Raw genomic sequence first — 112,834 nt, forward strand, 5'->3', positions numbered from 1 at the left:
AATCGTTCCGGCGCCGGGCGCCGCGTTCGCGCGCGTCTCTTTCGTTCTCGCCAAAGCATCCTCCTGTCGTCGGCGGCGCCGCAGCCAAATTTGCGGCAGGGCCATTATAGGGATATTACGGAGACTGGCTCATTCTTGCCGGTCCCCAAACCGCACTTTCTGCCAGACACCGCAAAAAAACGCGGCGTGTATGCAACAACGCCCCGCGGGCAAGATGCACGTGGGGCGTTGCTGGGATGCAGCCGGGCCATCGGATCGCTGGGGGCGCCTAGCTGGGGCCCCCAAGGCTGGGAACGCCCGAGGCGCCCCGGCAAGCCGGCCTGACTGCCTTTACCGACTGCGCATTAGCTGGCGTTGACTTCGCGCAGCACCGTGCGATGCTTCTGACGCAGCAGCTCTTCGTAGGTAGCGACGTAGTTCTGCGCCATCACCTTCGACGAGAAGCGCGCCTCGAACGCCGCACGCACCTTGGCGCGCGGCAGCGTGTGCAGACGCTTCACAGCGGCAACCGCGCTGATTTCGTCTTCGACGACAAAACCCGATACGCCGTTTTCGATCACTTCCGGCACCGAACCGCGATTGAACGCGACGACCGGCGTACCGCACGCCATGGCTTCGATCATCACCAGGCCGAACGGCTCCGGCCAGTCGATCGGGAACACCAGCGCATGCGCGTTGCCGAGAAACTCACGCTTTTCTGCTTCGCCGATTTCGCCGATGTATTCGACGTGCGGGAGCGCCATCAGCGGCTTGATCACTTCTTCGTAATAGGCGCGGTCGGCCTTGTCGATCTTGGCGGCGACCTTGAGCTTCATGCCTGCCTGGCCGGCGATGCGGATCGCGCGGTCGAGACCCTTCTCCGGCGAGACGCGGCCGAGGAATGCGAGGTAGCCCGGCTCGACGTCCTTGATCGGCGTGAGCACGTTTTCCGGCAGGCCGTGATAAACGGTTTGCAGCCAGTTCGCCTGTTGCAGCGGAATACGCTGGTTGTCCGAAATCGACACCACCGGCACGTCGCTGAACGTATTGAAGACCGGTTGCAGTTCCGGCAGGTCGAGACGGCCGTGCAGCGTGGTCAGGAACGGCACCGGCTGGCGCGCGAACAGCGAGAACGGGTAGTAATCGATGTGGAAATGCAGCACGTCGAATTCATCCGCGCGGCGGCGCACTTCTTCGAGCAGCAGCATGTGCGGCGCCATCACGTCGCGAATGGTCGGGTCGAGGCGCAGCGCCTGCGGCCAGAACGCTTCGAGCTTCGCCGAGGTTTGCGAATCGCCGCTTGCGAAAAGCGTGACGTCGTGGCCCTGTTCAACCAGCGCTTCGGTCAGGTAGGACACCACGCGTTCCGTACCACCGTAAAGCTTAGGCGGAACCGCCTCGTGCAAGGGAGCGATTTGAGCGATTCGCATAATGAAGAACTCCTCGTAAAAAATCAGGCAAAAGTGCTGCGTTTGGTAAAAGCGACTCGCTTGCTCGCCAGGGCAGTCTGGCCGGATATGCCGGCGCGGGCCTGATTCTTTCGAGAAATCCTGCGATGGATCGCTTGGGTAGTGAGCCCAGATCAACAGTTCGCTGTCTGCGCATGTGCCGGTAAACAACGCACACACGGCACCTACGTTGACAAACTGTCAGAAATTTCGGTGGGCCGCCAGAGCATGCATTATCGGTGCCGGCCGTCTCGCTGCACCACAACATTTCAAAGTCTTTACGTTGTTACAAAGGCGAAACACTTTACAAACCCTTGTTTTATAAGACAGTTCTAGAGTAGCAACTGGCTTGCAACGCCAAGTCGAAGGTGACAGCCCCGAGCCCGCATGTCAACTTTGCCGGCAGGCATTGAACACATGCTGCACCGCGGTTGAATGCAATTTGTAATTATATCTCGAAATTTTCCGCAGTCTGCGTGAACTGCCGCTCTATTGGCGGGTCGAGCAATAGCAGGTCGCGGTCGTCTATCGCGAAATCAGTCGCGCCATCGCCCGGATACACAGGGCGCAATCGCTTTTGCATGTTTACAATGCGAAGCATCGGCTTCGCGGCAAACGCTTTGGCTGTGGCCCATGCCTTGCATGAACAACCTGAAACACACCGACCTTACGATCAATTGGAACATTTAACCATCGCCCAGCGTAATGCCCAGAACGCAAAGCTCGCGAGCTATGCGCATAGGCCGCTTGCGTTTCTTTTCCGCTTTATTCGCCGCCATCCGCTCGCCCATGCGATCGTCCTGTGCAGCGTGTTTGCGGCCGTGGGCTGTGCGCTCGCTTCGCAATACGCGATCAAGCACCTGATCGACGTGCTCGGTGAAGGCCGGCATCATCCGGGTCCGCTGTGGGGCGCGTTCGCCATCCTGGTCGGCCTGATCGCCGCCGACAACCTGCTGTGGCGGGTCGGCGGCTGGGTTGCCGCCCATACATTCGTGGCCGTAACCGGCGACTTGCGGCGCGACCTGTTCCAGTATCTGAGTGGCCACTCGCCGACTTACTACTCGGAGAAACAGCCGGGTATGCTGGCAAGCCGCATCACGGCCACCTCGAACGCGGTCTACACCGCCGAAAACACCACCGCCTGGAACGTCCTGCCGCCGTGTATCGCGGTGCTCGGCGCGATCGTCATGATTACCGCCGTGAATCCGCTGATGGCGGGCGGCCTGATGCTGTGCTCGGCCATTCTGTCGGTGGTGCTTTACAAGCTTGCCGGGCGTGGCTCGGCCCGCCATCACCATTTCGCCACAAAAGCGGCGTCGGTGGACGGTGAGCTGGTCGACGTGATCAGCAACATGAGCCTCGTGCGCGCCTTCGGCATGACGTTTCGCGAACAGCAGCGTTTCGGCGCGACCGTCAAAGCGGAAATGGATGCGCGCCAGCAGAGCCTGCTCTATCTGGAAAAGCTGCGCCTGCTGCATGCGGTGATCACCGCGCTGCTGTCGGCCGGCCTGCTGGGCTGGGCGCTGTGGCTGTGGGATCAAGGCAAGGCGACCTCCGGCGACATCGTGCTGGTCAGCTCGCTGGGCTTCACGATCCTGCACGGCACACGCGATCTGGCCGTCGCGCTCGTCGATGTCACGCAGCACGTCGCGCGGCTCGCGGAAGCCGTTCGCACCCTGCTCGAGCCGCACGGCATGCCGGACCGCGACGGCGCTACCGAACTCGTGCCGCAAGGCGGCCGGGTCGATTTCGAAAGCGTGACGTTTGCCTACCCGCGCCGCCGGCCGATTCTCGATCACTTCGACCTCCATATCGAGCCGGGTCAACGGGTCGGTCTGATCGGCAAGTCGGGGGCGGGCAAATCCACCGTGCTGGCGCTGCTGCAGCGTTTCTACGAGACGCAGGGCGGTGCAATCAGGATCGACGGCCAGGATATCGCCGCCATCACCCAGGACAGCCTGCGCCATACGATCGCGCTGGTGCCGCAGGATATCTCGCTGTTCCATCGTACGGTGTACGAAAACATCGCTTACGGCCGCCCTGAAGCGAGCCGGGAAGAAGTGGTCGCCGCCGCGCGCGAAGCCCGTTGCAGCGATTTCATCGAAGCCATGCCGGAAGGATTCGACACGATCGTCGGCGACCGCGGCGTGAAACTCTCCGGCGGCCAGCGCCAGCGTATCGCGATTGCACGCGCAATCCTGAAGAACGCGCCGATCCTGCTGCTCGACGAAGCCACCTCGGCGCTCGATAGCGCGTCGGAAGAAGCGATCCAGAAGGCGCTCGACCGGCTGATGGTGGGCCGCACAGTGATCGCGATCGCCCACCGGTTGTCGACGCTGAACAACTTTGACCGGATCATCGTGATGAGCGCCGGCAAGGTGATCGACGACGGCAGTCCGGAAGAATTGCGCCAGCGGCCGGGCCTGTATCGCGACCTGCTCTCGAAGCAGTACGGCAAGGGCACCACGCTGCATGTTGGCGGCAAGAAGGTGGACGAGCAGCACGTGGTCTAGGCAGCGCACGGCCCCCTATTCCACCAGCAAGCAACAAAAACAGAAAAGCCGCTTTCGAGCGGCTTTTCTGTTTCCATGCAATTGCAACCGGGTCTTCTGGTTGCCGCCTATTCGACGGTGGTCTCGCGCAGCGCCTTCTTACCCGTTCCGGCACGTACCTTCACGGTCCGCGGACGCTTCACACCCTGCGTGCTCTGAAGATCGCGCATGAAGTTGTCGCGCCACACCGAAACGTTGTTCTCGCGCAGTTGCACCATCATGTCGCGATGACGCGCCTGGCGCTCCACAAGCGGCATCTCCAGCGCGCTTGCGAGCGCCTCGGCCATGCCGTCGATATCGACTGGATTCACGATCAACGCGCCTTCCAGCTCCTGCGCTGCGCCGGCAAAGCGCGACAGCACGAGCACGCCCGGATTCTCCGGATCCTGTGCCGATACATACTCCTTCGCAACGAGGTTCATGCCGTCGCGCAACGGCGTGACGTAGCCGACATGCGCCGTGCGAAACAGCGCGGCCAGCACCGAGCGCTCGTACTGCTTATGGATGTACAGGATCGGCGTCCAGTCCAGTTCAGCAAAGCGGCCATTGATGCGCCCCGACTCCCCTTCGAGCTGCAAACGGATGTCCTGATAAGCGTGCATGTCGGCCCGCGTCGGCGGTGCGATTTGCAGGAACGACACGTTGTTGCGTTGCGCGGCGAAATGTTCCAGCAGACGCTCGAACGCACGGAAGCGCTCGACCAGCCCCTTCGAGTAATCCAGCCGGTCCACGCTCATGATCAGCTTGCGGGAATGCAGTGTGGCCTTCATCGTGCGCACCGGCTTGCCTCGCTCGCCCGCTTTCGCCAGCTCGGCGATTTCGTCCGGATAGACGCCGATCGGATAAGCCGCCGCACGCAAGGTCCGGCCAAATGCATGGACGCTCAGCGGGCCGCTGGCCGACGCGTCGATCGTGCCGTTCGCCTCGTTGACGATGTAATCGCAGAACGCCCGCAAATCCGGCGCGGTCTGAAAACCGAGAAGATCGAACGAACAGAGCGCTTCGACCAGCTCGCGATGCGGCGGCACCGCCAGCAACACCTGCGAAGCCGGAAACGGAATATGCAGAAAGAAGCCGATGCGATTTTTCACGCCGGCCGCGCGCAACGCCTGAGCGAACGGAATCAGGTGGTAGTCGTGGACCCAGATCACGTCGTCGTCGCGCAATAGCGGGACGAGTTGCTGCGCGAGCCACGCATTGACGCGGCAATAGCCGCCGAAGTCGTGCCGGTCATAGTGCAGCAGATCGGCGCGATAGTGGAACGCGGGCCACAGCGTGGCGTTCGAAAAGCCGCGGTAGTACTGGTCGTAGTCGCGACGCATCAGCGCAATGGTCGCGAAGGTCACCGGCCCGCGCTCCTCCACCTTGATCTGCGGCTGGCCGGAGCTGAGCACATCGCCGCTCCAGCCGAACCACATGCCGCCGGTTTCCTTCAGCGCGTCGTATACGCCGACCGCCAGGCCGCCCGCCGCCGGGCCACCCTCCGAGATCGGCGCAACCCGGTTCGATACGATGATCAGTCGGCTCATGAAGCGCGATTCCCGATGCAGTAAGTCATGGTCGTTGGGGGATGGGGCGCAACCGGCGGCGTCACGATCACGCTCCGCGCGCGGCAGCGGTGACGATCGATTCCAGCCAGTCGAGCAGCGCCGTGACCGACTCGACGCGGATATGCGCCGTCGTGTCGCCCGCGCCCACCTTGATCGACAGGCCGCCACGCTCGTTGGCGACGGCAAAGCCTTTCTCGTCGGTCAGGTCGTCGCCGGCAAATACCGGCGTGCGGCCGACGAACGGCGGCTCGTCCAGAAACGCGCGCATCGCGCGGCCCTTGTCGACATCCTTCGGCTTGATTTCGTAGACCATCTTGCCCGGCTGCAACACATACGAGCCGGGATAGTCGGCAACCAGCCGCTCGGTGGCCTCGCGCGCCACCGGCTCGCGGTCGGGTGCGTTGCGGTAGTGCAGCGCCAGCGCCGCGCCTTTGATCTCGAGCAGCATGCCTGGATGCTCGTTGACGACCTGCGCGAGCACCTGCTCCATGCGCAAGAGCCGTTCGTCGTGAAAGCCGATACGCTGCGTGTCGCCATTCGCGTCGCGCCGCTCGGCGCCATGCAAACCGGCGATCGGCAGATCGGGCATGCCCAGAAAACCGTCGATGCTGTCAATGCCGCGGCCCGATACGATCGCGACCGCGCCGTTCGTGAGATTGCGCAGCTCGGTCAGCAACACGATCACGCGCGGTTCCACCAGCACGCCGTCCGGCGTGGGCGCAAGTTCGACGAGCGTGCCGTCGAAGTCGAAGAAAAATGCCGTCTCACCAGGAGACAGGACAGCCGGAAGTGCTTGCATCGGTTAATTTTGCCTTTCAGCCTTCTGCGGCCGGAAAAGTGTGCGCATCTTACCGCGCATCCGTCAATTTTTCGAGAAAGTAAGCCGGGACATAAGCCTGGCTGGGCGGCACGGCCGATGCCGCTCGTGATTGCGTTCAAAAAGACAACAATCCGGCTTCAACCCGCTTTCATCCACCTGCGTCAAATTGCCTCGCAAAGCGCGCAGCCAAGGGCGCTGCGCGACGTCGCCCGAGATTTTGCGATACAGTCGCAGCCACGCAGACCATTGCAGTGCCGACCATATTTGCACACTATGCCGGGCCGCGCGCTTTGTGCGAACCACGCCGCGTTCAATCACGTGCAGCGTCGCGCGCCGCTCTTCAATCGAGTAATTGAACCCTGCTTTGTTCCCCACTATCTCGTCCCGCCCCCAGCCGAACCTCGTAACGCCACGCCGGCCGTGGCCCTGGCGCGCGGCCGCGCTGACCGTCGTGGTGGGCGTGCTCGCTGCGCTAAGCGGCTGCACGCAATCAGCCGAACCGTTCCAATTGACCAACGTGACCGGTCATCTGCCGGATCTCGATTTCACGCTGACTGGCGACGACGGCCACACCGTAACCGGTGATTCGTTCAAAGGCCGCACCTCGCTCGTCTACTTTGGCTATACGCATTGTCCGGACGTCTGCCCGGAGACGATGGGCCGCCTGATGCAGGTTCTCGGCAAACTCGGCCCGGACGCGCAAAAGGTGCGCATCCTGTTCATCACGGTCGATCCGGCACGCGACACGCCCAAAGCCTTGCACGACTACGTCGGCGCCTTCGACTCGCAGCACGCCGAGGGCCTGACCGGCACCGACTGGCAGATCGAGTCGCTTGCCAAGCGTTACCGGGTCGCCTATCAGATGGAAAAGCGCGACCCCAGCGGCAACTATGAAGTCACCCATAGCTCGGCCGTCTACGTGTTCGATCAGCAGGGCCATGCGCGCCTGCTCGCCACCGACCACGATACTCCCGATGCGATCGCACAAGACCTGCGCCGCATTATTGATGACCGCTCCTGACCTTTCCCGAGTTTATCCATGTCGATCAAGATCAAAACGTTCGCCGCGCTGAGCTTCACCCTCGCCCTCTCGTGCGGTTTCGCTTCGGCCGCGCTGGCCGCCCGGGCTAACGCGATCAGCGTCAAAGACGCGTGGGTGCGCTGGCTGCCGAACAATCTCCCCGCCGCCGGTTATGTGACGCTGGTGAACACGAGCGACAAGCCGGTCGATCTCGTCGATATTTCCAGCAACGACTACGGCGACGCGATGCTGCATCAAACCGTGTCGAACGGTTCGACGCAAAAGATGGTGATGGTCGACAAGCTGACGGTGCCCGCGCACGGCCAGGTGGCGATTGCCCCGGGCGGCTATCACGTGATGCTCGAAGACGCGAAGCACAAGGTCGCACCGGGCGACACCGTGCATCTAACGCTGAAGTTCTCCGACGGCGAGACGCTCGACACGCCGTTCGCCGTCAAATCACCCGCCCAGACCAAGTAACGTCCCGCGATGAACCTGCTCTACTGGCTCGACCCCTGGGAGTTTTCGCCGACCGTCGTGATCGCCTTGCTGGTGCCGGCGATCCTTTTCGTGCGCGGCGCGCACAAGGCGAAGGTGTCGATTCGCCGGCGTATTTCCTTCTGGTTCGGGCTGGTCGCGTTGTACGTCGCGCTGCATACGCGGCTCGATTATTTCTTCGAGCACGAGTTCTTCATGCATCGCGCGCAGCATCTGGTGCTGCATCACCTCGGACCGTTCTTTATCGCGCTCTCTTACCCGGGCGCCGCGTTGCGCGCGGGCATTCCATTCAGTTGGCGGCAGCGCTTCGTGCGCCCCGCGCTGGAGACACCAGTAGTACGCAGAATGCTCGACGTGGTGATGCATCCGGTGGTTGCGGTCGCGCTGTTCGTCGGGCTGATCTACTTCTGGCTGATGTCGCCGATCCATTTCGTAGCGATGCTCGACTGGCGGCTCTATCGCGTGATGAACTGGAGCATGGTGATCGACGGCCTGCTGTTCTGGTGGCTCGTGCTCGATCCGCGTCCGGCGCCGCCCGCGCGTTTGTCGCCGGGCAAGCGCGTACTGGTGGTGATAGCCGCGATTCCGCCGCAGATCATCCTCGGCGCGTTTATCTTCTTTACGCCACGCGAGCTCTATCCGATCTACTCGATCTGCGGTCGCGCCTTCACGTGGCTGAGCCCGCTGCGCGATCAGCAGATCGGCGGACTGTTGCTGTGGATCCCGGGTTCGATGATGAGCGTGATCGGCGCGCTGGTGGCGTTGCGACACTGGATGCGGCTGTCCGCACGCGGGCGTCTGCGTAACGAGCGGCGTGCACAGACGACACCCGCCCTCGCGCAAGCCGCAACAGCACCTGCGAGCGGTCACCGTTAAGACTTCGAATCGATTGAAGAAGCCGCGGTGTTTGCAGCCGGTCGGCGCGCACGCGCCGAGCCCGGTTGCCGCCTGATCTCGTCAGGCGGAACGCATCCACACGTGCGGAATGCCGTCCTCGTCGTGAATTTCCGACACCGGCGCAAAGCCGAATGCACCGTAGAAGCCTTGCAGATGAGCCTGTGCGTGCAAGCGGATCGGCGTGCCGGGCCACTGTGCCCGGATATGCGTGAGCGAGCGTTCAAGCATCGCGTTGCCGAGACCGATACCGCGGAATTCCACGGTTGTCAGAACGCGGCCGATGCGGATCTCGGCGTCATCGGCGTCCGGCAGCAACACGCGCAGATAGCCCGCAAGTGGCGGGCGTTTGGCGTTGGATGCCTCGCCGGGGCCAAACGCAAACAGATGCCAGGCCTCTGAATCAAGCCCGTCGATGTCGCCATACACACAGTTCTGCTCGACGACGAACACGGCGCTGCGAGCGGCCAGCATGGCATAGACTTCGACGGTCGTGAGGTCGTCGAACGCTTTCCAGCGCCAGTCGAGTTGCGCCAGTCGCGTGGCGGCGGTTTGCTGCGGTTCAGTCATGGAAATCTTCAAGGGAAGCGCGCCATTAGCGGGCGGCGGCAAGGGAGAATTATGCCGCGCGTGGCGGACTTAGGCTATGCCGCTCGCAAACCCATTAGCCGCTGACAAAAACCGGCTCGACGGGCTGTGCGAGACATTCGATCAGGTTTCCGGGGCCACACAAATGCAGCGCGCCCACCACGACCAAGGTCCGCTCCGATCGTCCGGACAGCGCCTTCACGCGTGCCGCCCACGCACGATTGCGTGCATCGAGAATAGCCTCGCGGATGCCGGGCAGGTTGAACATCGGCGACTCGACGGCGATCCGGTGCACGGCCTGCAAATCCGCATGCAGCCAGGCGGAGTGCATCCGCTCGAGCGTACGCTGCGGTTCGTCGAGATCGGACATCAGCATGCCGAGCGCGGTGCCGACTGCTTCGAGCGGAATCGATTCGAGCGATGCCGCCACGTCTTCCGCGGTCTCGAGATACGCATACGGTTTGGCTTGCGTCAGCGCCGAGCGCAGCATGCGCGGCTCGACGCCCTCGACGACTTGCTGGAACAGCGTCGGCGCGACGATCAGCGCTGCCCACGGACGCAGATCGACGAGCGGCGCCAACGGACCCTCCGCAGGCCACACGGCTTGCAAGCGATTCCAGGCCTCGGCGGATAGCCAGGGCCGCAGTTGATCAGCACCACCCTGCGGGGGCGCTTTCAGAAACGGCAGGATCGTCGGCGGATCGGATTCGAAGACCAGCGATTCAGCCCAGTCGTAGGCTTCCGCGATCCATGGCGGCGTTCTGCGGCTCGCCGCCGGAAACAGATGCATCGAGCCAAGCAGACGAACGTTGGTGCCGGTGAGTTCCAGGTACATGCAGCCTCGTGGGGATGAGCAATTGCACAAAGCGTCGCTCGGGCAATCGGGCGATTCAATCGACGGCGCGCAGCGCCGCAGGCCGTCTCGCGATCCCTCGCCATGCGGTTCGAACGGTAACCCCGACGAACAGCAGGAAGACGATCTGTGACAGGTACAGGTCCATACGGATCGGATAATGCAGCGCGAACCATGAATTGTGCACCACGTCGGTCACGATAACGGCGACGCAGAGAATCAGCCCTGCTCGCGGGCTCAGCATCAGCAACAGCGCGGTGAGCGGATCGATGAAGAGGAGTGCCGTCCAGTAGATTCGCGTGAACGGCGCCGCGCCGCCGTAGTCCCACCAGAGTCCGTGTAGCAGGGCCACTTGCAGATGCGTCCAGGTGGCGCCGCACAGGCATAACGCGTAGATCAGGCGCAGATAGAAGGAACGGCGTTCAAGGCTTGGGATAGGCATGCAGGGTCAGCTTTGCAATAAACAAATACGAGAAAAAAGCCCCGGCGCTCGGGGCTTCTTTCTAACGCGGCAAAAGCTGACAGTTTAATCGCCCACACTCCAATCATTCCGTGCTTCTTTTGTACGACTCCAGCTCACCCGTGTAGCGTTCGTTTCGCACGCCATTACTACCGTAATATTCTTCCACTGATTTCACCCAGCGGCCGATCTCAGGCACATACCAGAATGCTTTATAGGTACGCCCGGTCAGTTGGGTGGGTCCTGTTTTCTGCGCATGAGTGATCATGGCGGTATCGCCCTGTTGCGTCTGCACGGCTTGAGTGACGGTTTGCGTCGGCTCGAGTTGCGCAACCCATTCGCCTTCCGCTTCGACTTTAATCGCCTGAAATTTTCCTGCCGGTACCTCGACGGTTTCAACACCTACCACGCGATATTGACTGCTCCATTTTTGCGAAGCGAAGACCTTGTTCGGATGCTGCTCCGTATATTCCAGGTTCCAGGTTTTGCCCGCCGATAGTGGGAAAACAAATGGCCGATTAACGACCACCTCCGCGCCGTTCACATTTCGTTCGCGGCTCCAGTCGGCGCCCGCTATCACCTCACTCGGCGCCTGGGTCGAGCCCGCCTGCTTCGACGTGTAGTAGATGTGGGAAGGCGTTGCGCGTAAGACTGTCACTTCGTCGTGCGATTGGCGCCACATTGAAGGCGCCTTCTCAAAGGTGTTGACGTAGGTCCACGAATCCCCACCTTTAATCGCAGGCGGCGGTGCCGTTTGCGCGATCGCCAGCAGTGGCAACCCAATGGTAAACAGCACAGCAGCGGTTATGGTTTTTTTCATTGGTCGAATGTTGTATTAACAGCGGGTTTGCCCTGCCCCGTGTTTTCGCGCCGGGAAATATCAAGACCATTGCATCGTATCTCTAACGATGCTTCTGAATACGCGAAACGGTATGGGATACTGTACATTATCGACAACGAACTGCTAAGCATCAATGCTGTATCCGGGGTTTCTAAAAATTAACAGAATAAAATCGAAAGATAAAAAATAACAAATGAAAGAAAATAAAAAGCGATTGGTAAATCGACATTTCATGCTGGCCGCGATCGCCGCATCTATTTTGTCCGCGTGTGGCGGCGGCTCGTCTAGCGGTTCGGGATCGACAGCAAGTCCTTCGAATCTGAGCGACGCGCAAAAGAGCTACGAAAGTGTCGCACTCGCTTCAAACGGCGGCATGCACTATCTGAGCGGCAGCCTGTCGATTACCACGTCGTCGACGGGCGCACTGTCGGTCGGCCCGAACAGCATCTTCTACACCGACGACTCGAGCATTGCACAAAGCGCCGCGGCCGGGGCACAGTCGCTGACCGTAACGTACACGTCTGTGTCGTCCGCGCTGAAGGTTCCGACATTCGCGGTGTCACGCTTACTCGTCAATGGCGCTGTCTATAGCGCCGCGTTTCCGCCGCAAGTTCGGATCAGCTACCCGGGAGCGAATGTCCAGGAAGATTATCTGGCCTCGGACGGTAAAACAGTGGTCCGTACGCTACTTGGCACCAGCTACAGCGTCGTGCCGCTATCGGGCCTGATTTCCGCCTCGCCCGCCGAGCTCTTTGCCAATAGCACTGTTGGTCTTCTCACGAACACGTTCAATGGGCAATCGCTGTACAACCAGCAGGCCAGTTGGCAAACGGGCGCCGCCTACGTCAAGGTCGTGAGGCACGCGGTCGGCGACGAGGCATACACATACGACTGCGCTGCACCCGCCACGACGGGGACCAATCCGACGCCGTGCTCCGCCACGATTTCGACGCTTGAAAATTTCTTTCCCTACGCGAGCACGACGGACGGCAAGACCTATCAACTCGGCGATGGCCAGATCGTAACGTTGGCCGGCGTGCGCGCATGGGTAGCCAACGCGGCACTCGGCGCGGCGACCACCGACTACCGGGTCTACTACCAGAATAACGGCGGGATCTACGCGGGCTACGTGATCAAGGACGGCACGACGTTTCAGCTCGCGCCGCTTGGCGGCGGAACGCCGCAAGACAGCTACTACTTTCTGAACAGCGCGGCACTTCAATCGATCAAAGCAGCGATTGTTTTTTGAGTCGGTGACGAGCGGATTGGTGCGACCGTCTGCTCGCCGCGTCTGACGCGCGGATGACTAAGAGGGCCGACGAACTGGAATGCGTAACTTTGCGCTGAAACGCGCCAGGTCGATGTCAGCGACAACGGCGCACAAAAAAGAAAAGCCCCGACAAAAGTCGGGGCTTTTCTTTACATCAACTACTGGAGGCGCGAGCCGGAGTCGAACCGGCCTAAACGGCTTTGCAGGCCGCTGCATAACCGCTTTGCTATCGCGCCGCAAGCGGACTGGAATCTAGCTGCAGATTCTCAGGTTTGCCTGGTGGGTTGCCGTAAGGACCGGCCCACCAAACAAAAAGGGAAGCACTGCTTCCCCTTATGTATGGAGCGGGAGACGAGGCTCGAACTCGCGACCTCAACCTTGGCAAGGTTGCGCTCTACCAACTGAGCTACTCCCGCATTGCCCTACTTCACAACGCCTTGCACTTTTACTTCGCCAAACAACGCGTTGCTTCAAAAATTGGAGCGGGAGACGAGGCTCGAACTCGCGACCTCAACCTTGGCAAGGTTGCGCTCTACCAACTGAGCTACTCCCGCATCGTGCTGCTTTTGTCCTGCTTTTATCACGCTAACTGCTGCCTTGTTACTGCAACTACAGGCTTACTGCTCCCGGCGCTTCAAACTGCGTGCATCGGAGAAACGAGATTATGGAGAAACGACTGAAACGTGTCAACCCCTTTTGCGAATGTCTTTAACTGAAAAGATTTCACTCACGCTTGCGCGACGTAGGGCACGCTCCATCTGCGCGAGCGTCGCGTCTCGATCGCTCTCCGCTCGGACACAATCAGGCGACGCCGCCCCGCTCGCGAATCTGCGGCCACGCGAGTTTCATGTAATAGAGCATCGACCAGATCGTCAGGAACGCGGCCAGATAGATCAGCCACAAGCCCCACACACGCGTATCGACAGAGACACCGCCACCGAACGGCAACGGCCCGTAAAACAGCAGCATCGGAATCGCGACCATCTGACACACGGTCTTGAACTTGCCGAGCGAATTGACCGCGACGCTCTTCGATGCGCCGATCTGCGCCATCCATTCGCGCAGTGCCGAGATGGCGATCTCGCGCCCGACGATGACCAGCGCGATCGCCGAATCGATCCGCGCGAGTTGCACCAGCACCAGCAACGCAGCCGTCACCATCAGCTTGTCGGCAACCGGATCGAGGAACGCGCCGAACGCCGAGGTCTGATTCCATTTACGGGCCAGAAAGCCATCGAACCAGTCGGTGAGCGCCGCCAGAATGAAGATCGTGGCGGCCGCCAGATTGCGGTGTGCCGGGCTCATCATCATGTCAGGCAAATAAAACACGCCGACGACGAGCGGAATCAGAACGATCCGCAGCCAAGTCAGGAAAATCGGAAAATTAAACGGCATGGGCAGGCGCAGCGTCTGACAAGGGAGATGCAATTGTGCCGTGTCACAAGGCCTGCCACAAGCAAAGCGGCGCGCGGGGCCCGGAACGCGTAACGCCGGAGCACCGCTCACCAGCCGCCTGGCAACCGCTGCCATACCCTTTATCGAGCGCCCATTGCCGCGCCTCGGGCAGCCAAACGTGCTCCGATCAGTGCAACTGCCGGTAGATCTGCTCGGCCAGCGCCTGCGAAATCCCTTCGACGCTCGCCAGATCCTCGACGCTTGCCGCGACCACCCCGCGCAGCCCGCCGAAGCGCGCCAGCAGCCGCTGACGCCGCTTTGCGCCCACCCCTTCGAGCTCTTCGAGCCGCGAGGTCTGGCGCGTCTTGGCACGCTTTGCCCGCATGCCGGTGATGGCGAAACGATGCGCCTCGTCACGAATTTGCGCGACCAGCATGAGCGCCGCGCTTTCCTTGCCGAGTTCGAGCGCCGCGCGGCCGTCCGCAAAAATCAGCGTTTCCAGACCGACCTTGCGTCCCTCGCCCTTCGCGACACCGACCAGCATGCCGGTATCGAGACCCAGTTCGGTGAATACCTGACGCGCGATTTCGACCTGCCCCTTGCCACCGTCGATCAACACGATGGTCGGCAGGATGCCGCCGGCCGCAGCCGGCTCCGCGGCATCCGCGGCGAGCGACGGGTCCGCGGCGGCATCGGTTTGCAATTCCGCGGCCTCGTCGGCGGCGTTCGCCGCCGCTTGCGCCACCATCTTCTCGTAGCGGCGTGTGAGCACCTGGCGCATCGCCGCGTAGTCGTCTCCCGGGGTGATGCCGGCGATGTTATAGCGGCGGTATTCGGACGACTGCATCTTGTGATGGTGATACACCACGCACGACGCCTGCGTCGCCTCGCCCATCGTGTGGCTGATGTCGAAACATTCGATCCGCAGATGCGCGAGATCGTCGTACTCCATGCCGAGCGTGTCGGTGAGCGCACGCGTACGAGCCTGCTGCGAGCCTTGTTCCGAGAGCAGGCGCGCAAGTGCGAGCCGTGCGTTCTGCTCGGCCATCGCCAGCCATGCGCGCCGTTGACCTTGCGGCTGGCGCAGCACCGTCACCTTGTGGCCGGCTTGCTCGATCAGTACGTCGACCAGTTCGCGCGTGGACGGCGCGTGACTGACCACGAGCACCGGCGGCACGCGGTTGCCGATGTAGTGCTGCGCGATGAATGCCTCCAGCACTTCAGATTCGATGCCGCCGGCGGTTGCACGGCCCTTGCGCGGCGTTGAAGATTGCGACTCGGACTCGCCCGCATCATCCGGCTCCACCTCGAGCGCAGTGTCTTCCTCGCCGTCGGCCTCCTCGGCCTCTTCGGAGAGCATCTCCTCAGCAATCGCAAGCGCGTCAGCCGCATCGGACGATGCGTTCGCACCCGCTGCGTCCTCGCCAGACACCGAGCCCTCGCCGGTCGTGACATCGGCCAGCAACTCATGGTCGCCGCCCTCTTCGAGCCCGCCCTCGCCGATCGTCAGGGCGCTTTCCACATGCGTCGGGAAATACGCCTTGTCACCGAGATGCCGCCCGCCTCGCACCATGGCGAGGTTCACACACACGCGCCCGCCGAGCGCGACGACCGCGAGAATATCCACATCGCTGTCGCCGCCGACTTCGATCGCCTGCTGATGCAGCACCGTCGACAGCGAACTCATCTGATTGCGCACCGCTGCGGCCTGCTCGAACTTCAGCTCGCTCGCGAAGGCGTGCATTTTCTGCTCGAGTTCCTTCATGACCTCGCCCTGCCGGCCGAGCAAAAAGCGCGACGCGTTGGCCACGTCGCGCGCGTAATCCTCTTCGCTGATCGCCGCGACACAGGGCGCCGTGCAGCGGCCGATCTGGTGCAACAAACAGGGCCGCGTGCGATTGTTGAACACCGAATCCTCGCACGTGCGCAACTGGAAAACGCGCTGCAGGATCTGAATGCTCTCGCGCACCGCCCACGCACTCGGGAACGGTCCGAAATACTGATTCTTGCGATCCACCGAGCCACGGTAATACGCCATGCGCGGAAACTTGTGGCCCGTCAACTTAAGATAGGGATACGACTTGTCGTCGCGAAACAGAATGTTGTAACGCGGCGCCAGCGCCTTGATCAGATTATTTTCGAGCAGCAGCGCCTCAGCCTCCGAGCGCGTGACGGTCGTCTCGACGCGCGCAATACGCGTCACCATCATCGCGATACGCGGCGACAGTTGCGTCTTCGTAAAGTAGCTCGAGACGCGCTTCTTGAGGTCGCGCGCCTTGCCCACATACAGCACCGCGCCCTGCGTATCGTAATAGCGATAGACGCCGGGCAGATGCGGCAATTGGGCGAGCAGCTTCTTCGGCTCGAAAACGTCGGTTGCTTCGGGTTCGGTCATGCAGAATCGATTGGCTGGGACAGTGTCGCGAAGCCTCTGCCGCGTGCTGCGCGCTGAGCGGTCGTTCAGACGCGAAACCGCCGTTGAGTGCTTTAGAATCGCCAGTTTAGAGCATTCCGCGTGCGTTCGAACCTTGCCGCATCGAATGGCGCGGCGCTGCGGCGCCAGGGCGGCGGCTGAACCTGATTGCGTTACCCGCCTGAGTCACCCGCAGGCAAGACCTTGCGGAACCCGCTGCGCCACCCGTCCCACTCTGCGACCCACACCATCATGTCCTCCGCCACGCCGCCGTCCGACCAACCCGTTGCCGCGCCCACGGCGATCGCCTGCGATATCTTTTGCGCGGTGATCGACAACTTCGGCGACATCGGCGTGTGCTGGCGCCTCGCGCGCCAACTGGCGAGCGAGCACGGCTGGCAGGTGCGCGTGTTCGTCGACGACCTGCACGCGTTTCAGAAACTGTGCCCGTCGCTGACACTGGAGCGCGCGCGCCAGGCGATCGACGGCATCGTCATCGAGCACTGGCATGAGCCGGCCCACGCGGGCGATACGCTCGAGGTGGCTGACGTCGTGATCGAGGCCTTCGCCTGCGAGTTGCCGCCGATCTATATCGCCGCGATGGCGCGACGCGAGCGCGCGCCGGTCTGGCTCAACCTCGAATATCTGAGCGCCGAAGACTGGGTCGCGGATTTCCATCTGCGGCCCTCGCCGCATCCGCGCTATCCGCTGACCAAAACCTTCTTTTTCCCCGGACTCAGCGCCGGCACGGGCGGCGTGCTGAAGGAACGGCATCTCGATGCCGCGCGCACGGCCTTCGAGGCATCGCAACCGGCGCGTGAAGCGTGGTGGCTGAAAACCACCGGACGCGCGCCGCCATCCGCCGCCGCCACGGTCGTCTCGCTGTTCGCCTACGAAAACCCCGCCGTCGGCAGCCTGCTCGAACAATGGTGCGACAGCGCCGAACCGGTCGTTCTGCTCGTGCCGGAAGGTCGTATTTCGGGCGCGATCGCGCGTTTTTTCGGCCTGCCTTCGTTTGCCGCCGGTTCGCACGCTGAGCGCGGCGGCCTCAGCGTGCACGCGCTCGCTTTTACCGCGCAAGCCGACTACGACCCGTTGCTGTGGGTCAGCGACGTCAATTTTGTGCGCGGCGAAGACTCGTTCGTGCGCGCCCAGTGGGCCGCGAAACCCTTTGTCTGGCATATCTACCCGCAAGCCGACGACGCCCATCTCCCGAAGCTCGACGCCGCGCTCGCCCACTACGCCCGCACCCTGCCCGCCGCTGCCCGGGACGCCCTCGCGCGCTTCTGGCATGCGTGGAACGGCGCGGGGCAGCCGGACTGGACGGAATTCCAGCATCACCGCGCGGCGCTCAGGCAGCGCGCGGCCGAATGGGCCAGCGAACTGGCTGAGGTAGGCGACCTCGCCGGAAATCTGGCCTTGTTCGCAAAAACTCAGTTAAAATAAGCGGTTATCCAACGGCCGACGACGCAAGCGCGGCCCGATCGCGGCCGAAGAGTGCTCCAATCGCGGCCCAATCGCAGCGATTTCGTTGACAAATTCGTTGGCAAAAATCGTCTGGCAAATTTGAATTCGTCTCGCGAATTGGTCTGGCAAACCCGCCTGACCGACTGGCCTGACTAATTCGCGAGGCACACCTAGCAGGCCAATCTGCTTGCGCCGTATGCCGTTGAGCAAAAGTTGACGCTAATTATTTCGTACAGGACAGTTTTATGAAGACCGCACAGGAACTCCGCACCGGCAACGTCGTGATGATCGGCAGCGACGCAATGGTCGTGCAAAAGGCCGAATACAACAAGTCGGGCCGCAACTCCGCCGTCGTGAAGATGAAGTTCAAGAATCTGCTGACCGGCGCAGGCATGGAAAGCGTGTACAAGGCAGACGACAAGTTCGACGTCGTCGTGCTGGAACGCAAGGAAGTCACGTACTCGTACTTCGCTGACCCGATGTACGTGTTCATGGACGCCGACTACAACCAGTTCGAAGTCGAAGGCGAAATGATGGGCGACGCCCTTCATTACCTCGAAGACGGCATGGCCTGCGAAGTCGTGTTCTACAACGAGAAAGCCATCTCGGTCGAACTGCCGACCACGCTGGTCCGTGAAATCATCTACACGGAACCGGCAGTCAAGGGCGATACGTCGTCGGGCAAGGTGTTGAAGAACGCCAAGCTGACCACGGGTTTCGAACTGCAAGTGCCGCTCTTCTGCAGCATCGGCGACAAGATCGAAATCGACACGCGTACGCACGAGTACCGCAGCCGCGCCTAAGCGCCTGCAGCCTGCGCAGGAGCAACTCCGGCGCAGCAAAAAAAATGGCAAAAAAAAGCGCCCGCATTGGGCGCTTTTTCTTTTTTGCGCCGCCGTGTATGGTTGAGGAAAACTTTACCGGCAATCTTCTAAAAAATACCCATCCACTGCGTTTACCTTCCGTCTCTGCGCCAAACAAACCATTGATAAACTTAAGTAATTGACTTTGGCATACTCCATGCTTCTCCGACAGAAACCACGAAGGCTTTATTTCTCTGCCTTCCCGGAATGCGGCATGAATCACAGCATCGCTGAAGACTGGTCAAATTTGAGCCAAGGCGTTTCTTCACCGGCAGGCGGCATTTCCAACCCGTTGAGTGAAGAAAATACCGGTGTCCGTCCCTACGCAGGTCGCGTCAGCGCGGGCGTCCACTGAACAGGAAAGGACTTAGAAAATGAGTCGAATCGCCCCAACTCCGCTTGCATGTCGCGTCCCACGACCGGCGCCGCGCACATGCCAATTGCCTCGTGGCGGTTGCGCCGCCGCGGCCGGCGTTGCCCGCGCGGCACGGCGTTCGACCGGCAATACCGGCCAGCCATCGCACCCAGGTCGCGCGCCAGAGTACCGGCGCGTTGTTCCGGGTATTCCGTCCATCTAAAAATAGCGCTCGCCATGCCACATGCCCTGATTGTTGAAGACGATCCCAATAGCCTGTCTGGCCTGTCCGCCATTCTCGCCGCCGACGGCTTCTCCGTCGATACCGCGACCACCATCGCCGAGGCCCGGGCTGCGCTGACACGCTTCATTCCCGACGTCGTGCTGGTCGACCTGAATCTGCCGGACGGCAGCGGGCTCGACGTGCTGCAGCACCTGCCCGCGCACCCGCCCGGCGGAGCCTTGCCGGTGATCGTGATGACCGGCAATGCAACGGTCGAGAGCGCGATCGAGGGTTTGCGGCATGGCATCTGGGATTACCTGCTCAAGCCGGTCAATATCCCGCGTCTGCGCAGTCTGCTCGCCCGGATTCCGCGTCCGTACGAACTGACCGAGGAAGTCCAGACCCTGCGGGCGTCGCTGCGTCAACTCGGCCGTTTCGGCTCCTTGCTCGGCCGCAGCGGGGCGGTCCAGCATGTCTACGACACGATCGAACACATCGCGCCGACCGAGGCCGCCGTGCTGATTTCCGGCGAAGCCGGCACGGGCAAGCAGCTTGCCGCGCGCACGCTGCACGACATGAGCCGGCGCCGCAAAGGGCCGTTTGTCACATTCGATTGCCGGAGCGCAGGCAGTGTCGCGGCGCATCGCTCGCTCGACAGCGTCCTGTTCGGCCACGAGCGCGGCGCATTCAGCGGCGCCGAACAGCGCGAGCCGGGGCTGTTCGAGCAAGCCAGTGGAGGCACACTGTTCATCGAAGAAATCGCGGAACTGCCGCGTGCCCAGCAGGAAGCGTTGCTGCGCGCACTCGATTCGCAGACTTTCATGCGGGTCGGCGGCACGAACCAGGTGGTAACCGACTTCCGGCTGATCGCGTCGACACGCAAAAACCCGCGCGCTGCGGTTGCCGACGGCAGCTTGCATCAGGACCTCGCGCTGCGTCTCGAAGCGGCCGCCATAACCCTGCCGCCGTTGCGCGAGCGCGGAGAAGATCCGGCGCTGATCGCGCAAGCCGTTGTCGATGAACTGAATCACGAAGCGATCTCGCGCGGTACGCCCGAAGTCGCCAAGCAGATCGGGCCGAACTTCCTGCGCGAGTGCCTTTCGTACGAATGGCCAGGCAATGTGCGCGAGTTACAGGATCGCGTGCGCCGGGCCTATCACGCGTCTGGCGACGTGCTGGAATCGCTGCGCGCCGACGAAGCGGGGTCGGCAAACGGGCGCGATCTGAACGGCAGCCGTGTGCAGGTCACCGTCGGCACGCCCCTCGCGGATGTCGAGGAAATGCTGATCCGCGCGACGCTTGACGCAGTCGGCGGCACACGCCATCGCGCGGCATCGTTGCTGGGGATCAGTCCGAAGACGCTGTACAACAAGCTGCAACGGATGCGGTTGAACTGAGCGGATGAGGCCGGCTTCGCGGCAGGCCTCGCTTGAATGAAAAACGGCGCCTGAAAAAAGGCGCCGTTTTTTTGCCCGATGCAAACGCATGAGTCGCTGATCCACTCTCTACAGCGGGCTACCGGTTGCTCCCCGCTACTCAGGCGAACGCGCTGCGCAGCAAGGCTTGCGCTTGCAGATACTGCGGCTCGGCGACCAGCTTGCTCCACTGGAGCGCCTTGCCGCGCGGCCGCATCCGTTTGAGCCGCTGTTGCGACTCCTTCGACGGCGTAAAACGCAGCGCTTCCAGCACCTTTTCCGCTTCGTCCGGCTGATTGCAGATCAGCACCATGTCGCAACCGGCCTCCAGCGCGGCACTCGCGCCTTCCGTCAGCGTGCCGCCCTGGCGCGCGGCTTCCATGGAGAGGTCATCGCTGAAGACCGCGCCCTCGAAGCGCAATTTTTTACGCAGAATGTCCTGCAGCCAGACGCGCGAAAAACCGGCCGGTTTCGAATCGACCTGGGGATAAACCACGTGGGCGGGCAGCACGGCACCGAGCGACACACCAAGCCAGTCGTACGGCGCCACGTCCTCGCGCAGGATCGTCTCGAGCGAGCGGTCGTCGACCGGCATCGCAACATGCGAGTCCGCGTGTGCAAAGCCATGCCCTGGAAAATGCTTGCCGCAATTACTCATGCCGGTCAACGCAAGGCCGTGATTGAGGCTCTTCGCCAACAGGGCCACGACACGCGGATCGCGATGGAACGAGCGATCGCCGATCACCTGCGACTGGCCGTAGTTCAGATCGAGCACCGGTGTAAAACTCATATCGATGCCGCACGCGCGCAATTCTGCCGCGAGGATATAGCCGACCGCGGTCGTCACCTTGGTGGCATGCAGTACGTCGCTGTCCCACAGCGCGCCGAGCTTGCCCATCGCCGGCAGCACGGTAAAGCCGTCGGTGCGAAAGCGCTGCACGCGGCCGCCTTCGTGGTCGACGGCAATCAGCAGATCGTCGCGGATTGCGCGGATCGAATCGGTCAGCGCGATCAGTTGCGCGCGACTCTCGTAATGGCGCGCAAACAGAATCACGCCACCAGTCATCGGATGCGCAAGGCGGCGTTTATCGTCGTCGTTCAGCGTGGTGCCGACCACGTCGAGCATGACCGGTCCGGGAGTGGTTTTCATCGAATTCCGCTAGAAAAAAGCCTGAGAGCAAAGAGAGACACGGCCGACGTGCGCCGCGTTCAAGATTTTTTATTCGTCGCTGGCGGGTGCACGCGGGGCGTCCGGCCCTCGCGCCGCATCCCCTGTTTCGGCAATCACGAACGACACGGCGTAATCGCGTTCGTCGCTGATCGTCACGCGCGCCGTAATGCCGCGTGCGTCGAGCCATTCAGCCAGTTCACCCGACGCCACCACCATCGGTTCGCCGCTCGGCTTGTTGAGCGTTTGCAGCGCGCGCCAGGTCATCGGCCAGCGCATGCCGAGGCCGATCGCTTTCGAGAATGCTTCCTTGGCCGAGAACCGCGTGGCGAGAAAAGCGAGTCCACGCGCCGCCGAACGTGCGTGGCGAGCGTGATACACGCGCAGTTCGTCCGGGCCGAGCACCTTTTCGGCAAAACGGCCGTTGGTGCGTGTCATGACCGCGGCCACACGGCTGACCTGAACGATGTCCGTACCGATGCCGTAGATCGTCATGAGCGGCGCCGCGGCGTTACGCGCTTGCGCCGAGACGGGCGGCGACCATGATCGCCTTCATCTCGCGCACAGCGTTCTCCCAGCCGGCGAAGATCGCGTGCGCGACGATCGCGTGGCCGATATTCAATTCGACGATGCCTTCGATCGCGGCGATCTGCTGAACGTTGGTGTAGTGCAGGCCGTGACCCGCATTGACCTTGATACCCAGCGTTGCGCCGAATTCGACGGCACGCACCACGCGCTCAAATTCGCGCTGCTGCTCGGCAGGATCGTGCGCTTCGGCATAGCGGCCTGTGTGCAGTTCGATCACCGGCGCGCCCGCTTCGTGCGCGGCGCGGATTTGCGTTTCGTCCGGATCGATGAAGAGCGACACGCGCGAGTTCGCTGCGGCGAGCTGCTTGCATGCGGCGCGCACGGCTTCGAACTGGCCGGCGACGTCAAGGCCGCCTTCAGTCGTCAGTTCCTGACGCTTTTCCGGCACGAGGCAAACGTCATGCGGCTCTACTTCACACGCGATGTCGAGCATCTCCTGGGTGACCGCGCATTCCAGATTCATGCGCGTTTTCAGGAGCGGCCGCAGCTTGCGCACGTCAGCATCGACGATGTGGCGGCGGTCTTCACGCAGATGCAGCGTGATCACATCGGCGCCGGCCTCTTCGGCCATCAATGCGGCACGGATCGGATCGGGGTAAGAGGTGCCGCGCGCGTTACGCAGCGTGGCGACGTGATCGATATTCACGCCCAGGTCAATCACATTCGGCGACGTAAGAAAGAAGCTCATAAGTTCTGCAAGTCGATCAGTATCTGGCGCGTCGCGAGCGGCGTGCCGCCAAGGTAGGTATTGAGCAGGAAGCGCATCAGCGTTTTGCTTTGCGTCACGGTCTGAGCTCGATGGTAATCGTCCTTTTCCATATCGAGCAAGGTCTGTCCGGCAATCACCGGCCATTGCGCGGGCAGATCGTCCGATGCTTCGCGCACCCCGCGCTCCGGGTCGAATACGTAGCGGCCATCGGCCTGCACGGCTTTACGCGCGACGGTGCGATCGAGTGCCATCGCGTAACCGGTTTCGCGCAGCAACACACGTTCGAACGAACGCAACACCTGCACGGGCGGTTCGTCATGCGCGAGACGCGTCATCGTGACGACGTAGTGATGAAAAAGCTGCGGATGCGGGTCTTCGCGCGCGCAGAATTTAACCAGCAGTTCGTTGACATAGAAACCGCAGAGCAGCGCGTCGCCCGCTAACGGCAACATGCCGCCAACCCATTCGGCGCCGGTCAGTGTGCGCACTTCGGATTTGCCCGACCACGACAACGCGAGCGGCTGGAAGGTTTGCAGCACGCCGCGCAAAGCGGAGTGCGGACGTTTCGCGCCCTTCGCGACGAGCGCGAGACGGCCATGATCGCGCGACAGCACGTCGATGATCAGACTGGTCTCGCGGTGCGGATAGCTGTGCAGGACGAACGCAGGTTGCTCAGCGACCCGGTAATCGGAAGCGGAAGTGCGCGATGCGCGGCGCACGGGCGCTTTGCGCGGCTCGCCTTCGGCGCCTTGCGCACCGCTTTGCGCGGCCTGAGCGCTTCGGGCATTCGATGAGGTTTTTTTGGTACTGCGAGCGGGTTTGGACGACTCGCGCGCCGGCACTGCCGGCGCCACGTCGTCCGGGTCAGCGTCGGAATTCAGCGTCATCCACGCGTCATTCGTACCCATATGCACGGAGTCCGGCTTCGTTGTCAGCCCAGCCGCTCTTCACCTTGATGAAGGTTTCCAGATACACCGGACCGTCGAACAACTTTTCCATGTCGAGGCGCGCTTCAGTGCTGATCTGCTTCAGCTTGGCGCCCTTCTGGCCGATGATCATGGCTTTCTGCGTATCGCGCTCCACCATGATGGTCGCGAAAATGCGCCGCAGACGCCCTTCGGTTTCGAACTTGTCGATCAGCACGGTGCTCGTGTAGGGCAGTTCGTCGCCCGTCCAGCGAAACACTTTTTCGCGCAGGATTTCGGCGGCAAGAAAGCGCTCGCTACGATCGGTCAGATCGTCTGCACCGTAGATCGGCGTGCCTTCCGGCAGGAACGGCTTGACGGTCGCCATCAAACGCTTGATGTCGTCTGCATTCTTCGCCGACAGCGGCACGATCTCGTTGAACTGGCGCAGTGCGCTCACCTGCTGCATGAACGGATACAGCGAGTCCTTGTCCGACACTCGATCGAGCTTGTTCGCGATCAGCAGGGTGGGCACCGACGGCGGGATCAGGTCGAGCACCTTCTGGTCGTCCGGGCCGAAGCGGCCGGCTTCGATCACGAACAGGATCGCGTCGACCGAACTCAGCGTGGACGTGACCGCGCGGTTGAGCGAACGGTTCAGCGCGCCGCTGTGCTTGGTCTGAAAACCGGGCGTGTCGACGAAGATGTACTGCGCGTCTTCCAGCGTGTGAATGCCGGTGATGCGGTGGCGCGTGGTCTGCGCCTTGCGCGACGTGATACTGACTTTCTGGCCGACCAGCGCGTTCATCAGCGTGGACTTGCCGACGTTCGGGCGGCCGACGATCGCGACCATGCCGCAGCGAAAACCAGTGGGAGTGGGAGCGTTCATATTCGGGTTACGGCAAGTTCAGATCGACACGCGAGGAATGGCGCGCCGACGGCAATCAATGGCCCGCATCGGCGACACGGGTTTGCACCGCGTCGGCTACGCCGGGTTCGTCTTCGATGGGTGCCTGCACGCCGGTCGTGGGCACGGCTGCGCCGGGTGTGATGTCCCGGCTGCGGGGTTTGTCGGCGATACGGACGGCGGCGGCTTCCGGTTTGGCGTCGACGGGCTTTGCATCTGCGGGCTTTGCATCCGTGGGCCTTGCATCCGTGGGCTTCGCATCTGCAGGCTTGGCGCCTTCGGATCTGGCTTCAGCGGATTTGCTGTCCAGCTTTTCGGCTGGCTTGTCCGCCGCCGCCTTGTCAGCCGATCTGTCGCTCGCGTGGGCAGCTGACTTGTCCGCTCGCTCCGACCTATCCGCACGCTCCGACTTGTCCTGCCCGCTGTATTCGACATGCGCGGCGCGAATCACAGCCAACGGCGCGGACGTCATAGCCACAGCCGGCCGCTCAGCAGCAGACTCCGCTACCGGCGCGTTGCGAGCCTCGCCTCGCCCGGCACCACGGTCGTTCTTGCGATCCGGGCTGCGCAAATCGAGCGCGGCCTGTACGCCGGTCACGCCGGGCACGATCTCCTGCTCCGCGTTCTTCGCTGCACGAGCGCCTTTCGAGCGCTTGGGCTTGGCGACCACGGCGGGTGCGGCCGCCATCACCTCATCGAGCGCCTTCTTGGCCGCGGCCTGCTCGGCCGCGCGACGGCTCGCGCCGGAACCGGACACTTTGACATCCAGCTTGGGCACCGTGCATTCGACTTCAAATTGCTGATTGTGCGCCGCACCATGCGTGGCGACGACCGTATAGGTGGGCAACGCGATCTTGTGGCCCTGCAGATATTCCTGCAGCAACGTCTTGGCGTCTTTGCCGAGCGTGCGCGGGTCGATGTGATCGAGAATCGGCACGTAAAGGCGCTTGATGACCGTTTGCGCCGCATCGAACCCGCCGTCGAGGAATACCGCGCCCAGCACGGCTTCCAGGGTATCAGCAAGGATCGACGGACGGCGGAAACCGCCGCTGCGCAACTCGCCCTCACCGAGACGCAGGCCCTCGGAAATATTGAGGGCCTGAGCAATTTCGTAAAGCGACTGCTGTTTGACCAGATTGGCGCGGACACGCGACAGGTCGCCTTCGTCCAGTTTGCCGAAACGTTGGAACAAAAGCGCAGCCACCGCGCAATTTAGAACAGAGTCGCCGAGAAACTCGAGCCGTTCGTTATGCGTGGAACTGTGACTGCGGTGCGTTAAAGCCTGGCGCAACAATTCCGTATTACGAAATTCGTAGCGCAAACGGCTTTCCAACGGAGATAGGGGCATGGGCAGAGTATAACGCGGGCGCCTGCCCCGGCGAAAACGCGGGACGGCCAGCGGAAAAAGCGTGGTGAAGCGACGTTACCGCAGATTCTTAAAGTAGCGTCACAACACGACGCGACCGAGGTGACCTATGGGGTGGGCACCGGCGCGACGTGTCATGCAATCAAAGCGAGCGTGCTCAGTGGAATGAGCCGATGCGTTTCAGATCGCTGAAGTTCATCCAGATAAAAAATGCTCGACCCACAACATTCTTATCCGGAGCAAAACCCCAGTAGCGGCTATCAGCACTGTTATCGCGGTTGTCGCCCATCATGAAGTAATTGCCAGGCGGCACTTTGCAGATCACGCCGCGTGCGTTGTACGTGCAGTTATCGCGATACGGATAGTCTTCTGCGCCGACGATGAACGGCGGCACGGCCGGGTTGTTCAGAATCGCGTTCTTGCGGCCGTCGAGATCCTCTTCGAATTGCTTTGCGTAGCCGAGGCGCTCTTCGTCGAGATAGTCAGGCAGCGCGGTTTCCGGCACCGGCTTGCCGTTGATCGTCAGTTGCTTGTCCTGATAAGCAACGGTGTCGCCCGGCAGGCCGATCACGCGCTTGATGTAGTCGACGGATTCGTCTTTCGGATAGCGGAACACCACCACGTCGCCACGCTCGAGCGGACGGCCTTCGGTGATCTTCGTATTGACGATCGGCAGACGGATACCGTAGTCGAATTTATTGACGAGGATGAAGTCGCCCACCAGCAGCGTCGGCACCATCGAACCCGACGGAATCTTGAACGGCTCGACCACGAACGAGCGCACCACGAACACCACCAGAATCACCGGGAAAAAGCTCGCCGAATACTCGAGCCACCACGGCTGACGCAGCTTGTCGTCACGCAGACGGGCGCGCGTTTGCGCCGCGTTTTCGTCGGCGAAACGCTCACCGACGCGTGCCTGCTGGCGATCGAACTCGGCGACCACAGCGTCCGCCGCGCGGCGCCGTTGCGGCATGAAAACCAGTTTGTCTGCGACCCATGCGACGCCCGTCAAAATGACGAGCACAAAAAGAATCAGCGCAAAATTCATAGGGTTCCGTTGTTCGTCTTATTTGTCTTCGACACGCAGAATTGCGAGGAAAGCTTCTTGCGGAATCTCGACGGACCCGACCTGCTTCATTCGCTTCTTGCCTGCCTTTTGCTTTTCCAGCAGTTTCTTCTTACGGCTAATATCGCCGCCGTAGCATTTTGCCAGCACGTTCTTACGCAACGCTTTAATGTTCTCGCGCGCGATAATGTTCGCGCCGATGGTGGCCTGAATCGCGACGTCGTACATTTGGCGCGGAATCAGCTCACGCATTTTCGACGCCACTTCGCGGCCGCGATACTGGCTTTGCGAACGGTGAACGATCACCGACAGCGCGTCGACCTTATCGCCGTTGATCAGCATGTCGACCTTCACGACGTCGGCCGCGCGATATTCCTTGAACTCGTAATCCATCGACGCGTAGCCGCGCGAGATCGACTTCAGACGATCGAAGAAATCGAGCACGACTTCGCCCATCGGGATTTCGTAGGTCAACTGCACCTGACGGCCGTGGTACTGCATGTTGATCTGATTGCCGCGCTTTGTCGTACACAGCGTAATCACCGCGCCGACGTAATCTTGCGGCATGTACAGATTGACGGTGACGATCGGCTCACGTACTTCTTCGATCTTCGAGGGCTCCGGCATCTTGGCCGGATTTTCGACCATAAGGATCGTGCCGTCGCGCTGCAGGACTTCGTACACCACGGTGGGCGCCGTGGTGATCAGGTCCATGTCGAACTCGCGCTCGAGACGTTCCTGCACGATTTCCATGTGCAGCAATCCAAGGAAGCCGCAGCGGAAACCGAAGCCGAGCGCCTGCGAGACTTCCGGTTCGTACATCAGCGAGGCGTCGTTCAGCTTCAGCTTTTCCAGCGAGTCACGCAGCGCATCGTACTGGTTTGCTTCGACCGGATAGAGACCGGCGAACACCTGGGGTTTCACTTCCTTGAAGCCTGGCAACGGCTCGGCAGCAGGACGATTCACCAGCGTGACGGTATCGCCCACCTTCGCGGCGGCCAACTCCTTGATCCCGGCAATGATGAAGCCCACCTGCCCGGCCGACAGCGACTCAAGGTTCTTCGACTTTGGCGTAAATACGCCGATATGCTCGACCGGGTACTGCGCTCCGGTCGCCATCATGCGGATCTTGTCTTTGGGACGCAACGTGCCGTTCACGATGCGCACGAGCATCACGACGCCCACGTAGTTGTCGAACCACGAGTCGATGATCAGCGCTTGCAGCGGCGCTTCCGTGTCGCCCTTGGGCGGCGGCACCTTGGCGATCAGCGCTTCGAGCACATCTTCCACGCCGAGGCCGGTCTTCGCGCTGCAATGCGTGGCATCGGTTGCGTCAATGCCGATCACGTCCTCGATTTCTGCGATTGCGTTCTCGGGATTTGCGGCCGGCAAGTCGATCTTGTTCAGCACCGGAATCACGTCGACGCCGAGTTCGATCGCCGTGTAGCAATTGGCCACCGTTTGCGCTTCCACGCCCTGGCTTGCATCGACAACCAGCAACGCGCCTTCACAGGCGGACAGCGAGCGGCTGACTTCGTACGAGAAGTCGACGTGGCCCGGCGTGTCGATCATGTTCAGGTTGTAGACCTGCCCATCACGGGCCTTATACGTCAGTGCGGCGGTTTGTGCCTTGATGGTGATGCCACGCTCGCGCTCGAGATCCATCGAGTCGAGCACTTGAGATTCCATCTCGCGGTCGGACAAGCCACCGCAGATCTGGATGATGCGATCGGCGAGCGTCGACTTGCCATGGTCGATGTGCGCAATGATCGAGAAGTTACGAATATGATCCATTCAGTACCGATCAAGCGAAAAAGGCGCGCTCGGACAATAGCGGAGCACGCCTTGTAAGTAGGTGAAAAACCTATCTATTTTAGCCGAAAAGGCTGTCGCCCGGCGCATCTTGCGAGGCTCGGGCGGAAAAGACGGCTCAGGAGAGGCGTGAAACGGGGTGTGAACGGCGCATGTTCGCGCCTGGTTTGAGCCCTTAATCAGGCTCCGAATGTGTGGACTCCGAACGCGTGGACGCCAAATGCATGGCCCCTAACGCGTGGATCCCGAATGCGCTGCCACAAAGCGTGCGGTAAGCGCGGCACGAACCCGTGCTGCGTCGAGATGATAGTGACACAGTTCGACACCGTCGCAGACCAGAACCGGCACCAGTTCGTTATAACGGGCTTCCAGCACCGGATCGGTGTCAATGTCGATCACGACCACCTGCGCGCCGAACTCAATCAGCAAAGGCTCAAGTGCGGCACGCATGTCGTCGCACAAGTGGCACCACGCGCGCCCGTAAAGCGTGAGCGGCGCCACCCGCGTCATTTCTGGGCGCTGCGCGGGCGAACCGGCACGAATTGCGTGTTCTCGCCGCGACGAACCAGCAGCGCGACCATCTTCTGCGAGTCGAGGTGCGAAATCACGTCGTCGAACTGTTTCGCACTGGTGATATCGGTATCGCCCACACGCAAGACGATGTCGCCCTTTTGCAGTCCGACGCGCACTGCCGGACCGTCTACCGCGTCGATCTGCACACCGTTGTGCAACTTCAGCGCCTTCATCTGATCAGCCGGGATATCGCTAACGGCCAGACCCAACGCGTTCGTGGCGCGCTGCTTCGGCACTGCCGGCTTTTTATCATCCGCCTTGGTGGTCTTGTCCGGCTGCATCTCGGCAATCGTGACCGGCAGATCGCGCGTCTGACCCTTGCGCCAGACCGTAACGGTCGATTTGGTGCCCGGCTTCGTGTCGCCGACCATGCGTGGCAGATCCGTTGCCGTGTCGACCGAATGACCATTGAACTTCAGGATGATATCGCCCGGTTGCACGCCCGCCTTGTCCGCCGGGCCGCCCGGTTCGACACTGCTGACCAGCGCGCCCTGCGCCTTCGGCAGACCGAGCGAATCGGCGACGTCCTTCGTTACTTCGCCAATCGCCACCGCGATCCGGCCGCGCACGACCTTACCCGAGGTTTTCAGCTGATCGGCCACGCGCATCGCCTCGTCGATCGGAATCGCGAACGAGATACCCATGAAGCCGCCTGTACGGCTGTAAATCTGCGAATTGATGCCGATCACCTCGCCCTGCATATTGATCAGCGGACCGCCTGAATTCCCCGGATTGACGGCCACGTCGGTCTGGATGAACGGCAGATAATCGCCCGTATCGCGCCCCTTGGCGCTGACGATACCGGCCGTCACCGTGTTCTCAAGACCGAACGGCGACCCGATCGCGACTACCCATTCGCCCACGCGGACCTTGTTAGAGTCACCGATTGTGATGGTCGGCAAATTGGCGGCGCTGATCTTCACAACCGCTACATCGGTCCGATCGTCGACGCCGATCAGTTTGGCCTTGAACTCGCGCTTGTCGGTGAGGGTGACATAAATGGTATCCGCGTCGTCCACAACGTGCGCGTTGGTCATCACGTAACCGTCCGCCGACAGAATGAAGCCGGAGCCGACGCCACTGTTCTGTTCGGCATCGCTGTTATCTGGCGAGTCCTGGCTGCCGCCGCTACCGCTCCCACCGTTATCGCCACCGCGCGGCGTGCCGGGAGAACCGGGTGATTGCGGCGACTGCGGCAACGGGATGCCAAAGAAGCGACGGAAAAACTCCGACATATCGCCGTCGTCCATGCCTGGCGGCAATCCGCCACGGACACCGCTGTTTGACACCCGTGTGGTCGTGCGAATGTTGACGACGGCTGGGCCAACCTTGTCGACGAGGTCAGTGAAGTCGGGCAGATTGGCTGCTGCGGGAGCCGCCGACGCCGTGTGCGGCATGAGCGGCAAACACGCCACTACCACCGCGGCCGCGAGGAATTTGCGCACCGAGAAAGTCGTCATATCGTAGCAAGCCGAGGGATTCGAGTGATTCGGAAGATTACTTCGGAGCTTTATATTCTATGGCAGACGCAAATTGCTGCAATGTGGTCTGGGGCACTTCACCAAGCAGAGTAATCCAGAAGTCGCCACGCCGCTTGACTAGCACGTGCGTGGCGCCGCTGCTCCCCGCGCCTTCCTTGCGGGTGTTGTTCTCGACCGGCTCGACGAACACCGAAATGGCCGCGAGGCCGTCGGAGAATACCGCCTGATCGACCGGAATGGTCGGCTGGCCCGCGTCCCGCGCAGCCATGGGGCGACGCAGTTCGCGAATCTTGTGGAAGCCCGGCACAGTCGGCGTGATTTGCCAGCCTTGCGCGGCCATATCAACCGGCTCGACCGGTGGACGCACTACCGTCCAGCCCGTCAAATTACGAATGCCGTTGGCGATGGCGGCCTTGTCGACCGGCACACCAATGCGAATCTGCGAAAACGATAGCTGTTCGAGCACCTGGCCGTTCGGGTCAAGCGTCTGCGCGCGCAGCAGCAGGCCCGTTTTCTTGTCGGCCCACAGCTTGTAAGCAAAGCGGTATGCGTCTTTCGGGTCGAGCTCGATCACCTGGCTGTCGATACCCGCGACGCGGTCGTCGCCGAGCAGCTTCGGCTCATATACGGACAGCACCTGCTCGCCGCTTACGGCCAGCAGCGCAGGGAACGAATCCTTGTTCTGGCGCTTCTCGACCACGCACAGATGCCGCTCGGGCACGAACGTGTAGAGGTCCTCGTTGTGGCGAAGCATTTTGCGCGGCTTGCCGTCGAGGCTTTCGAGTTGCTCGAATTCACCGTCCGTGCGGGTCGCGTAGTGCGCGATCCGCGACGTCTGCACGAAGTTGCCGCGCTGATAGACGAATGCGCCCTCGTAGTTCTGCTGCTGGGCGGCCTGATGGATTCGATCGAGCAGCTCCGCGGCCGTGCGACGGGCGACGAGCGGATCGTCGGTTTGTGCAAAGACCCGCGGTGTAGCGGACAACAATACGGCTGCGCAGAATAAAAATGCCGGCAGCCGCCCCCAGATAGTCGTTTTAATCAACCGCGGAGTCTGCATCAAACTATTGGCCTTGCGTAGAAACTGCGGCAGCACGAATCAGCGGCATCGAGCCCGGCATGACCGGTTGTTGCGCGAATTGCTGGTGAGCTTCCAGATACTGATCGAGACTTGCGTCACGAATGATGTTGGCGTCTTGCGCGATGGGCTGGACCGTCGCGACAGGCACCGATGCCATGGCCACACGCTGCAGCGAATCACCGTGCGACTGGAGCGACGCGACTTGCGCGACCCCCGGGCCACCCGGCACGCCTTGCAGTTGCGGCACGACTATCCACGTCAGCGTGGCGGCGGCTGCGGCAACAGCAAAAGCCGGCACAACCCGGCGGCGCAGCGCCAGCAAACGGCGCGCAACCGGCATGGCGGCAGGTGCGAGCACGTGTGGCTCATTGTCGAAACGTGCGGCAAAACCGCTCAGGAACGCGCTGCTCGCCGCCGGGCTGACCGCCAGATCGTCAGAACGCAGCGCGTCGCCGATCAGGTGATAGCACGACCAGGCGGCACGATCCTCGCCGTCCAGTTCGGAAACAAACGTGTTCAGATGCTCTTCGCCGAACAACTCGCCGTCGACAAAAGCGGACAGACGCTCGCTGCGCGAGCTGGCTTGCGATTGCATCGAGACCGACCCCATGATGCTCCCCATCTTACGAATACCCCGTAGTGACACCACTAATCCAGATATTGCACCCGCGCCCCGCCCGGCGGACTGGTGTTTACCAGCGCTTGCCTTCAGGTGTGTCAAGCAACGGACGCAATTTTGCCGCAATGGCTTCGCGAGCGCGGAAAATTCGTGATCTGACTGTGCCAATTGGGCAACCCATCATCTCAGCGATTTCCTCATAGCTCAAACCTTCAATTTCACGAAGAGTAATGGCGGTGCGCAACTCTTCCGGTAAAACCGCCATCGCAGCATTGACCGTCTCGGCGATCTGCTTGCTCATCAACATCGACTCAGGCGTGTTGATATCCCTTAGTTGGTCGGCGTCCGAGAAAGTTTCAGCTTCTTCAGCATCTGCTTCGGTCGAAGTCGGCGCGCGCCGCCCTTGGGTCGCAAGATAGTTCTTAGCCGTATTGACGGCAATCCGGTACAACCAAGTATAAAAGGCCGAATCCCCGCGAAACTGCGGCAACGCCCGGTACGCCTTGATAAAGGCGTCCTGGGCGACGTCCTCCACTTCGGCGGGGTCGCGCACGAGGCGCGAGATCAGCCGGAGAATCTTGCGGTGGTATTTGGAGACCAGAAGCTCGAACGCGGCCTTGTCGCCCTTCTGGACGCGTTCGACCAGCAACTGATCAATTTCTTTTTCGCTCACCTGATAAATCCGTTAACTATAGGGCGCATGGCGGGGGACCATTGTAGCGTCCCCATCATCGCGGCACGTTACTCCGGTAACAGCGGTTACAGTCGTTACAGTCACGCACCGGCGCCACGCCGGCCCAACACGGCAAGCTCCCGGAAAACGGGCGCGGGAAGCGCGTCGGCGGCAAGAAGTAGTGTGCGGGGGCGGCCATGGGCCGGCACCAGCGCCAGAACGAGCAGGCGGCCACTCCATTGCGAACAGCCGGCAATGCGGCCCTGCGCCAGCAAACTTCCCGCGCGGTTCCAGGCAGACAGACCATCCGGGCCGATTTTCAGCGCGACGGGCTGCGCTTGCTCATGTTTTACCGCACACAGCGTCAACAGCACCCAAACGGCAAGCGTCAACGGCGCCGCCTGCCACGCACCCAGATGCGACGCGAAACAGCGATAGGCGGCCAACGTCGCGATCAGGATGAATACCCCTAAAGCGGCGCGCATGGCAACGGAGCGCCGCAACGTAATCCGTTGCGACGCTCCGCCGGGCGTTGCCGATTCGAGAGAAACCGCCGGACAAGCTGGCGGTTCAGGCTGACAGTTCACCAAACGATCGGGCAATCAGGCGCGCTTGAAAACGAGCGTGCCGTTCGTGCCACCGAACCCGAACGAGTTCTTCAGCGCGATATCGATCTTCATCTCCCGCGCGGTGTTGGCGCAGTAATCGAGATCACAGGCCGGATCCTGATTGAAGATGTTGATCGTCGGCGGCGATATCTGATGATGCACGGCCAGCACAGTGAACACGGACTCCAGACCGCCGGCGCCGCCCAACAGGTGACCCGTCATTGACTTGGTCGAATTCACGACCATGTCTTTGGCGTGATCGCCAAAAGCGCGCTTGATGCCGGTGGTTTCAGCCAGGTCGCCCAGCGGCGTGGACGTGCCGTGCGCGTTCAGGTAATTCACCTGATCGGCGTTAACGCCCGCGTTTTTCAGCGCGGCCAGCATGCAGCGGCGTGCGCCGTCGCCGTCTTCCAGCGGAGCGGTCATGTGATAGGCGTCACCGCTCATCCCGTAACCGCTGACTTCGGCGTAAATCTTCGCGCCGCGCGCCTTCGCGTGCTCGTACTCTTCGAGCACCATCACACCGGCGCCCTCGCCCAGCACGAAACCATCGCGATCCTTGTCCCACGGACGGCTCGCCGTTGCCGGATCGTCATTGCGTTGCGACAGCGCACGCGCCGCCGCAAAGCCGCCGACGCCGAGCGGCGACACGGTCGATTCGGCGCCGCCCGCGATCATCACGTCGGCGTCACCGTATTCGATCAGCCGCGAAGCCTCGCCGATACAGTGCAGACCCGTGGTACATGCGGTCACGATGGCCAGATTCGGACCTTTGATGCCGAACTTGATCGACAGATGCCCCGAGATCATGTTGATGATCGAGGCGGGCACGAAGAACGGCGAAATACGGCGCGGGCCGCGATTCAGCAATTCGGTCTGCGTGTTTTCAATCATCGGCAAGCCGCCGATGCCCGAACCCACCACCACGCCGATGCGCTCCGAATTCTCGTCGGTGACTTCGAGGCCGCTGTCCTGCATCGCCTGGATGCCGGCTGCGACGCCGTAGTGGATGAACGTATCCATGTGGCGCGCTTCCTTACCGGGGATGTAGTCCTCGATATTGAAGCCCTTCACCTCGCCGGCGAAACGAGTCGAAAAGTTCGACGCATCGAACTTCGTGATATTGGCAATACCCGACTTGCCGGCGACCAGATTGGCCCAGCCGTCGGCAACATTATTGCCAACAGGCGAAATCAGCCCCAGGCCTGTAACAACAACACGACGGCGGCTCACGGTAACCCCTTTTTCATAGATGACAAAAGCAAAAGCCACAGCGGCCACAGGAACTTGCCCTGTGTGCCCTGTGGCTGTTTATCTCGGCAATCGCGCGGAAACTTGCGCGTCAGCATCGCTGGCTCCTGCACGGCAAAAAGCGCCAACCCTGCTGGTGCCGGGAACCGGCACGGCAGGGCGTCATACGCCGCCAACGCAGAAACGCAGGCGCGAATGACTTTAGGCCTTGACGTTCGCGCGAGCGTAGTCGATCGCTTGCTGAACGGTGGTGATCTTCTCGGCTTCTTCATCCGGAATTTCCATGCCGAATTCGTCTTCGAGGGCCATCACGAGTTCAACGGTGTCGAGCGAGTCGGCGCCGAGGTCGTTCACGAACGAAGCTTCGTTCTTGATCTCAGCTTCTGCAACGCCCAGTTGTTCTGCGACGATCTTCTTGACGCGCTGTTCGATATTGTCCATTACCCCTCCAAGGGAAAAGAAGTTCAAAAATACAGGTGCGCGCATTTTATCAGGTTTGACCCGGCAAAAAAGCGGCGCATCGGGTTCCTGTCAAGGCATGCGCCTTACGCTTTTGCAAATGCATCAAGGCGCGGATAGTAACCGAATTTGGTTACGACATGTACATTCCGCCGTTCACATGCAGTGTCGTGCCGGTGATATACCCTGCTTGCGGCGACGCGAGGAACGCCACGGCGTGCGCGATATCGTCCGGACTGCCAAGGCGGCCGAGCGGAATCTGCGTCTTCAGCGCGGTTTGCTGCTCTTCCGGCAGGGTCTTGGTCATGTCGGTGTCGATAAAGCCCGGCGCGACGCAATTCACCGTGATACCGCGGCTGCCGATCTCGCGCGCGAGCGCGCGTGTCATGCCCGCGACGCCCGCTTTCGCGGCTGCGTAATTGACCTGGCCCGGGTTGCCGGCCGAGCCGACCACCGACGTGATGTTGATGATACGGCCGCCCTTCGCCTTCATCATCGGACGCAACACCGCGCGCGACAGACGGAAGACCGACTTGAGATTGGTGTCGATCACCGCGTCCCAGTCGTCGTCTTTCATGCGCATGGCGAGTTGATCCTGCGTGATCCCGGCATTGTTCACCAGCACGTGCAGCGCGCCGAATTCCTTCACGGTGCCGTCGATCAACGCTTCGGCCGCGGTGGCGTCGTTCACGTTGAGCACCGCGCCGCGGCCGTTCACGCCGGCCGCATTGAAGGCCTCGCTAATCGCGGCCGCGCCGCTTTCGCTGGTTGCCGTACCGATCACCGTCGCGCCCTGGCGCGCCAGTTCCATCGCGATCGCACGGCCAATGCCGCGCGACGCGCCCGTCACGATTGCGATCTGCTTGTCGAGAGTCTTTTCCATCTGTCAGTCCGGATGCCCTTTCGGAGGGCTGATTGATTCTTGAGGTCGGGCCTGGCGCCCTTGCTTGCGCCCTATGAAGCGGCGTTCAGCCCGCCGTCACAAGCTTGAGTGTTTCTTCGAGTGAAGCCGGATCGAACACCGAGGCGCCGACCAGATTGCCGTCGATGCGCTTCGTCAAGCCCGCAAGGACCTTGCCAGGACCGCACTCGATCACGTGCGTGACGCCTTGCGCCGCGATCGCCTGGACGCTTTCGACCCAGCGCACCGGACCTGCCGCCTGCCGCACCAGCGCGTCCTTGATCTTTGCCGGCTCGTTGACCACGGCGACGTCGACATTGTTGATCACCGGAATCGACGGTACCTGCACATCGACGCTAGCCAGATACTCGCGCAACTGATCCGACGCCGGTTTGAGCAGCGACGAGTGGAACGGTGCGGAAACTGGCAGCGGCAGCGCACGCTTTGCGCCCTTCGCCTTCGCGACTTCGCAAGCCTTTTCGACTGCCGCCTTGTGCCCCGCGATCACAACTTGCGCCGGCGCGTTGAAATTCACCGCTTCAACGACACCCGCGACCGACGCTTCAGCGCAAACCGCGCGCACCGCGTCATCATCGAGGCCGAGAATCGCGGCCATGCCGCCGACGCCGACCGGCACCGCGGTTTGCATGGCTTGCGCACGAAAACGCACGAGCGGCACAGCATCGCGAAACGCGATCGCGCCCGCCGCGACCAACGCGGTGTATTCGCCAAGGCTATGGCCGGCGACGATGGCCGGCTTCGGGCCGCCCGCCTGCAACCACGCGCGATAAACCGCATACGCGGCGGTCAGCATAACGGGCTGGGTATTGGTGGTGAGGTTCAGATCTTCGACGGGGCCTTCGGCGATCAGCTTGCCGAGGTCCTGATTGAGCGCGTCGGAGGCTTCCTGAATCGTCTCACGCACGATCGCGTGATCGGCGAATGCGTTGAGCATGCCGACCGACTGCGAACCTTGCCCAGGAAAAACGAACGCAAATTTCATATCGTCCCCAAAATCGATGTTGTCAGATGTGGGTGGCGCGCCCGGTTGGTAGTGAGCGCGCTCAAGCGCAGCCGAGCGCCGCGAAAAGCGCTCGCGGTAACGTCGCCGCTATCAGTAGCGGATAACCGACGCGCCCCACGTGAAGCCGCCGCCCACGCCTTCGATCAGCACGTTCTGGCCGCGCTTGATGCGGCCGTCGCGCACCGCGACGTCGAATGCGAGCGGAATGGACGCAGCCGACGTATTGCCGTGTTCGCCCACCGTGACGACCATGCGTTCCTGCGGCAAGCCGAGCTTACGGCAGGTGCTTTGCATGATGCGGATATTGGCCTGATGCGGAATCAGCCAGTCGATTTGATCGGCCGACAGATTCGCTTTGGCGAGCGCCTCGACCGCGACCTTTTCGAGCACATTGACCGCGAGCTTGAACACAGCCTGCCCGTCCATATGCAGGAAGGCGCTGCCTTCGATCACGCCGCCGTTCACATTGCCCGGCGTGCAGAGAATGCTCGAATGACTGCCGTCGGCGTGCAGAGCGCTTGCCAGCACGCCCGGTTCTTCGGACGCCTGCAGGATCACTGCGCCCGCCCCGTCGCCGAACAGCACGCAGGTGGTGCGATCCTTGAAATCGAGAATGCGCGAGAAGGTTTCAGCGCCGATCACGAGCGCCGTGCGATGCTGGCCGCCGCGAATCAGACTGTCCGCCATCGCCACCGCGTAAGCAAAGCCGGAACAGACGGCCTGCACGTCGAACGCGGCGCCATGGTTCTTGATGCCGAGCTTGTTCTGCAACAGGCACGCGGTACTCGGGAACACAAAGTCAGGCGTGGAGGTTGCGACGATGATCAGATCGATGGATTGCGGATCGATATCGGCCGCTTCGATCGCGCGCTGCGAGGCGATCAGCGCCAGATCGCTGGTGGTGACATCAGGTTCGGCGAAGTGCCGCGCATGGATGCCCGTGCGGGCTACGATCCATTCGTCGCTCGTCTCAACGCCCTCTCTGGCAAGACGTTCAGCCAGATCCTGATTGGTGACGCGTCCGGGTGGCAGATAGCTGCCAGTTCCCAGCACGCGGGAATAAATTGTCGATTGAGCCATTATGCCTTCGAGGATTGCGCAGCGTAGGGCTCGGCCGGCTGGCCTGCGATCGGGCTTGCCTGACCCGCACCGCTCGCGTCGCGCGCCGCCTGTTCCAGAGAACTCGCGTTCTCTTCCATTGCTCGCGCAAGGCGTTCCAGCACGCCGTTTTTGACGGCATCATACCCGCGTTTGATGGCCCACTCAAACCCATAGGCATCCGCCGAGCCGTGGCTCTTGATCACCAGCCCGCGCAGGCCCAGCAATGCGGCCCCGTTGTATTGCCGATGATCGACGCGTTTCTTGAAACGCATCAATACCGGCAAGGCGAGCACCGCCATCACCTTGGTGAGCCAGGAACGGCCGAACTCTTCCTTGATGATGTCGTTGAGCATCTGCGCGAGGCCCTCCGACGTTTTCAGCGCGACATTGCCGACAAAACCGTCGCAGACGATCACGTCAACCGTGCCCTTGAAGATGTCGTTGCCTTCAACGTTACCGTGAAAGTTAAGTGTACTCGCGCGCAGCAGTTCGCCGGCACGTTTGATGGTGTCGTTGCCCTTGATGACTTCTTCGCCGATGTTGAGCAGGCCGATAGTGGGCCGCTCCTTGCCTTCGAGCGCGGACACGAGCGCGTGCCCCATCTCCGCGAACTGCAGCAGATGCTGCGGCTCGCAGTCGACGTTGGCGCCCAGATCGAGCATCGTCGTGTAGCCAGTGGGATTGGGCATTGCAAACGCGATGGCCGGGCGTTCGATGCCCGACAGCGTTTTCAGCACATAGCGCGAAACCGCCATCAGCGCGCCCGTGTTGCCGGCGGAAATGCAGGCCTGCGCCTCGCCTTCCTTGACGCGGTTCAGCGCCACGCGCATGGAGGAGTCTTTTTTTTTGCGCAGCGCGACTTCGACCGGATCGTCCATGGCGACGATCTCGGAAGCAGGCACGACGGTCAGCGCCGGCAGGTCCTGAGCCTTCAACTTCTTTAGCTGCGCGCGAATCGCAGTTTCAATGCCGACGAGCAGTAGCTCAGCATCGGGATGCGAACGAACGAAGTTGACGGCAGCGGGAACGGTCACGGATGGGCCGTGGTCGCCTCCCATGCAATCTATCGTGAGCTTTACTGTCATGGAGTGCGACGAATTTCAGGCGCCCTGCATGGGATCGCAGCAAGCGCTAAAGCACCAACTGCGATCGACACAAAAAAGCGGCAATTGAATGCCGCCTTTTTGCCGAGCCGGGAAAATATCAAGCGAGCTGATCGCCACGCGAAACGCCAAGGGGCGCAACGCAGTGAGACGATTAGTCGTTCTTCGTTTTGATGACTTTCTTACCGCGATAGTAGCCGTTCGGGCTAACGTGATGACGCAGATGCACTTCGCCCGTGCTCGGCTCCACGGCCAGCGGCGCTGCCGTCAGGAAATCGTGCGAACGGTGCATACCGCGCTTGGACGGCGACTTCTTATTTTGTTGAACTGCCATGACTAACTCCTAAAAATTTTCCGAATTCTAACACAGCCCGGCCCGGTGTCCGCCATCGACCGAATGGCCAATGCGCCCGAATCGCGCTCCCATGCAACTGTTCAATGCTTCTTGTCGCCCGGCTCACCGCGCTTGAGACTTTCGAGCGCCGCAAACGGATTGGGCCGCTCGGGCTCACCGCCCTCAGCAGCTTCGTCCGGCGCGGCCTCGTCGCCCTCGCCCTCTGCTCCGGCCACACCAGAGACGAGGCTCTCGTGCACTTCGGGACACATCTCATGCTTGGGCACGAGCGGCAAGGAAAGCAGCAACTCTTCTTCGATCAAGTCGATGAGATCGAACTGGCGCGAGCCCACGATCACCTCGACTTCATCCTCGTCGAGCGGAAACTCTTCGGCTTCCGCCTCAGTGTTGACGATCCGGTAAGTTGCATCGACATTGAACGCCTGCAGATACGGTGTCATGCACCGCTGACATTCGAGCCATGCGGCACCATGAATCGCCAGCCTCAAATAAGGCTGCGGACCCTCGGCGCCGTCGTCCTGCAATTCCGGCTGCGTCGCCCCTTCGGCTTGCCAGGTGAACGTGGTATCACGGTCTGGCGCTTCTGCCGGGACTTCGTTTAACATGCGCGGCAGTTGCGAGACGCGCACGACACCCGCGGCCTGACGCCCACTCCGCGCAAATTCGAACAGATCGATATCGTGCGGGTCGGACAGACCAGCAGGGTTGCCAGGATGTTGAGTCATGTGCGCTCCTGCGTCGGCAAGGATTTCGCCGGGGGTAAATCGGTTTGCAAAGTAGCCCGCGAACTTCAGACGAACTTCAGAAAAAGGCCCGCTCGCTCAATAGCATACCGATGAAAAGCCCGAAATCATATCCGTTTTGTCTTTTCGAGTCAAACACTTAAGCCCGTACACGCGCGAATTCCGCGCAAGCCCGTACGACCCGCCTCTCTAGCCGTTGGTTGCACATGCCAGATCCCCTCAACCGCCCGCCCCGCCTGATTCTGGCGTCGAGCTCCCCTTATCGTCGCGAGTTGCTCGAGCGCCTGCGCATTCCGTTCGATGTCGTCGTGCCGGCGATCGACGAAATGCCGCTCGCCGGCGAAACGCCCGAAGTGACTGCCCTGCGCCTTGCAGAAGCAAAAGCCCGAGCAGTGGCCAAGGGACTTGGCGCCAACGAGGCCGCGCTCGTCGTCGGCTCAGATCAGGTGGCCACCTACGACGGCCTGCAGATCGGCAAGCCCGGCACGCACGACAAGGCGCTCGCCCAACTGCAGGCAATGCGCGGCCGCGAAGTGCTGTTTCATAGCGCACTGTGCCTGTTCGACAGTCGTTCGGGGGCAGCGCTTGCCGCCGACGTCATCACCCGCGTGCAATTCCGCGACCTGCCGGATGCCGCGCTGGACGCCTATCTGCGTGCGGAAACACCATACGATGTGGCGGGCAGCGCCAAATCCGAAGGCCTCGGCATCGCGCTGCTCGAAGCCATTCATTCGGACGACCCGACCGCACTGGTCGGGCTGCCGTTGATCGCACTGTCGCGCATGTTGCTCGCAGCGGGCTATCCACTTCTGGGGGCGCAATGAGCGGCACCTTATATCTGATCCCGAACACGCTCGGTGAAGGCGATGCCGACGCCCTCGACGCAGTCCTGCCCGCGCCAGTGCGCGCCCGCGCGGCGTCGCTCAACTATTACATCGGCGAAAACGCGAAAACCACCCGCGCCTTCCTGAAGAAGGTCGGCACCGAAACGCCGATCCAGGAAATCGAAATTCGCGAGTTGAACGTCAATACGCCGGCCGGCGAGATCGACAAACTGCTCGCGCCTTTGCTGGCGGGCACGGATGCCGGTTTGGTGTCCGAAGCCGGCTGTCCGGCGGTCGCCGATCCGGGCGCTCTGCTGGTGCGCCGAGCGCATGAGCGCGGCGTGAAGGTCGTACCGTTTGTCGGACCGAGTTCGATCCTGCTCGCACTGATGGCTTCCGGCCTGAATGGCCAGAGTTTTGCGTTCCACGGCTATCTGCCGGTCGACGCCACCGAACGGGCCAAGCGCCTGCGCGACCTCGAACAGCAGTCACGCAAGAGCAAGCAAACGCAGATCTTTATCGAGACGCCGTACCGGAATCGCGCGCTGCTCGATACGTTGCTGGCGACGTGCGCGCCGTCCACGTTAGTCTGCGTCGCCGTCGATCTGACTCTGGAAACGGAAACCATCGCCAGCCGCACGGTGGCCGACTGGAAAAAGAAACCGGCTATCGATCTGCACAAGCGCCCGGCAATTTTTCTGATCCTCGCCGTCTGATCGCTGCTGCGCCTCAAACCGGTCAACTTGCCGATTGCTCGCTGTTTAACAGCGAAAAAACAAAAAAGCCCCGCGCGATCAGCACTCGATCGCGCGGGGCTTTTCCGTAATAAGTATTAAATCAGCGCAGACTCATCTTCCCGCCGAGCGCCATCGCGTGAACGGCGCCACTGCCGACTGCCGCGCCGAACTTGCGCGCCACGCGGTCCGTAATGCTTTCCTTGACCGTATAGTCAACGATATCCGGCGCCTTGAAGAGATCGCGCGCGACGTAATCCGCGTCGCCGAAACCGTCAGCCAACCCCAGCTCGACACTCTTCTGACCGGTCCAGAACAGGCCTGAGAACATGTCCGGCGTTTCGTGCAGACGCTTGCCGCGACCCTGACGCACCGCGTCGATGAACTGCGCGTGAATCTGATCGAGCATGTCCTGCGCATGTTCGTCCATCTTCGGCGTTTCCGGCGAAAACGGATCGAAAAAGCCCTTATTCTCACCCGACGTGTGCAGACGGCGCTGAATCCCCAGCTTATCCATCAGACCGGTGAAACCGAAGCTGTCCATCAGCACGCCAATCGAACCGACGATGCTCGCCTTGTCCACGTAAATCTTGTCTGCCGCCGCAGCCGCGTAATAGCCGCCCGAGGCGCACATGTCGCCGACTACGACATAAAGCGGGATCGACGGATACTTGGCGCGCAACCGGCGAATCTCGTTGTAGATAATGCCCGCCTGCACCGGGCTGCCGCCCGGGCTGTTACAACGCAGAATCACGCCCGCCGTACCGGCATCGTCGAACGCGCTTTCCAGGGCGGTGTTGATATCTTCCGCGTTCGCATTCGTATCAGCGGAGATTTCGCCGTCAAGTGTCACCATGGCCGTATGCCGACCTGTGGTCGAGACCTTGTCGCCGGAGAAATCGAACGCGCCCCATACCGCCAGCAGCAAGACGATCAGGAACACAAAACGAAAGAAAATCTTCCAGCGGCGCGCCGCGCGCTGCTCGGTAATTGCCGCAAGCGCGATGCGCTCGAGCGCGGCACGCTCCCAGCCCGGCTCATCGGCAGGCGTGCGGGGGCGGCCTGTCAGGGACGGTTCCTTCGGTTCGGGAGTCAAATTGTCGGACATGCGGTGCAGTGGAAAGGTCGAAGAAGAGAAAAATCAGGGGGTGGCCGGACGTAATTCGCCGTCCGGTAGCCAGAACACGGCGCGGCCTTCAGGTGTATCCCGTTCGTCGACCTGAACAGGACGCAATCGGCCGCCGCGGCACGGGCCACCAACGCATTTGCCCGTATCAGGCGCGTAAATCGCGCCATGGGTGGCGCACATCAAGTATAAACCGGACGATTCGAAGAACTGCCCTTCGGCCCAGTCGAGCTCCATCGGCACGTGAGCGCAACGGTTCAGATAGCCGTATGCACGGCCATCATAGCGAACAAAAAATACCACGACGTCGCCGCCGCCAAGCCAGGCCGCATGCCGCACGCCCGCGCCGCCGTCGACCAGTTCTTCGGACGCGCAAATGCGAACCGCTTCCGTCGCCGCCTCGGTCATACCCGTACTCACGCGTTCTCTCGCAGCCAGCCGGACAGGTCTGTCACGCTGGCGGCGACGAATTTCGGCGACAAAGCCGTCAACGAGCCAGCAGGATGCGCGCCGTATGTGACGCCAATACCCGCGACGCCGGCGTTGATCGCCATCTGCAGATCGTGCGTCGTATCACCCACCATCACCGTACGACCCGGATCCTGCCCCAGTTCACGCGTCAGCTCGTGCAGCATGGCCGGATGCGGTTTCGAGAAGGTTTCATCCGCACAGCGGGTGCCGTCGAACAGGCTCGTCAGCCGCGACTGGTCGAGCGCGCGGTTCAGCCCGACGCGGCTCTTGCCGGTCGCCACCGCCAGCAGATAACCCTGATCGCGCAATTCCTGCAGCATCTCGCGCACGCCGACGAACAGCTCGGTGGTCTGATCCTTCACTAAATAGTGGAAGCGATAGCGCTCCGCCAGACGCGGGTAATCTGACGGATCGAGCGTGGGTGCCGCGATTTGCAGCGCGTCGCGCAGGCCGAGGCCGATCACATAGCTGGCGGCCTCATCGGCGGGAACCGGCAGACCGAGATCGCGGCATGCCGACTGGATGCTGCGCGTGATGTGCGCGGTCGAATCCATCAACGTTCCGTCCCAGTCAAAGACGATCAGATCAAATTGCTCTCTAGCCATGCGGTGTCGTCTCCGGGTTTGACCCACTTCGTGATTCACGTAATTCATTGAGCTGCGCGACGAAACTGCGGCATTCGGCCGGCAGCGGCGCCTCGAACTGCACGGACTCGCCGGTTGCCGGGTGTGTCAGCTTGAGACGGTATGCGTGCAGGAACATGCGCTTCAGGCCCGGCTTGGCGTTCGCGCGGGCCAGCGCCTTGTTCAGCGCGAAGTCGCCGTATTTGGCATCGCCGACGATCGGCAGTTCCAGATGCTGCAAATGGACTCGAATCTGATGCGTGCGGCCGGTCTTCAGTTCCGCCTCGAGCAGCGCGTACTCCGGCCAGCGGTCGATCAGATTGAAAACCGTGTGCGACGCAAGGCCATCGGCCTGGACGCGCACACGCCGTTCGCCGTCCGCGGTCAAATACTTGTGCAGCGGTTCCTTGACCGCACGGCGGCGGCCCCAGTCGCTCGCCCACTCACCGTGGACGCACGCATAGTAGCGCTTATCCATCTTGTTCTCGCGAATCTGCTCGTGCAGATTGACCAGCGCGGAGCGTTTCTTGGCGAGCATCAGGATGCCGGACGTCTCACGGTCCAGCCGATGCACCAATTCGAGGAATTTCGCCTGCGGCCGCGCTTCGCGCATCTGTTCGATCACGCCGAACGCAACACCGCTGCCCCCGTGGACCGCCACGCCGGCCGGTTTGTCGATCACGAGCATGTGCTCGTCTTCAAAAATAATTCTGAAATCGGCGCTCGGCACCGGCGCCTGAGCGATCGCTTCGTTCGGTTGAGCGACGCGAATGGGCGGCACGCGCACCAGATCACCCAGCTCGAGGCGGTACTGTGCGTCAATCCGGCCCTTATTTACGCGTACTTCCCCGCTGCGCAGGATGCGGTAAATATGGCTTTTCGGCACGCCTTTACAGACGCGCAACAGGAAGTTATCAATGCGCTGTCCGGCCGCACTGTCGTCGATCTCGATCATCGAGACCTGGTCGCTTGCGACCGATTTCTGGGATATTTTGCCTAACTCTTTCATTATGAATATAATTTGCCCAGCAGTCTGCGGCGGCCGGCGCAGTGTCCGGAATTCGGGCGGATTGCGCAGGCGCAAGCGATAAACCGTTATTTTACTTGCGCCGGGGTCTGGTTGCTCACCCTGAAAATGAGATGCAACATGTTGCACGCACGAGGTCGGTACCCGGCAGGGACGGCGCCCACAGGCGCGTTCGGTCAAGGTCAGCTTCGACGGTAACGGAATTTTGGTGAAAAAGAATTTAACTTTCAGCTTCGGTATCGGGCGGTCTGACGCCCTGCTGGTTGAAGCTGCGAGTTGCGAAAATACGGCGTGCGCCCGAGGCGTCTTGTAGAAAGTACAAGACATGGCGACGTCAAAATGAGGCGAGACACCCCCAGCGAGAAAAGACGCGCCGACTGCGCGAACTTCCCGCTGCGGCATGACCGCAGCCTTCGACCCTCCGGTCACGCGCCCAGTTGGCGCACCGGCGCGAGTGGACGAAAGGCTTATGAAGGTCTGCTGGCAGAACCCGCGGCGTGTCGGGTCGTTATTTGAAGCCGTGTTCGCATGTGCCCTGCGGCACCGTGCCCATTTTTCAATGGGGCCGGGCCCTCTCAGGCAATTCTCCCGCCATTTTTCCCGCTCCAGCGTGCTTGTGAAAACACAATAAGGCGCGGCATGCCGCTGTCCGCCTGGCTCTCGCGACTGACAACCGCGCAGCCAGGGGCCAGGCTAAGCCGCTCTGGAGCCGTTCAATGAAACGAATGTTGTTCAACGCGACGCAGCAGGAAGAACTGCGCGTTGCCATCGTCGATGGGCAAAAACTCATCGATATCGACATCGAAACCGCCGGGCGCGAACAGCGCAAAGGCAATATTTACAAGGGCATCATCACCCGCATCGAGCCTTCGCTCGAAGCCTGCTTCGTCAACTACGGCGAAGACCGCCACGGCTTCCTGCCGTTCAAGGAAGTCGCCCGTCAGTATTTCCGCGACGGTGTCGACATGCGCTCCGCGCGCATCCAGGACGCCCTGAAAGAAGGTCAGGAACTGATCGTCCAGGTCGAAAAGGAAGAGCGCGGCAACAAGGGCGCAGCCCTCACCACCTTCATCTCGCTCGCCGGCCGGTATCTGGTATTGATGCCGAACAACCCGCGCGGCGGCGGTGTGTCGCGCCGGATCGAAGGCGACGACCGTCAGGAACTGCGCGAAACCATGGCGCAACTGCAATTGCCGGAAGGCATGAGCATCATCGCGCGCACGGCCGGTATTGGCCGCAGCGCCGAAGAGCTGCAGTGGGACCTGAACTACCTGATGCAACTGTGGCGCGCCATCGAGGCGGCGTCGCAAAGCGGTTCGAGCGGTCAGCCGATGCTGATTTATCTCGAATCGAGCCTGGTGATCCGTGCGATTCGTGACTATTTCCAGCCGGATATCGGCGAAATTCTGATCGACACCACCGAAATCCATGACCAGGCCCGTGCCTTCATGGATATTGTGATGCCGGACAATGTCAGCAAGGTGAAGCGGTATCACGACGACGTGCCGCTGTTCTCGCGCTTCCAGATCGAACACCAGATCGAAACCGCGTACTCGCGCACGGTGCCGTTGCCTTCGGGCGGCGCCATCGTGATCGACCACACGGAAGCCCTGGTCGCGATCGACGTGAACTCGGCGCGCGCCACCAAGGGCGCCGACATCGAGGAAACGGCGGCACGCACCAACCTCGAAGCCGCCGACGAAGTAGCCCGCCAGTTGCGCCTGCGCGACCTGGGCGGCCTGATCGTGATCGACTTCATCGACATGGAATCGGCCAAGAGCCAGCGTGAAGTCGAGCAACGCCTGAAAGACGCCTTGAAGCACGACCGTGCGCGCGTCCAGATGGGCAAGATCTCGCGCTTCGGCCTGATGGAACTGTCGCGTCAACGTCTGCGTCCGGCTCTGTCGGAAGGCAGCCACGTGACCTGCCCGCGCTGTAACGGCACGGGCCACATCCGCGATACCGAATCGTCCGCGCTGCAAGTGCTGCGGATCATTCAGGAAGAAGCGATGAAGGAAAACACCGCGGCAATCCATTGCCAGGTGCCGGTCGAAGTGACCGCCTTCCTGTTGAACGAAAAGCGCGCGGAAATCAACAAGATCGAGTCGCGTTTCAAGGTCAACGTTGTTCTGATCCCGAACAAGCACCTCGATACGCCGCACTACAAGCTCGAGCGCCTGCGTCACGACGATGCACGTCTCGACGAGCCGCGCGCCTCGTGGAAGATGGCCGAGGAAGCCGCCCGCGAACTGGAATCGGAAACCGGTTACAGCAAGCGCGCCGAAGAAGTGAAGCCGAAGCAGGAAGCCGCGGTCAAGGGCATCACGCCGGAGAAGCCGGCACCGAGCGCGCCGGTCCGTCCGGCAACCCCGGCTCCGGTGGCCGTCACCCCGGCCAGCGGTGGTTTTATCGGCTGGCTGAAGAATTTGTTCGGTATGCAACCGGCCACGCCGGCACCTGTCGCACCGGCTACGACCGAAAAGCAGGCGCGTCCGCAACGCGGCGAACGCACGGAGCGCGGTGAGCGCACCGGCGAACGCGGCGGCGATCGCAACCGCAATCGCCGTGGCGGCGCAGGAACACGCGATGCAGCGGGCCGCGGCGAAGGCACGAGCGGCGCTCGTCCGGCTCAAGGTCAGCAGCCGTCGCAACGTCGCGAAGAACGCGAACCGCGTGAAGGGCGTGAGGCACGCGAAGGTCGTGAGCCGCGCGAAGCTCGTGAATCGCGCGAGCCGCGTGGTACCCGTGAACCGCGTGAGGCCCGTGAAGGCCGCGAACCGCGCGAGGCTCGTGAGCCGCGTGAAGGTCGCGAGGGCCGCGAAAACCGCGACCGCGACAATCGCGGCAGTGACCGTGCGGAAACCGTTGACGGCGCACCGCGCGCCGAACGTGGCGAGCGTCAGGAACGCGGCGAACGCCGTGAACGTGGCGAGCGTGCTGAACGTGGCGAACGCCGCAAGCAGCAGCCGGAAGCAGCCGAGGCACTGACGCAAACCGACGCGCAAACGGCGGAAGAACTGGTGCAAAACCAGACCGCCCTGGGCGAAAACGGTGCACCGGTCGATCAGGAAGCAGTGGCGCGTGAAGGTGAAGAGCGCCGCCGCCGCCGTCGCGGCCGTCGTGGTGGCCGTCGTGAGCGTGAAGAAGACGTGAACGGCAACCTGGCCGCGGACGTCGCGGAAGCTGAAGGCGACACTGCCAATGTGACCGACGAAGCGCCGGTGCGCACCGCGCATCAACCGGTCGAGCACAAGGCAGAAGTGAGCGAAGTCAGCGCAGTCAAGCCGGTGGAAGTGGTTGTCGCTGCAGTCGCGACGCAAACCGCCGTCGTCAGCGAACTGCATGCTGCAGCCGAAACGCCGGTTCTGGCAGTCGAACAGGCCGCGACGACGGAAACGGCTGTGCTGATTGCAGAAACGCCCGTTGCGCCAGTCGCATCGGTTGCGGTCGAGCAAGCCGTGGAAGCACCCGTGGCGCAAGCCGCTGCGGCGCCGATCGAAGCTGCGCCTGTCGTCAGCGAGACGGTTTCGCTCTTCGAACCGGTTGCTCATGCTGAAGCTCCGGTTCAAGCGCCGCACGAAGCTCGCGTCGAAGCCCCCGCTGAAGCGCGGGTCGAAACGCCGGCAGTGACCCCGGCCGTGGAAACACAAGCTGCACCGGTCCCGGTAGAAACCGTGGCTCCGGCAGCAGTGGTCGAAGCTCCGGCCGTCCAGCCGACACGGCAAGCTGATATCTTCGAAACGCATCCGGCCGTTGCAGACGTTGCGCCGGCAGCTGAAGCGATCGTTGAACCGGCAGCAGTCGCAGCCGCGCCGCAGGCACCGCGCAGCGCCGCTGTGTCGGCGGAAGCCCTGAAGCCGGTGCTGGAACAGGCCGGTCTCGTCTGGGTGAACACCGATGCCGACAAGCTGCGCTCTGCGCAGGAAGCGGCAGCGCAAACGGTCAAGCCGGTTCGCGTGGGTCGCGAGCGTAAGGCGTTGCCGCCGGTCGAAACCGCGCCGATGCAAATGGTGGAAACCGGTAAGCACCCGCAGTAAGCGAACCGCCTCCATGCAAAGAAGCCCGCCCTCACCGGCGGGCTTTTTTCGTTTTATGGACATCGCGCGCCAATCCGATCACCGGCTGCATGTCACTCCCCATATACCCGGACGGCTTCTACAGGCCGGCAGCGGCCGGGTGCATTTCCGCTAGAATGAAGATCTAGGTTCCAATCGCAGCACGGGTCAGAGCACCTAAGCAGCCCAAAACGAAGCATCAAGCGAAGCAATTCATGTCCCGACGCATCATCCCTGTTGCCGATCTCAGCGCGGTGCCGGTCATTTCCGGCCGCGTGCAGGCGCCCAGCGGCGCGCTGCACGACACGCTGGCGCGCCCGCTGCGCGATCTGCGCATCTCGGTGACGGATCGTTGCAATTTCCGCTGCGTCTACTGCATGCCGCGCGCGGTGTTCGACAAGGATTACGCGTTCCTGCCGCATAGCGCACTGCTCAGCTTCGAAGAAATCGAACGGTTGGCGCGGCTCTTCGTCGCACACGGTGTCGAGAAAATCCGCCTGACGGGGGGCGAGCCGCTGCTGCGCAAAAATCTGGAATTCCTGATCGAACGGCTCGCGCGACTCACCACGCCGGAAGGCCGCCCGCTCGACTTGACGCTGACCACCAATGGCTCGCTGCTGGAGCGCAAGGCGCGCGGCCTGAGAGACGCCGGCCTGACCCGCGTGACGGTGAGTCTCGACGCGCTCGACGACACCCTGTTTCGCCGCATGAACGACGCCGACTTTTCGGTCGCCGACGTACTGGACGGGATCGCCGCAGCCCACGCGGTGGGGCTCGCGCCGGTGAAGGTCAATATGGTCGTCAAGCGCGGCACCAACGACGGCGAAATCGTACCGATGGCGCGTCACTTTAAAGGCTCGGGCACGGTACTGCGCTTTATCGAGTACATGGACGTGGGGACGTCGAACGGCTGGAACATGACCGAAGTGCTGCCTTCCGCCGATGTCGTGACGCGCATTGCCGGGCATTTCCCGCTCGCGCCGCTCGAAGCGCACAGCGCAGCCGAGACCGCCCAGCGCTGGGGTTACGTGGACGGCGGCGGCGAGATCGGTGTGATTTCGAGCGTGACACGCGCGTTTTGTGGCAGTTGCACGCGCGCGCGTCTGTCGACGGAAGGCAAGCTGTACCTGTGCCTGTTCGCGTCGTCCGGTCACGATCTGCGCGCGTTGCTGCGCAACGGCGCGAGCGACGCCGATATCGCCACCGCCGTCGCCGAAATCTGGCAAGGCCGCGGTGATCGTTATTCGCAATTGCGTGGCAGCGGCGCGGCCGCGCCGCGCGAGCAGGACGGCCGCCGCGTGGAAATGTCGTACATCGGCGGCTAAAACGGCCAATCCCATGAGCCCGACACGCGAACACATCACCGGCCTGGTCCTCGCGGGTGGACGCGGCATGCGCATGGGCGGCGTCGACAAGGGACTGCAAACGCTGCACGGCGAGCCGCTTGCCGCCCACGTACTGAAACGGCTCGCGCCACAAACCGGCGCCCTGCTGATCAGCGCCAATCGTCACCCTGACGTCTACAGCGCGCTCGGCGCGCCGTTCGGCGCCACGGTGCTGGCCGATACGGTGCCCGGGTTTCCCGGCCCCCTGGCCGGGCTGCTCGCCGGGCTGCGCGCGGCCGGCACCGCGTATGTGCTGAGCGCGCCCTGCGATACGCCCGGCTTGCCCGCCGAACTCGCCGAACAGCTCGTACAGGCACTCGAGTCGAATCAAGCCGATATCGCCACCGTCACGACCACCGACGCCGAAGGCCACATCTCGCTCCATCCCGTGTTCGCGTTGCTGCACACGCGTCTCGCAGACGACCTGGCCGCCTTTCTGGACGCCGGTGAGCGCAAGGTCCGCGCGTGGTACGCGCGCCACAAGACGGTCGAAGTCGCCTTTGCCGACGAGCGCGCGTTTTACAATATCAATTCGTTACAAGAACTCGCCGACCTGCAGCGTTGCTGAGGCCCGGTTGAAATCCTGCTCCGGCCGCACGGCAACAGCCAGCCGCGCCCGCCTCCGGTCGCGACGCTCAGCCCTCCATGACCACGCTTAACGAATTTTCCCGCTGCGTCGCGCAGTACGATCCTCACGCGCTACCTGTTTCGGCCGCCCAGGCGATCGTCCGCCAATGGGCGACGCCCGTCACGTCGGTCGAACGCGTGCCCTTGCGCGATGCGCTAGACCGGGTGCTGGCGGCCGACATCGTCTCGCCGATCGACGTCCCTTCGCACGACAACTCGGCGATGGACGGCTACGCGTTCAATCGCGCCGCACTGGCAGTGAACCAATCTACGGTCGATTTGACGATCGCCGGCAAAGCGCTGGCCGGCCATCCGTTCGTGGGCCACGTCGGCACGACACAATGCGTGCGTATCATGACGGGCGCTTGCATGCCGGCTGACTGCGACACCGTCGTGCCACAGGAACTTGTCGAGCGCAGCGCCGATTCCCTCTCGATCCGTTTTGCGGCCAACGCCGTGCGGCCCGGCGCCAACCGGCGCCTGGCCGGCGAAGACCTCGCCCGCGGCCATGTCGCGCTACGCGCCGGCCGCATCATGCGTTCGTCGGATCTCGGCCTGCTGGCTTCGCTCGGCATTGGGGAAATCAGCGTACGGCGGCGCTTGCGCGTCGCATTTTTCTCCACCGGCGACGAACTGCGCTCGCTCGGCGAGCCGCTCGACCCGGGTTCGGTGTACGACAGCAACCGCTACACACTGTTTGCGATGCTCCGGCGCCTGAACATGGATACGTTGGATCTCGGTGTGGTGCGCGACGAACCGGCCGCGCTCGAAGCCGCGTTGCGCAGCGCCGCGGCCAGTGCCGACGTGGTGTTGACCTCCGGCGGCGTCTCGGTGGGCGAGGCGGATTTCACCAAGCAATTGTTGCAGACGTTCGGCGACGTCGCGTTCTGGAGTCTCGCAATGCGTCCAGGCCGGCCACTCGCCTTTGGCCGCGTCTGGTCCGGCGATCATCCGGGTCTCGGGCTGCCCGCGCTATTCTTTGGCTTGCCGGGCAATCCAGTGGCCGTGATGGTGACGTTCTACCAGATCGTGCGCGAAGCGCTGCTGCTGATGTCCGGCGCGACGCCGCAGGCACTGCCGCTGTTGCGCGCCGCCAGCCGCCAGCTCATTCGCAAGCGCGCGGGGCGCACGGAGTACCAGCGAGGTGTCGCCGGGCAGGATGCGCGCGGTCAATGGCATGTCACGCCAACCGGCTCACAAAGCTCCGGCGTGCTGAGTTCGATGAGCGAAGCAAATTGTTTCATCGTTCTCGGGCACGATGAAGCCGATATTGCCGAGGGCGAGCACGTCGATATCATGCTGTTCGACGGTCTCATCTGACGCCTGACGGAACGCTTGCATCGCGGCTTTTTTGCAACCTCGTCTGCAATCTCTTTTGTAACCTCTTTTGCGCCCTGATTTTCAGCCTCACCCATTACCACTCCGACACACGGGTTCGACTTACATGAAAAAACAGATCTCGTTCATTGCACCGGGACAAACCGCCAAAGCGCTTATCCTCGTGTACCTGACATTCTCGGTGCCGATCGTGCTGCTCGGCGTGCTGGTGGCGTTCATCCGCTACGGCTCGGTCGAGCTGAGCACCGTGTTCAGCGCGCTGCTGCTGAACGCGATTCTCGGCTTCATCCTGCTGTGGATTGCATGCCACGCGTACAACTGGGTGGCCTCGCGCTTCGGCGGCATCGAAATTCAGCTCACCGACGCGCCGGAAGAAGCGTAATGCCTGTGACGATCCGTGCCGCGACGCCTGAAGATACCGGCGCGATCTTCGCGTTGACGTACGAACTGGCCGAGTTCGAAAGCCTCACGCACGTGTTTACCGCGACCGAAGACGGTTTGCGCGACGCCCTGTTCGGCATGCGGCCCTCGGTCGAAGCGCTCGTGGCGGAAAACGAAGGACGCATCGTCGGCTATGCGCTGTTCTTCCACAATTACTCGAGCTTCGCCGGCAAGCGTGGGCTGTATCTCGAAGATGTCTACGTTCAACCAGGCCAGCGCGGCAGTGGGCTAGGCGCCGCGATGCTCGCCCGGCTGGCGGCGCTGGCAGTCGAGCGCAAATGCGCGCGCTTTGAATGGACCGTGCTCGACTGGAACAAGCAGGCCATCAGCTTCTATGAGAAGCTGGGCGCGAAGGTCATGCCGGATTGGCGTGTCGTGCGCCTGACGGGCGATGCGCTCGAACAGTTAGCCGCAACGGCTGGCTCCTGAGTCGGGGCCGCGGCGGCTTTCCTGAGATTCAGCCCAAACGCGCAACTCCAGTTCTACTGTTCATCGGGATCCCCACCCGTTAGCGCCTCGCCGAGCAGCCCGCTCGCCTCCTCACCCGGCAACGCCTCCACGTCACGCAGCTTGCGGTTCATGACGCGGGTACGTGTTTCGGCGGCTTCGATCGAACGCGTGACGGTTTCAAGCTGAGCCTTGGTCTTTGCCAGCACGTCGCCGAATTTGCCGAACTCCGTTTTAACCGCGCCGAGCACTTGCCACACCTCGCTCGAACGCTTCTCGATCGCAAGCGTGCGGAACCCCATCTGCAAACTATTGAGCAAAGCGGTGAGCGTGGTAGGGCCAGCGATCGTTACCCGATAGTCGCGTTGCAACAGATCAGTCAGGCCCGGCCGGCGCAGGACTTCCGCGTACAGTCCCTCGGTCGGCAGGAACAACAGCGCGAAATCAGTGGTGTGCGGCGGCGACACATACTTTTCCGCGATCGTGCGCGCCTCGGCGCGTATCCGCGTTTCGAGCGCGCGCGACGCCTCCTCCACCGCAACGGGATCGGCGCGCTCCTGTGCTTCGATCAACCGCTCGTAGTCTTCGCGCGGGAACTTGGCGTCGATCGGCAGCCAGACCGGCGTGGCAGGACCACCCGTCTCCGCGCGGCCCGGCAGTTTGATCGCGAATTCGACGCGGTCCGCGCTCTTCGGCACGGTCGCGACGTTTTTCGCGTATTGATCCGCTGTGAGCAGTTGTTCGAGCAACGCTTCGAGCTGCACTTCGCCCCATGTGCCGCGCGTCTTGACGTTGGTGAGCACCTTCTTCAGATCGCCAACGCCCGCGGCCAGCGTCTGCATCTCGCCCAGACCACGATGCACCTGCTCCAGCCGGTCCGACACCAGCTTGAACGATTCGCCCAAGCGCTGTTCGAGCGTGGCGTGCAGTTTTTCGTCGACCGTGCGGCGCATTTCTTCGAGCTTGGTCGAATTGTTCGCCTCGATATCTTTCAGACGCTGCTCGATGGTCGCACGCACCTCGGCGAAGCGCCGATCGTTCGCCTCGGTGAGTTGGCCCAACTGCAAGGCCAGCGTCTCGCCAAACTGCTTGAGCGTGCGCCCCTGCTCGTCGCGCGCCTGCTGCGCCTGCTGCTGCAGGCTGTGACGCACCGCGTCGAGTTGCTGCGCGAAGCCGTCGATCTTGCCGCCCTGCACCGTCGTCATACTGCTGAATTGCGATGCGAGCGTTTGCTGAAACTGCGCGAAGCCGCTGCTCTGCTCGGTGCGCGAGACCCGTGCCGTTTCGGTGATGTCATTGCGCAGTTGCCGCTCGAGCCGCTCATAGGCATGCGACTGCGCCTCTGCCGCCGCGTCGATACGTTCGCTGAGAATCTCGAACTGCTCGCTTGCGTCAGCGCGACCGTTGCCGCGCATCAGCAGAGCCAACGCGATGACCAAGGCGACCGCCAGAACGGCAACGGCCGCCACCAGAATCATTGTCATGAACGCGCCTTGCCGATGACCTCGGGGTTGATAGGATTGGGCGGCCGGCCGGCACGCGGACCTTCACCCAGCGCCGCGATCAGATTGTCGGCGGCGAGGTTCGCCATGGCGCGGCGTGTTGCTTCGGTTGCGCTGGCGATATGCGGCGTGAGCACGACATTCGGCACGGTCAACAGATCCGGATTCAGATTCGGCTCGCCTTCGTACACATCCAGGCCCGCTGCGGCAATCTGTTTCGTGCGCAGCGCCTCGACCAGCGCCGCATCGTCGACAATGCCGCCGCGTGCGATGTTGGTGAGCGTTGCGCTCGGCTTCATCTGCGCGAGTTCCGCCGCGCCGATCGTGTGATGGTTTTCCTTCGTATACGGCAGGACCAGCACCACGTGATCGGCACGTTTCAGCAGGTCGTGTTTGGACACGTATTCTGCATTGAGCTCCGCCTCGATCTCCGGGGCGACGCGCGAACGGTTGTGATAGATCACCTGCATGTTGAAACCCTTCGCGCGACGCGCCAGTGCCTGCCCGATCCGGCCCATGCCGATCACGCCGAGCGTCGAGCCGTACAGGTCCGTGCCGAGAAAACCGTCGTAGGCCCACTTCTGCCATTTGCCCGCGCGCAGCCAGTGCTCCGATTCGGCAATGCGACGCGCCGCAGCCATCATCAGGGCCCAGCCGAAATCCGCGGTCGATTCGTTCAGCACGTCCGGCGTATTGGTGCCGAGCACGTTCGCTGCATTGAACGCGGCCATATCGAAGTTGTTGTAACCCACCGCCATGTTCGACACCACGCGCAACCGCGGCGCCGCTACCAGCGCCGCTGCGCCAACCGGGTCGCCCGCGGTCAGCGCGCCGTCTTTGTCCGCGAGACGGCGCGTCAACTCCTCGGCGGACAATACGTCGCCCTGGTTCCAGTCGACTTCGAAATGCTGTTTGAGCCGCTCGATCACATCGGGAAAGATCGGACGGGCGACGAGGATCTTCTGCATTGCAATTCTCCGAATAGCGCGTCGAGTTCAATTGCCTCGGCGTCAAAAATAAGAGGGAAATCAGACGTCAAAAAAACAGCCAGCCGGTTACGAGAAACACCGGCACGAGCACCGCCACCGACCAGCCGAGATACGCGAAAAAGCTCGGCATGCGAACGCCGCGCGACTCCGCGATCGCTTTCACCATGAAATTCGGCGCATTGCCGATATAGGTGTTGGCGCCCATGAACACCGCACCGGCCGAGATCGCCGCGAGCGTGGTGGCGCCGGTGGTCATCAGCGTCTGCGCGTCGCCGCCGGCCAGGTTGAAGAACACCAGGTAGGTCGGCGCATTGTCGAGAAACGACGATAGCAGGCCGGTCGCCCAGAAGTACATCATGTCGTGCGGCTGGCCGGCCGGATTGACCAGATGGACGATACCGGCGAACGCGCCCGCCTCGCCGGCGCGCAGGATCGTGATGACCGGCGCGATCGTCACGAAGATGCCAGCGAACAGCTTGGCGACCTCTTCGATCGGCGCCCAGTTGAAATCATTGCCCGCGCGCGCGGCGCGCGGCGTCAACGCCAGCGAGAGCAAGGTGACGCCGATCAGCGCGACATCGCGCACGGCATTTTGCAACGCGACATGCGTACCGAAGACGTCGAACACGACCTCCGACTTCCACAGGCCACTCATCAGAACCAGCGCAATCACGGCGCCGAGAAGCACGAAGTTGATCTTGCCTTCAATGCCCAGCGGCGGCGAATCCGGCGTTGGATCGAGAAAGCGCGAGCGCTCTTCTTCACGCCGATGAAAATAGTACGAATCCAGTGCATAGAACGCGGTGAGCAGCACGATGCAGACGAACAGCATCGGCAACGCCAGGTGCGTGGTGGTCCAGAAAAAACTGACGCCCTGCAGGAAGCCCAGAAAGAGCGGCGGGTCGCCGAGCGGCGACAACGAGCCGCCCGCGTTCGCGACCAGAAAAATGAAGAACACCACCACATGGACGACATGCTTGCGGTTGTCGTTGGCGCGCAGCAATGGGCGGATCAGCAGCATCGCCGCGCCGGTCGTACCCATGATGCTGGCCAGCAAGGTGCCCAGAGCAAGAATTCCGGTATTCAGCCGCGGCGTGCCATGCAGATTACCGCGCACGCAAATGCCGCCTGCGACCGTATAGAGCGCCGTCAGCAGGACGATGAACGGAATGTATTCTTCGAGCAACGCATGAACCAGCGTACCGAATGCGATGCCCGTACCGAAGCTCAGCGCGAACGGCACCAGGAACAGCAGCGCCCATGCGGCCGCGATCTTGCCGAAATGGTGATGCCAGAATGCCGGCGCGACCAGCGGAAACACCGCGATCGACAACAGCACGCCCGCAAACGGCAGGCCCCACAGCGCCGATAACGTCGCGCCGTCGAGCGTGTCCGCCAGGGCCAGTTGAGGCCACACTGCCAGCGTCAGTGCAGCGGCAAGCACCATGCTCGCCCCTACGGCATGTCGTTTCATATTTTTAAAGTCCTTGTTATCGCGAGTGGCGGCGAGTGGCGACGCACGCCGCGAAGAGGCGCCGACGCGCGGCGCTCAGGCGCCGCGTACGACGATCACATGGACCCGGTAAGGCCCATGTGCGCCAAGCACGATAGTCTGTTCGATATCGCCGGTACGCGATGGCCCGGATACGCAATTGACCGCGCGCGGAAGTTCACCGCGTTCGCTGCGGATCAACGCGAAGGCCTCTTCGTGCCCGGAGACGATGCGCGAAGCCGGCACGATTGCAATATGCGTTTCCGGCAGCAAGCCTGCCGATGCGTAGGTTTGCGGTCCGGACAACAGCACGAGGGTGCCTGTCTCCGCAGTCGCGCAGAAGCAGCCGGTGAGCCCGACCGCGTCGCCATCTTCAGGCTTGCGGAATTCGACGTTGAGGCCGGCATCGTCCCATTGCAGATCTCGCAGGGTTTGCCAGGCGATCGCCTGCAGCGGCAACGCGTGTTCAGTGAGGTAGCGATGCGCGGCGGAAGGTACGTCGCTTAGCGTTTCGACCGTATCGACGGTGGTGGCCATTTTTTGCGCTTCTTCAATGAAGCGCGTGATCAGATCGGCCGGCATCTCGGGACGCGGACCCTGGGGATGCCGCGCCAGATAATCCACAACAGCCTCGCGCTCGGAAGCGGACGGCTCAGGCTCGCGCCCCTGCGCCGCGCGGATGCGCGCCAGGATGTTACGGCGGGCAATCGATGTGTCCATATGCGAAATCCTCGTGTCGACAGCCGTGCGATATGGCGAGGATTATACCGGCCACCCTGTGCGCGACCACCCTGGCCAAACGGCCTGGCGCCGCGTATCAGGCACCCGTCCTGCACGATCTGCGTGAGGTCCCGGCACGTGAGTCGCACATAAGTCGCACATGAGCGCACATGAGCCGCAAGGGCGCCGCGTTACTTCGCAGCGCCGTCTTCCTCGGGTTGCGCAATGCCGAACACCTGGCGCAGATACGCGAGATAGGCCTTGTCTTCGCACATGTTCTTGCCCGGCGAATCCGACAGCTTCGCCACCGGCTGACCATTGCAGCGAACCATCTTGATGACGATCTGCAAGGGGTTGTAGCCAAGGTCGTTGGTCAGATTGGTTCCTACGCCGAATGCCAGCTTGCAGCGGCCGCGGAAACGCTCGTACAGTTGCAGCACCTTCGGAATGTCGAGCGCGTCCGAGAACACGAGGATCTTGGTGCGCGGGTCGCAGCGGTTCGCCTCGTAGTGCTTGAGCAGACGCTCGCCCCAATCGAACGGGTCGCCGGAATCGTGGCGCGCGCCGTCAAACAGTTTGCAGAAGTACATGTCGAAGTCGCGCAGGAACGCCTCCATGCCGTACACGTCCGACAGGGCGATACCCAGGTCGCCGCGATACTCCTTTGCCCACATCTCGAAGCCATAGATCTGTGAATCGCGCAGCCGCGGACCGAGCGCCTGACACGCCTGCAGGTATTCATGCGCCATCGTGCCGAGCGGCGTGAGGCTGTGCTTCATCGCGTAGAAGACGTTGCTGGTGCCGGCGAATTGCTCGCCCAAGCCGTCTTTCAGCGTGAGGATCACTTCTTCGTGCCATTGTTTCGAGAAACGGCGTCGCGTGCCGTAGTCGGCGATCTTGCAGTCGGCGAATTCCGGGCGCGCGCCCAGCAGTTTGATTTTCTCGACGAGACGGCCGCGCCCTTCGCTGTAGTCAGGCTTTTGCTGGGTGTTGCGGAAGTAGACCTCGTTGACGATCGCGAGCATCGGAATCTCGAACAGGATCGTGTGCAGCCACGGCCCCTTGATCTCGATGTCGATTTCGCCATTGCCCTTCGGCGACGGTTCGATCGAAATGTATTTCTCGTTCAGATGGAACAGTGCGAGAAACTCGATGAAGTCGCCCTTGATGAAGCGCATGCGCCGCAGGTAGTCGAGCTCCTCGTCGGTGAAGCGCAGATCGCATAGCTTGCGCACTTCATCGCGAATCTCGCCGATGTACGGCACGAGATCGACATTCGGCGTGCGGCAGCGAAACCGGTATTCGACACTCGCTGCGGGAAAGTGATGCAACACCACTTGCATCATCGTGAATTTGTACAGATCGGTGTCGAGCAGCGAAGTAATAATCATGATGGTGCGAACTGGACTGCGGGAAAAACAGAAGGCTTGGCTCGACCGGACACCTCAACCCACGCGCGTGCGGCGCGCCCCGTGCGCACCGGCCTCACGCATGTTACCCGAATGCGCCCGGATTCAGCGTGCCGCCGGGCGGCCGCGCCGGACGCCATAAACTAATCACGAAAACGTATAAAAGGCATAGCCCGATGGCATATGCGGCTCTTGACGTTACGTTACAATAGCGCTTTTGGCGTTTCGCCTCCCCTGATTCCGCATGCAGGAGCTGCTTGAATGACTCACGTTGTGACCGAAAGCTGCATCAAGTGCCGCTATACCGACTGCGTCGATGTGTGCCCGGTGGACTGCTTTCGCGAAGGTCCCAACTTCCTCGCGATCGACCCCGATGAATGCATCGACTGCGCCGTGTGCGTCGCCGAGTGCCCGGTGAATGCCATCTATGCCGAGGAAGACGTGCCGGGCGACCAGCAGCATTTCACCGAACTGAATGCCGATCTGGCGAAGAACTGGCCGAGCATCACCAAGACCAAGGCGCCACTGCCGGAAGCCGACGAATTCAAGGACGTGAAGGAAAAGCTGGCCCTGCTCGTACGCTGAGCGGCGCAGCCTGCCTGCTGCCTTGCCGGATTCGACCCAAATCGAGATGAGCGCAAGGTATTGACAGGTGCCTAAGCTGCCCCTACAATTTCGCTTCTCTGCTGTTTGTTGTTCTGTTCCTCGATAGCTCAGTCGGTAGAGCGCCGGACTGTTAATCCGTAGGTCCCTGGTTCGAGCCCAGGTCGAGGAGCCAAGAATTGCAAAAGCCCGTTAACCAATACGGGCTTTTTTATGTAGATCAAGTTGTACTGCTGTTCCTCGATAGCTCAGTCGGTAGAGCGCCGGACTGTTAATCCGTAGGTCCCTGGTTCGAGCCCAGGTCGAGGAGCCAAAAAATTTGGAAGGCCCGCATTCGTGCGGGCCTTTTTGTTTTGGCCGCTGTTTTGGTTACAGCGTTTTGACTGCGCGTTCTGGCCGAACCTCCTGACGCGGCTCGTTTCAACGCCGGATCAGGCAGACAAGTTAGGGGACGACCGGCGTTGTGTCAGATGGAAAATAGCGCGCGATCCAGGGTATTTGCATCGCCCCTCTGACACACACGCCGTTATACGATGCTGCCTTACCGGCACAACGCCCTCTCGCGCTCAACCCCACACTCCTTCCCGGCCAGCTCATGAAACCGACGACCCTGTTGCGCATCGCGCTTGCAGTCACTACCGCCCTGCTGCTGTCCCCGGCACACAGCGAAGAAGTCGGCAGTGTCAATACCAACTTCCGCGTCACGGGCTCTGACCGTGTGGTCGTCGAGGCCTACGACGATCCGCTGGTCCAGGGTGTGACCTGTTACGTGTCGCGGGCGCGCACCGGCGGCGTCAAGGGCACGCTCGGCATCGCCGAAGATCCGACCGAAGCGTCGATCGCCTGCCGTCAGGTCGGCGAGATTCATTTCACCGGGCCGGTGAAAAAGCAGGCCGACGTGTTCTCCGTGAGCATGTCGCTGATCTTCAAATCGCTGCACGTGGTCCGGGTGGTCGACGCGAAGCGCAACACGCTGGTGTATATGACCTATAGCGACCGGGTCGTCAGCGGCAGCGCAAAAAACAGCGTGACCGCCGTGCCGATGCCGGCCGGTACGACGATCCCGGTCAAGTAATCGCCGCCTACGGCAAAACTCACGATGCAAAGGCCTGCGCCGCAAGAGTAACGGCACCTGTGACGGCCACGGCGCGCTACACTGAGCAGTCCAGCCGACCTCCGGAATGCAGACCACCGAGCTGCCGGCCCACGGACTTTCACCATGACCGCCCATCGCTTCCAGGACTCCGCCCGCTACTGGCGCACGCCGCTTCTGCCCGGCGCGGATCTGCTCACGGCCGAATATCACGATCACGAATTCACGCCGCATTGGCACGATGCGTACACGATTCCGGTGATCGTCGCAGGCGCCGAGGGCTATCGGTATCTGGGTTCGGACTATGTCGCCGAAGCGGGCAGCGTGCCGATCATCAATCCCGGCGAGCTGCACACGGGTTCGAAGGCTGTCGAGGCAGGCTGGCGGTATCGCGTGATGTACGCGCCGGTGGCGTTCATCCACGAACTCGCCAACGAGGTCGCCGGCAAGCCCCAGGCCTTGCCGTGGTTTGCGCCAGGCGTGATCCGCGATCCCGATCTGGCGCGGCGGCTGGCGCGCGCGCACTGTCTGCTCGAGGCCGGCGACGATCCGCTCGCCGCCGAGGCCGCGATGCTCGACGCGCTGTCCACCTTGCTGGTCCGCTACTCCCAAACGCGCCCGCAACCGTCGCGCCCCGCCACCGACGACGCCCGCGTCGCGACAATGCAGGAGCACCTGACGGGCGACCTCGCCGAACCCGTCACGCTGGCCGAAGTCGCGCAGGCAGCGGGGCTTTCACCCTTTCACGCGGCCCGTCTTTTCACGCAGACAACCGGCTTGCCGCCGCATGCGTGGCGCAATCAGGTGCGCCTGCAACGCGCGCTCGCGCCATTACGAGCGGGCGTTTCCGTCACGGACGTCGCCGCGGCCTGCGGTTTCACGGATCAGAGCCATTTCACGCGCCATTTCCGGCGCATGTTCGGCGTACCGCCGGGACGTTGGCAAGGAACCTGACGCGAAACGCCAGCGGGCCGGACACCCGCTCCGGCATTCAGGTCTGCCCGCGCAAGCGCCGTTGAAGTGGTCTGAGCGAGGGAAGCACACGATCCGTGCCGCCGCACTTCCACCGCAAGAACGTACAAGCGCCGCCCGTCCCCGGTCGCTATGCTTCCCCAATCAAGGAGGCACGATTGACCCATTCCAACCTCGGCCAGCCCTCAAGCACAGGCCACTTAAAAGAATTCATCGCCGGCGCACGCGACATCATCCCGATGATGGTCGGCGCGGCGCCCTTCGGCGTGATCTTCGGCACCCTGGTCGCATCCGGCCCGCTGCATCTATGGCACGGGCAACTGATGTCGCTCGTCGTATTCGCAGGTTCCGCGCAGTTCATTGCACTGGGCCTGATCGCCGGCCACGCCAGTTTTGCGGTGATCTGGGCAACCACGCTCGTCGTCAACCTGCGTCACGTGCTGTACAGCGCGACGCTCGCGCCGCACGTCGCGCATCTGCCGGCACGCTGGCGCTGGGCGCTCGGCGCACTGCTCACCGACGAAGTCTTCGCGGTCGCCTGGGAACATTACCGGCATCGGGAACCCGGCACGGTCGGCCCGCACTACTTCTTTGGCGCGGGTCTGGCCATGTACCTGAACTGGCAGCTCTGGACCCTCGCCGGCCTGCTATTCGGCGCGACCTTTCCGGGCCTGCAGTCGCTCGGACTCGACTTCGCGATGGTCGCGACCTTCATTGCGATTGTCGTGCCGCAGCTCGTCGCGCTGCGCTATATCGCGGCGGCGGCCACCGCGGGTACGCTGGCTTTCTTCTGGCAGGCGTGGCCGTACAAGCTCGGCCTGCTCGGCGCGGTGTTCGCGGGCGTGGCAATCGGTGTCGTGCTGTCGGCGCCGCGATTTGGACGAGGCATGCGGGGAAATCGCGAATCTTCCCAAGACACTGTGCGCGAAGATTCGCAGGAGGCCCGGCGACACACTCCACGAAAAACCTCGCAGGAAACCATGGAGGTATCGCGATGAACTACGTCGCTCTGATCCTCGGAATGGCCGTCATTACGTGGGTGATCCGCGCCGCTGTCTTCGTGCTCGGCGACCGGCTGGTGTTTCCGCCGCTCATGCGCACCGCGCTCGGTTTCGTCCCCGTTACCGTGCTGACTGCGATCATCGTCCCGATGGCGGTCTCGCCGCACGGCACCAGTGCCGAATTGACCTGGCGCAATCCGCAACTGGTCGGGGCGCTGGCGGCCATCGCGGTCAGCGCGCTGACGCGGCGGCCGCTCCTGACCATCGCGGTGGGCCTGACAGTCTTTTTTGTCTGGCAAGGCGTCGTGCTTAAATAGGCTCGCCTCGAAGCCGTCATCGCGCGCCATCAGACACGAATCGGCGCAAAAACGGATGCAAAACGGGCGCCCACGTTGCCACAGACGCCAGGCGCGGTCGGCCCGGCACAGCGTGGCGACCTCCATGCACTGCGCTCCCAGGCGACTCACCCCTCTAAAGCCACCGCCAACGCTTCGTCTACCCTTAAGTTTCCCTCAATTCCGCCGATATGCAGTCGAGGTCCGCGCATCGGGTACGCCCGCTGGTTACGCGGCAACAGGCAGGAATCAACCGCGCCGGCATTTGGCGTTGCGTCTCACTGGGCCCGGATGCGATCGGGCGACGTGACGAGGCCGCGCGGCAGGACCAAACGGGATAACACATGGGTCAAATCACCCTCACGCTCAAAGACGAGACCATTGCGACACTGCGCAAGGACTTCGACGCGTTTCTGCGGGTTTCGCTGAAGCTCGATCCGCAGTTCGCGACGCCGTCGTTCGAGGACTTTTTGCGCGCCAAGCTGCTCGACAATATGGTGCCGCTGACGGAGCACGCGGTTCAGCGGATGCTGCAAGGTGGCCAGTACGCATGGGCGAAACGCACGCTGGACAAGGAATTCCCCGACGTCGTGGCGATTCTGATGCGACAGGCGGGGGAATTCGGTTTCGGCTTTGCTGCCCGCTCGGAATGGACGCCGGAAGAGCTCGCCAAGCACTGCCGCGACTGGGCGGCGGCGATCGTCAAGGAAGCGGAAGGCGACACCGCGCTGATCGATCCGCTCGCGGCGCAGATCAAAAGCGCGGCGCAGGACATCCAGGCGCTCGAGGAAATCATGCAAACGCCGGCCTGGCGTGTGGTGGAATCGCTGCGTCAACGTGTCTACGAAGCCAAGGTGGCATGCGAAACGAGCGTAGGCAGCACCGCGCGCGAAAAGCTCGGTGAGCTGCGCGGGCTGCTGCGCCTGGGCATTTCGCATGGCTCGTTCCAGAAGCAGGAAGCGCAGCAGATCATGGAGTACCTGCGCTTGCTGAAGCCGGAGATTTTCGTCGAAGAACCGTATGACGTGTTCTCACGGCTCGCCGCATGGCTGCGTAATTTCTTTGTGCCGCCGCGTCCGGTACCGCAACAGCAACAACAACGGCAGTCCCGGTAAGCGCGACGGCAAAACGCGGGGGCAATCCCGGGCGATTTTGTTCGGCGCGGCATCTGGACTTGCCGCCACGCCGGTCGCGTCAAGGCAGCTTAGTGCTTCACGTCAGCGCCGTTGTCCTGATCGGCGGCCTGGCCTTGCATGTTCATTTTCATTTCGTTGTTGGCCGCCTGCTTGTCAGCCTTCTGGTTGATCCTGGCATCGTGCACCTGCTCCTTGTATTGCGACTTGGCAGCCTTCTGCTGCTGCTTCAATTCCGTCTTCGACGCCTTCTTCGACGCCTTGTATTCGGCATTAGCCTGCGCGTTGGCCTCGCGCTTCTGCACCAGCGGATCGGCCGAGCCCGAGGCCGTCAGACGCGTGGGCGCCGGCGTGGCCGGCTGCACACCCTGCGCCGCCGGTGCTGCGGGCGCGACATCGACGCTTTGGGCCTGGATCTGTGCCTGGCCGTTCATTCCCGCAGCCGGTTGCGCGGTCTGCGCGACAGCAGCGGTAGCGGCAAAAGCAGTCAGGGCGGTACCGATCAGGAGCGTACGAATCTGAGTCATGGCTAAATCCTCTCTAGAATTGTTGTGGCGCGGACGTCGTATCCGGTGCGGCACATTGATAAGCGCTTCATGCCCACCCCGTCCGGCCTAGTTGCCGCAGGAAAAATCCAGCAGGCTTTCCTACAGACCCGCACTTTACGAGTGAAGTTCGTTTCGCACGACCCCTGTTACGGAACGTTTCATTTTCTGACAACTGCATAACATCTGCTTGCAATTGCCTGCGCGGAGTCCGCGCGGACTCCGGTAGCACTCGGACTTTCATTCAAGGCAAGCTTCTGGCTTATGATGCGAACCCTTTGCTTCAAGGCGCAAACGCCATGCCCAACCTCGATTTCACTCTGACCGGCGACTACGTCGAACTGCACAATCTTCTGAAGATAACGGGGCTGGCCGACAGTGGCGGATCAGCAAAAATGATGGTCGCGGACGGTGCGGTGACCGTCGACGGCCGGGTCGAAACGCGTAAGACCTGCAAAATCCGCGCGGGCCAGGTCGTGCTGCTCGGCGATACGCGAATCGCGGTGCACGAGGCTTGACGCGCAGCTGGTCTGAAAACCTGTCCGAGAACTCGGAAGGCCGCACGCACCAAAATCGTGCTTCCTCCATCGACATCCCCGTGCTGAAGCAATAAGCTGTCAGTTTCGACAGACAAACAATCGGCTGACAGCCGCCCTACGCCTCCGGCGAGCCGCCCCGTTCGCCACTCCCCGGCGGCACGCAAGCCGCGGGCGTCGCGTGAGCCGTGCGGCTTACGCCTGCCGCCACGCTGTCGCCCCTTCCGCGTCCAGGCGCTCCATGACTCAATCCGGCTTCACCCGGGTGGCCGCCCGGCCGCCGACCCTGTCCCGCCACGCCGCCGATACCGCACGGCTCGCGGCTCCGCTCGCCATCGCGCAACTGTCGCAAATGGCAATGGGCGTCACCGACACGATCCTGCTCGGCTCGCTCGGCCCCGATGCGCTTGCCGCCGGTGGCCTCGGCGCCAACCTGTTCTTCGTCGTAGTCACGCTGCTGCAGGGCGTGCTCACCTCCGTCAGCGTGAGCGTGTCGCATGCGCGCGGCGCGCAGGACGAAGGCCGCGTGCCGCATATCTACTGGACCGGCTTCGTGCTGTCGGTCCTGCTGTCGGTGCCCGCGTTCTTCCTGCTGTCGTTCGCCACGCCGATCCTGCTGGCGTTCGGCGAACCCGCGCTGCTTGCGCACAATGTCGGCGAATACGCAGCGGTGCTGCGCTGGGGCTCGCTCGGCAGCCTGATCGGCGTCGGCTTGATGCGCTCGTTCCTGCCGGCCATCGGCGCGGCCAAACGGCTCCTGTGGGTGTCGGTCGTGAGCGTGTTCGTCAACGGGTTCCTCAACTACGGGCTGATTCACGGTGTCTACGGATTGCCTCGCCTGGGCTTCCTCGGTTCGGCGGCGGCTACCTCGATCACCGTCTGGCTAAGCGCGCTCGTGCTGATGGCCTTGTTGCATCTGCGGCCACGCTATAAGCACTTTGTCGTCGCAACGCGGCCGAACGTGCCGTTGATGGGCGAGCTATTCGGCATCGGCTGGCCGGTCGCGATCACCTACGGCGTCGAATCCACCCTGTTCCTCGCCACCGGCCTGATGGTCGGCCTGCTCGGCGAGTCGCAACTGGCCGCGCATCAGATCGCGTTGAACGTTGCCTCGGTGGCCTTCATGGTGCCGCTCGCGATCGGTCAGGCGGCCAATGTACGGGTCGGCTACTGGTCGGGCGCCGGGCAGCCGCTCGCCGCGCGTCACGCGGGTTTCGTCGCGCTCGCGCTCGGCGTCGGCTTCATGACGCTGTCGGGCATCGTGCTGATCGCCGCGCCGCACTGGATCGTCGGCTTGTACCTGCATCTCGACGATCCGGCCAACGCCGCCACGGTCACGCTGGCGAGTTCGCTGCTCGGTGTGGCCGCGATCTTCCAGATCGTCGACGGCATGCAGACGGTCGGCTCGGGCTGCCTGCGCGGCCTGAAGGACACGCGCGTGCCGATGATCGCCGCGACGTTCGGCTACTGGGTGATCGGCTTTCCGACCGGCTACGTGCTGGCCTTTCACTTCGGGATGGGCGCGCGCGGCTTGTGGTGGGGACTCGCGGCCGGCCTGGCAAGCGTCGCGCTGCTGATGACGCTGCGCTTTCACAAGCTGAGCTTGCGGCGCGTGCCGGTCGCGCCCGGTGCGCCGCCGGCGACGTCGGCCTAAGCCAGGCAACGCAACGCAACGCACGGATGGTTGCACGCGCAACCATCGCTTCCCGGTAAACGCGCTGCGAACGGTAAAATGCGTGCTCTGGCAAAACTGCGCGCACCCGCGCAATGCCACTCGCGCGTCTCACGAAGACCCGCGCCGCCCGACGGCCCGACACCTGCCGTCGGGGCCTGCCGCTCCTGGCGAGCGGCACCCCGAGCATGCACCGCTCCTTGCCGCGTGCCGTTCGACCGACCTTCAATTCTCGCTATAAAACATAACCAGGGACCACCCGTCATGCTTGCCCGCGTCACCCGTTTATTTCCGCTCTGGGCCGTACTCGTTTCGATTGCCGCGTACTTTTCGCCCGCCTCGTTCACCAGTATTGCGCCGCATGTCACCACGCTGCTGACGATCATCATGCTGGCCATGGGCGTCACGCTATCGGTGGCCGATTTCCAGCGCGTCTTCACGCGGCCCGCGCCGGTGATCGCCGGCATCGTGCTGCACTACCTCGTGATGCCGCTCGCCGCATGGGCTATCGCCAAGGCATTGCGCATGCCTCCTGACCTGACCGCCGGCATGGTGCTGGTGGGTAGCGTGGCAAGCGGCACGGCGTCGAACGTCATGATCTATCTGGCGCGCGGCGACGTGGCGTTGTCAGTGACGATCAGCGCATTGTCGACGCTGGTCGGCGTGTTCGCGACACCGCTGCTCACGCGCCTTTATGTCGACGCATCGATTGCCGTCGACGTGCACGGCATGTTGATGAGCATCCTGCAGATCGTCGCCTTGCCGATCGTGGTCGGGCTCGCCGTCAACCAGTTCTTCAACAAGGCGGTGCGCAAGATCGAACCGATTCTGCCGCTGATCTCGATGGTGGCGATTGTGCTGATCATCGGCGCGGTGGTGGGCGGCACGCAGAAGAGCATCGCGTCGGTGGGCCTCGTGGTCATGCTGGGCGTCGTGCTGCACAACGGCATTGGTTTGCTCGGCGGCTACTGGGGTGGCCGTCTGCTCGGCTTCGACGAAGCCGTCTGCCGCACGCTCGCAATCGAAGTGGGCATGCAGAACTCGGGGCTCGCAGCGACGCTCGGCAAGCTGTATTTCACGCCGATCGCGGCGCTGCCGGGCGCGTTGTTTTCCGTCTGGCATAACCTGTCGGGCTCGCTGCTCGCGGGCCATTGGGCGGGCCGTCCCGCGAAAGGATCGACGCATGCGGATGGCGAGCGCGCGTTGAACGCCGAACGCGGATAATCACCCGCAAACGGCTGGCAAGTTACAACCCGGCGGCCGCAAGGCGCCACGTGTCGTAAGCCTTTTTGCTTTCTCTGCGGTATCTGTCCTCACGTTCGCCGCGCGCGGACAGATACCGGCACGCAGGGAAACACACCAGGCCAAAATCCCACACCTGGGTCAAACCGAAGAACAAACGCTCGCCCGCCTGATTCCCCTTAGAATGCATTTCTCGACAGCGCGATCAAGTCGCATGCGCTGCCGCCATGCGAGGCCTGCAAACGGGAGAAACAGCGTGTCGTGGCATCAAGACGAGAATCAGACCGCACTGCGTCGCAAGTCCGCGTTTGGCACGCCCTGGCGTAGTTTCTCCGCCGCGAAGGAAGCCCCCCTGCGAAACGGGAGACCGGTGATGCGTCTCTTCCTGCTGTGCTTCGCAGCGGCATGTTTGACCGCCTGCGCCGCCAAGCCTCCCGCCACCGCATTCGACCGTCCGGTCACCCGCGCACTGCCCGTCACGGAAACAACGCCGCTTCGCACGGCCCTCGCGCCGCTCGAAGCCGCGCATCCGGACGAGTCCGGGTTCCGGATACTGTCGAGCGGCACCGACGCCTTGCAGATGCGGATTGCCCTCGCGCGCGCGGCGACGAAAACCCTCGACATGCAGTACTACATCGCGAATGAAGACACCACCGGCAAGCTGCTGCTCGGCGCCGCGCTCTACGCGGCCGATCACGGGGTGAAAGTGCGCATGCTGGTCGACGATCTGAATTTCAAGGACATCGACCGCACGATGGCAGGTCTGAGCTCGCATCCCAACATCGCGATTCGTGTCTTCAATCCGTTCGGCAGCGCGCAGGAAGGCGTATTCGAACGCACCACCAATCTGTTCACGCAGCTCGACCATTTCACGCGCCGCATGCACAACAAGTCGATGATCACCGACAACCAGTTGGCGATCGTCGGCGGACGCAATCTCGGCGACGAATATTTCAGCGCCAGCGACACGCTGCAGTTCCGCGACCTCGACGTACTCGCGGCCGGCCCGGTTACCGCCGACGTCTCCGCGAGTTTCGACAGCTACTGGAACAGCAGCATCGCTTATCCGCTGCAGGTGCTGAACAAACAGAAGTTCGATCCGAAAGAGCTCGACCAGACGCGCGACGATTTGCGCGAGCACTGGCGCACCAACGCCGATCCCTACAATGCGAAGCCGCTGAACGCCACGCCGCTCGCCTCGCAGATTAGCCAGAATCAACTCGGCTTGACGTGGGCGACGGCCGAATTCAAGGCGGACCTGCCGGAGAAAATCGAACACCCGTCGCCGGACTACGTCAGCCCGCCGATGCAACGATTGGCCGAGTTGATGCACGACGCGCAGAAAGATTTTCTGATCATTTCGCCCTACTTCGTACCGCACGAGAGCGGCGTCAAGGCGGCCGGCGAACTGACGCATCGGGGCGTGCGCATTGCCGTGCTGACCAACTCGCTCGCCGCAACCGACGCGGTGGCCGTGCAAGCCGGCTATAGCCCGTTTCGCGTGCCGCTGCTGCAGCAGGGTGTGGAATTGTATGAATTCAAATCGCAGCAGAATGTGCCGCGCGCGCGTTTCACCGGATCTCACTCGCGCGCCAGCCTGCATGCCAAAACTTATGTGATCGACCGCAAGATTCTGGTGATCGGCTCGATGAATCTCGACCCGCGCTCGGCCAACCTGAATACCGAGCAGACGCTGGTCATCCATAGTCCGGCGCTCGCCGAACAGGTTGCGCAACTCTTCGAACGTGCCATCGCGCCCGAAGCGAGCTACCACGTCACGCTCGCCGACCCGGCGCAACTCGCCTATCTGCGCTCGATCGGCGCCCCCCTTTCGCCGCTCGTCTGGACCGACGTCGAGGACGGCACGCGCCGTACCTATATCTTCGATCCGCAAGCGGGTTTTTACCGGAACGCGCTAACGGGTCTATTCTCCCTATTGCCGGTTAACGCACAACTTTGACGCACAACTTTAAACGCACAACTTTGAGAAGCGGAGTTGAACCATGACTGAAGACGTACGAATGGAGCGCGACACGTTCGGCGAAATCGCCGTACCGAACGCTCGTCTATGGGGCGCGCAGACCCAGCGCTCGCTGCAGAATTTCCGTATTTCGTCCGAGAAACAATCACCCGAACTGATCACGGCGCTGGCCGTCATCAAGCGCGCCGCCGCCGAGGTCAACCTGGGTCTGGGCGTGCTCGACGAGAACAAGGCGAAGGCGGTCATGCAAGCGGCCGACGAGATCATCGACGGCAAGCATCCGGAGGAATTTCCGCTCGCGGTCTGGCAAACCGGCTCCGGCACGCAGACCAACATGAACCTCAACGAGGTGATCGCGAATCGCGCGAGCGAGCTGCTCGGCGGCGAGCGCGGCGAAGCGCGCAAGGTGCATCCGAACGACGACGTGAATCGCGGCCAGTCGTCGAACGACGTGTTCCCGACGGCGATGCACGTGGCCGCCGCCTACGGGATCGTCAAGCACCTGCTGCCTGCGCTGAAGACACTGCGCAATACGCTCGACGGCAAAGCAAAAGCCTTCGCCGACGTCGTCAAGATCGGCCGCACGCACTTGCAGGACGCCACGCCGCTGACGCTCGGCCAGGAGTTCTCGGGCTACGTCGCGCAACTCGATCACGGCGTGCGTCATCTGGAATCGGCGCTGCCCCATTTGTACGAACTCGCGCAGGGCGGCACGGCGGTCGGCACAGGCTTGAACGCGCATCCGCAATTCGCGGACAAGGTCGCTGCTGCAATCGGCAGGCTAACCGGTTTGCCGTTCGTCTCCGCGCCGAACAAATTCGAAGTCATGGCCGGGGCCGATGCGCTGGTGTTCGCGCACGGCGCGTTGAAAACGGTGGCGGCGAGCCTGAACAAGATCGCCAACGACATTCGCTGGCTCGCGAGCGGCCCGCGTTGCGGGCTCGGCGAACTGTCGATTCCGGAAAACGAACCGGGCAGCTCGATCATGCCGGGCAAGGTCAACCCCACCCAGTCCGAAGCGCTGACGATGCTGTGTTCACAGGTGTTTGGCAACGACGTCGCGGTGAATATCGGCGGCGCGAGCGGCAACTTCGAGCTGAACGTGTTCCGGCCGATGATTGCGCACAACGTGCTGCAATCGATCCGTTTGCTCGCCGACGGCGCGCACAGCTTCAACGACAACTGCGCGGTGGGCATCGAGCCGAATCGCGAGCGCATCGATACGCTGCTCAACGAATCGCTGATGCTGGTGACGGCGCTCAATCCGCATATCGGCTACGACAAGGCCGCGCAGATCGCGAAGAAAGCGCACAAGGAAGGCACCACGCTGAAGGCGGCGGCGCTCGCGCTCGGCTACGTCACCGAGCAGCAGTTCGACGAATGGGTGCGGCCGAAGGATATGGTGGGGCATTCGGCGGGATGATCCGCGAATTGCTCATGGGGATTGCGCGTGGGGATTGACCACTCGCTTTGAACGGCACGCCGCGCGACTGCAATGATCGCGCGGCGTGCGAGCGCGGCTTAAACCTTGCCCTGCGCCACTTCTTCCGGCTTCAGCTCGACGATCGCGTCGAGCGCATCTTTCACGTCCATGGCGTATTTGGCGAGGCGCTTCTGTTCATCCGTTTCCGGCACGAATGCCGGCACCGGCACCGGGTGCCCGTTCTCATTGACGGCCACCATCACCACCAGGCAGTCCGTGGTTTGCAACAGCTCGCCGCCCTTCGGATCGCCCGCCTGCACCGACACGTGGATGTGCATGCTGGTACGGCCCGTCGTCACGACCCGCGCGCGCAGTTCGACCAGGTTGCCGACCAGAATCGGCCGGCGAAAGCGAATATTGCCGACGCTGACCGTCACGCAGTAGCGCCCGGACCATACCGCCGAGCACGCATAGGCGGTCTCGTCGATCCACTTCATCAACGCGCCGCCATGCACTTTGCCGCCGAAGTTAACCGAGCTGGGTTCGGCGAGAAAACGGAAGGTGGTTTCGGAACGGTCCAGCGGCGCTAAGGCAGGGGTGCTCATCTTGACTCCGGTCAATCGGATGCATTAAAGGAGGCGATTATACGAGCGCAATATTGACTCCGTCGCGAGTCGGATGGGGTTATCTTGCCGAATTTCGGCTTGGAAGGCAGCCGTTCTTTCGTCAAGCTTTCATTCGCACTGTGGCGCGACCGCGGATGCGCCACGCTCCCGATACGCGAGCGGCAACACGCCGAAACGCCGCGCAAACACACGCCGCAAGTTCTGCTCGCTGCCGAAGCCGCAATCGAAACCGAAGCCTCAATCGCGCGCAAGCCGCCTGAGCGCGCGGCTGCATCGGCCTTACTTGCGGACCGTAACACCCTCGTCGATCGTGCCGTACATCGAGATACTGCCGGTGCCCGCACCCGAGCTCGAACCAGAACCGCCCTGCGCGCATGCGCTGAACAGCAGAACCGCGGTAGCGGCGGCAAGAAGAAATTTCATGACAGCGTGTTCCTGCAAGGACAGATTTCGATTTTAGCCTGGTGGCCTGGCGCCACGCCGAAGCGGCACCGAAGCGACACCCAAGCACTAGCCCGCTCGCGCCACCGCGTTTTCGTAGCGGCTGCATTCGACGATTCACGCTAAGCTGAAACATCGAATACGGCAACCAGGTACAGTGAATTGCATGGCGCCCTGCCCGCGCCGCCAACCGGAGACGCACGATGCCCGCGAACCTCGCAGACGAGCAAAATCATTTTCCAGGCTTGAGCCGTATCGGTGCGCTGCTTGCCGACCCCGGCCGCGCCGCGATGCTGTGGGCGCTGATGGATGGCAGCGCCCGCCCGGCCGGCGAACTGACGATGATCGCCGGGCTCTCGCCTTCGGCGGCCAGCGCTCATCTGGCGCGCCTGACCGACGGCGGCCTGCTCGCGCTCGAAGTGCGCGGCCGGCATCGCTATTTCCGGATCGCCTCGCCGGATATCGCCGCGTCCATCGAAGCGCTCGCCAACGTCGCGCAGGTCAGCGCGCCGCAACGAACCGTGCCGCGCCCCGCGCGCACCGTGCCGGTCGACATGCGCTACGCCCGCACCTGCTACGACCACATGGCGGGTGAATTGTCGGTGCAAGTGTTCGAACGGATGGTCGGGCGCGGCCTGCTGACGCTGCACGGCTCCTCGCTTGAAGCCACCGCCGACGGCGCCGCGCGCTTCGCCGATTGGGGCATCGACATGTCGGCCCAGAAGAGCCGCCGGCGCCGCTTTGCCTGTACCTGTCCCGACTGGAGCGAACGGCGTCCGCATCTGGGTGGCGCGCTCGGCGCGGCGCTGCTCGATTCATGGTCGGCGCATGGCTGGGTCGAACGCACGGAGCGCCCGCGGATCTTGCGCATTACCCCTGCGGGCCACCGTCATTTCGACGCGTTTCTCGGCGCTTGAGCCTCGCCTAACTGATTGTCGCAATTACATAAATTGTTCGATCAGCTTACGAAACGCCTTATCGAGACCTTTTGTTACACGCTCGCGAAAGGGCCTTACAAAACTGGGGGCCTTGAAACAATCCGTACGGGTAGAGTCGTTCTCACGGATGCTGCACAATGCCGCGTCCGTCGGAGATAAACCATGAGAACAGTGACCACACCCCAACACTCGAAACGCCGGATGACCGGCTATACGCTGATCGCCGCCGCGGCATTTCTGTTCGCCGCGCAAGCCACCTTTGCGCAGGAAGCCGAACAGGCGCCGCCGGGCGCCGCGACGCAAAATACCGATCCGCCGGGGCGCGTGGCGCGTCTGAACTACACGGCCGGCGCCGTGACCACCGAACCGGCCGGCGCAACCGACTGGTCGTACGCACAAATCAATCGTCCGCTCACCACCGGCGATCAGTTGTGGAACGATCAGAATGCGCGCTCCGAACTGCATATCGGCTCGACTGCGGTGCGCCTCGACCAGTCCACCAGCCTCGACATCCTCAATCTCGACGACAACGGCGCGCAGTTGAAGGTCGCGCAAGGCACGTTGTCGGCGCGGGTGCGCGAATTGGCGCCGGGCTCCTCTTATGAAATCGACACGCCAAACCTGGCGCTCGGCCTGAACGGTCCTGGCGACTATCGCGTCGACGTCGCGCCGGACGGCAGCAGCACCACCGTCACCGTGCGCAGCGGCAGCGCGACCGTGTACGGCGACAGCGGCCAGGTGCCGGTCTCGGCTGGCCAGCAGATCCGCTTTGCCGGCACCAACCTGCAACAGGTCGCCGACAACGGCGCACCCGGCCTCGACGCCTTCGATCAATGGGCGGCGAGCCGCGACGCAGCGGAAGACCGCTCGGTGTCGGCGCGCTATGTGTCGCGCGACATCCCCGGCTATCAGGATCTCGACGCCAACGGCACGTGGCAGAGCAGCCCGCAGTACGGTGAAGTGTGGGTGCCGCGCGCCACCCCCGCCGGCTGGGCGCCTTATCACGACGGCCATTGGGTATGGCAAGCGCCGTGGGGCTGGACCTGGGTCGACGACGCGCCGTGGGGTTTCGCGCCTTACCACTATGGCCGCTGGGCCCAGGTCGACGACTCGTGGGCGTGGGTGCCCGGTCCGATCGTGGTCAGCGCGCCGCCGGTCTACGCGCCGGCACTGGTCGCCTTCGTGGGCGGCGGTGGCGGCGGGGTCAACTGGGGTGTCAGTCTGGCGATCGGCGGCGCTGTCGCAGCCGGGGTAGCGTGGTTCCCGCTGGGCCCAGGCGAGCCGTGGCATCCGAACTGGGGCGGCCACGACCACTGGAGCCCGGGTTACTACAACCGCGTCAACAACACGACCGTCGTCAACAACTACAACCGCAACATCAACGTGACGAATGTGAATGTGACCAACATTCACAACACGTACATCAACTATCGCGCGCCGGGTGGCGTCACCGCAGTGCCGGCGACGGCTTTCGTGCAAGGTCAATCGGTTGGCCGCTTCGCGCAGAAGGTCAATCCGCAGCAGTGGCGCAACGCGCAGATCAATCCGGGTGGCCCGGGGATCGCGCCAGTGAAGCAAAGCTTCGGACCGGGTCTGCGTAACGCGAACTACCGTCCGCCGGCCGCCGTGATGGCACGCCCGGTCGTTGCCACGCGCACGCCGGCCGTGCCGGCTGCGTACCACGACACGCTCGCGCAACGTTTTGCGCAGAATGGCGGACGGGTGCCGGGCGCGGGCGAGCCGATCGTGCGAACCTCGGTGCCGGCGCACATGGCGGGCGCTCCAGGGGCCGTGCCGGTGCAGAACGTGCGCGTTGTGCAGTCGCATTTGGCCGGGCGGACGCCAGGCGCGGCACCGGGTGCGCCTAACGGCGTGCAACAGGCCGGTCAACGCCCAGGCGAAGCGCCGAACGTTCAATCGCAACGCGGCGGCGAGCCGCAAGCCCGCCCAGGCACGCCGGCGCAAGCGGCCAATCTGCACGAGCAACCCGGCGAGGCAGCGCGCCCGTCCAATGGCGTACCGCATCCGCCGCAAGCGAACGGCGCCAACCCGAACGCTTACGCTCAACAGCACGGTGCGCCGGCGCAAGCGGGCCAGCAAGCTGGCGCGGAAGCACGGCGTGAACCGGCATGGACGCAGCCGCACGCGCCGATGGCCCAGCAGGCGCAGCAACATGGCGCCCCGCAGGAGCAGGCACGTCAGCCGGAGGGCCGTCCTGAACCGCAGCAGCAGGCTCAGCGTCAGCCGGAAGCGCAGCCGCCGCGCGCACCTGAAGTACACGCCCAGCCGCAGGAGTCCCGGCCGCAGCAGATGCAACCGGCGCAGCAGCAACCGCGCGAGGAATCTCATCCGCAGCCGCAACAGGCACAGCAGCCGCGTCCTGAACCGCGTCCGCAGCAGGTGCAACAGCCGCGCCCCGAACCGCGCCCGCAGCAGGTGCAGCAGCCGCGCCCCGAACCGCGTCCGCAACAGGCGCAGCAGCCGCGCCCTGAGCCGCGTCCGCAACAGGTGCAGCAGCCGCGCCCTGAGCCGCATCCGCAGCATGAGGAGCAGCATTCGAGCAGCGGCAATCGTGACGAGCACCACAAAAGCTAAGGGCGACGCGCGCAGCTAGTTGCGCGTGTAACTTGGCAGCCGGAAGGCGGCAAGAAAAAACCCCCGCGATTTACATCGCGGGGGTTTTTCTTTGAGTAATCTGCTGCGCGCCGATGCCCCGACCGTATTCAGACAGGCTTCAGACCGCCATTGGCGCTGTGAGCGGCTCGTGATGACGGTAGTCGACCAGCGAGAAGTCCGACGGCTCGATCTTCTCGAGCCATGCCGGCTCGTACACGCCGGTTTTCGCATAGTCCGGCACACGGTCCGAAATCGCGAAGGCCGGGCTTTCGTACGGCTCGCGCGTAAGCTGTTGCTGCAACATATCGAGCTGATTTTCGTAGATGTGCGCGTCGCCGATGAAGTAGGTAAACCAGCGCGGCGTATAACCCGTCAAGCGGCCCACCAGGTGCAGCAAAGCCGCGCCTTCGGTCAGATTGAACGGCGTGCCGAGACCGACATCGTTGCTGCGAATGTACAAACACAACGAAATTTCACGGCGCGTGACATTCGGCAGGAACTGATAAAGCAGGTGGCAAGCGGGCAGCGCGATCTGGTCCAGCACGGCGGGGTTCCAGCCATGAAACAGAATTCGCCGGTCGGCGGGGTTCTGCATGATCGTGTCGAGACACTGCCGCAACTGGTCGATCGCTTTGTACAGCAGCACTTTGCGGCCGCCGTCTTCGTCGAACTCCGTCACCACCTGGAAGCCACGCGCGGCGGCGTCGGCCAATTGCGCGCCGGCCCCTGCGTCCAGCACCTTGTAGGCCGGCCACTGGCGCCATTGCACGCCGTATACGTCGCCGAGGTCGTCCAGACCCTGGCGATACGGATTGGCGAGCCATTGCGGGTTTTGATTGGCGTTCGCGTCCCACACCTTGCAGCCCAGATCGCGAAAATCCGCGGCGCTGCGTGAGGCGCGCAGAAATCCGACCAGTTCGCCTACCGCCGACTTGAACGCCAGCTTTTTCGTGGTGACGGCCGGAAAGCCCTGCTGGAGGTCGAAGCGCAACATGGCGCCCGGCATGCTGATGGTGCGGATGCCGGTGCGGTTCTCCTGCCACGTGCCGGTGTCGAGAATCGCGCGGACGAGGTCGAGGTATTGTTTCATGCGGGTTCCTTCGACGCGGCGTGCCCTTGGGTCAGGACAATGCGCCACGGAGATTGAGCGGAAAACCCGATTTTAACAAGCGCAGCCGCGCGGCGCCCGGTCAGGGCGCGCGGCGGAGAAAATAACGGCGGAAAAGCTCGTCAGAGATGCGGCACCGAGGCCGGCAACTCGCCGTGCGGCGTGGCCAGCGGTTCGCCTTCCATATGGCGCATGCCGTGTGAGCACAGCAGGCGGTAGAGGGTCACCCGCGAGATGCCGAGTTCCTGTGCGGCGTCGCCGAGACGGCCGCGATGACGCAGAAGCGCAAGCTCGATGGCTTGACGTTCTGCCGCTTCGCGCGCCTGGGCGAGCGACACGGGCACGATTTCCACGTATTCGGCCAACTCGAGATCGCGCGCCGTGATCGCGCGCCCTTCCGACATCACGATGGCGCGCCGCACCCGATTGATCAACTCGCGCACGTTGCCCGGCCAGCCGTAGTTATGCAGCGCCGCGATGGCGTCGGGCGCGAAACCGCGCAGACGGCGGCTTGCATCTTTCTTGAAACGTTCCAGCATGTGCCGCGCAAGCAGTTCGATATCCTTACCACGCGCACGCAACGGCGGTTCGTCGATTTGCAGCACGCACAAACGGTGATACAGGTCGGAGCGAAACCGCCCTTCGATCATCGCCGCCGTCATATCCACGTGCGTTGCCGAAATAATGCGTACGTCGACGTCGATCGAACCGTGACCGCCCAGCCGCTCCACCTTACGTTCCTGCAGGAAACGCAGCAGGCTCGCCTGGCTTTCGAGCGGCAGATCACCGATTTCATCGAGGAACAGCGTGCCGCCGTTCGCCGCTTCCACCCGGCCGATCTTGCGCTGACTGGCGCCGGTGAACGCACCGCGCTCATAGCCAAATAGTTCGGATTGCAACAGATGTGGGGGAATCGCGCCGCAGTTGATCGGCACAAAAGGCGCATTGCGGCGTACCGAGCGTTCATGGATCGCGACCGCGGTCAGCTCCTTGCCCGTGCCCGATTCGCCCGAGATAAACACCGGTGCGTCGGTCATCGCCACTTTGCGAATCGAACGGAACAGCGCGAGCATCGCGTCGCACGAACCGACCATTTCGCCTTCAGCGCCTTGCGACCCGTCGTTCGACGCCGGCTCGCCAAGCGAGATCATGCCGTATGCATGGCCGACCGAATCGACGATCCTGTCGCCCGAGTACGGCACCGTTACATAGTCGAAACAATAGTCCCGTACGAGCCGGCGCAAAGCCGCGTCCTGCAGTTGTCCGGGTGTGGTCGCCGCAACCCAGCCCACGTTCGGCAGTGTCAGACAGGACTCGAAAGCGGCGATTTCGTGTGGCTGAAATTCGCTAGACAGATCGAGCAGGCCGCCCGCCGCCATTCCGGCGCGAACAGCACGGCGCACGTCGCGCGCCGACCCCACGACTTCGACATGCCAGCCACGCTGATGAAAGCGCGTATTCAGTTCCGCGCTCGGATCGCGTGAAACGTAAATCAGTTGCCGCGTTGCGGGTTCCATTATTCAGATCCTCTCGTCAACGAACGTTAAGGATGACGTACGCACCTGAACCGCGGTTCAGACACGCTGACTCATCCGGGATTCGCGAAATAGCAAAACCCGAACGGTCATTCCATTCCGTGCGGACAGCTGATCCCCAAGAAAGCGGCGTGTGTGTTTGAGACGGCCCGTTAGCGGGCTTTTTTAAATCTGAAGCTGTTTTCGAGAGCTTACTATACGCGCGCCGCTTGGAAAACAATTATGCGAATTTAATCGGGGACCCCTTGCCCAGCAAGGCCAGACGGGCGATCGAAATTTATTCAGCTTATGAATAAATGCATAGTGGAAGCGCTTTTCCTAGCGTTCTCCCGAAGGTAGTTCATACCGTCATATTTAACGAATTATAGGTATTTTCTGCCTGCCGTTTCAGCGCTGAAACGTTTTTGTCCGATTTCTCAGTTGTTTCTCCGCAGAATGCGGGTCGCCTCCAGACGCATCAACGGATTGCGACTCATGGCACACGTTTCGCTAAATGCTGTGCACCAAGGAGACACATCATGCGACTCGCTTTCCGCATCGACCTGAACAACATTGCGCTCGGCACCGCACTATGCGCCGCCGCGATGGCCTTGATCGTGCTGCCCGCCGGCGTCCATGCACAGGAATTCACGCTGCCTCAATCCATCACGATGGCCGAAACCGCCGATACCGGTTCCGCCACCCTCGCGAGCACAACGCTCGCAGCGGTGACGAACCCGGACATGGCGGCCATCCATACGGCGAGCGCGGCTGCGATAGACAACAAGGTAGCCGACACGAACGACAGCGCCACGTCGCGCAGCGATCTGACCGGCAACGCGCTGAGCATTCCCGCCGAAGCAGCGTCCGTGACCAATCTCGTGCTGGACGATCAGGCGCTGTCCAGTCAGCGCGGCGGCTTCAGCGGCATGTTGATGGTCGCGGCCACCCCGCAGATGATGCGCAACTTCAACAGCGGTGGCAACGGCGTGACGCTGTGGGACGAAATTGCCCCGCCGTCGCAGTTGCCGGTTCCCGTCGACGTTGCCCGCTCTGCACAAGGCAACGTCACGAGCTACCAGAGAAATTAGCGCGGCGATCCGCACGCTGCTCAAGACCGTACCGGCCGATCGTCCGCCAGCAAGGAGCTGACATGAACGCCTCAACCCAGATGCCGAGTAGTAGCCGCCACCGTGCGGCCCTGCTGTCCGCGCTGCTCGGCGTGCTCGCTGCGGGCGCCGTAACGAGTGCCGCCGCGCAGCAGGTGACCCAGCCGGGCAACCTGATCATCGAGCGTGACATCACACCGCGCGATGCGTTCGTGCCGGTGCCGAAGAACCAGGATCCGATCGCCGTGCAGGTCCAAACCTTCCCGAGCGCAGCGTTCGACGCAACGCTCGGCTCGACCGCCAGCGATCTCGATCTGAACAGCGCACACGCCGCCTCCGGCATTGTCGGCAACGGCTTCATGGGGGCGCTGGTCGGCACCAACGGCATTCAGCACATGCTCGCGGGCAATGCCGTTCCGGTTGGCGCGGGAGCCAGCTTCGGCGGCGCCGGCGGAATCGGCGGCACGATCGCCCAGTCGGTCAACAGTGCCCTCGCCCCCCTCGGTGCTGCTTTGGGAGCCATGAAATGACGATGACACACGCCCCGGCAGCGAAGCGCCTTCCGTCACGCAAGCAGCCACGCTGGCCGCTGATGGTCTGTGCGTTCCTCGGCTTTGCGAGCCTCGCGGCACACGCTCAAACGCCGCCCGCGCTCGTCGACGCACTGTCGGTGATCGGCAACGGCGCGGCCAACGGTGCGACCGGGGTCGTTGCCATCAACGAGGCAGCGGGACTCGACAACGTGCAGGCAAACCAGGGCCTGCTCACCAACGGGCAAGTTCCTCTCGATCTGATCGGCAGCTCGCAAAGCGCGTCGACGAACGCGAAGACGACGGCCGCGAAAAGCACGATCAGCAACAACGCATTTTCAAACACCTCTGGCCTTATCGAAGTGAATCAGTCGGCGGGTGTAGGGAATCTTCAGCGGAACAGCGCCGTAATCGGTTCTGGACCGGTTGAAGCGGAGATCGTAGCGGATGGGGTGCTATCCGCTACGACCGCCAAGGGCGGTGGCCTGGGAAAGGCTAGCGATAACCACGACGCACGCGAGGTGTCTATCGGTGCGGACGCGCTCAAAAACGTCAGTGGGATCGTCCAGATCAACCAGACTGCCGGCTCAGGTAACGTCAGTTCAAACAGTTTTGTGCTCCGTCCCCCGGCGGGCACCTTTTTCTAACGAGCCACACTCTTTATCGGAGCGTCATCATGAAGCGCACTATCATTGCAGCGGCTGTCCTGTCGACGATGGCAGCAAGCTCGGCTTACGCCGAATGCACGGCCGGTTGCGACCCGGCTGAGCTCTTTACGGCAACCAACATCTATACGGACATCGGCGAGTTCGGCTTCATCACGCTGCGTGGCCATGTGGATGTGTCGAGCAGCTCCGGCGCCACGGTCAACAACACGCAAAACGTGAGCGTCACCGGCGTTGACATGAAGACGCCGCCGCAGACCTACACCACCGGCACCGTGACCACCAAAATCAACACCACGGATAGCTGGAACCATGCAAGCGGCAGCGGTGGCGGGTGGGGCGTGAGCCAGTCGTATAGCAGCAACGCCTGGGCCTATGACAAGAGCAACACGCAAACCAACTCGGCCTCGTCGAGCGCCGCGTTCATCGCAGGCGGCGGCTTCGCGACCGGCTTCGAAGGCTCGGTCAAGGGCTACAACTATGCGAACACGCATGTCTCCGCGAACGGCTTCCTCGCAGCGGGCTTTATCGCCGGCCTCGGCGGCGGCCCCGGTGTGATCTTCGGCGGTCTCGCGGCAGGCTTCGCTGGCGCGCTGAACACCCACGAGTCGAGCAACTTCGGCGCCGGGCTTGAAGCGCAGGCAGCCGGCTACGGTGTGGCATACGGCGGCTACGCTGCAGCCAGCCAAAGCACGGCGACGGAAACCCGCAGCGGCTATGGCGGCAAGGTTAGCGAAAGCTTCTCCGAAGGCAGCCACGCCTACGGCTGGGCCCATAACTACGACGACAACAAGGGCTCCATCACCGTCACGGGCTCCATCACCCAGCACATCGACACCGAAACGCCGACGACGATGTCCGCCGGCATCGGCAAGGACGCGCTGGATACGGCAAGCGGCAACATTGGCGTCAACATCGCCACTGGCGTCAACAACGCCCAGTCCAATGATGCCGCCCTGTCGAACATGGACGTCGGCCCGGTGTTCGGTAGCGCGCAGATCTACTCGACCCAGTCGTCGAGCGGCTCGGCGAAAGTGGGTGACTTCAACTTCGTCGCTTCCGTCGGCGCAAAGGCATTGTCCAATGCAATGGGCAATATCGGCGTGAACGTGGCCTCGGGTGCGGGCAACGTGCAAAACAACAGCCTGGCAGCATCGGCCACGACCGACAGCAGCAAGGCCGGCTACGGGCATGACAGCAAGCAAGGTGGCGAAGTCATCGCCTCGGACCAGAACTGTCAGACCGCCGCAGCAGGCGTCACGGGTGAGTTCACCGGCTCGGCATTGCTCGGCGCAGGTGCGCTTAGCCACGCTGACGGCAACATCGGTGTGAACATCGCGTCGGGTGTAGGCAACCTGCAACACAACGGCCTTGCAATCGCCAGCGTGTCGCATCAGTAATCAGTAGTCAGTAATCAGCAACTAAAGCTGTATAGCAGGAAGACAACCGGTCAGCCTTCGGGCTGACCGGTTGTCTCCCCTGGGGGGGATAGACCATGTTCGGGGTGAGCAGGGCAACGCATGGCGTTTTTGCGGCGCTCTTCGCTGGACTCGTGCTGTCACAAACGGGTCACGCGCAGAGTGCCCTTTCCATGAACGCCGCAGCGGGTGTGCCGTTCGACATGAACGTGCGCTCGATCCGCGAGCTGCGCTACAACCACATCGTTTCGCAGCGTTACGACTACAGCTGCGGCTCGGCCGCTCTGGCCACGTTGTTGAAGTACGGCTACGGCATCGACATTCCTGAAACCGAAATGATCCGCCGGATGATGGTGTTTTCGACACCTGAGGTGGTGGTCAAGAACGGCTTCTCGATGCTCGACATGAAGAAGTTCGTCGAAACGATCGGCCTGCGCGGCAGAGGGTTCCGCGTCACCGCCGAAGCGCTTTACCACCTGCAGATTCCCGTGCTCGTGCTGATGAACAGCGACGGCTACGAGCACTTCGTCATCGTCAAGCACGCGCAAGACGGCCGCATCTTCATTGCCGACCCCGCCCTCGGCAACCGCATTGTCATGGAAGACGATTTCGTCAAGAAGTGGAACGGCCTCGTGTTCGCGGTCATCGGCAAGCCATTCAAGGAGGATTCTCCGCTCTTGCAAGGCAACGAGTCGCTCGCGCTCAAGCTGCGCGAACGTGCGCTGGAAAACGGCACCGCTGCGACTCCCTTTGTTGAATACGGTTTGATCAAGGCAGAGTTGTTCTGACTCATCATGGACCGAAACTTACTCACCATTGGCTGTGCGTTGTGTTTCACGACGTGCGGCCTTGCACCAGTCGCGCAGGCTGCCGAGCAGGCGTCGACTGCGTTTGAAGACGTCGGCGCCCTCAAGCTGCAACCCGTCGACGACACCGTCCTCGCCAACCAGACCGGCAAAGGTATTGTCGGGGACATCATTTCCGGCGTCGTCATCAACCTGCTGTCGCAATGGCAACTGCCCAACGGCGCCACCGCTGTCGCCTCGGGCGCGCTCGCCATCGTCACCAACGCGCTCAACCCGCCGAGCGTCCAGTTCAATTCATCGGCCTCCGTGACCGGCCCGACCGGCCCCTCGGGCAGCGGAGCCAACCACAACGCCAGCGCGAGCGGCGGGCAGAACGTCAAGGTCAACGGCGTCTCGCAGATCGCCCAGCTGGCCGGCAACGGCAACCTCGGCAGCAATCAGGCGCTGATCGATTTCGACGCCTCGACCGGCAGCCTGACGGGCGGCACCTATAACAACGCAACCTCGGCTAACGCAAGCAATGCGAACGGCTCGATGACCGCCTCCGTCAATTTCGCCAACGGCGGCATTTCGATCGCGCTGCAAACGCCGGCCGGTATCGCCACCCAAACCATCGCGCCAGGCAATGCGCAGCAAGCGAACGCGATCGCCCAACTCTTGCAGATCGCAGGCAATAACCAGCAAGTCGCCAACCAGTTGCAACTGCATTTGCAGACACAGCAGATGTCGGCCTCGATGCTGCGCCAGTTGGGTGTCCTACAAGCCCTGCAAAACAGCGTAAGGAGATAACACGGGCCGCCACCCGCTCAGGACGGAGACCAAGTAGCAAAGCAGTACCAAAACGATCGCACGAAGCATAGGGAGACATGCGGCGCGCGGTCAGAATACCGGGGGAACAAAAAATGATCAGATTCTCAAGGACCTGTACGCCACGCATGGCGTTAGCGGCCATTCCGGCGGCCGCCATGCTGTTTGCGCTATCGCAGGGGGCCAGCGCCCAGGCGCTCGCCGATCAATCCGTTGAAGACCGGCTGAACACGCTCATGCGTGTCGTCAGCGAACAGCAAAAGCAGATCGTCTCACTCGAGCGGCAGGTCACGAATCTCGAGATGGCGCAACGCGGCCGCGGCGCGCCTGGTTACGGCGAACCGACCGGCGACGCCGCGGTCGCCGAGCAACCCGGCGCTGACGGCCTGCCTGTGCCGCTGCCGCCGCTGGCCCAGGTGAACCCGGGCACACCGGCGCCCGGCAGCGCCACGGGTACCGCGACGGGCGTGCCTGTCAATCCGCCGGTGCCTGACAACGGCGGCGGCAGCGGTGGTGGCCTGCCGGCCGCAACCGACGGCAGCGGCGCGGTCGGCCAGACGCAGAAAGCCGCGCAACCGGTGCGCACGCAGGCCGAAGACGCCGTGGTGCAGAACCAGCAGCACACCCCCCTGTTCGAGCACAAGCTGACCATGGACTGGGGGATCAGCGATACGTACTACGACCGCCGCCAGTTGCAACTGTCCGGCTTCCTTGCGCTCGATGCGATTTTCCTCGGCAACATCAACCTCGGCGAAACCAAGTCGCACCAGGTGATGGCCGACCTCGATACGCGCTACGGTCTGACCGACCGCATCAGCGTCGACGTCGACGTGCCCTACGTCTACCGGCACAGCAACTTCATCGTCGGCGGGGCCGGCGGGGCCGCGAATACGGTCTCGGACGCCTCGGCGAATTCGAGCGACATTGGCGACGTCAACTTCGGGCTCTACTACCAGATCCTGAAGGAAACCAACAGCCTGCCGGACCTGGTCGCCAGCCTGCGCGTCAAGGCGCCGACCGGCTCGTCGCCGTTCGGCATCAAGCTGCAGCAGGTCGACGCCAACAACACCAATCTCGTCGCGCCCACCAAGCTGCCCACCGGCACCGGTTTCTGGAACATCACGGCGGGCCTGTCGGTGTTGAAGACCTACGACCCGGTCGTGCTGTTCGGCAGCGTTTCGTACACCTACAACATTGCCCGCTCGTTCTCGGACATTTCGTCGGTGGTCGGCCAGACCGAACCGGCGACGGTCAAGATCGGCGACGTCGTGCAGTTCGGCGGTGGCGTCGCGCTGGCGTTCTCGGACAAGGACTCGGCCAGCATCTCGTACACGATGGCGCTGGAACCCGAGTCGCAAACCAAGGCGCCGGGCGGAACCTATTCGAAGGTGCCGGGCAGCGAAACCACCGCTGCCGCATTGACTTTCGGCCTGAATCACGTAGTGAACAAGCACTTGACGATCAACGGTTCGGTGTCGGTCGGCCTTACGCCTGACACGCCGAACTTCGTGATCGGTGTGCGCTTTCCCTACACTTTTTGACGTGTCAACGATACGAGGCTGATCGTGCGCGAATCATCCCATCTGAGCAGCGTTACACCGCCCTCCGGCACTCATCTGTCGATTGCCCGGGCGCAGGAAGGTCCTGTGACACGAGCAACGGGCGGCCGCGGGGAGCGCCCATCGGAAGTCTCTTTGGCGCGCCCTCAGGAGGCCGTTGTGGAGCGCTCGCACGAACAACCCTCTTCGACCGCGAAAGGGAGCGGCCTGCCGCACGTGCAGACCGAGCGGACACTGCTATACGTCGCACGCACGCCGGACGAGACGCTCAGCGCGCATCTGAAAAGCCGCGGCTGGCACGTGATGGTAGCCCGCTCGGCGCATGAGGTTGCGCGCCTGCTCAAGCCGGACGTGGTATGCGCCGGCATCGCCGACCTCGCCAGCTTCGCCCCGCGCGACCTTGGCGGGCTCGAAGCGAGCTTGCGTCAACAGCAGATTGGCTGGATCGCGCTCGTCACGCCCGAGCGCCTCGCCGACCCGGGCGTGCGGCGCCTGATCCGCCATTACTGCTTCGACTACGTCAAGACGCCGGTGGCCAACATCACGATCGACTACCTCGCCAGTCACGCATTCGGCATGGTGACGTTATGCGATGCAGACGAGATTGCGCCTGCCACGCCCGCCGCAGCCGACGACGAAGACGAAATGGTCGGCACCTGCGAAGCGATGCAGCAACTGTTCCGCACCATCCGCAAAGTCGCCAATACCGACGCCAGCGTGTTCATTTCAGGTGAATCCGGCACCGGCAAGGAGCTCACCGCACTGGCGATTCACGAACGCTCGCCGCGCCGCAAGGCGCCGTTCATCGCCATCAACTGCGGCGCGATTCCGCATCATCTGCTGCAGTCCGAACTATTCGGCTACGAACGCGGCGCGTTCACCGGCGCGAACCAGCGCAAGATCGGCCGGGTCGAGGCGGCGGACGGCGGCACCCTGCTGCTCGACGAAATCGGCGACCTGCCGCTGGAAAGCCAGGCAAGCCTGCTGCGCTTTTTGCAGGAAGGCAAGATCGAGCGGCTCGGCGGCCGCGAATCGATCCAGGTGGATGTGCGCATCATCTCGGCGACTCACGTGGATCTCGAGATCGCGATGCGCGAAGGACGGTTCCGCGCCGACCTGTTCCACCGCCTGTGCGTGCTGCGGGTCGACGAACCGCCGCTACGCGCCCGCGGCAAGGACATTGAGATTCTTGCGCATCACATCATGCACAAGTTCAAGACCGACAGCGCACGCAAGATCCGCGGCTTTACGCCATCGGCGATCGAAGCGATGTACAACTACAGCTGGCCCGGCAATGTGCGCGAACTGATCAACCGGGTACGCCGCGCGATCGTGATGGCGGAAAACAAACTGATTTCCGCCGACGACCTCGACCTCGCGCAGTTCACCGAGCAACAGACCATGAGCCTCTCGCAGGCGCGCGAAGCCGCCGAGAAGCGCGCGATCGAAGCGGCGCTCTTGCGGCATCGTCACCGGCTGAACGAGGCGGCGATCGATCTGAACATTTCGCGCGTCACGCTGTACCGGCTGATGGGTCAGCACGGCTTACGGGATCCGAGCGCCGCCGACGAGAAGGCGTCGCTTGAGGCGTTCGCCACCGACGAGCCCGCGCATGAGTGAGGCGGGCGCCTAGTTGGGGGCGCCTGGCTGGGCGCGCCGGGGCGAGGGACGGCTGACATAGCGGCGCCGTCTTTCGCCTCAGGTAGAATCGTCCTGGTTACGTTCCCCTTTCCATTCGATGACGACGCTCACCCTGATCGTCGCTCGCGCCAATAACGGCGTGATCGGCCGCGACAACCAGTTGCCCTGGCGACTTCCCGAAGACCTCGCGTTCTTCAAGCGCACCACGATGGGCGCGCCCATCATCATGGGCCGCAAGACGCATGAATCGATCGGCCGGCCGTTGCCGGGACGCCGCAACATTGTCGTGACACGGGACGCCACGCGGCGCTTTCAGGGCTGCGACGCGGCCACCACGCTAGAGGACGCGCTCACGCTCGCCGCCCAGGACCAGGCGCCGGAAGCGTTTCTGATCGGCGGCGCGCAACTGTATGCGGAAGGCCTGCGCCAGGCTGACAAGCTGATCATCACCGAGATCTCAGCCGACTTCGAAGGCGACGCCACCTTCCCCGATCTCGACGAAAACGAATGGGAAGAAGTCGACCATGAAACGCATCGCGCGGACGCACCGAATGATTTCGACTACGCGTTCGTGACGTATAAGCGTAAGGGTGCATGAGGGTGTTGCGCCGCGTCTGAGTGACAGTCCGCGCCTCTGGCCAGGGTCCGCGCCTCTGGCGCCAGGATTCGCGCATTTACCCTGTGCCGCCAGCCGCCACGCGCGCACAAAAAAACGCCACGCAGTTGCATGCGTGGCGTTTCTGTTTTTAGCCCGGTTCCCTGCCGCTTACTGACCCGCGATCGTCATCCGTTCGATCAGCACCGAGCCCGTTTCCTTGGTACCGCGCGTGATCGTATCCGCGCCGATCGCGACGATATGCCGGAACATTTCCTGCAGCGTGCTCGCCACGGTGATTTCCTCGACCGGGTACTGGATCTTGCCGTTCTCGACCCAGAAGCCCGACGCGCCGCGCGAATAGTCGCCCGTCACGTAGTTCACGCCCTGCCCCATCAGTTCGGTCAGCAGCAAGCCCGTACCGAGCTTCTTCAGCATTTCTTCGAAGTCGTCTTCCGGACGTGTCTTCGAGCTGCGCAGCGAGAGATTGTGCGAGCCGCCGGCATTGCCGGTGGTCTGCATGCCGAGCTTGCGCGCCGAGTACGTGGAAAGGAAATAACCTTCCACCACGCCGTCTTTCACCACCGAACGCTGTTTGGTGCGCACGCCTTCTTCGTCGAACGGTGCGCTGCCCATTGCGCGCGCGACATGCGGATCTTCGACCACCTGAATGTGCGGCGCAAACACCGGCTTGCCAAGGCTGTCGACGAGGAACGACGTCTTACGGTAAAGCGCGCCGCCGCTGGTTGCCTGAACGAACGCGCCGAGAATGCCGGCGGCGAGCGGCGCTTCGAACAGCACCGGCACCTTGCGCGTGTCGAGTCCGCGCGCGCCGATGCGCGACAGCGCGCGTTGCGCCGCGTAACGGCCCACCGCTTCGGGGTTGGCCAGGTCTGCCGCGCTGCGGGTCGACGTGTACCAGTCGTCGCGCTGCATGTTGCGGCCGCTGCCGGCGATCGGCGCGCACGCGATGTAGTGGCGCGAGTACGGATAGCCCGCGAGGAAGCCGCGCGAGGTGGCGAGCACGAATTGCGAGTGCTGCGCGGAAACGCTCGCACCCTCCGAATTCTTGATCTGCGGGCTGGTGGCGAACGCAGCGTCTTCCGAGCGGCGGGCGATTTCGACCGCTTCGTCCGCGGAGAGATTCCACGGGTGATACAGATCGAGATCGCGCGGTGCGGTTTCGAGCAAGTCTGCTTCGGCGAGACCCGCGCAGTCGTCTTCAGCCGTGAAGCGGGCGATGTTGTACGCCGCCGCGACCGTGTCCTTCAAAGCCTGCGACGAAAAGTCCGAGGTGCTCGCATTGCCGCGCTTGTTGCCGATGAACACCGTCACGCCAACCATCTTGTCGCGGTTGTGTTCGATCGTCTCGACTTCGCCGCGCCGCACGGAGACCGACAGGCCGTCGCCTTCGGAAATCTCGGTCGCCGCGTCGGTGCCACCGAGCGACTTCGCGTGACGCAGGATGTCCGAGGCGATTTCCTTCAGTTCATCCTGGGTATGCGGAAAAAAGCGCTGCTTGACGTCCATGTCTGCTGCCATTGTCGTTGCCGTCCTGTTCGGGGCCGCGCGGCCCTATGTGTTCGCCCATGCCACGCACGTGCGCTCGCATTTTGCGCGCGCCTTTTGCGTGCCCGGTTGCATGCTCATTTGCGTAGTCACGCATCCCGCGATCATAGCAAGGTACGCGAACCTGCACCTGGCATTCGCTGAGCCCACAAACCTTGTGCACGGCAGCACGGCGGGTTCGGAGGGCTCGGCACGCTACAATATCGGTATGACACGCAAAACCCGCATTCAACCCATCGAATCCGCCGAGCCGGAAGTCGACGAGAACGGCTACGACCGCCCCAGCAAGTCCCAGCTCAAGCGCGACATGCACGAGCTGCAGGAACTGGGCTCGGCGCTGATCGCCCTGCCCAAAGACGCGCTCAAGCGCATGCCGATGCCCGAAAAGCTCGACGACGCGGTACGCGAAGCGCGCCGCATCACGGATCACGAAGGCAAGCGCCGCCAGGTGCAGTACGTCGGGCGCGTGATGCGCTCGCTGCTGGACGAGGAAACCGCCGCGCTGCGCACCGCGCTCGACACCTATAACGGCGTCAACAAGGCGGAAACAGCCAAGCTGCACTGGATCGAGCGCACTCGCGAGAAACTGCTCGCCGACGACGCCGCGCTGACCGAATTCATCCGCCAGCACCCGAACGCCGATCCGCAGCAGGGCCGCACGCTGATCCGCAACGCCCGCAAGGAAGCGCAGCAAAGCAAGCCGCCGCGTTACTTCCGCGAGCTGTTCCAGTGGATCAAGAACGCCGACGGCCCGTCCGCCGACACCGATTCCGCTGCAGAAGGTGCGCTGGAAGACGACGATGACGACCGCGACGCATAATTTGACGACTGCGGTGGCAACTGAGTCGGCACCTAGGGCGACACGTCGGCTTCCGGATGAAATCGTGATCGGCCTCGTGTCGATCAGCGACCGCGCGTCCACTGGCGTGTACGAGGACAAAGGCATTCCGGCGCTGCAGGAATGGCTCGGCGCGGCTCTGAGCTCGCCGTTTCAAGTGCTCACGCGCCTGATTCAGGACGACGCCGCCACGATCTCCGCCACGCTGATCGAACTGGTCGACGAAGTGGGCTGCGATCTGGTGCTGACCACCGGCGGCACGGGTCCGTCACGCCGCGACGTGACGCCGGAAGCGACCCTGGCGGTAGCGACGAAGGAAATGCCGGGTTTCGGTGAGCAGATGCGCCAGATCAGCCTGAATTTCGTGCCGACCGCGATTCTGTCGCGCCAGGTGGCCGTGATTCGCGAAACCGCGCAACACGCGGCGCTGATCATCAATCTGCCCGGCCAGCCGAAGTCGATCAAGGAAACACTGGAAGGTTTGCGCGACACCGAAGCAGGCGGCGCCGTGAAGGTGCCGGGCATTTTCGCCGCGGTGCCCTATTGCATCGACCTGATCGGCGGCCCGTACGTGGAAACGAACGCCGACGTGGTGAAGGCGTTCCGGCCGAAGAACGCGGTGCGCGCGCCTCGGCAGGCTTGAGGTCGACGCTGCGGAGGCGCCGTGTCACCGTGTTATTGCACCGTCAGTTAGCAACGCGCGAAGCTGCGGCAGCGTGAGCTCCACCGCCGCCGTTTTCAGAGCCGCTGCGGTTTTACTCCGCGGCCGCCCCTTCCGGCGCCGCCGGAATCAGGAAGTGTTCGCGGTAGTACTTCAGCTCGTCGATCGATTCGTGGATGTCGGCCAGCGCCGTGTGCATCGCGCGTTTCTGGAAACCCTTGTAGATCGCCGGCTGCCAGCGGCGGCACAGTTCCTTCAGGGTGCTGACGTCGAGATTGCGGTAATGGAAGAAGCGCTCCAGGTCCGGCATCCAGCGCGCCATGAAGCGGCGGTCCTGGCAGATCGAATTGCCGCACATCGGCGATTTGCCAGGCGGCACATAAACGCCAAGGAAATCGCGAATCTGTTCGATGGCGTCGGCTTCGCTCACCGTCGACGCCTTCACGCGGTCGATCAGGCCCGAGCGGCCATGCGTGTTCTGGTTCCACTGATCCATTCTGGCGAGCGTCTCGTCGCTCTGATGAATCGCCAGCACCGGTCCCTCGACCAGCCGGTCGAGCGTCGAATTCGTCACCACCACGGCGATTTCGATGATGCGGTCGGTGTCCGGTTCGAGCCCGGTCATTTCCATGTCCAGCCAGACGAGATTCATGTCGCTGCGCACGAGCGGCTGCTGTTCGGTGGATGCGAGGATGTCAGTCATGAAGGCAACCCTGAGGGCCCGGCACACCGCTTCACTGGAAGCAGGTTTGCCGCGGCGATTGTTCGTATGAGATTGGCTTGAGCCGGTTTGGGCCGATTTTGGCTTACCGCTCCCGCCGCCAGGCGGGAAGAAACATATAATTCTCGCATAGTTACCACGGAATCCCCGGATGCCCACCCTGTACTTCACTGTTCTGTTCGTCGTCGCCGTCGTGGCGATGGTCGGCACCAAACTGTGGCTCGCGTCGCGGCAGATCCGCTTCGTCGCCGGCCATCGGGGCCAGGTGCCGAGCCAGTTTTCCGGCACCATCGCGCTCACCGCGCACCAACGCGCTGCGGACTACACCATCGAACGCACACGGCTGACGATGATCGAGGTCGTCGTCGGCGCCGCCGTTCTGATCGGGCTGACCCTGCTGGGCGGCGTTCAGGCGCTCGATCTGGCGATCTCCGACTGGCTGGGTCGCGGTTATGTCGGCCAGATCGTGCTGGTCGCGGCGGTGATTGCGATCACCGGCCTGCTCGATCTGCCGTTCGAGTACTACCGGCAATTCGTGGTCGAGCAACGCTTCGGCTTCAACCGCATGAGCAAGCGCATTTTCGTCACTGACCGTATCAAGGGTGTGCTGCTCGGCGTGGTGTTGGGCTTGCCGCTGCTGTTCGTCGTGCTGTGGCTGATGGACAGGGCCGGCAGCCTGTGGTGGTTGTGGGCGTGGTTCGTGTGGGTGGGATTCCAGTTGCTGGTGCAGTTCATCTTCCCAACTTTCATCGCGCCGCTCTTCAACAAGTTCGAGCCGCTCAAGGACGAGGCGCTTGCCGGTCGTATCGAAGCATTGATGAAGCGCTGTGGCTTCGCAGTGCGAGGCCTGTTCGTAATGGACGGCAGCCGCCGCAGCGCGCACGGTAATGCCTATTTCAGCGGTTTTGGCGCCACCAAGCGCATCGTCTTCTTCGACACGCTGCTCGCGCGCCTGTCGGGCAACGAGATCGAGGCCGTGCTCGCGCACGAACTCGGCCACTTCAAGCGCCGCCACATCCTCAAGGGGATGCTGGTCGCGTTCGCCATTAGTCTGGTCATGCTCGGCCTGCTCGGCTGGCTGGTGCAGCAGGTCTGGTTCTTCGAGGGGCTGGGCGTGCGGCCGTCGCTGCTCGGCGGCAACGGCGGACTCGCGCTGGTGTTATTCCTGCTCGCGCTGCCGGTGTTTCTGTTCTTCGTCACCCCGCTCGGCAGCCTCACCTCGCGCAAGCACGAGTTCGAAGCCGACGCTTTCGCCGCCACGCAAACCGATGCGCAAGACCTCGTCAACGCGCTCGTCAAGCTGTATGAGGACAATGCGTCGACCCTGACGCCCGATCCGCTCTACACCGCGTTTTATTATTCGCATCCGCCGGCGTCGCAGCGGATCGACCGCCTGCTGCGGCACGCATGAGCGGCCGCTCCCCGAAAGCGCCGCGCGCGCCGTCCAGCACGCGCGTGGGTGGCCTCGTGATTGCCGCTCATGGACGCCACTACCTGGTCGCGCCGGAAGACGGCAGTCCGATGCTCCAGTGCTTCCCCCGCGGCAAGCGCAGCGAGGTGGCCGTGGGCGATCGTGTGATTTACGAGCCGACCTCGGCCGATCAGGGCGTGATCGTCGAGATCGGCGAACGTCGCAATCTGCTGTATCGCTCGGATCAGTACAAGTCGAAGCTGTTTGCCGCGAATCTCGATCAGTTGCTGATCGTGCTCGCGACCGAGCCGCATTTCAGCGAGGACCTGCTCGGCCGCGCACTGGTGGCCGCCGAGGCGAACGAACTGAAGCCGTTGATCGTGCTGAACAAGATCGACGTTGCGGGCGAACTTGCAGGCGCGCGCGCGCGTCTGGAACGCTATACCGCGTTGGGTTATACGGTCGTGGAAGTGTCGATCAAGACGCAGCCCGAGGCCGCGCGCCCCGCTTTGCTCGAGCATCTGCAAGGCCACTCGACGCTGCTGCTCGGCCAGTCCGGCATGGGCAAATCGACCTTGGTGAACCTGCTGATTCCCGATGCCGAAGTCGCCACCCGTGAGATCTCGACCGCGCTGAACAGCGGCCGGCATACCACAACCTTTACGCGGCTCTACCCTTTGCCGGGTAGCCACGGCGGCGCGTTGATCGATTCGCCGGGTTTCCAGGAATTCGGTTTGCATCATCTGACCGAAGGCCGGCTCGAACGCGCGTTCCCCGAATTCCGGCCATTGCTGCCGAACTGCCGCTTCTACAACTGCCATCACTTGCAGGAGCCGGGCTGCGCGATTCTCGAAGCGGTCGCGGATGGACGGATCCGGCGCGAACGGCATACTCTCTATGCGCAACTGGTGCACGAAGCCAGCCAGATCGTGCGTTAACGCGCGTCGCCATCAACCCATGGATTCACGATGAAATTGATGCGCGCGCCGAATCTGATCATCGGGCAACATTGGGTGAACGTGCTGGAGACAGCGGGCATCGCCTGCGAGTTGCATAACCGTTACCTGAACGGCGCGCTGGGTGATATTCCGGCGGATCAATGCGCGCCGGAGCTATGGCTCGTCGACGAGCGCGACGAAGCGATGGCACGACGTTTGATCGATGCGGCCTCGCATGGACCGGCGCCAGGCTCGCCTTCATGGCAATGCCGCCAGTGTGGGGAGACGCTCGAAGCGCAGTTCACCGTGTGCTGGCAGTGCGGGACGGCGCGCAATCCGCTGGATGGGTGAAGCGGCTTAAACCCGGTAGCAGGTCGTAAAGTCATTGCGGCCTGAGCAAAAAAAAGCCGGGTTCGAACCCGGCTTTCTCTACTGCATCCCATTAGCCGCGCACTGGCTCACGCCAGCCACACCGCGATCGTCAGCATCAGCAGCAAGATCATCCATAGCACCACCGCGCGCCAAACGAGCCCCACTGCCGATTGCAGCGTACGCGGTGTGCAGTCGTCGCCGACCTGCATCGGACCACCGTCGCCGGTGGCGAGCGCGTCAAGGCTCGACTGCTCGGCGAGCGGCCCACTCAGGCGTGCGCCGAGCGCCCCACTGCCCGAGGCCAGCAACACGCCGTCGTTCGCATCCGGCCATTGACGCGCGTGGTTGCGCCACGCATAAATCGCGTCCTCGAAATTGCCGACAATCGCAAAGCCCAGCGACGTGAGCCGCGCCGGCACCCAGTCGATCACGAAAAAGGCGCGCTGCGCGAAACTCGAAAACGCAACCGTGCGATCGTCGACCGGCCGAGCCCATGCACGTGCCAGATATTCGGCGATCCGATACAGCACCGCGCCCGCCGGCCCAACCGGAATCAGGAACCAGAAGAACACGCCAAACACGTGCCGATGCGAGGCGACCACCGCGTGAATCAGCGTATGACGCACGATCTCGCTGACGGGCATGTCGACGGTGTCGAGCCCGGTCCATTCATTCAGGATTTCGCGCGCGCGCGGCACATCGTCGTTGTTCAACGCGAGGTGGATATCCGTGAAGTAATGGCTGAACTGCCGGAAACCGAGCGTGAAGTACAACACCGCGACGTTCCACAGGAACGCCAGCGCAAAGTGAATGTGGTAAAGCACGTAGTAGACAAGCGCGACGGCCAGCGTCCACGGCACCACCACCACGAGCCACGCGAGCAGGCCGTGCTTGGGTTTGCCGGCATCGAATCCGTGCGCCGCCGACTCCGCATGGTATTGAAGCAGCGCGGACACCGGATTGTTCGGCGACAGCGCGCGTACCTGTTCAATGATCAGAGCCAGCAATACGGAGAAAAAAGTCATGCGATGCGCCGTGCTTTTCGAGTTTTACGATTGTTTTATAACGATAGCACAGGGTCGGATGCGACTGAGCGCAGACGTTGACAAACACTTAACAACTGCACAGGTCGCCGCGGCTTACGCCGCGAGAAAGCGATAGAAGTTACGCAGCATCGCCGCTGTCGCGCCCCAGATGAAATAATGGCCGCCCGTCTGGCTCTCGCGATCCTCAGCTTCCACCGACGCGGCCCGCGGATAGGGCATGGTGAAGAAGCGACGCTCGCCGCCTTCGTAACGAAACACGCGCGTTTCGTGATGCGCGGGGTTCATCAGAAAAGCAAGCGGCACTTCGAAGACATCGGCTACTTCGAGTGCGTCTACTTTCAACGCGAATGGCGGATGCACGAGACCGATCACGGGCGTCACACGAAACCCTGTGCCCGTCAGATAGTCGGGCAAGGCACCGAGAATTTCAACGCGCGACGGATCGAGGCCGACTTCTTCCTGCGCTTCGCGCAATGCCGTGGCGGTCGCGTCCGCGTCGAACGGCTCATGGCGGCCGCCGGGAAAGCTCACCTGGCCGGCGTGGTCGTTCAGATGGTCGGCACGTTGGGTCAAGAGCACGGTGAGGCCGTTGTCGCGCACGACCAGCGGCACCAGTACGGCGGCAACGCGCGGATCGACGTGCTGATCGCGCCAGGGTGCTTCGATGATCGGCTCGGGCGTCCAACTCAGACGCTGCTCGAAACGCGCACGCAGGCCATCGGGCGTCAGGCGCGCGGCAACCACCGGCGGCAGATCGGCGCCCGTCGCTTCGACAGGTAGAGTTTCAGGCTCAAAGACGGGGCGGATCAACGGGTTTCTCGGAATGAGCGGATAGGGGACATTCCGCTATTTTGACCTGGCAAACAAAAAAGCACCCGCGAGGGGTGCTTTTTCTTACAGCTTTTACGCTTCCGGAGCAGCGCGGTCTTTCTTCGCGACCAGCTTTTCCTTGATCCGAGCCGACTTGCCCGAACGGTCGCGCAGGTAGTACAGCTTCGCACGACGCACATCGCCACGACGCTTCACGACGATGCTTGCCAGCAGCGGCGAGTACGTCTGGAACGTACGCTCGACGCCTTCGCCCGACGAAATCTTGCGGACGATGAACGACGAATTCAGACCACGGTTACGCTTGGCGATCACGACGCCTTCGTAAGCCTGAACACGCTTACGCGTACCTTCAACCACGTTCACGCTGACGATCACCGTATCGCCGGGGGCGAATTCGGGGATGGTCTTCTCGCCGAGGGCGCGGCCGATTTCTTCCTGCTCGAGTATTGCAATCAGATTCATCACTGACTCCTAAGTCCATCTTGTCGGCGTTCGTACCTGCCGCGCGCTAGTTTTACCTGTTGCGCCTGGCTACGGCCCCGATAGAGGATGGGTTCACATCTGGCGCCGTACACGCATGTGCGGCACCGCCTATGTCCGCTCGAAAGACCAAGGCTTTACGCCTTCGACGCTTCCTTCGCCAGACTCGTAAGCCATGCCTCGTCGGCACGGCTCAACATCTTGTTCTTTCTGGCCTTCACGATCAGATCGGGCCGCTTGTTCAACGTATTGCGCAAGGCCTCACGCCGGCGCCACACTTCGATTTCCGCATGATGGCCGCCGAGCAGCACATCGGGCACACGCACGCCGTCGTACTCCTCCGGACGCGTGTAATGCGGACAATCCAGCAGCACGTCGACAAAACTGTCCTGCACCGCCGATTGAGAGTCGTTCAGCACGCCGGGCAACTGGCGCACCACAGCATCCATCAAGGCCATGGCAGGCAATTCGCCGCCAGACAGCACGAAGTCGCCGAGACTGACTTCTTCGTCCACAACACGGTCGAGCAAGCGCTGATCGATCGCTTCATAGCGCCCGCACAACAGGATCAGACCGGGCTCGGCCGCGAACTGCATGACACGATCGTGATTGAGCGTGGCGCCTTGCGGCGACATCATCACGACACGCGGTGCGCCGATACCCTGCTCCGCCTGCGCCGCTTTCGCCGCGCCGATCGCTTCTTCCAGAGGCTTGGCCAGCATGACCATGCCGGGGCCGCCGCCATAGGGGCGATCGTCGATTGTGCGGTAGTTATCTGTAGTGAAATCGCGTGGATTCCACGTACGTAACCCGTAGCGCTCCTGCTTTGCCGCCCGGCTGGTGATACCCCAGTCGGTCAGTGCACGAAACATGTCAGGAAAGAGCGTTACGACATCGAACTGCATCGCTCTCTCCAGTCAGCGAATTATTTAGTAATCGGCTTCCCAGTCGACGATGATCTGCTTCGCCGCCTGATCCACCGTTTTGACAAAGACGCCGACGAACGGGATCAAACGCTCGCCGGTGACCGGCTTACCGCTTTTGTCGGTATCCGGATATTCGATGCGCAACACCGAGTGCGCACCGTTGTCGATCATGTCTGCAACCTTGCCGAGGTGGACCCCGGCAACGTTCACCACGTCCAGGCCGAGCAGGTCGACCCAGTAGAATTCGTCGGCCCCGAGGGCCGGAAATTCGGCGCGGCTGATATAAACGCGCGTGCCGCGCAGCGCCAATGCCGTATCGCGGTCAGATACGCCACCCAGATGGGCAACGATGCTGTCGCTATGCGTTTTTGCCTGCAATGACGGCGCCGACTTGCGCTCGTGGCCTTTCATCAGCCACCAGCGCTTCGCGCTTAACAATGCGTCGCCGCCATGCCCGGCATCCGCATGAGCGGCTACCTTGACCCAGCCTTTGAGGCCGTAAGCGTCGACGATTGCACCGACCTCGACCGCATCGGCCGGCCAGCTTTCCACCGTTTCCGCTCGCATTTCTGCTGCGCTGGAACCGGCGCTTGCAACTTCGGCTTTCGCCGTGCCTTCGGCCCGTTCGACCGGCTTGCGGACGAATGCACCGAACGGCGCCTGACCAGACGTCTTCGCGCGCGGGGCTGCAGCTTTTGCCTTGACGCGACCTGAACCGCCGGAATCACGCTCAGACATAAGAGAACCTCACTGCCGACTTCGACGTCTGCTTCAGCAAAACTCGCGCATCGAACTGCTCACGCAAGCTGCGCGAGCCGCCGGCCGAACCGACGACGATACGCATGCCAGCTACCTTCGCCAGCATTAAGCAGCCGGCTGCGCCTTTTGCGCTTCTTTCACGAGACGCTCGACGGTCGGCGACAGTTGTGCGCCAACGCCTTGCCAGTACGTCAGGCGGTCTTGAGCGATACGCAGCGACTCACCCTTCGTAGCGACCGGGTTGTAGAAGCCAACGCGTTCGATGAAGCGGCCGTCACGACGGTTACGCGAATCGGTTGCGACGATGTTGTAGAACGGGCGCTTCTTGGAGCCGCCACGAGCCAAGCGGATGATGACCATATTAGAATCCTTGAAAACCGGGGTGCGGAACGACTGAAACACGCGATTATAGCGGGAAACCGACGCCATAACAAACACTTACGGGGATAAACTGAGCCACCGGGTTGCGCCGGTCGTACAGGCGGGTGGCCCGGACCGCGCCGAAACGCCCGAATTACCTGACGGAGCGCCCATGAAACACCTGCTGCCGCCTGCGTTTTTTTTCGCCACACGCACCATTTTTCGACGAATCGGCGATTTTTTGCTGCTTGTCGGCGTGTCGAGCGCCGCCCGCGCTCGGGCACTGCAAACTGGCATAAGCTTGTTGCTCGCGGCAACTGCCCTGCCGGCACTGGCCGCGCTGCCGGTCGAGCGCATCAAACTGCCGCCGGGCTTCCATATCGAAGTCCTGTCGGACGCGGTACCCAGCGCGCGGGGCATGGCGCTCTCGCCGAAAGGCATTCTTTATATAGGCAGCCTTGACGGCCACGTCTACGCGCTTGAATTGCGCAATGGTCGCGTGACAGCGCGTCACGTGATTGCCTCCGGACTGGAAACCCCGGCAGGCGTGGCATGGCGGGATGGCGCGCTGTATGTGTCCGCAGTGTCGAAAATTCTACGCTTCGACGCGATCGACGGCCATCTGAACGACCCGCCCAAGCCGGCTATCGTCACCGACACCCTGCCGGCCGAAACGCATCATGGATGGAAATTCATCGCTTTCGGGCCAGATGGCAAGCTGTACGTGCCACAAGGCGCGCCCTGCAACGTCTGCCTGAAAGATCGCGACCGCTTCGGACTGATTGGCCGCATGGACCCGGATGGCGGTCACTATGAAGTGGTGGCGCGCGGCGTTCGCAACACGGTCGGCTTCGCGTGGCACCCGGTGACGCACGAACTGTGGTTCACCGACAACGGCCGCGACCTGATGGGCGACGACGTACCGGACGACAAGCTCAACCGCGCGCCGCGCGTGGGCATGGACTTCGGTTTTCCGTACTGCCATGGCGGCGACACGCCCGATCCCGAATTCGGCAAGGACCACCCGTGCAGCGCCTTCACGCCGCCGGTTGTCAAACTCGGCGCGCACGTCGCCTCTCTCGGCATGCGCTTTTACACCGGCACGATGTTTCCAGCCGCCTATCGGGACAGTATATTTATCGCCGAACACGGCTCGTGGAATCGCAGCAAAAAGGTCGGCTACCGCGTCATGCGGGTGATCACCAACCCTGACGGTAGCAACGCGCGCCAAGAAGTCTTTGCCGAAGGCTGGCTCCAACCGGGCGAAACGGTTTGGGGCCGCCCGGTTGACGTGCAACCGATGCCTGACGGTTCACTCCTGATCAGCGACGACTACGCCGGCGCGGTCTACCGCGTGACCTACTCGGCGCCTTAACCGCAGCCGCGCTCGCCTGTCAGGTGAGCGCCACCACACGGCGTGGCGTAGAATGCCCGTCGGTCCGCGCCACCGGCGCGCCGCTCCTTTCGCCCGCCAGTCACTCTGCCCTCGCCTACATGTCCACCCTTGCTTCGACTTCCTCGCATTTCAGATCCAAGACGATTACCGCTGCGCTGGCATTCTTCTTCGGCAGCCTCGGCGCTCACCGCTTCTATCTGTATGGCATGCGCGACATTTACGGCTGGGCTCATCTGCTCGGCACGCTAATCGGGATTCCGGGCGCCATGCTGGTGGTGGCAAGCGAGCGAGCCTCGATGCTCGGTTGGGTGCTGGCGTTTTTCGGCGCCGTTTCGCTGCTCTCTGCTTTCCTGGCAGCGATCGTCTATGGCCTGCGTCCGGACGAAAAATGGGATGCCCAGTTCAACCCGCAAACCCAGCGCAAGAGCCACTCTGGCTGGACCGTTATATTCATCGTGATCTTTTCGCTGCTGATCGGTGCATTCCTGCTGATGACGGGTCTGGCAATCTCATTCCAGACATACTTCGAAGGTCAGGTCCAGGCCGCCAAGGCGCTCTCGCAATGACCTGCCGCGCGCCGCGCTAGAAAAGCCTCAGTTGGGGATTCTCGCGCGGCGGCTCAGGACGCACCAACTCGGCCCGGAGAAAGTGCGACATATCCAGAATGCCGCGATCGCGCCGGTTTAACCCGAGCCGGCGCGCGGCCTGATGGAAGCGTTGCTTCAGCAAGTCCGCCCATAGCCCTTCTCCCTTCATTCGCGTAGAGAAGTTCGAGTCATAGTCCTTCCCGCCCCGCATATCGTGCACGCGGCTCATCACGCGGTCAGCACGATCGGGGAAATGCGCCGCCAGCCAATCCTTGAATAGCGGCGCGACTTCCCACGGCAAACGCAGCACGATGTAGCTCGCATTGCACGCGCCGGCTTCGGCGCAGGCTTCCATCACGCGCTCCATGTCCGGCTCGGTGACGAATGGAATCACCGGTGCAATGCTCACGCCAACGGGAATGCCCGCCTCGCTCAACGTCCGGATTGTGCGCAACCGACGCGACGGCGTAGCCGCACGCGGCTCGAGCGTGCGCGCAATATCCGCATCCAGCGTGGTGATGGTGACCGCCGCCATGAACTGCCCGCGCGCCGCCATAGGCGCGAGCAGATCGAGATCGCGCTCGATCAGCGACGATTTGGTGATCGCCGCAAACGGATGCCCCCGCTCGCTGAGCACTTCGATCACCCGCCGCGTAAGCCGCAAATCGCGTTCGGCGGGCTGCCATGCGTCGGTAATGACGCCCAGCGCGATTGGCTCGGGCACATAGGACTTCTTCGACAACTCGCGCTCGAGCAATTCCGGCGCGTTGATCTTCGCGTAAATGCGGCTTTCGAAGTCTAGACCGGGCGAGAGCCCCAGATAACTATGGGTAGGCCGCGCGAAGCAGTAGATACAGCCATGTTCGCAGCCCCGGTACGGGTTCAGCGATACGCTGAACGGAATATCCGGCGATGCATTGCGCGTGAGAATGGTCTTGGCCCGCTCTTCGAAAACCTGCGTGCGCAACACCTTGGGCTCGCCGTCTTCCTCGGACGACGAAAGCCAGCCGTCGTCCACCCCTTCGCGCTGGTCGACTTCATAACGGCCTTGCATGTTCGTTACCGCGCCGCGCCCCTTGCGAGGTGTGGGCGGCGCGATGGGGAATTCGTTCGCTGGGCGGGAGTGGGGGTCGGAATCGGTCACGGCTGGAGCACGCAAAAACAGGAAACGGCGCAAAATACCTGTATAAATATACAGTGTTTACGCCGTTTGTCGAGCCCGGCTACGCAGCTTCGTGGTCAGCTAATCGCCAACCGCAATCGTCAGCGTTTCCTTGATCTCTTCCATCACCACATAGCTCTTGGACTGCACCGCGCCGGGCAACTGCAGCAGGATGTCCCCCAGCAATTTCCGATAATCGGCCATTTCGCCAATGCGCGCCTTGATCAGATAGTCGAAATCGCCTGACACAAGATGGCATTCCAGCACCTCGGGAATCTTCTGCACCTCGCGGCGGAACTGGTCGAACATGTTGCCGCTTTTGTGATCGAGCGTGATCTCCACGAACACCAGCAGCGCGGCACCCAGTTCAGCCGGGTTCACGCGCGCGTGATAGCCGGTGATCACGCCGTCGCGCTCCATCCGCTTGACGCGCTCGATGCACGGCGTAACCGACAGCCCAACCTGTTCGGCGAGGTCTTTCATGGCCATCCGGCCGTCCTGTTGCAGGAGCCGCAGGATCTTGTGATCCAGTTTGTCGAGAGCCCGGACCGGTTGGCGCTGTGTACGCATAGTGTTTTTGCTGAAAATCCTGAAAATACAATAACAAAACCTACCTGACTGTTAATAGTATAGCGGTTAACACTGGGCGATCCACGTTACACCTCGTTAATCGAATGAATTCGAACGAATCGACGAGCGAGCCGCCCTCAGACCTCTTATTGAATATCCTGGAGCAGCTATGCGAGTCGTCGTTTTGGGCAGTGGCGTCGTTGGCGTAACGAGTGCTTATTATCTGGCGCGTGCCGGTCACGAAGTCACGGTGATCGATCGCGAGGCCGGCCCGGCGCTCGAAACCAGCTTTGCCAACGCCGGCCAGATCTCGCCGGGCTACGCGTCGCCATGGGCCGCGCCGGGCGTGCCGCTGAAAGCCGTCAAGTGGATGTTCCAGAAACACGCACCGCTGGCGATCCGTCTCGACGGCACGCAATTCCAGTTGCAATGGATGTGGCAGATGCTGCAGAACTGCACGTCGTCGCGTTATGCGGTGAACAAAGGCCGCATGGTCCGCCTCGCCGAATACAGCCGCGATTGTTTGCAAGCGCTGCGCGCCGAAACCGGCATCCAGTACGAAGGGCGCACCGGTGGCACGCTGCAGGTGTTCCGCACGCAACAGCAGTTCGACGGCGCCGCGAAAGACATCGCCGTGCTGCAGGAAGCCAACGTGCCGTATGAACTGCTGTCGCCGGCCGAACTCGGGCAAGCCGAACCGGCGCTCGCCGCTGTCTCGCACAAGCTGACGGGGGGTCTGCGCTTGCCGGGCGACGAAACCGGCGACTGCCAGATGTTCACCACGCGCCTCGCCGCGCTGGCCGAGCAGCTTGGCGTCAAGTTCCGCTACAACACGCCGATCGACTCACTCGCCATGGCGGGCGACCGTATCGCCGGCGTGCAATGCGGCGATGAGCTGGTGCGCGCGGATTCGTTCGTTGTGGCGCTCGGTTCGTACTCGACGAAATTCCTGTCCGGCCTCGTGAAGATTCCGGTCTACCCGCTCAAGGGTTACTCGATCACCGCGCCGATCGTCAACGAGGCGTCAGCGCCGGTTTCGACCGTGCTCGACGAAACCTACAAGATCGCGATCACGCGCTTCGACGACCGGATTCGCGTCGGCGGCATGGCGGAGATCGTCGGCTTCGATAAGTCGTTGCGCCAGGCGCGCCGCGAAACGCTGGAGCTTTGCGTGAACGATCTGTTCCCGGGCGGCGGCGATACGTCGAAGGCCAGCTTCTGGACTGGCCTGCGTCCGATGACGCCGGACGGCACGCCGATCGTCGGCCGCACCCCCGTGCCCAACCTGTTCCTGAACACCGGTCACGGCACGCTGGGCTGGACGATGTCGTGCGGCTCGGGCCAACTGCTGGCCGATGTGATGTCGGGCAAGCAGCCGGTCATCAAGGCGGACGATCTGTCGGTGCATCGCTATCTCGGCGAGACCGGCAGCGCACATCGCCCGGCTTATGCATAAGGATTAGTCTGGGTTAACGTTTTAACGCTTCGCGAGCGGTTGCGCCGGTTCGTCGCCACAGACAGACCGGCCTGACAAACACAAACGGCGCCCCGAAACGGGCGCCGTTTGTGTTTTTACGCGCGAGCTTGCACTACCTGGCTCGAGACAAATGCAACATCAGAACTGATCTTCCGACAACGCCAGCACACTCTCCCCACCCTTCGCGGTAACAATCGACGCTTCCAACGCCGAAGCCAGCGGCAGCACATGCTCAGCGTAGAACTGCGCGGTCGCAATCTTCGCGCCGTAGAACGACGGATCTTCAGTGCGCTTTTCAGCCGCCACGAGCAACGCACGCGCCATCTGCCAGCCGCCCAGCACAACGCCCGCCAGCTTCAGATACGGCACGCTGCCGGCGAACACGGCGTTCGGATCGCTCTTCGTGTTCGTGACAACAAAATCGACCACCGCGGCGAGGGAACGATGCCCCTGCGCCAGATACGTCTTCATCGATTCGAACGCAGCGCCTTGTTGCGCGCCGAGCGCCTCGATCGTTTCAGCCACGCCGGCCAGCAGCGACTTCGCCACCTTGCCGCCGTCACGCAAGGTCTTGCGGCCGATCAGGTCGTTGGCCTGGATCGCGGTCGTCCCTTCGTAGATCGGCAGAATGCGCGCGTCGCGGTAGTACTGCGCGGCGCCGGTTTCTTCGATGAAGCCCATGCCGCCATGAACCTGCACGCCGAGGCTCGTCACGTCGATCGACAGTTCCGTGCTCCAGCCCTTCACGATCGGCACGAGGTATTCGTAGATCGCCTGATGTTCGGCACGCTTTGCTTCGTCGGGGTGACGATGCGCAATATCGCAGTGAGCTGCGGCGACATACGCCAACGCGCGTGATGCCTCGGTGAGACCACGCATCGTGGCGAGCATGCGGCGCACGTCCGGGTGCTGGATGATCGCCACCGATTGCTTCGCGGAGCCATCCACCGGCCGGCTTTGCACGCGATCCTTCGCATACGCCACAGCCTTCTGATACGCACGATCCGACACGGCAACACCTTGCATGCCCACCGCGAAACGCGCCGCGTTCATCATGATGAACATGTACTCGAGGCCGCGATTTTCTTCGCCGATCAGATGCCCGATCGCGCCACCGTGATCGCCGAATTGCAGCACCGCAGTCGGGCTCGCCTTGATGCCGAGCTTGTGCTCGATCGACACGCAATGTACATCGTTACGCTCACCGAGCGAACCGTCTTCGTTGACCAGAAACTTCGGCACGATGAAGAGCGAAATGCCCTTCACGCCTTCCGGTGCATTCGGCGTGCGCGCCAGTACGAGATGGGCGATGTTCTGCGCCATATCGTGCTCGCCCCACGTAATGAAAATCTTGGTGCCGAAGACCTTGAACGAACCGTCGCCTTGCGGCTCTGCGCGCGTGCGTACCAGTGCGAGATCGGAGCCGGCTTGCGGCTCGGTCAGATTCATCGTGCCGGTCCACTCGCCGGAAATCAGCTTGGGCACGTAGGTTTGCTTCTGCTCTTCGCTGCCCGCCGTGAGCAGCGCCTCGATGGCGCCATCCGTGAGCAACGGGCACAGCGCGAACGACAGGTTCGACGCGTTCAGCATCTCGATACACGCCGTGGCGATCAGCTTGGGCAGACCCTGGCCTTCGTAATCGACCGGATGTTGCACGCCTTGCCAGCCGCCTTCGCCAAACTGGCGGAACGCATCCTTGAAACCGGGCGACGCGGTAACCACGCCGTCCTTCCAACTGCTCGGACTGCGGTCGCCTTCCACGTTCAGCGGCGCCAGCACTTCGCCGCACAGTTTCGCCGATTCTTCGAGCACGGCCTGCGCCGTGTCGAGGTTCGCGTCTTCGAAACCCGGCAGCGTCGCGATGTCTTCGAGACCGGCCAGATCCTTCATCACGAACAGCATGTCCTTGATGGGCGCCGTATAGCTCATTTCAGTTCTCCTCCTGCCTGTCGATAAAAAAAGGGCGCCGGACTTGATAGGTCCTGCGCCCTTTCGTGTGCTGCCAGACGCCTTTTAACCGGCGCTGCGGCGCTTAGCCAAGCTCGCTAACGAGTTCCGGCACGAGCGTGAACAGATCGCCCACCAGACCATAATCGGCGACGCTGAAAATCGGCGCTTCCGGGTCCTTGTTGATCGCCACGATCACCTTCGAGTCCTTCATGCCGGCCAGATGCTGGATCGCGCCCGAGATGCCGACTGCCACGTACAGTTGCGGCGCGACGATCTTGCCGGTCTGGCCGACCTGATAGTCGTTCGGCACGAAGCCCGCGTCGACCGCCGCGCGCGATGCGCCCAGCGCTGCGTTCAGCTTGTCGGCCAGCGGTTCGAGAACCTTGGTGTAGTTTTCGCCATTGCCCAGACCGCGGCCACCCGAGACTATGATCTTCGCCGAGGTCAGTTCCGGACGGTCCAGCTTCGTCACTTCGCGGCTCACGAATTGCGACAGGCCCGTGTCGGCTGCTGCTGCGATTTTTTCCACAGAAGCGCTGCCGCCCTCTGCTGCCACCGGGTCGAAGCCGGTCGTGCGGACCGTGATGACCTTGATCGGATCAGCCGATTGCACCGTTGCGATCGCGTTACCGGCATAGATCGGACGCTCGAACGTGTCGGCGCTATCCACTGCCGTAATGTCGCTGATCTGCGCAACGTCGAGTTTCGCGGCGATACGCGGCGCGATGTTTTTGCCGTAGGCCGTTGCCGGCGCGAGGATGTGGGTGTAGTCCTTCGCGATGTTCAGCACCGTCGCTTCGACGTTTTCTGCCAGACCCGCGGCGAGTTGCGGCGCGTCGGCCAGCAGCACCTTGCTCACGCCTGCAATCTTCGCTGCCGCATCCGCTGCGGCTTGCGCGTTTTCACCTGCGACCAGCACATGAATGTCGCCACCGATCTTTTGTGCCGCTGCGATCGTGTTCAGCGTCGCGGCCTTGATCGATGCGCCGTCGTGTTCAGCAATTACCAGATTCGTCATTTCGTCCGTCTCCTGCGTTGTCCTTAGAGCACCTTGGCTTCGGTCTTCAGCTTCTCGACCAGCGTCTTCACATCCGGCACCTTCACACCGGCGGAGCGCTTCGGCGGCTCGACAACCTTCAGCGTCTTCAGGCGCGGCGTCACATCAACGCCCAGGTCTTCCGGCTTGACGACTTCCAGCGGCTTTTTCTTCGCCTTCATGATGTTCGGCAGCGTCACGTAGCGCGGCTCGTTCAGGCGCAGATCGGTCGTGATCACAGCGGGCAAGCTCAGCGACAGCGTTTCAGCACCGCCGTCCACTTCGCGCGACACGGTCGCCTTGCCGTCAGCCACAACAACCTTCGAGGCGAACGTGGCTTGCGGCAGATTCGCGAGCGCAGCCAGCATCTGACCGGTCTGGTTCGAATCGTCGTCGATCGCCTGCTTGCCGAGGATCACCAGCCCAGGCTGTTCCTTGTCGACCAGCGCCTTCAGCAGCTTGGCCACCGCCAGCGGCTGCAACTCTTCGTTCGACTCGATCAGGATCGCGCGGTCCGCGCCGATCGCCAGCGCCGTGCGCAGCGTTTCCTGCGACTGCGTTACACCCGCCGACACGGCGATCACTTCCGTCGCCACGCCCGCTTCGCGCAGACGTACCGCTTCTTCAACCGCGATTTCGTCGAACGGATTCATCGACATCTTCACGTTCGCGATGTCGACGCCCGTGCCGTCCGACTTCACCCGGACTTTCACGTTGTAATCGACCACTCTCTTGACTGGCACCAGGATTTTCATGCACACGCTCCAAAGTTACGAATACGTCAACCCAACGAACATTATAACGACTGCCTTTTCGCGGCAGCCGTGTCGCGGGCGCTCTAGCAGGAGGATATCGCTCCTCAGCGGCGTGACGGCAATAACGAACGATCGTTCTATTTTAATCTCGAAAAAACCCGGGCGACAACCCCGGGTTAAGACGGACGACTCTAATTTTGCATTGCCGCCGTGTCTTGTCGCGCCAACAGTTCGAAAACAGCCGGAAAACCGGCCGTCAAATCACCAGGCCGTGATCACCGAGCCGCCGAACTTGCTCTCGACGAACTGCTTCACTTCCGGCGAATGATACGCCGCGACCAGCTTCGCCACCCACGGCTTGTTCCTGTCAGCTTCGCGGATTGCGATGATGTTCACGTACGGACCCTTCGGGTCTTCGATCGCGATCGCGTCCTGCTTGGGTTTCAGCCCCGCTTCCATCGCAAAGTTCGTATTGATCGCGGCGGCGTCCACGTCGTTCAGCGAGCGCGGGATTTGCGCGGCGTCGAGTTCGACGATCTTCAGCTTCTTCGGGTTGTCGACGATATCGAGCGGCGTTGCCTTCAACCCGGCGTCCGCGCGCAGCTTCAGCAGACCCTGTTTTTGCAGCAACAGGAGCGCCCTGCCGCCATTGGTCGGATCGTTCGGCACCGCGATTTTCGCGCCCGGCTGCAATTCAGCCAGCGTCTTCACTTTCTTCGAGTAGATGCCCATCGGGTACGTGACCGTGTCGGCGATGCGGATCAGCTTGTAGCCGCGATCCTTCACCTGAGCCTGCAAGTACGGGTCATGCTGGTAGCTGTTCGCGTCGAGGTCGCCGCCGGCGAGCGCCGCGTTCGGCTGCACGTAGTCGGAGAATTCAACGATCTTGATGTTCAGGCCGTTCTTTGCCGCGACCGTCTTCACGACTTCCATGATCTGCGCGTGCGGGCCGCCGGTAACGCCGACCTTGATCGTGTCGTCGGCGTGAGCCACCGTGGCGGCAGCGAACAGCGATGCGGCGCCGAGCGTGGCCGCCAGTTTGAGAATGAAACGACGTTGCATGATGGACCTTTCCGAATCTGGTGATTCTGTTGTTTATTTATGGCTCAAACGACGCACGAGCCAATCCCCGAACGACTGCACCAGTTGCACGAAGACGATCAGAATCACCACGACCGTCACCATCACTTCCGGCAAGAAACGCTGATACCCGTAACGAATGCCCAGATCGCCGAGCCCGCCGCCGCCGATCGCGCCGGCCATCGCCGAATAGCCGACCAGCGACACGAAAGTAATCGTCAAGCCCGCGACCACGCCTGGCAGCGACTCCGGCAACAACACCTTGAAGACGATCTGGCTGGTGGTCGCGCCCATTGCCTGCGCCGCTTCGATCAGACCGCGATCGACTTCGCGCAAAGCCGTCTCGACCAGACGCGCGACAAACGGCGCCGCGGCGATCGTCAGCGGCACCACGGCCGCAGCCGTGCCAATCGACGAACCCACCACGAGGCGCGTGAACGGAATCACCGCGACCAGCAAGATGATGAACGGCGTGGAGCGCACCGCGTTGACGATCACGCCCATCACCCGATTCACCGCGATGTTCTGCAACACACCCTGACGGTCCGTCAGGTACAGCAGCACGCCGAGCGGCAGGCCGACCGCCGCGCCGACCAGTCCGGAGATGCCCACCATCACGAGCGTTTCCCAGAACGACTGGACGAACATATCGAACATTTCACTCAACATACGACAGCTCCTCCACCACCACACCCTGTTCGCGCAGATACGTGAGCGCCTGCGCCACCTTCGCCGGTTCGCCGCCCGCGAGCACCGCGAGCGAGCCGAACGCCTGCCCCTGGATCTCGTCGATCTGGCCGTGCAGGATGTTGAAGTCGAGTTCGTAGCGGCGAATCGTTTCCGACAGAATCGGCTGATCGACGCCCGAGCCGGTGAACGCCAGACGCAGCAAATGGCCGCTGCCGGTCTTGAGGCGCTCTGCCACGCGCGCTTTCATCGCGGGCGGCAGCTCTTGCGCGATCACGTCGCCGATCAGCGCGCGCGTCACTTCATGATGCGGTTGCAGGAACACGTCGATGACCTTGCCTTCTTCGACGACACGGCCCGCATCCAGCACCGCGACGCGGTCGCAGACCTGCTTGATCACGTCCATCTGGTGCGTGATCAGCACGATCGTCAGGTTCAGTTCGCGATTGATGCGCTTGAGCAGATCGAGGATCGCGCGCGTGGTTTCGGGGTCGAGCGCCGAGGTCGCTTCGTCGGAGAGCAGCACCTTCGGCTTGCTCGCCAGCGCACGCGCGATGCCGACGCGCTGTTTCTGCCCGCCGCTGATCTGCGCCGGATAACGATCCTTCTGCGCCGACAGGCCGACCAGTTCGAGCAGCGGCAACACGTTCGCCTCGATCTCATCGCGCTTCATGCCGGCGAGTTCGAGCGGCAACGCCACGTTGCCGTACACGGTGCGCGACGACAGCAGGTTGAAGTGCTGGAAAATCATGCCGATCTCGCGCCGCGCCTCACGCAATTGCGCGGCGGGCAGCGTCGTCAGATCGCGGCCGTTGACGACGATATTGCCTTCGCTCGGGCGCGTCAGCAGGTTGAGGGTGCGCACGAGCGTACTCTTGCCCGCGCCGCTGCGGCCAATGATGCCGAACACCTCACCCGCCGGAATCGACAGATTGACGTTGTGCAGCGCCTCGACCCAGCCCCGGGGCCCGGCGAACCGCTGGGAAATATTGCGTATTTCGATCATGGAAAACAAAACGGCGGAGGCTGCCAACGAGCGTTGTGCGCTCCCGACAAGCGGCCGCCGTTGCTTTTATTGGGATTTGAGCCCGCGATTCTACCGCAGCGCCGTCATTCCCTTTAATAATCAATTACGATCTTTTCATAACCACAAAGCATTAGAGGCATGCCAGGCGCGAGATGCTCGCGTGCGCGCCGCCGCTGCGACTATGATCGGGCCAATCGAAATCAGGACACGTTCAGGACAAAAGGCAGCCATGGACACAACTCGACCCGGCAATGCGCAGCCCGCAGCGGCCGCTTTTTCGGACGCTCCTGCGGACGCTCCGAAAGGCGGCGCCGCGCTGCGCTCGACCGTCACGACAAGCGACGGCATCGAACTGCCGTTGTATCGCTGGCCCGCCACGACGCCATTGCGCGGCACAGTCGCGCTGATGCACGGGCTCGCGGAGCATGCGGGGCGCTACGCCGCGCTGGCGGATCGACTGAACCCGGCCGGCCTTGAACTCGTCGCCATCGATTTGCGCGGACATGGACATGCGCCAGGCAAACGCGTGTGGGTGAATCGCTTCGACGACTATTTGCTCGACGCTCAAGCCTTGCTCGATGAAGCAGCAACGAGTCGTGCCCCGCTGTTCCTGATGGGCCACAGCATGGGCGGCGCAGTCGCGGCGCTATACGCGCTCGAACGGCTCGAGGCAAG

Annotated in this window: 111 protein-coding genes and 5 tRNA genes (2 of these 116 only partly in view); 51 read left to right on the plus strand and 65 right to left on the minus strand. The window is 62.6% G+C overall.

Annotation, left to right across the window (positions count from 1 at the left end):
- Window positions 1–54, minus strand: the 5' end (the start) of a protein-coding gene (locus tag PQR67_RS06650; protein WP_408456115.1) for a hypothetical protein. Its footprint begins 792 nt before the window's first position; 54 of the gene's 846 nt are visible here — the first part of the coding sequence; it begins with the start codon at window positions 52–54; its stop codon lies beyond the left edge, outside the window.
- Between the two features lie 290 nt (window positions 55–344).
- Window positions 345–1,409 (minus strand): glycosyltransferase family 4 protein, encoded by a 1,065-nt coding sequence (locus PQR67_RS06655; RefSeq protein ID WP_408456117.1) that lies wholly within the window; start codon window positions 1,407–1,409, stop codon window positions 345–347.
- 695 nt (window positions 1,410–2,104) lie between these two features.
- Here PQR67_RS06655 and PQR67_RS06660 point away from each other — a divergent pair.
- Window positions 2,105–3,940 (plus strand): ABC transporter ATP-binding protein, encoded by a 1,836-nt coding sequence (locus PQR67_RS06660; RefSeq protein WP_408456119.1) that lies wholly within the window; start codon window positions 2,105–2,107, stop codon window positions 3,938–3,940.
- Between the two features lie 107 nt (window positions 3,941–4,047).
- Here the strand turns inward: PQR67_RS06660 and otsA are convergent, their stop codons facing one another.
- Window positions 4,048–5,508: an alpha,alpha-trehalose-phosphate synthase (UDP-forming) gene (gene otsA / locus PQR67_RS06665; protein ID WP_408456122.1), complete on the minus strand. Its 1,461-nt coding sequence runs from the start codon at window positions 5,506–5,508 to the stop codon at window positions 4,048–4,050.
- A 67-nt stretch (window positions 5,509–5,575) separates the two neighbouring features.
- Entirely contained in the window at window positions 5,576–6,328 is a 753-nt protein-coding gene (gene otsB / locus PQR67_RS06670; protein WP_408456124.1) for a trehalose-phosphatase, read from the minus strand.
- A gap of 463 nt (window positions 6,329–6,791) precedes the next feature.
- On the opposite strand from otsB, the gene PQR67_RS06675 reads away from it, so the two are divergent.
- From PQR67_RS06675 to PQR67_RS06685, 3 genes are read left to right on the plus strand one after another with little or no spacing between them, the layout of a single operon-like run.
- Window positions 6,792–7,370, plus strand: a complete 579-nt coding sequence (locus PQR67_RS06675) for an SCO family protein (RefSeq protein ID WP_408456548.1) — start codon at window positions 6,792–6,794, stop codon at window positions 7,368–7,370.
- Window positions 7,371–7,388: 18 nt separating this feature from the next.
- Window positions 7,389–7,850, plus strand: a complete 462-nt coding sequence (locus tag PQR67_RS06680; RefSeq protein WP_408456126.1) for a copper chaperone PCu(A)C — start codon at window positions 7,389–7,391, stop codon at window positions 7,848–7,850.
- A gap of 9 nt (window positions 7,851–7,859) precedes the next feature.
- Window positions 7,860–8,744 (plus strand): cytochrome c oxidase assembly protein, encoded by an 885-nt coding sequence (locus PQR67_RS06685; RefSeq protein WP_408456129.1) that lies wholly within the window; start codon window positions 7,860–7,862, stop codon window positions 8,742–8,744.
- 81 nt (window positions 8,745–8,825) lie between these two features.
- On the opposite strand, the gene PQR67_RS06690 is transcribed toward PQR67_RS06685, so the two are convergent.
- From PQR67_RS06690 to PQR67_RS06705, 4 genes are all read right to left on the minus strand, one after another.
- Entirely contained in the window at window positions 8,826–9,332 is a 507-nt protein-coding gene (locus PQR67_RS06690) for a GNAT family N-acetyltransferase (RefSeq protein WP_408456132.1), read from the minus strand.
- Window positions 9,333–9,426: 94 nt separating this feature from the next.
- Window positions 9,427–10,185, minus strand: coding sequence for a TraB/GumN family protein (locus PQR67_RS06695; RefSeq protein WP_408456134.1), 759 nt, complete (start codon window positions 10,183–10,185; stop codon window positions 9,427–9,429).
- 55 nt (window positions 10,186–10,240) lie between these two features.
- Entirely contained in the window at window positions 10,241–10,645 is a 405-nt protein-coding gene (locus PQR67_RS06700) for a hypothetical protein (RefSeq protein WP_408456136.1), read from the minus strand.
- A gap of 103 nt (window positions 10,646–10,748) precedes the next feature.
- Window positions 10,749–11,483 carry a hypothetical protein gene (locus PQR67_RS06705; RefSeq protein WP_408456138.1) on the minus strand — a complete coding sequence of 245 codons (735 nt, stop codon included), beginning with the start codon at window positions 11,481–11,483 and terminating at the stop codon, window positions 10,749–10,751.
- 253 nt (window positions 11,484–11,736) lie between these two features.
- Between PQR67_RS06705 and PQR67_RS06710 the strand changes: the two genes are divergently transcribed.
- Complete coding sequence (locus PQR67_RS06710) at window positions 11,737–12,753, plus strand: hypothetical protein (protein WP_408456140.1); 1,017 nt, start codon at window positions 11,737–11,739, stop codon at window positions 12,751–12,753.
- Window positions 12,754–12,936: 183 nt separating this feature from the next.
- Here PQR67_RS06710 and PQR67_RS06715 read toward each other — a convergent pair.
- From PQR67_RS06715 to uvrC, 5 genes are all read right to left on the minus strand, one after another.
- Window positions 12,937–13,010 (minus strand) — tRNA-Cys (locus PQR67_RS06715).
- 104 nt (window positions 13,011–13,114) lie between these two features.
- Window positions 13,115–13,190: transfer RNA gene (locus PQR67_RS06720), tRNA-Gly, on the minus strand.
- Window positions 13,191–13,252: 62 nt separating this feature from the next.
- Window positions 13,253–13,328 (minus strand) — tRNA-Gly (locus PQR67_RS06725).
- 247 nt (window positions 13,329–13,575) lie between these two features.
- Window positions 13,576–14,169 carry a CDP-diacylglycerol--glycerol-3-phosphate 3-phosphatidyltransferase gene (gene pgsA / locus PQR67_RS06730; protein ID WP_028199185.1) on the minus strand — a complete coding sequence of 198 codons (594 nt, stop codon included), beginning with the start codon at window positions 14,167–14,169 and terminating at the stop codon, window positions 13,576–13,578.
- 187 nt (window positions 14,170–14,356) lie between these two features.
- Window positions 14,357–16,564, minus strand: coding sequence for an excinuclease ABC subunit UvrC (gene uvrC / locus PQR67_RS06735; RefSeq protein ID WP_408456142.1), 2,208 nt, complete (start codon window positions 16,562–16,564; stop codon window positions 14,357–14,359).
- Between the two features lie 270 nt (window positions 16,565–16,834).
- Between uvrC and earP the strand changes: the two genes are divergently transcribed.
- From earP to PQR67_RS06760, 5 genes are all read left to right on the plus strand, one after another.
- A complete protein-coding gene (earP, locus tag PQR67_RS06740; RefSeq protein WP_408456144.1) occupies window positions 16,835–18,028 on the plus strand; it encodes an elongation factor P maturation arginine rhamnosyltransferase EarP in 1,194 nt (397 codons plus the stop codon).
- Between the two features lie 266 nt (window positions 18,029–18,294).
- Window positions 18,295–18,852 carry an elongation factor P gene (gene efp, locus PQR67_RS06745; RefSeq protein ID WP_097390005.1) on the plus strand — a complete coding sequence of 186 codons (558 nt, stop codon included), beginning with the start codon at window positions 18,295–18,297 and terminating at the stop codon, window positions 18,850–18,852.
- A 44-nt stretch (window positions 18,853–18,896) separates the two neighbouring features.
- Window positions 18,897–19,055, plus strand: coding sequence for a hypothetical protein (locus PQR67_RS06750; RefSeq protein ID WP_408456146.1), 159 nt, complete (start codon window positions 18,897–18,899; stop codon window positions 19,053–19,055).
- Between the two features lie 71 nt (window positions 19,056–19,126).
- Window positions 19,127–19,267 (plus strand): hypothetical protein, encoded by a 141-nt coding sequence (locus tag PQR67_RS06755; protein WP_408456149.1) that lies wholly within the window; start codon window positions 19,127–19,129, stop codon window positions 19,265–19,267.
- A 237-nt stretch (window positions 19,268–19,504) separates the two neighbouring features.
- Window positions 19,505–20,887, plus strand: coding sequence for a sigma-54-dependent transcriptional regulator (locus PQR67_RS06760; RefSeq protein WP_408456151.1), 1,383 nt, complete (start codon window positions 19,505–19,507; stop codon window positions 20,885–20,887).
- 139 nt (window positions 20,888–21,026) lie between these two features.
- Here the strand turns inward: PQR67_RS06760 and nagZ are convergent, their stop codons facing one another.
- From nagZ to PQR67_RS06870, 22 genes are all read right to left on the minus strand, one after another.
- Window positions 21,027–22,055, minus strand: coding sequence for a beta-N-acetylhexosaminidase (nagZ, locus tag PQR67_RS06765; RefSeq protein ID WP_408456154.1), 1,029 nt, complete (start codon window positions 22,053–22,055; stop codon window positions 21,027–21,029).
- A gap of 69 nt (window positions 22,056–22,124) precedes the next feature.
- A complete protein-coding gene (gene acpS / locus PQR67_RS06770; protein ID WP_408456156.1) occupies window positions 22,125–22,568 on the minus strand; it encodes a holo-ACP synthase in 444 nt (147 codons plus the stop codon).
- A gap of 16 nt (window positions 22,569–22,584) precedes the next feature.
- Entirely contained in the window at window positions 22,585–23,349 is a 765-nt protein-coding gene (pdxJ, locus tag PQR67_RS06775; protein WP_408456158.1) for a pyridoxine 5'-phosphate synthase, read from the minus strand.
- Window positions 23,346–24,278, minus strand: a complete 933-nt coding sequence (recO, locus tag PQR67_RS06780) for a DNA repair protein RecO (protein WP_408456160.1) — start codon at window positions 24,276–24,278, stop codon at window positions 23,346–23,348. The genes pdxJ and recO overlap by 4 nt, the downstream gene beginning before the upstream one ends.
- The gene (gene era / locus PQR67_RS06785; RefSeq protein ID WP_408456162.1) at window positions 24,265–25,164 is read right to left on the minus strand and encodes a GTPase Era; all 900 of its coding nucleotides are present in this window, start codon (window positions 25,162–25,164) and stop codon (window positions 24,265–24,267) included. Before era ends, recO begins: the two co-directional genes overlap by 14 nt.
- A gap of 55 nt (window positions 25,165–25,219) precedes the next feature.
- Entirely contained in the window at window positions 25,220–26,530 is a 1,311-nt protein-coding gene (gene rnc / locus PQR67_RS06790) for a ribonuclease III (protein WP_408456164.1), read from the minus strand.
- 175 nt (window positions 26,531–26,705) lie between these two features.
- Window positions 26,706–27,599, minus strand: coding sequence for a signal peptidase I (lepB, locus tag PQR67_RS06795; RefSeq protein WP_408456166.1), 894 nt, complete (start codon window positions 27,597–27,599; stop codon window positions 26,706–26,708).
- 18 nt (window positions 27,600–27,617) lie between these two features.
- Window positions 27,618–29,411, minus strand: coding sequence for a translation elongation factor 4 (gene lepA / locus PQR67_RS06800; RefSeq protein WP_408456169.1), 1,794 nt, complete (start codon window positions 29,409–29,411; stop codon window positions 27,618–27,620).
- Window positions 29,412–29,660: 249 nt separating this feature from the next.
- On the minus strand, window positions 29,661–29,939 hold the full coding sequence (locus PQR67_RS06805) for a glutaredoxin family protein (protein ID WP_408456171.1): 279 nt from the start codon (window positions 29,937–29,939) through the stop codon (window positions 29,661–29,663).
- Window positions 29,936–31,462 (minus strand): DegQ family serine endoprotease, encoded by a 1,527-nt coding sequence (locus tag PQR67_RS06810; RefSeq protein ID WP_408456173.1) that lies wholly within the window; start codon window positions 31,460–31,462, stop codon window positions 29,936–29,938. Before PQR67_RS06810 ends, PQR67_RS06805 begins: the two co-directional genes overlap by 4 nt.
- 37 nt (window positions 31,463–31,499) lie before the next feature.
- A complete protein-coding gene (locus PQR67_RS06815) occupies window positions 31,500–32,543 on the minus strand; it encodes a MucB/RseB C-terminal domain-containing protein (protein ID WP_408456176.1) in 1,044 nt (347 codons plus the stop codon).
- 4 nt (window positions 32,544–32,547) lie between these two features.
- Complete coding sequence (locus PQR67_RS06820; RefSeq protein ID WP_408456178.1) at window positions 32,548–33,174, minus strand: sigma-E factor negative regulatory protein; 627 nt, start codon at window positions 33,172–33,174, stop codon at window positions 32,548–32,550.
- 82 nt (window positions 33,175–33,256) lie between these two features.
- Window positions 33,257–33,856, minus strand: a complete 600-nt coding sequence (rpoE, locus tag PQR67_RS06825; protein ID WP_408205998.1) for an RNA polymerase sigma factor RpoE — start codon at window positions 33,854–33,856, stop codon at window positions 33,257–33,259.
- Between the two features lie 101 nt (window positions 33,857–33,957).
- Complete coding sequence (locus PQR67_RS06830) at window positions 33,958–34,341, minus strand: hypothetical protein (protein WP_408456181.1); 384 nt, start codon at window positions 34,339–34,341, stop codon at window positions 33,958–33,960.
- Between the two features lie 117 nt (window positions 34,342–34,458).
- Complete coding sequence (fabF, locus tag PQR67_RS06835) at window positions 34,459–35,697, minus strand: beta-ketoacyl-ACP synthase II (protein WP_408456183.1); 1,239 nt, start codon at window positions 35,695–35,697, stop codon at window positions 34,459–34,461.
- Between the two features lie 219 nt (window positions 35,698–35,916).
- Window positions 35,917–36,156 (minus strand): acyl carrier protein, encoded by a 240-nt coding sequence (acpP, locus tag PQR67_RS06840; protein WP_004197638.1) that lies wholly within the window; start codon window positions 36,154–36,156, stop codon window positions 35,917–35,919.
- A gap of 151 nt (window positions 36,157–36,307) precedes the next feature.
- On the minus strand, window positions 36,308–37,057 hold the full coding sequence (gene fabG / locus PQR67_RS06845) for a 3-oxoacyl-ACP reductase FabG (protein ID WP_408456185.1): 750 nt from the start codon (window positions 37,055–37,057) through the stop codon (window positions 36,308–36,310).
- Window positions 37,058–37,142: 85 nt separating this feature from the next.
- Entirely contained in the window at window positions 37,143–38,078 is a 936-nt protein-coding gene (gene fabD / locus PQR67_RS06850; protein WP_408456187.1) for an ACP S-malonyltransferase, read from the minus strand.
- A 111-nt stretch (window positions 38,079–38,189) separates the two neighbouring features.
- Window positions 38,190–39,179: a beta-ketoacyl-ACP synthase III gene (locus tag PQR67_RS06855; protein WP_408456189.1), complete on the minus strand. Its 990-nt coding sequence runs from the start codon at window positions 39,177–39,179 to the stop codon at window positions 38,190–38,192.
- Window positions 39,179–40,285: a phosphate acyltransferase PlsX gene (plsX, locus tag PQR67_RS06860; RefSeq protein ID WP_408456191.1), complete on the minus strand. Its 1,107-nt coding sequence runs from the start codon at window positions 40,283–40,285 to the stop codon at window positions 39,179–39,181. The genes PQR67_RS06855 and plsX overlap by 1 nt, the downstream gene beginning before the upstream one ends.
- 172 nt (window positions 40,286–40,457) lie before the next feature.
- Complete coding sequence (rpmF, locus tag PQR67_RS06865; RefSeq protein ID WP_047844776.1) at window positions 40,458–40,637, minus strand: 50S ribosomal protein L32; 180 nt, start codon at window positions 40,635–40,637, stop codon at window positions 40,458–40,460.
- A 101-nt stretch (window positions 40,638–40,738) separates the two neighbouring features.
- Window positions 40,739–41,383 (minus strand): YceD family protein, encoded by a 645-nt coding sequence (locus PQR67_RS06870; protein ID WP_408456195.1) that lies wholly within the window; start codon window positions 41,381–41,383, stop codon window positions 40,739–40,741.
- Between the two features lie 224 nt (window positions 41,384–41,607).
- Here PQR67_RS06870 and PQR67_RS06875 point away from each other — a divergent pair, with 224 nt between their 5' ends.
- Window positions 41,608–42,225 carry a Maf-like protein gene (locus PQR67_RS06875; RefSeq protein ID WP_408456197.1) on the plus strand — a complete coding sequence of 206 codons (618 nt, stop codon included), beginning with the start codon at window positions 41,608–41,610 and terminating at the stop codon, window positions 42,223–42,225.
- Window positions 42,222–42,941, plus strand: a complete 720-nt coding sequence (locus PQR67_RS06880) for an SAM-dependent methyltransferase (RefSeq protein WP_408456199.1) — start codon at window positions 42,222–42,224, stop codon at window positions 42,939–42,941. The genes PQR67_RS06875 and PQR67_RS06880 overlap by 4 nt, the downstream gene beginning before the upstream one ends.
- A 121-nt stretch (window positions 42,942–43,062) precedes the next feature.
- On the opposite strand, the gene PQR67_RS06885 is transcribed toward PQR67_RS06880, so the two are convergent.
- From PQR67_RS06885 to PQR67_RS06900, 4 genes are read right to left on the minus strand one after another with little or no spacing between them, the layout of a single operon-like run.
- Entirely contained in the window at window positions 43,063–44,067 is a 1,005-nt protein-coding gene (locus tag PQR67_RS06885) for a S49 family peptidase (RefSeq protein WP_408456201.1), read from the minus strand.
- A 33-nt stretch (window positions 44,068–44,100) separates the two neighbouring features.
- The gene (locus tag PQR67_RS06890; protein ID WP_408456550.1) at window positions 44,101–44,493 is read right to left on the minus strand and encodes a Rieske (2Fe-2S) protein; all 393 of its coding nucleotides are present in this window, start codon (window positions 44,491–44,493) and stop codon (window positions 44,101–44,103) included.
- Between the two features lie 8 nt (window positions 44,494–44,501).
- Entirely contained in the window at window positions 44,502–45,161 is a 660-nt protein-coding gene (locus PQR67_RS06895; RefSeq protein WP_408456203.1) for an HAD-IIIA family hydrolase, read from the minus strand.
- Window positions 45,154–46,188 (minus strand): RluA family pseudouridine synthase, encoded by a 1,035-nt coding sequence (locus tag PQR67_RS06900; protein WP_408456552.1) that lies wholly within the window; start codon window positions 46,186–46,188, stop codon window positions 45,154–45,156. Before PQR67_RS06900 ends, PQR67_RS06895 begins: the two co-directional genes overlap by 8 nt.
- A gap of 734 nt (window positions 46,189–46,922) precedes the next feature.
- Here PQR67_RS06900 and PQR67_RS06905 point away from each other — a divergent pair.
- From PQR67_RS06905 to PQR67_RS06930, 6 genes are all read left to right on the plus strand, one after another.
- Entirely contained in the window at window positions 46,923–50,243 is a 3,321-nt protein-coding gene (locus PQR67_RS06905; RefSeq protein ID WP_408456205.1) for an Rne/Rng family ribonuclease, read from the plus strand.
- A 233-nt stretch (window positions 50,244–50,476) separates the two neighbouring features.
- Window positions 50,477–51,586, plus strand: coding sequence for a GTP 3',8-cyclase MoaA (gene moaA / locus PQR67_RS06910; RefSeq protein WP_408456207.1), 1,110 nt, complete (start codon window positions 50,477–50,479; stop codon window positions 51,584–51,586).
- A 13-nt stretch (window positions 51,587–51,599) separates the two neighbouring features.
- On the plus strand, window positions 51,600–52,214 hold the full coding sequence (mobA, locus tag PQR67_RS06915; RefSeq protein ID WP_408456210.1) for a molybdenum cofactor guanylyltransferase MobA: 615 nt from the start codon (window positions 51,600–51,602) through the stop codon (window positions 52,212–52,214).
- A 77-nt stretch (window positions 52,215–52,291) separates the two neighbouring features.
- Window positions 52,292–53,593 (plus strand): molybdopterin molybdotransferase MoeA, encoded by a 1,302-nt coding sequence (gene moeA, locus PQR67_RS06920; RefSeq protein WP_408456212.1) that lies wholly within the window; start codon window positions 52,292–52,294, stop codon window positions 53,591–53,593.
- Between the two features lie 124 nt (window positions 53,594–53,717).
- A complete protein-coding gene (locus PQR67_RS06925; protein ID WP_054036190.1) occupies window positions 53,718–53,993 on the plus strand; it encodes a hypothetical protein in 276 nt (91 codons plus the stop codon).
- Window positions 53,993–54,481, plus strand: a complete 489-nt coding sequence (locus tag PQR67_RS06930) for a GNAT family N-acetyltransferase (protein ID WP_408456215.1) — start codon at window positions 53,993–53,995, stop codon at window positions 54,479–54,481. Before PQR67_RS06925 ends, PQR67_RS06930 begins: the two co-directional genes overlap by 1 nt.
- Window positions 54,482–54,534: 53 nt before the next feature.
- Here PQR67_RS06930 and PQR67_RS06935 read toward each other — a convergent pair whose 3' ends face one another.
- The 5 genes from PQR67_RS06935 to pncB all read right to left on the minus strand — a co-directional run bounded on the left by PQR67_RS06935 (window position 54,535) and on the right by pncB (window position 60,593).
- The gene (locus tag PQR67_RS06935) at window positions 54,535–55,983 is read right to left on the minus strand and encodes a DNA recombination protein RmuC (RefSeq protein ID WP_408456218.1); all 1,449 of its coding nucleotides are present in this window, start codon (window positions 55,981–55,983) and stop codon (window positions 54,535–54,537) included.
- Window positions 55,980–56,969 (minus strand): 2-hydroxyacid dehydrogenase, encoded by a 990-nt coding sequence (locus PQR67_RS06940; protein WP_408456221.1) that lies wholly within the window; start codon window positions 56,967–56,969, stop codon window positions 55,980–55,982. Before PQR67_RS06940 ends, PQR67_RS06935 begins: the two co-directional genes overlap by 4 nt.
- Window positions 56,970–57,036: 67 nt before the next feature.
- Entirely contained in the window at window positions 57,037–58,464 is a 1,428-nt protein-coding gene (locus PQR67_RS06945) for a sodium:proton antiporter (RefSeq protein WP_408456224.1), read from the minus strand.
- Window positions 58,465–58,539: 75 nt separating this feature from the next.
- A complete protein-coding gene (locus tag PQR67_RS06950; protein ID WP_408456227.1) occupies window positions 58,540–59,202 on the minus strand; it encodes a LutC/YkgG family protein in 663 nt (220 codons plus the stop codon).
- A gap of 191 nt (window positions 59,203–59,393) precedes the next feature.
- The gene (pncB, locus tag PQR67_RS06955; RefSeq protein WP_408456230.1) at window positions 59,394–60,593 is read right to left on the minus strand and encodes a nicotinate phosphoribosyltransferase; all 1,200 of its coding nucleotides are present in this window, start codon (window positions 60,591–60,593) and stop codon (window positions 59,394–59,396) included.
- A 279-nt stretch (window positions 60,594–60,872) separates the two neighbouring features.
- On the opposite strand from pncB, the gene fdxA reads away from it, so the two are divergent.
- From fdxA to PQR67_RS06995, 8 genes are all read left to right on the plus strand, one after another.
- Entirely contained in the window at window positions 60,873–61,196 is a 324-nt protein-coding gene (gene fdxA, locus PQR67_RS06960) for a ferredoxin FdxA (protein WP_054036179.1), read from the plus strand.
- 117 nt (window positions 61,197–61,313) lie between these two features.
- Window positions 61,314–61,389 (plus strand) — tRNA-Asn (locus PQR67_RS06965).
- Window positions 61,390–61,451: 62 nt separating this feature from the next.
- A tRNA-Asn gene (locus tag PQR67_RS06970) sits at window positions 61,452–61,527 on the plus strand.
- A 282-nt stretch (window positions 61,528–61,809) separates the two neighbouring features.
- Window positions 61,810–62,289 carry a CreA family protein gene (locus tag PQR67_RS06975; RefSeq protein WP_408456233.1) on the plus strand — a complete coding sequence of 160 codons (480 nt, stop codon included), beginning with the start codon at window positions 61,810–61,812 and terminating at the stop codon, window positions 62,287–62,289.
- Window positions 62,290–62,433: 144 nt separating this feature from the next.
- Window positions 62,434–63,261, plus strand: coding sequence for a helix-turn-helix transcriptional regulator (locus PQR67_RS06980; protein ID WP_408456236.1), 828 nt, complete (start codon window positions 62,434–62,436; stop codon window positions 63,259–63,261).
- A 176-nt stretch (window positions 63,262–63,437) separates the two neighbouring features.
- Window positions 63,438–64,277 (plus strand): AzlC family ABC transporter permease, encoded by an 840-nt coding sequence (locus PQR67_RS06985; protein ID WP_408456238.1) that lies wholly within the window; start codon window positions 63,438–63,440, stop codon window positions 64,275–64,277.
- Complete coding sequence (locus PQR67_RS06990) at window positions 64,274–64,597, plus strand: AzlD domain-containing protein (protein WP_408456240.1); 324 nt, start codon at window positions 64,274–64,276, stop codon at window positions 64,595–64,597. Before PQR67_RS06985 ends, PQR67_RS06990 begins: the two co-directional genes overlap by 4 nt.
- A gap of 362 nt (window positions 64,598–64,959) precedes the next feature.
- Window positions 64,960–65,730, plus strand: a complete 771-nt coding sequence (locus PQR67_RS06995; RefSeq protein WP_408456242.1) for a DUF4088 family protein — start codon at window positions 64,960–64,962, stop codon at window positions 65,728–65,730.
- A gap of 89 nt (window positions 65,731–65,819) precedes the next feature.
- Here PQR67_RS06995 and PQR67_RS07000 read toward each other — a convergent pair whose 3' ends face one another.
- On the minus strand, window positions 65,820–66,275 hold the full coding sequence (locus tag PQR67_RS07000) for a hypothetical protein (RefSeq protein WP_408456244.1): 456 nt from the start codon (window positions 66,273–66,275) through the stop codon (window positions 65,820–65,822).
- A gap of 317 nt (window positions 66,276–66,592) precedes the next feature.
- Between PQR67_RS07000 and PQR67_RS07005 the strand changes: the two genes are divergently transcribed.
- The 5 genes from PQR67_RS07005 (at window position 66,593) to fumC (ending at window position 73,147) form a co-directional block, all read left to right on the plus strand.
- Entirely contained in the window at window positions 66,593–66,811 is a 219-nt protein-coding gene (locus PQR67_RS07005) for an RNA-binding S4 domain-containing protein (RefSeq protein ID WP_011489423.1), read from the plus strand.
- A gap of 259 nt (window positions 66,812–67,070) precedes the next feature.
- Window positions 67,071–68,483 carry an MATE family efflux transporter gene (locus tag PQR67_RS07010; RefSeq protein ID WP_408456246.1) on the plus strand — a complete coding sequence of 471 codons (1,413 nt, stop codon included), beginning with the start codon at window positions 67,071–67,073 and terminating at the stop codon, window positions 68,481–68,483.
- 282 nt (window positions 68,484–68,765) lie between these two features.
- Window positions 68,766–69,725 carry a ketopantoate/pantoate/pantothenate transporter PanS gene (panS, locus tag PQR67_RS07015; protein ID WP_408456248.1) on the plus strand — a complete coding sequence of 320 codons (960 nt, stop codon included), beginning with the start codon at window positions 68,766–68,768 and terminating at the stop codon, window positions 69,723–69,725.
- 232 nt (window positions 69,726–69,957) lie between these two features.
- A complete protein-coding gene (locus PQR67_RS07020) occupies window positions 69,958–71,703 on the plus strand; it encodes a phospholipase D family protein (RefSeq protein WP_408456250.1) in 1,746 nt (581 codons plus the stop codon).
- Between the two features lie 43 nt (window positions 71,704–71,746).
- Entirely contained in the window at window positions 71,747–73,147 is a 1,401-nt protein-coding gene (fumC, locus tag PQR67_RS07025; protein WP_408456252.1) for a class II fumarate hydratase, read from the plus strand.
- 98 nt (window positions 73,148–73,245) lie between these two features.
- Here fumC and PQR67_RS07030 read toward each other — a convergent pair whose 3' ends face one another.
- On the minus strand, window positions 73,246–73,752 hold the full coding sequence (locus tag PQR67_RS07030; RefSeq protein WP_408304404.1) for an acyl-CoA thioesterase: 507 nt from the start codon (window positions 73,750–73,752) through the stop codon (window positions 73,246–73,248).
- Between the two features lie 300 nt (window positions 73,753–74,052).
- Entirely contained in the window at window positions 74,053–74,196 is a 144-nt protein-coding gene (locus tag PQR67_RS07035; protein WP_408456254.1) for a hypothetical protein, read from the minus strand.
- 221 nt (window positions 74,197–74,417) lie between these two features.
- Here PQR67_RS07035 and PQR67_RS07040 point away from each other — a divergent pair, with 221 nt between their 5' ends.
- Together PQR67_RS07040 and PQR67_RS07045 are read left to right on the plus strand one after the other, a co-directional pair.
- The gene (locus PQR67_RS07040) at window positions 74,418–75,131 is read left to right on the plus strand and encodes an ArsR/SmtB family transcription factor (protein WP_408456257.1); all 714 of its coding nucleotides are present in this window, start codon (window positions 74,418–74,420) and stop codon (window positions 75,129–75,131) included.
- 183 nt (window positions 75,132–75,314) lie between these two features.
- Entirely contained in the window at window positions 75,315–77,747 is a 2,433-nt protein-coding gene (locus PQR67_RS07045; protein ID WP_408456260.1) for a DUF6600 domain-containing protein, read from the plus strand.
- A 139-nt stretch (window positions 77,748–77,886) separates the two neighbouring features.
- Here PQR67_RS07045 and PQR67_RS07050 read toward each other — a convergent pair whose 3' ends face one another.
- Together PQR67_RS07050 and PQR67_RS07055 are read right to left on the minus strand one after the other, a co-directional pair.
- Window positions 77,887–78,858 carry a thymidylate synthase gene (locus PQR67_RS07050; protein ID WP_408456262.1) on the minus strand — a complete coding sequence of 324 codons (972 nt, stop codon included), beginning with the start codon at window positions 78,856–78,858 and terminating at the stop codon, window positions 77,887–77,889.
- Between the two features lie 140 nt (window positions 78,859–78,998).
- On the minus strand, window positions 78,999–80,393 hold the full coding sequence (locus PQR67_RS07055) for a sigma-54 dependent transcriptional regulator (RefSeq protein ID WP_408456264.1): 1,395 nt from the start codon (window positions 80,391–80,393) through the stop codon (window positions 78,999–79,001).
- A gap of 536 nt (window positions 80,394–80,929) precedes the next feature.
- Between PQR67_RS07055 and PQR67_RS07060 the strand changes: the two genes are divergently transcribed.
- From PQR67_RS07060 to PQR67_RS07100, 9 genes are all read left to right on the plus strand, one after another.
- Window positions 80,930–81,481, plus strand: a complete 552-nt coding sequence (locus PQR67_RS07060; protein ID WP_408456267.1) for a hypothetical protein — start codon at window positions 80,930–80,932, stop codon at window positions 81,479–81,481.
- 62 nt (window positions 81,482–81,543) lie between these two features.
- A complete protein-coding gene (locus tag PQR67_RS07065) occupies window positions 81,544–82,029 on the plus strand; it encodes a FapA family amyloid fibril periplasmic chaperone (protein ID WP_408456269.1) in 486 nt (161 codons plus the stop codon).
- Window positions 82,026–82,676 (plus strand): FapB/FapC family functional amyloid domain-containing protein, encoded by a 651-nt coding sequence (locus tag PQR67_RS07070; RefSeq protein WP_408456271.1) that lies wholly within the window; start codon window positions 82,026–82,028, stop codon window positions 82,674–82,676. Before PQR67_RS07065 ends, PQR67_RS07070 begins: the two co-directional genes overlap by 4 nt.
- 29 nt (window positions 82,677–82,705) lie before the next feature.
- Window positions 82,706–84,094: a FapB/FapC family functional amyloid domain-containing protein gene (locus tag PQR67_RS07075; protein WP_408456274.1), complete on the plus strand. Its 1,389-nt coding sequence runs from the start codon at window positions 82,706–82,708 to the stop codon at window positions 84,092–84,094.
- 191 nt (window positions 84,095–84,285) lie between these two features.
- Complete coding sequence (locus tag PQR67_RS07080) at window positions 84,286–84,900, plus strand: C39 family peptidase (RefSeq protein ID WP_408456277.1); 615 nt, start codon at window positions 84,286–84,288, stop codon at window positions 84,898–84,900.
- A 6-nt stretch (window positions 84,901–84,906) separates the two neighbouring features.
- Window positions 84,907–85,707: a peptidase C39 gene (locus PQR67_RS07085; RefSeq protein WP_408456280.1), complete on the plus strand. Its 801-nt coding sequence runs from the start codon at window positions 84,907–84,909 to the stop codon at window positions 85,705–85,707.
- A 113-nt stretch (window positions 85,708–85,820) separates the two neighbouring features.
- Entirely contained in the window at window positions 85,821–87,266 is a 1,446-nt protein-coding gene (locus PQR67_RS07090) for a hypothetical protein (RefSeq protein WP_408456281.1), read from the plus strand.
- Between the two features lie 234 nt (window positions 87,267–87,500).
- On the plus strand, window positions 87,501–88,904 hold the full coding sequence (locus tag PQR67_RS07095; protein WP_408456554.1) for a sigma-54 dependent transcriptional regulator: 1,404 nt from the start codon (window positions 87,501–87,503) through the stop codon (window positions 88,902–88,904).
- Window positions 88,905–89,022: 118 nt separating this feature from the next.
- Window positions 89,023–89,523 (plus strand): dihydrofolate reductase, encoded by a 501-nt coding sequence (locus PQR67_RS07100; RefSeq protein ID WP_408456283.1) that lies wholly within the window; start codon window positions 89,023–89,025, stop codon window positions 89,521–89,523.
- A gap of 168 nt (window positions 89,524–89,691) precedes the next feature.
- On the opposite strand, the gene pmbA is transcribed toward PQR67_RS07100, so the two are convergent.
- Complete coding sequence (gene pmbA / locus PQR67_RS07105; RefSeq protein WP_408456286.1) at window positions 89,692–91,062, minus strand: metalloprotease PmbA; 1,371 nt, start codon at window positions 91,060–91,062, stop codon at window positions 89,692–89,694.
- 235 nt (window positions 91,063–91,297) lie between these two features.
- On the opposite strand from pmbA, the gene yjgA reads away from it, so the two are divergent.
- Both yjgA and mog read left to right on the plus strand, forming a co-directional pair.
- Window positions 91,298–91,909: a ribosome biogenesis factor YjgA gene (gene yjgA / locus PQR67_RS07110; protein WP_408456557.1), complete on the plus strand. Its 612-nt coding sequence runs from the start codon at window positions 91,298–91,300 to the stop codon at window positions 91,907–91,909.
- Window positions 91,890–92,570 (plus strand): molybdopterin adenylyltransferase, encoded by a 681-nt coding sequence (gene mog, locus PQR67_RS07115; protein ID WP_408456289.1) that lies wholly within the window; start codon window positions 91,890–91,892, stop codon window positions 92,568–92,570. The genes yjgA and mog overlap by 20 nt, the downstream gene beginning before the upstream one ends.
- A gap of 112 nt (window positions 92,571–92,682) precedes the next feature.
- Here the strand turns inward: mog and orn are convergent, their stop codons facing one another.
- Complete coding sequence (orn, locus tag PQR67_RS07120) at window positions 92,683–93,291, minus strand: oligoribonuclease (protein ID WP_408456292.1); 609 nt, start codon at window positions 93,289–93,291, stop codon at window positions 92,683–92,685.
- A 169-nt stretch (window positions 93,292–93,460) separates the two neighbouring features.
- Here orn and PQR67_RS07125 point away from each other — a divergent pair, with 169 nt between their 5' ends.
- Genes PQR67_RS07125 through PQR67_RS07135 form a run of 3 tightly spaced genes read left to right on the plus strand, consistent with a single transcriptional unit; the run spans window position 93,461 to window position 96,009 of the window.
- Complete coding sequence (locus tag PQR67_RS07125) at window positions 93,461–94,720, plus strand: M48 family metallopeptidase (protein WP_408456294.1); 1,260 nt, start codon at window positions 93,461–93,463, stop codon at window positions 94,718–94,720.
- Window positions 94,717–95,658 (plus strand): ribosome small subunit-dependent GTPase A, encoded by a 942-nt coding sequence (gene rsgA, locus PQR67_RS07130; RefSeq protein WP_408456296.1) that lies wholly within the window; start codon window positions 94,717–94,719, stop codon window positions 95,656–95,658. The genes PQR67_RS07125 and rsgA overlap by 4 nt, the downstream gene beginning before the upstream one ends.
- A 30-nt stretch (window positions 95,659–95,688) precedes the next feature.
- Window positions 95,689–96,009: a putative signal transducing protein gene (locus tag PQR67_RS07135; RefSeq protein ID WP_408456299.1), complete on the plus strand. Its 321-nt coding sequence runs from the start codon at window positions 95,689–95,691 to the stop codon at window positions 96,007–96,009.
- A 107-nt stretch (window positions 96,010–96,116) separates the two neighbouring features.
- On the opposite strand, the gene PQR67_RS07140 is transcribed toward PQR67_RS07135, so the two are convergent.
- The 6 genes from PQR67_RS07140 to rpsP form a co-directional block, all read right to left on the minus strand.
- Entirely contained in the window at window positions 96,117–97,055 is a 939-nt protein-coding gene (locus PQR67_RS07140) for a CobD/CbiB family protein (RefSeq protein WP_408456302.1), read from the minus strand.
- Between the two features lie 114 nt (window positions 97,056–97,169).
- Window positions 97,170–97,886, minus strand: a complete 717-nt coding sequence (locus PQR67_RS07145; RefSeq protein WP_408456305.1) for a CoA pyrophosphatase — start codon at window positions 97,884–97,886, stop codon at window positions 97,170–97,172.
- 93 nt (window positions 97,887–97,979) lie between these two features.
- Window positions 97,980–98,369: a 50S ribosomal protein L19 gene (gene rplS, locus PQR67_RS07150; protein ID WP_012433948.1), complete on the minus strand. Its 390-nt coding sequence runs from the start codon at window positions 98,367–98,369 to the stop codon at window positions 97,980–97,982.
- Between the two features lie 155 nt (window positions 98,370–98,524).
- Complete coding sequence (gene trmD / locus PQR67_RS07155) at window positions 98,525–99,292, minus strand: tRNA (guanosine(37)-N1)-methyltransferase TrmD (protein ID WP_408456308.1); 768 nt, start codon at window positions 99,290–99,292, stop codon at window positions 98,525–98,527.
- Window positions 99,293–99,316: 24 nt separating this feature from the next.
- Window positions 99,317–100,051, minus strand: coding sequence for a ribosome maturation factor RimM (gene rimM, locus PQR67_RS07160; RefSeq protein ID WP_408456310.1), 735 nt, complete (start codon window positions 100,049–100,051; stop codon window positions 99,317–99,319).
- Between the two features lie 126 nt (window positions 100,052–100,177).
- Window positions 100,178–100,432, minus strand: coding sequence for a 30S ribosomal protein S16 (gene rpsP / locus PQR67_RS07165; protein WP_006050280.1), 255 nt, complete (start codon window positions 100,430–100,432; stop codon window positions 100,178–100,180).
- A gap of 172 nt (window positions 100,433–100,604) precedes the next feature.
- Here rpsP and PQR67_RS07170 point away from each other — a divergent pair, with 172 nt between their 5' ends.
- Together PQR67_RS07170 and PQR67_RS07175 are read left to right on the plus strand one after the other, a co-directional pair.
- Entirely contained in the window at window positions 100,605–101,807 is a 1,203-nt protein-coding gene (locus PQR67_RS07170; protein ID WP_408456313.1) for a PQQ-dependent sugar dehydrogenase, read from the plus strand.
- 119 nt (window positions 101,808–101,926) lie between these two features.
- Window positions 101,927–102,394, plus strand: coding sequence for an NINE protein (locus PQR67_RS07175; protein ID WP_408456315.1), 468 nt, complete (start codon window positions 101,927–101,929; stop codon window positions 102,392–102,394).
- A 16-nt stretch (window positions 102,395–102,410) separates the two neighbouring features.
- Here the strand turns inward: PQR67_RS07175 and PQR67_RS07180 are convergent, their stop codons facing one another.
- Window positions 102,411–103,559: a PA0069 family radical SAM protein gene (locus tag PQR67_RS07180; protein ID WP_408456318.1), complete on the minus strand. Its 1,149-nt coding sequence runs from the start codon at window positions 103,557–103,559 to the stop codon at window positions 102,411–102,413.
- Window positions 103,560–103,658: 99 nt separating this feature from the next.
- Window positions 103,659–104,147 (minus strand): Lrp/AsnC ligand binding domain-containing protein, encoded by a 489-nt coding sequence (locus PQR67_RS07185; RefSeq protein WP_007180908.1) that lies wholly within the window; start codon window positions 104,145–104,147, stop codon window positions 103,659–103,661.
- Between the two features lie 169 nt (window positions 104,148–104,316).
- On the opposite strand from PQR67_RS07185, the gene PQR67_RS07190 reads away from it, so the two are divergent.
- A complete protein-coding gene (locus PQR67_RS07190) occupies window positions 104,317–105,603 on the plus strand; it encodes a D-amino acid dehydrogenase (RefSeq protein ID WP_408456321.1) in 1,287 nt (428 codons plus the stop codon).
- Window positions 105,604–105,762: 159 nt separating this feature from the next.
- Here the strand turns inward: PQR67_RS07190 and PQR67_RS07195 are convergent, their stop codons facing one another.
- The 6 genes from PQR67_RS07195 to PQR67_RS07220 form a co-directional block, all read right to left on the minus strand.
- A complete protein-coding gene (locus tag PQR67_RS07195; protein WP_408456324.1) occupies window positions 105,763–107,553 on the minus strand; it encodes an acyl-CoA dehydrogenase in 1,791 nt (596 codons plus the stop codon).
- 103 nt (window positions 107,554–107,656) lie between these two features.
- On the minus strand, window positions 107,657–108,592 hold the full coding sequence (locus PQR67_RS07200; RefSeq protein WP_408456327.1) for an electron transfer flavoprotein subunit alpha/FixB family protein: 936 nt from the start codon (window positions 108,590–108,592) through the stop codon (window positions 107,657–107,659).
- A gap of 23 nt (window positions 108,593–108,615) precedes the next feature.
- Entirely contained in the window at window positions 108,616–109,365 is a 750-nt protein-coding gene (locus PQR67_RS07205) for an electron transfer flavoprotein subunit beta/FixA family protein (RefSeq protein WP_408456330.1), read from the minus strand.
- Between the two features lie 261 nt (window positions 109,366–109,626).
- Window positions 109,627–110,427, minus strand: a complete 801-nt coding sequence (locus PQR67_RS07210) for a MetQ/NlpA family ABC transporter substrate-binding protein (RefSeq protein WP_408456333.1) — start codon at window positions 110,425–110,427, stop codon at window positions 109,627–109,629.
- Between the two features lie 33 nt (window positions 110,428–110,460).
- Window positions 110,461–111,114 carry a methionine ABC transporter permease gene (locus tag PQR67_RS07215; protein WP_408456335.1) on the minus strand — a complete coding sequence of 218 codons (654 nt, stop codon included), beginning with the start codon at window positions 111,112–111,114 and terminating at the stop codon, window positions 110,461–110,463.
- Window positions 111,104–112,138, minus strand: a complete 1,035-nt coding sequence (locus PQR67_RS07220) for a methionine ABC transporter ATP-binding protein (RefSeq protein WP_408456338.1) — start codon at window positions 112,136–112,138, stop codon at window positions 111,104–111,106. The genes PQR67_RS07215 and PQR67_RS07220 overlap by 11 nt, the downstream gene beginning before the upstream one ends.
- 250 nt (window positions 112,139–112,388) lie before the next feature.
- Here PQR67_RS07220 and PQR67_RS07225 point away from each other — a divergent pair, with 250 nt between their 5' ends.
- A protein-coding gene (locus tag PQR67_RS07225) for an alpha/beta hydrolase (protein ID WP_408456341.1) crosses the window boundary here: on the plus strand, window positions 112,389–112,834 show its 5' end (the start). The gene runs 481 nt beyond the window's last position; only the first 446 of its 927 coding nucleotides appear in the window; it begins with the start codon at window positions 112,389–112,391; the stop codon falls past the right edge of the window.

Source organism: Paraburkholderia fungorum, from assembly GCF_046026025.1.
GTDB lineage: Bacteria > Pseudomonadota > Gammaproteobacteria > Burkholderiales > Burkholderiaceae > Paraburkholderia > Paraburkholderia fungorum_E.

What these genes read in the sequence shown, in the direction of transcription:
- PQR67_RS06655 (WP_408456117.1), bottom strand. Translation starts at nt 1,409, where the DNA reads ATGCGAATCGCTCAAATCGCTCCCTTGCACGAGGCGGTTCCGCCTAAG.
- otsA (WP_408456122.1), bottom strand. Translation starts at nt 5,508, where the DNA reads ATGAGCCGACTGATCATCGTATCGAACCGGGTTGCGCCGATCTCGGAG.
- otsB (WP_408456124.1), bottom strand. Translation starts at nt 6,328, where the DNA reads ATGCAAGCACTTCCGGCTGTCCTGTCTCCTGGTGAGACGGCATTTTTC.
- PQR67_RS06680 (WP_408456126.1), top strand. Translation starts at nt 7,389, where the DNA reads ATGTCGATCAAGATCAAAACGTTCGCCGCGCTGAGCTTCACCCTCGCC.
- PQR67_RS06685 (WP_408456129.1), top strand. Translation starts at nt 7,860, where the DNA reads ATGAACCTGCTCTACTGGCTCGACCCCTGGGAGTTTTCGCCGACCGTC.
- PQR67_RS06690 (WP_408456132.1), bottom strand. Translation starts at nt 9,332, where the DNA reads ATGACTGAACCGCAGCAAACCGCCGCCACGCGACTGGCGCAACTCGAC.
- PQR67_RS06695 (WP_408456134.1), bottom strand. Translation starts at nt 10,185, where the DNA reads ATGTACCTGGAACTCACCGGCACCAACGTTCGTCTGCTTGGCTCGATG.
- PQR67_RS06700 (WP_408456136.1), bottom strand. Translation starts at nt 10,645, where the DNA reads ATGCCTATCCCAAGCCTTGAACGCCGTTCCTTCTATCTGCGCCTGATC.
- PQR67_RS06705 (WP_408456138.1), bottom strand. Translation starts at nt 11,483, where the DNA reads ATGAAAAAAACCATAACCGCTGCTGTGCTGTTTACCATTGGGTTGCCA.
- PQR67_RS06710 (WP_408456140.1), top strand. Translation starts at nt 11,737, where the DNA reads ATGCTGGCCGCGATCGCCGCATCTATTTTGTCCGCGTGTGGCGGCGGC.
- pgsA (WP_028199185.1), bottom strand. Translation starts at nt 14,169, where the DNA reads ATGCCGTTTAATTTTCCGATTTTCCTGACTTGGCTGCGGATCGTTCTG.
- uvrC (WP_408456142.1), bottom strand. Translation starts at nt 16,564, where the DNA reads ATGACCGAACCCGAAGCAACCGACGTTTTCGAGCCGAAGAAGCTGCTC.
- earP (WP_408456144.1), top strand. Translation starts at nt 16,835, where the DNA reads ATGTCCTCCGCCACGCCGCCGTCCGACCAACCCGTTGCCGCGCCCACG.
- efp (WP_097390005.1), top strand. Translation starts at nt 18,295, where the DNA reads ATGAAGACCGCACAGGAACTCCGCACCGGCAACGTCGTGATGATCGGC.
- PQR67_RS06750 (WP_408456146.1), top strand. Translation starts at nt 18,897, where the DNA reads ATGGCAAAAAAAAGCGCCCGCATTGGGCGCTTTTTCTTTTTTGCGCCG.
- PQR67_RS06755 (WP_408456149.1), top strand. Translation starts at nt 19,127, where the DNA reads ATGAATCACAGCATCGCTGAAGACTGGTCAAATTTGAGCCAAGGCGTT.
- PQR67_RS06760 (WP_408456151.1), top strand. Translation starts at nt 19,505, where the DNA reads ATGCCACATGCCCTGATTGTTGAAGACGATCCCAATAGCCTGTCTGGC.
- nagZ (WP_408456154.1), bottom strand. Translation starts at nt 22,055, where the DNA reads ATGAAAACCACTCCCGGACCGGTCATGCTCGACGTGGTCGGCACCACG.
- acpS (WP_408456156.1), bottom strand. Translation starts at nt 22,568, where the DNA reads ATGACGATCTACGGCATCGGTACGGACATCGTTCAGGTCAGCCGTGTG.
- pdxJ (WP_408456158.1), bottom strand. Translation starts at nt 23,349, where the DNA reads ATGAGCTTCTTTCTTACGTCGCCGAATGTGATTGACCTGGGCGTGAAT.
- recO (WP_408456160.1), bottom strand. Translation starts at nt 24,278, where the DNA reads ATGGGTACGAATGACGCGTGGATGACGCTGAATTCCGACGCTGACCCG.
- era (WP_408456162.1), bottom strand. Translation starts at nt 25,164, where the DNA reads ATGAACGCTCCCACTCCCACTGGTTTTCGCTGCGGCATGGTCGCGATC.
- rnc (WP_408456164.1), bottom strand. Translation starts at nt 26,530, where the DNA reads ATGCCCCTATCTCCGTTGGAAAGCCGTTTGCGCTACGAATTTCGTAAT.
- lepB (WP_408456166.1), bottom strand. Translation starts at nt 27,599, where the DNA reads ATGAATTTTGCGCTGATTCTTTTTGTGCTCGTCATTTTGACGGGCGTC.
- lepA (WP_408456169.1), bottom strand. Translation starts at nt 29,411, where the DNA reads ATGGATCATATTCGTAACTTCTCGATCATTGCGCACATCGACCATGGC.
- PQR67_RS06805 (WP_408456171.1), bottom strand. Translation starts at nt 29,939, where the DNA reads ATGACGCGGGTGGCGCCGCTCACGCTTTACGGGCGCGCGTGGTGCCAC.
- PQR67_RS06810 (WP_408456173.1), bottom strand. Translation starts at nt 31,462, where the DNA reads ATGACGACTTTCTCGGTGCGCAAATTCCTCGCGGCCGCGGTGGTAGTG.
- PQR67_RS06815 (WP_408456176.1), bottom strand. Translation starts at nt 32,543, where the DNA reads ATGCAGACTCCGCGGTTGATTAAAACGACTATCTGGGGGCGGCTGCCG.
- PQR67_RS06820 (WP_408456178.1), bottom strand. Translation starts at nt 33,174, where the DNA reads ATGGGGTCGGTCTCGATGCAATCGCAAGCCAGCTCGCGCAGCGAGCGT.
- PQR67_RS06830 (WP_408456181.1), bottom strand. Translation starts at nt 34,341, where the DNA reads ATGCGCGCCGCTTTAGGGGTATTCATCCTGATCGCGACGTTGGCCGCC.
- acpP (WP_004197638.1), bottom strand. Translation starts at nt 36,156, where the DNA reads ATGGACAATATCGAACAGCGCGTCAAGAAGATCGTCGCAGAACAACTG.
- fabG (WP_408456185.1), bottom strand. Translation starts at nt 37,057, where the DNA reads ATGGAAAAGACTCTCGACAAGCAGATCGCAATCGTGACGGGCGCGTCG.
- fabD (WP_408456187.1), bottom strand. Translation starts at nt 38,078, where the DNA reads ATGAAATTTGCGTTCGTTTTTCCTGGGCAAGGTTCGCAGTCGGTCGGC.
- PQR67_RS06855 (WP_408456189.1), bottom strand. Translation starts at nt 39,179, where the DNA reads ATGGCTCAATCGACAATTTATTCCCGCGTGCTGGGAACTGGCAGCTAT.
- plsX (WP_408456191.1), bottom strand. Translation starts at nt 40,285, where the DNA reads ATGACAGTAAAGCTCACGATAGATTGCATGGGAGGCGACCACGGCCCA.
- rpmF (WP_047844776.1), bottom strand. Translation starts at nt 40,637, where the DNA reads ATGGCAGTTCAACAAAATAAGAAGTCGCCGTCCAAGCGCGGTATGCAC.
- PQR67_RS06870 (WP_408456195.1), bottom strand. Translation starts at nt 41,383, where the DNA reads ATGACTCAACATCCTGGCAACCCTGCTGGTCTGTCCGACCCGCACGAT.
- PQR67_RS06875 (WP_408456197.1), top strand. Translation starts at nt 41,608, where the DNA reads ATGCCAGATCCCCTCAACCGCCCGCCCCGCCTGATTCTGGCGTCGAGC.
- PQR67_RS06880 (WP_408456199.1), top strand. Translation starts at nt 42,222, where the DNA reads ATGAGCGGCACCTTATATCTGATCCCGAACACGCTCGGTGAAGGCGAT.
- PQR67_RS06885 (WP_408456201.1), bottom strand. Translation starts at nt 44,067, where the DNA reads ATGTCCGACAATTTGACTCCCGAACCGAAGGAACCGTCCCTGACAGGC.
- PQR67_RS06890 (WP_408456550.1), bottom strand. Translation starts at nt 44,493, where the DNA reads ATGACCGAGGCGGCGACGGAAGCGGTTCGCATTTGCGCGTCCGAAGAA.
- PQR67_RS06895 (WP_408456203.1), bottom strand. Translation starts at nt 45,161, where the DNA reads ATGGCTAGAGAGCAATTTGATCTGATCGTCTTTGACTGGGACGGAACG.
- PQR67_RS06900 (WP_408456552.1), bottom strand. Translation starts at nt 46,188, where the DNA reads ATGAAAGAGTTAGGCAAAATATCCCAGAAATCGGTCGCAAGCGACCAG.
- PQR67_RS06905 (WP_408456205.1), top strand. Translation starts at nt 46,923, where the DNA reads ATGAAACGAATGTTGTTCAACGCGACGCAGCAGGAAGAACTGCGCGTT.
- moaA (WP_408456207.1), top strand. Translation starts at nt 50,477, where the DNA reads ATGTCCCGACGCATCATCCCTGTTGCCGATCTCAGCGCGGTGCCGGTC.
- mobA (WP_408456210.1), top strand. Translation starts at nt 51,600, where the DNA reads ATGAGCCCGACACGCGAACACATCACCGGCCTGGTCCTCGCGGGTGGA.
- moeA (WP_408456212.1), top strand. Translation starts at nt 52,292, where the DNA reads ATGACCACGCTTAACGAATTTTCCCGCTGCGTCGCGCAGTACGATCCT.
- PQR67_RS06925 (WP_054036190.1), top strand. Translation starts at nt 53,718, where the DNA reads ATGAAAAAACAGATCTCGTTCATTGCACCGGGACAAACCGCCAAAGCG.
- PQR67_RS06930 (WP_408456215.1), top strand. Translation starts at nt 53,993, where the DNA reads ATGCCTGTGACGATCCGTGCCGCGACGCCTGAAGATACCGGCGCGATC.
- PQR67_RS06935 (WP_408456218.1), bottom strand. Translation starts at nt 55,983, where the DNA reads ATGACAATGATTCTGGTGGCGGCCGTTGCCGTTCTGGCGGTCGCCTTG.
- PQR67_RS06940 (WP_408456221.1), bottom strand. Translation starts at nt 56,969, where the DNA reads ATGCAGAAGATCCTCGTCGCCCGTCCGATCTTTCCCGATGTGATCGAG.
- PQR67_RS06945 (WP_408456224.1), bottom strand. Translation starts at nt 58,464, where the DNA reads ATGAAACGACATGCCGTAGGGGCGAGCATGGTGCTTGCCGCTGCACTG.
- PQR67_RS06950 (WP_408456227.1), bottom strand. Translation starts at nt 59,202, where the DNA reads ATGGACACATCGATTGCCCGCCGTAACATCCTGGCGCGCATCCGCGCG.
- pncB (WP_408456230.1), bottom strand. Translation starts at nt 60,593, where the DNA reads ATGATTATTACTTCGCTGCTCGACACCGATCTGTACAAATTCACGATG.
- fdxA (WP_054036179.1), top strand. Translation starts at nt 60,873, where the DNA reads ATGACTCACGTTGTGACCGAAAGCTGCATCAAGTGCCGCTATACCGAC.
- PQR67_RS06975 (WP_408456233.1), top strand. Translation starts at nt 61,810, where the DNA reads ATGAAACCGACGACCCTGTTGCGCATCGCGCTTGCAGTCACTACCGCC.
- PQR67_RS06980 (WP_408456236.1), top strand. Translation starts at nt 62,434, where the DNA reads ATGACCGCCCATCGCTTCCAGGACTCCGCCCGCTACTGGCGCACGCCG.
- PQR67_RS06990 (WP_408456240.1), top strand. Translation starts at nt 64,274, where the DNA reads ATGAACTACGTCGCTCTGATCCTCGGAATGGCCGTCATTACGTGGGTG.
- PQR67_RS06995 (WP_408456242.1), top strand. Translation starts at nt 64,960, where the DNA reads ATGGGTCAAATCACCCTCACGCTCAAAGACGAGACCATTGCGACACTG.
- PQR67_RS07000 (WP_408456244.1), bottom strand. Translation starts at nt 66,275, where the DNA reads ATGACTCAGATTCGTACGCTCCTGATCGGTACCGCCCTGACTGCTTTT.
- PQR67_RS07005 (WP_011489423.1), top strand. Translation starts at nt 66,593, where the DNA reads ATGCCCAACCTCGATTTCACTCTGACCGGCGACTACGTCGAACTGCAC.
- PQR67_RS07010 (WP_408456246.1), top strand. Translation starts at nt 67,071, where the DNA reads ATGACTCAATCCGGCTTCACCCGGGTGGCCGCCCGGCCGCCGACCCTG.
- panS (WP_408456248.1), top strand. Translation starts at nt 68,766, where the DNA reads ATGCTTGCCCGCGTCACCCGTTTATTTCCGCTCTGGGCCGTACTCGTT.
- PQR67_RS07020 (WP_408456250.1), top strand. Translation starts at nt 69,958, where the DNA reads ATGCGCTGCCGCCATGCGAGGCCTGCAAACGGGAGAAACAGCGTGTCG.
- fumC (WP_408456252.1), top strand. Translation starts at nt 71,747, where the DNA reads ATGACTGAAGACGTACGAATGGAGCGCGACACGTTCGGCGAAATCGCC.
- PQR67_RS07030 (WP_408304404.1), bottom strand. Translation starts at nt 73,752, where the DNA reads ATGAGCACCCCTGCCTTAGCGCCGCTGGACCGTTCCGAAACCACCTTC.
- PQR67_RS07035 (WP_408456254.1), bottom strand. Translation starts at nt 74,196, where the DNA reads ATGAAATTTCTTCTTGCCGCCGCTACCGCGGTTCTGCTGTTCAGCGCA.
- PQR67_RS07040 (WP_408456257.1), top strand. Translation starts at nt 74,418, where the DNA reads ATGCCCGCGAACCTCGCAGACGAGCAAAATCATTTTCCAGGCTTGAGC.
- PQR67_RS07045 (WP_408456260.1), top strand. Translation starts at nt 75,315, where the DNA reads ATGAGAACAGTGACCACACCCCAACACTCGAAACGCCGGATGACCGGC.
- PQR67_RS07050 (WP_408456262.1), bottom strand. Translation starts at nt 78,858, where the DNA reads ATGAAACAATACCTCGACCTCGTCCGCGCGATTCTCGACACCGGCACG.
- PQR67_RS07055 (WP_408456264.1), bottom strand. Translation starts at nt 80,393, where the DNA reads ATGGAACCCGCAACGCGGCAACTGATTTACGTTTCACGCGATCCGAGC.
- PQR67_RS07060 (WP_408456267.1), top strand. Translation starts at nt 80,930, where the DNA reads ATGCGACTCGCTTTCCGCATCGACCTGAACAACATTGCGCTCGGCACC.
- PQR67_RS07065 (WP_408456269.1), top strand. Translation starts at nt 81,544, where the DNA reads ATGAACGCCTCAACCCAGATGCCGAGTAGTAGCCGCCACCGTGCGGCC.
- PQR67_RS07070 (WP_408456271.1), top strand. Translation starts at nt 82,026, where the DNA reads ATGACGATGACACACGCCCCGGCAGCGAAGCGCCTTCCGTCACGCAAG.
- PQR67_RS07075 (WP_408456274.1), top strand. Translation starts at nt 82,706, where the DNA reads ATGAAGCGCACTATCATTGCAGCGGCTGTCCTGTCGACGATGGCAGCA.
- PQR67_RS07080 (WP_408456277.1), top strand. Translation starts at nt 84,286, where the DNA reads ATGAACGCCGCAGCGGGTGTGCCGTTCGACATGAACGTGCGCTCGATC.
- PQR67_RS07085 (WP_408456280.1), top strand. Translation starts at nt 84,907, where the DNA reads ATGGACCGAAACTTACTCACCATTGGCTGTGCGTTGTGTTTCACGACG.
- PQR67_RS07090 (WP_408456281.1), top strand. Translation starts at nt 85,821, where the DNA reads ATGATCAGATTCTCAAGGACCTGTACGCCACGCATGGCGTTAGCGGCC.
- PQR67_RS07100 (WP_408456283.1), top strand. Translation starts at nt 89,023, where the DNA reads ATGACGACGCTCACCCTGATCGTCGCTCGCGCCAATAACGGCGTGATC.
- pmbA (WP_408456286.1), bottom strand. Translation starts at nt 91,062, where the DNA reads ATGGCAGCAGACATGGACGTCAAGCAGCGCTTTTTTCCGCATACCCAG.
- yjgA (WP_408456557.1), top strand. Translation starts at nt 91,298, where the DNA reads ATGACACGCAAAACCCGCATTCAACCCATCGAATCCGCCGAGCCGGAA.
- mog (WP_408456289.1), top strand. Translation starts at nt 91,890, where the DNA reads ATGACGACCGCGACGCATAATTTGACGACTGCGGTGGCAACTGAGTCG.
- orn (WP_408456292.1), bottom strand. Translation starts at nt 93,291, where the DNA reads ATGACTGACATCCTCGCATCCACCGAACAGCAGCCGCTCGTGCGCAGC.
- PQR67_RS07125 (WP_408456294.1), top strand. Translation starts at nt 93,461, where the DNA reads ATGCCCACCCTGTACTTCACTGTTCTGTTCGTCGTCGCCGTCGTGGCG.
- rsgA (WP_408456296.1), top strand. Translation starts at nt 94,717, where the DNA reads ATGAGCGGCCGCTCCCCGAAAGCGCCGCGCGCGCCGTCCAGCACGCGC.
- PQR67_RS07135 (WP_408456299.1), top strand. Translation starts at nt 95,689, where the DNA reads ATGAAATTGATGCGCGCGCCGAATCTGATCATCGGGCAACATTGGGTG.
- PQR67_RS07140 (WP_408456302.1), bottom strand. Translation starts at nt 97,055, where the DNA reads ATGACTTTTTTCTCCGTATTGCTGGCTCTGATCATTGAACAGGTACGC.
- rplS (WP_012433948.1), bottom strand. Translation starts at nt 98,369, where the DNA reads ATGAATCTGATTGCAATACTCGAGCAGGAAGAAATCGGCCGCGCCCTC.
- trmD (WP_408456308.1), bottom strand. Translation starts at nt 99,292, where the DNA reads ATGCAGTTCGATGTCGTAACGCTCTTTCCTGACATGTTTCGTGCACTG.
- rimM (WP_408456310.1), bottom strand. Translation starts at nt 100,051, where the DNA reads ATGTCTGAGCGTGATTCCGGCGGTTCAGGTCGCGTCAAGGCAAAAGCT.
- rpsP (WP_006050280.1), bottom strand. Translation starts at nt 100,432, where the DNA reads ATGGTCATCATCCGCTTGGCTCGTGGCGGCTCCAAGAAGCGCCCGTTC.
- PQR67_RS07170 (WP_408456313.1), top strand. Translation starts at nt 100,605, where the DNA reads ATGAAACACCTGCTGCCGCCTGCGTTTTTTTTCGCCACACGCACCATT.
- PQR67_RS07175 (WP_408456315.1), top strand. Translation starts at nt 101,927, where the DNA reads ATGTCCACCCTTGCTTCGACTTCCTCGCATTTCAGATCCAAGACGATT.
- PQR67_RS07185 (WP_007180908.1), bottom strand. Translation starts at nt 104,147, where the DNA reads ATGCGTACACAGCGCCAACCGGTCCGGGCTCTCGACAAACTGGATCAC.
- PQR67_RS07190 (WP_408456321.1), top strand. Translation starts at nt 104,317, where the DNA reads ATGCGAGTCGTCGTTTTGGGCAGTGGCGTCGTTGGCGTAACGAGTGCT.
- PQR67_RS07195 (WP_408456324.1), bottom strand. Translation starts at nt 107,553, where the DNA reads ATGAGCTATACGGCGCCCATCAAGGACATGCTGTTCGTGATGAAGGAT.
- PQR67_RS07200 (WP_408456327.1), bottom strand. Translation starts at nt 108,592, where the DNA reads ATGACGAATCTGGTAATTGCTGAACACGACGGCGCATCGATCAAGGCC.
- PQR67_RS07205 (WP_408456330.1), bottom strand. Translation starts at nt 109,365, where the DNA reads ATGAAAATCCTGGTGCCAGTCAAGAGAGTGGTCGATTACAACGTGAAA.
- PQR67_RS07210 (WP_408456333.1), bottom strand. Translation starts at nt 110,427, where the DNA reads ATGCAACGTCGTTTCATTCTCAAACTGGCGGCCACGCTCGGCGCCGCA.
- PQR67_RS07215 (WP_408456335.1), bottom strand. Translation starts at nt 111,114, where the DNA reads ATGTTGAGTGAAATGTTCGATATGTTCGTCCAGTCGTTCTGGGAAACG.
- PQR67_RS07220 (WP_408456338.1), bottom strand. Translation starts at nt 112,138, where the DNA reads ATGATCGAAATACGCAATATTTCCCAGCGGTTCGCCGGGCCCCGGGGC.